Raw genomic sequence first — 108073 nt, 5'->3', positions numbered from 1 at the left:
AATACGAACAATCGTTAATTTTCTTAACCTTTTTAATGCCTCACCAATCCCTTTCTTATCATTGCTCACTTTTAAGTATTCGCCCAACGGACGAATATGTATATCAAGAAAATCCTTACCTACATCTACACCCACGTTTATGTTTTGCACTACTGATTTTTTCATAATAAGCTAACTCTGGTTTGCTAAATGCGAGCTCGAGGCCCAGTCGACTATTCGAGTATGTTGCTTGGAGCACTGTGCGGTGTTCTTGTTTGTTATCGGTCTCTCAATTGAGGAGCCTTCGCTAAATCGAACTGCCACACAGCCAACTTTGGTTGCAGCCAAAGTCTGGGCCTCACTTTACCCATCTTTGAAAAGGAAATATGGTGTATTTAGGGAAGAATTATCCATACAAAACGCTTAAGTCGCAACCCGCGTGGCGGGCAGCTGGGACAAAAACACAATGCGGCTTCGCTATTCTCGCATTGTGCTTTTGCCCCTTAGCTTAGTGTTATATGGCTATAGGGTTAGAATGGAACTAGTAATAGGCAAAGGAATTTCTTTGGTCGAATTTGGTATTTTCGAAGCGGAAGCTATTCAGAAGCTGGGAAAGCCTGACAAGTCATTTACAACTGATGCGCAGTGTAAGCGCCTTCAGTATTTTGACCTTCGTCTAGAATTGTCATTTGAACCAGAAAACCATAACCGGCTAGGCTGGATCGAAGTTCACAATCCAGATTGTCAGATGTTTGGTCGACAGCTAATTGGTGTTCAACAGGGTGAAGTCTTAGATTTTGTGGAATCAAATTGCAACGAAGAACCGGAGGTTGAAGATTATGGCTCCATGGAATCTGCGTTTTTTTCTAACTGCTGTTTAGAGTTGCAATTTGAGTTTGGTAAATGCAGTAATATTAATTTCGGTGTTCTTTATAACAAAAATGATGAACCGGTTTGGTAGCCATATAACAAACCATTCAACCGGACCCATACTCGCTGGCTGGCGCTCGTTCCTCGCGATTATAGCCAGCAAGTCTGTGCCGTTTAATAGGGGCGTTATACGTCAAAAGGAATTTAAAGATTGCGAAAGATATTGGATGGTTTTTTCTGGGGCACCGGATTTGCTGTTGCCGTTGTACTGGTTTTAGCAACCTACTTCATTGTTGGACACATAAAAATAGAACAGACTTATAAGTATTCCATGCGTGAACTCGTTAAAGAGGATATGGATACATTTGTAGATTCTCTAAGTCTTGAATTAGTAAATTCTCAAGTAGTAGACAATGAGATCCTACTAACAACCAAAATGATTAATTTGGGCCTAACTCCCAATGCTTTCGGGCTTAGTTTAAGATTCAGCCTATTTAACACAGACGGCGAATTTATGGGGCAATGTGAAGCAAAAATTCCATCTGTAAGCTCAAATGAAGAAAGTATCCATATGTTAACTTCATGCAAGACTAAGCTATACCCAGCGGATACATTTCACAAAGCAACCGTAGATGTTTTACGCCAATGACGTATAACAAAAAAATAAAGTCGTTCCCGTTGGTCACTGGGACGCATACATGCGGGGCGGCTTCGCCATTATGCCCCACATGCCTGCGCCCCTTATTTAAAAGTTAGGTTTCAAAGGAACTGATTAAATGAAAATGATGTTTTTCGGTCTGATTTTATTAGTTACAGCGTTTAGTTCTGTGTCTCAAGAAATCCAATCCAATGGCTTTTCTTTAACCCTCGGAAATGGATGGTCCGTTGTAAATACAAACAAAATTACAACTGTTGCAGCAAATGAAGAATCAGAACAGGTAATCATTCTTTCAGTCTACATTGTGCCATCCGTAGACAAGGGAGCTGAGATATTAGCTGAAATGAAAAGCTACTTATCAAACCTCAATGAACAACTTCCTAAAATGGAATTATATTCTCAACTTGCCCCTTTAGATGTTCAAACGAGTGCCCCTTGGGAATTAGTTGCGTATTCAGGGCCAAATGAAGTAGGACATTTAGTTGCTGCGTGTCTCGGTACTAATAAAGGCGTGTTAATGGTTTCACTAGAAGGTATGGGCTCTGTTCAATCTGCAATTCCGCAATTGAAATCAGTTCTTTCTTCGTTGAATCACAATGAAACCTAACAATCGCATAAACTCGCTCGCGGGCTCGCTGGGACAAAAACACGTAGGCTCCCTTCGCTTCGCTCTGTATTATAGCCTACGTATTTTTGCCCGTTATGCGGGCCGTTATATTCTTTGGAAGCTCTAAAGGACCTATAGTTAATGACAGAAGAAGAATTAGAAAAACTGAGAGAAAGCATTTCAAGGACGCTTGAGGGACGGGATTATCCTTCAGTTAAAGATAAAATGCTCACTGTATCCAGCTATTACCGATATATGTCCACCAGTATTGCATCGGATGAGATTTTGATCGATTGTGATAGAGAGCTTTTATCTAATTTTGAAGCAGTGTATTTATGGCTTATTGAGCAATTAGTATATTTACCCGCTCATTTAAAAGATCAGGTAGAAAATGTTTTTCAAGAAGCAAAGCTATGCGAGCTGTTTGCCATTCTATCTAGCCTAAGTGACAAGGAAATTTGGACTATTAATAGGCGCAGAAGACTAAACAGTTCGATGGGCGTATTTGCCTCACTTTTTAAAATTAGAAATTACAGTGAACTTGAAGAGTCTCAACTTGTTTCAACGACGCACCTTGTTAATGCAAAGGTAGCGCTAACGAGACTTAGTCAGGTGACAAAGTTTTCGGCATCCAAGTTTGATGATGATTTTTATGCCGTTGATGGGTTTGAGGAATTTTCTAGTCGTTACAATCCAGAGATTATCAATAAAGCTCGTATCGTAGCGCTTGTTAATCTGTTGAAATCCCAGTTTCACGAAATTGAAGAAAATGATGATACAAAGCTGATCCTTGAGAAATTGGAAGAAGTTGAAAAAGAAATCAATAAAAGAAAACCTCATTGGGGGCTCATATTCTCAACAGTCTTTGTTATCTTTGGGTTTACTGCCGATTTAAAGACATTAAACCCAGAGGTCTACACAAAACCCTTAGAGACGATAGATGCAATCCTTTATAACCTGCACGAAGATGGCCAGGTTGAAAAAAATATTTCAAAAAAGCTTCCATATTCGCCTAACGGTAATGGCATAAACAAAAAGTCTATTGGTCTTTTTAGAAGAGAAGACATCGAGCCGGAATCGGAAGAATGAATATAACAATCGCATCAATTAGGCCGCTCGCAAGCTCGCGCCTATTATGCGGGCGTTATGTGCCACTTAGAATAAGAAACCTATGACTAGAATTTTTCATACTCAACTTAGCTTAAAGTCACTTATCAAAATATCTGCAACCATTAACTTTATAGGTGGATTAGTATTTGGAGTTCTCATTTTTATTATTGCGCTTTTCGGAGAACCGACCATAGTCGATTTAATTTCAGTGGTAGCAACACCGGCAGTTTCGGTTGTAAATGGCGTTATGATGGCCTTAGTAGCGTATCCATTTTATAAACGGTGGTGTGCAAAAATTAAAGGTCAGAAAGTTAGTGGTTTTTTCGTGGAAGTATCAAGCGATGGCACATAACAAAAAAATTAAGTCACTCACTTCGTTCGCTGGGACGCATACATGCGGGGCGGCTTCGCCATTATGCCCCACATGCCTGCGCCCCTTATTTAAAAGTTATTGACCGTCCGTTGTTTGTCTCTAGTTGCCACTGACTCTGGGAGGGCGAAATGTACATTTTTCGGACATTCGTGTCTTAATCTAGGCATATGGCTAATGCTGACGTTCATTGATCTGTTTAGCATTTTCCGTGCAATAAATAGTGGTTACGGTGTATCCATTAGAGTTGTGGTAAATTCACTATCTTTTGTTCGCTTATAAATAACGTGATAATTTACAGGGTAACTAATACAACTATATTGAAAGGATTTCAATGAGCCCGTTTTTCATTTTCTGGTTGGTATTTTCATTCCTTGTAGCCTTGTTTGCCTCGCAGCGTGGCAAAAGCTTTTTTGGTTACTTTATATTGTCTCTGCTTCTATCTCCACTCATCAGTTTACTGATAGCAATGCTGACCGACTCCAATGATCAGAAAATTGAATCAAAGCGCATTCAGAGCGGCAGCGAGAAGAAGTGCCCCTACTGCGCAGAGTTAGTCAAGGCAGAAGCGATTAAGTGCAAGCATTGTGGCAGCGACATTCACGGGTTAAGCGGAAACGCGTTAACGTTCAAAGATGACCTAGGGGCTCACAAAGCTCTACAGAATGCAATATACAAAAAAGATGAAATGCGAGTTGAAGCCATACTTGAAACCAAGTTATCTGTTGTAGACTGTCCTCTCCCGTTTAACCATAAAGATTACGCAGAACTTCACGGCACACCGAGAATTATTGAATTGATAGAAGAAAAAAGTTAGCTGCTTCATCGAGCACATATTCTAAAAACCAATTATCGTTTTTTAGAATGCGAGTGACGATTCAACATGAAATACTGAGTGAACTTTATGACCTACTTTAGCTGTGGTGAGAGTACAACTTTTATCCGACTACCTTTACTGCTGTACCATATGCCATCACTTCAACGCCTCTCTGTAAAACTTCACTAGTAGAGAAACGAATACCAATGATAGCGTCTGCTTTCAACTTATAAGCTTCAGACTGGAGCTTCTTAAGGCTATGTTCTCTAGCACTATCCATGAGACTAGATAGTGTCTCTGACTTCCCTCCGATTGTCTGTGAACGTATCTCTGCACCAACAGATTTTAAGATATTCACACTCTGTACTGAGCTGGCCGAAACGAGTCCTAGTTCCAATATTTCTTTTTTCGAAATGTAATCCAAGCTAGATAAAACAATTAACTGTTTGGGAGTGCTATTGCTCGATAGTTGTTGTTGTTGCGGCTCTTTTAAAATGGCAGATGAATCTACACCAACGATATCATCAACATCAACGTACCACACTCCCATTTTAGGGCCGCCCACTAATTCACCATTCCTTATCTGAGCTTTCACCTCATCTTCAGTGATATTATGTTTTTCGCAATATACAGATATTGATATTTGGCTCATGAATTCTTCTTCCTTAAATTATTCGACTCTACTTTCAAGTAATATCTTTCCAGTAGAGCAACAATCAGTATTCAATTCAAACGAAACTTAACCGTTCTCTACTGGTTCAAGTTGATATCCATAATTATAATCATTGAAGCACTCACCATCATCAGTAATTAGGCTAACAAAGGCACTGTCTTCATTATAGCGAGTAAGAAGTCAGGCCTGATACCCAGAGGCATTTTTTCAAAGTCGAAATAGACCTTGGCTTTGGAGGATTTTTAATGGTTGAGGTTTGCCTATATGCAGAAAAGGCCTTTATCATAAAACCGAGCGTTATAAACCCAAAGACTGCAATTGAGCTTTTTTATCGTAGCTAATGACTTTGGTGCTTTAATGAGTCCCAATAATGACAGCTAAGAACGTATTGCTGCCGCTCCCGCTTACACTCTTTCTATAGCTTTGCTTTACATTAAACTGAGCAGCTTTATGAATCCATAAGCTTACGCCTTTACAACGTGAAGCTGTAATATACACTTATGATTGATTTTTGTGCGAGCAGCGATTCGCTTATAAATAGGCTCGCCAACTACTATGATGTGATACCAGCGCGGCCACAGCAAGGGGTAGTGAGAAAGTACCTAGAAAAAGAACAAGAAATATAGATGTTCAAGGAAGAATTAAAACTGGCTGAAGCAGCATTAAGCATACTAAACGGTCAACGATAACAAGATTGTAAAGCAGAAAATATTTGCATTGTTTCTTTTTTGGGGGCTATGCCACATAACCCCAAAACTGCACAATACAAAGGTCTCCGCATACAATGTTATGTTGTAGGGTAGATTTCCCACATCTATCTTATAGTTTTTTTGGGGGACATAATATAAGGAAAATTACTATGAATAAATTTCGGATTGCATGTTTGGCGTCACTTATATTTTTATCAACAAATGTGTATGCGGGTAAAACACATATTGGCGATGGGGATACTAGAGCAGAAGCCTGTGAGGTAGCTGAACGGAAAGCCAAGATTGCTGCTGAAAATTCAGATCTTAATGGTACTTGCTATGATGCTTGTAGCTTTGATAACTGCGAAAAGAAAGGCACAAATGGTGATCAATATTGGAGTTGCAAGACTACCTCAGCTAACCATAGAGGCTCATGTGAAAGGGACTCTTCTAAAATAAGAGTTTACTAAACCACATAACAAATGAGAGACGTTCTCCCGTTGCGCGGGCTGGGACGCAAACATTCGGGGCCGCTTAGCTATTATGTCCTACATGTTTGCAGCCCTTACTTGGAGGTTGTACGTCTGAACCTTGTCTTTTTAAGCCAGTGACTCTGTGGGGCTGAAACGTACGTAAAGCGGACGTCTAACCTGAGAAAAACTGCACTAGAATTAGGCATGTCGATATCCTATGTTGTTTGTATTACGACCGAACAGTGTGGCTCTGGTTTAACTAATCGACGAAAAAAAGCGGGGAGGTCGACACCTTCGGTCGGAAAATCATGATGCCTAGGTGTATAAGCAGGCAAGTCATATGAGAACGCAACCATTAAGGCAACAAAGAACTACGAGACTGACATGAATCAAGCGGATTATGAAAGTGTACTAAAAGAAGCTGAAGCCGGTAATAGCAGTGCTTTGTATCAACTCGGAATGCTCAAGTTTACAGGGGCTTACATTAAGGGGGTTGGTTTTATCGAGCAGCAAAAAGATGAGGGCTATAAATTACTAAAAGATGCAGCAACACTTGGTAATGCTAAAGCTCTAATTAAAATAGAGAAGATAGAACGTGAAGATTTTGAGCGTTCTTTAATGGACAAAGAAAGAAGCAGGCTGGAAGCTAAGTCGAAATATCTATTAGACCATAAAGAACCATCAATCATTGATGAGATAGAGAGCGAATATCTTAAAAAAAAATACCAAGAAAAGCAAAATAAAGAAAGCATGAATCTGGATAGCAATCCGATAGAAACTTACATGAAATGCATGATGCACGATTTTCAGCCAAGCTTTGATGGTAAATCAAAAAAATCTATTCTTCTATCGGATTCCAATGAACGAATCGAAAAAAGATATCAAGACTCTGATGTTAAATTAATCGGCTATTTATTCTGTCGCCCAACTTCTCAAAAAGCCAAAAATGAAATTATTAGCAACTTAAACTATTTTCACTTTAGATCTGAAGATTCAATTGACATCTACATGATGGGGTTTTACCCAGATAAAAGGGCAAAAGAAGGATTTAAAATCGCTAGTGCTTTGTGGGCATATAGTGACGAAATGTTTAACGAAAGTCGAGGAAACATGGAAGCTTTAACAAACTGGCGATACAGCGGAGGAATTGACCTATTACTTACACAGGTAGTGTATGATTCTGAAAAAAATACTTATGGGCCAGATTTCTCTATGTCAATAGTTTGCCATATTGATGACTTAGTGGAGATAAAAGCTTTTTCCTCAATTGAAGCGTTTTTTGAGAAACTGTTTCGCCATGCTGAATACGCAAGCTCTGATAATCCGATTTGGGAGTTGAGTGATCAGTTTGGTATGTGCACAATTCAATCAGGATTAAGACGCTTTATATTGTCATTGCTTCCGAAAAACCTTCTAGGTGAACTAGATATAATTACCAAATTTGCCATAACCGACATTGTAAAAAGATAGATTTTACAAACTTATTGGTAAAGATCGCTTCACAATCGGTTCCACGGGACGTCAAAAAGTTGCGCTCGTTCCTTGCTCCGCTTTTTACTGCCCCCAGAGTCCTGGCGTTGAAGATCTGCCTTTTGTCTTTTTGAGCCAGTGACTCTGGAAGGCTGAAACGTACGTGAAGCAGCTGTTCACTCATTGAGTATTTAATTACATCGTTGAGCGTAAAACGGAAGCAGGTTCGCTATAAATTGATTAATAGCTTTTGGTGGTTTTAACTTCGCCGCATTAACTACAAAGGCAGCGCAATAGGGGCTTTATCGCCAAGTTCTTATTTTAAGTCAGTAAGCGCCATTGCGTTTGTCAGCTCGAATGGCAGCTTGCTTCAGTCAAATCAATACCATCACTGCGCTGTTGTTTTACTTGTTTGTGTTAATAATCAATCGTATGCTGACTTTATTAGTTTTTAAAAATGCCAAGGGAACAGGCTCTGCTTCTAACAAAGCGCTCAAGTCACCCCTTCGGTCGTTCGGACGCAATTACGCGGGGCGGCTTCACTGTTATGCCCTGTGCAACTGAGCCGCTTAGCTTAAAGTTATGTGAATAGGGTATGAATCGAGAATTAGCAGTTAATCAAATGAAGTCCGTGTTCACTTTACTATCAAATGATGTGGAAGAGATCAGAGTGTATGGTAAAGAAAATAATAACGGATTCGCACAAAGAACTTTATTGAGAACGTACTTTGCTTTTATTGAGGGAATGATATGTCAATTGAGACTTGTTGCTATTGCAACAGCAAAAGATTACCCAGATTTATTTTCTAATAAAGAAGTTATTTTGCTTAAGGAAGAGCGTTATCAACTCAGTCCAAAAGGAAAATTAGAAACCAAAGCTAACTTTCAAAAAAACTTACCCATGCTTCTTTTTACGATTAATTGTTACACAAGAATTCACAGTCCAGACTTTACGGTCAAAACAGATGAGCGTGGTTGGGAAGCTTTAAATGATTATTCAAGAATTCGCAATAATTTAATGCACCCAAAGAGTTTAAATGATTTAGAGTTAGACGGTTCTAGTTTAAAAACATCTACAGAAGCCGCTAAGTGGTTTAAGTCAACTCTTCTCGATATGTTTGCTGTATGTGCAAAAGCAGAAGAACATAATAGAAATAAGAATTGCAGATGACAAAGCGCTAAAGTGCACTTTCTTTGGTCGTTGGGACTCCTAAACTCGGGTCTGCTTCGCCATTATGCCCGACGCATCTGCACCCCTTAGCTGAAAGTCAGGTGCTCATGATTATATGGACAGATAGATGAATGGATTAGAAAAAATTGAGTTCTTAGACAGCATCGGCGCTGAACTCCAGTCAAGAATGACTTTCTCAGATATTAATACCTACTTTCGAACACACGGTGTACCAACCGATGACACTGTTGAATATAGCAGTAAAAGAATTTACGCGAAGGAAATGCTCGCTGATGTTGATGAAGAACTTCTTTTAGAACTTGCCAGTGAGTTAGGGATAATTGATACATCAATTTCTTCGGATACAAAGAAAGATGTTGGCTTTTGGAAGCCAGGTCATTTCAGATTATTTCTAAGTCATTTAGCTTCCTTCAAAGTTCAGACCTCTCATTTGCAAACAGCATTAAGAAAATATGCAATTTCTAGCTTCGTAGCTCATGAGGATATTGAGCCAACAAAAGAATGGCAAAATGAAATAGAGGCTGGGTTACAAACTATGGATGCATTAGCAGCCATCCTAATGTCGGGTTTTAAGGAAAGTTCGTGGTGCGATCAAGAAGTAGGTGTCGCTGTTGGAAGAAATGTTCTGATAATACCTATCCGAAAAGGTCTGGATCCGTACGGATTCATTGAAAAATTTCAAGGTATACAAGCACAAGGTAAAAAAATTGGCGAAGTCGCAGAAGCAATTTTTTTCACACTGGTTAAATCACCTAAGACAAAAAGCAAAATTCTTTCCTCGCTTGCTGGCGCAATTGCTAATGCTAGTTCAAGTGAAGAGGCAATAGAAAAGGTATTGATTCTTAAATCAGTAGATAATGTTCCTACTGAGATATTAGAGAATCTGAAACAACAAGTTGTGGATAATAAAAACCTTATTGACTCGGAAGAGTTTGTGAATTGTCTCAATGCAATTTTAGTAAAGTTCAATGTTTCTAAACTTACTAATAGTCAGCCTATAATGGATGTAGATTGGGACAATTTCCCTTTTTAAAAGCGCACCTAACAAACGCATAAGCATTTGCTTTACTCGTTATTTTAGCCTACGTATATTTGCCCGTTATACGGAAAGTTATACTCATACGGAGAGAAAGCCATGGATTTAACTAATAAAATAGGAATTGCGGCTTTTGCTACGTCTTTAGGGTCACTGATAATTGCATTTTTTGGCTATTGTTTATCTAAGAAGGCGCTTCAGCTATCTGAAAAAGATTATCTTGAAAAGTCGTTGGGAATTAAGTCGTACCTTATTGATTGCTATTCATTTGAGACAAACGGCAAACAGTATTGCGAATTTGCCATTTCTATTACTAATTTATCATCCTCTGCGAAGTCATTTTCAAATATAGAGCTGCGTACAGGATACTCTTTTGAGAATGATGAATGTGGTAGTGCGATATCGCAACCGGTTGCCAACATCTTACCGCCAAATGTAGATGCAGATTACAAAAAGGTAAAAATTCCTACAAATATTCCTCCCAAAGAATCAGTTTCTGGGTGGATCACATTTATTCGACCAAAGAATGAAAATATTACATTTCATATCAACGAGTATGAAATCATAGGAATAAGCAATGATGGCCCAGTGAGTATTGCGACGGCGCATTTATTAAGGTTTATGGACAATGAAAAAAACTAAAATTGAAGATGACTTTTTTTTGCCAATCGTTAGAGACGGAGCTATTGCTACTGGAAGCATGGCGGAAGGAAGAAATATACCTGTATTAATTTTAGATTGTGAGAAAAATTTAAATGTAATTAATTTAATTCAGCTGCATGAAGAATCGTCGTTGGGTGATGTCTTATGTACTTGGGGAATAAATAAAAAGCATGCATTTCTAATTTTGGAGGTCGAGCGTCCAGTATCGGTTAAATTTGGTGTTAAGTTTGAGCTAGAAACACAAGGTAGCGTCGCTGATGGGATAGTGCAGTCGAACGGGTTGTACATTCAATATGGAGAAATGGGCGATACAATTATTAGTAATCTTGATGATAGCAAATTATTAATTGAAGTTCCGGCAAAAACAAAACTTTCGGACTGGGACGAAAAATTGACTGCCGCTATATCTAAACGATTACGTAGAGAAGGCCTATCTAGAAAAGAAGCAAAAAATGCCAGCAAGCAATCTTTGGAGAGAATGAGAGAAATCTGGGGATACAGAATGAAAAAAGCATAGCAAGCGACTACACGCAGTAGTCCAAACCTAAACAGATTTAGTGGTTTCGCTGTGCGACACCTTATCACCAAAAGCGCTCCGGTTTGGCCGCTGGTAAGCTGTGCGTTATTGACCGTTCACTCCTTGTCTGAAGCAGTCGCACGATGGTATTCAAGTCAACTTCCGCCTTTCGCTTTAAGCTGTTCCTGCACTCGCTTAGATAACCTTCAAATTGGTACTCTTAAGTATCATCACACCATGAAATGAAACAGTGATTTTAAAAAGCTCCCCCTAGGTAGAGTTTGACCGCATGAGCTTTTATATCCAATTATATGCAACTTTTATAATTATAAGCTTTAAATATAAAGATTATAATTCAGAACCTTACGGAGTTTCCGCCATCCTCGCCCAAGTATTTTAGGCAACGCGATGCAGGCCCGTTGTCGCTTTTGTTCATTTATCATTGTAATCCTTTACTGACTACTTTTAGCCTTTACAGGCCAATTGCATTTTATCCACTATTCTCTTTTCACTCGATACGAGCTTTAAACCATACTTATCAATGATATACGCGAAATTTGCAATATACTCACATCGGAAAAGATGATTCGGCGGCAGCCATTCATCAGGCCCTTTCGCCCCTTTTTGTCTATTCAAAGAGGCTTTTACTAATAGTAAATTTTCTCTATCGTTAGCAAAGGCTTTTCTTTTTTCTCTAGACCATTTATCGCCGCCGTGGCCGTGTGCAAATTTCAGGGGCACAATATGGTCTAGGTCGAGAGCAATAGAGTCATGAAAAACGTCTCCGGAGTATGGGTCAAACCATTCACCGTCGAGTACGTTACAAGACTTCTCCGTTTTGAAAGATACAGCTGCTCTAGACGTAGATATTAATAATTCGTGTCGCGTGTTTTGACAGTCACCATCATCATCTATCCAGTGGGGCCATTCGTCTCTGTTATATAGAGCAACAAAGCTTCTACCTTCTTGAACTGCTTCCTGCTCAGCAGCGTCGTATTGCGTTGTTTTGGACTTAGGTAGTCGCCCACCATCTTCCAAACAGGCCTGAAGTGAATCAAATGCTTTAAAATTTTTCGTTCTTGTGTACGAACTACTTGTATGGTCGTGACATATACCAGATGAGGACCGCTTAACATTTGTTTCTAGCTCATTAGCCGTCGGGGTAGTATCCAAGCATGATGTCAGTAATAAAATTGAAACCGCAAATACTGCTTTGTGGAAATACTTCATAATCTTCCTACATTCGAATTTAATTATCTTCACTCGCCTCAAAGGCTAGCATCTGTATCCTATGCTTCAGCATTCTATACCAAGGGACAGGTTTTTCTGCTCTTTTTTGGCGTTACGATAACGGCACTGAGAGGGAGTCGTTAAATGGTTAGCAAAGAATTTCTGATTATACTAAATAGAATGAATTCACTTTTGCCGGAGAAGGTTTACTGGGCATATGGCGATACCGAAATTATAGAAATATCCACAGACATCGAAGCATCAATTGAACTTACAAGTGGCGTTCATTTTGATGCTAACGATATAGATATCGAAAACATTAACCTATGTACTGAAAGCTAGTCTATTCGCTTGTTAGAAGATGTTGCAAAAAGCTTTTCATAAAAGCTTGATTACTAGGCGGGGGGCATCAATAACGAACAGTAATAAAACTTTCGTTCGACTCGCGCCGTAAAGTGGTAACTCATCACTGGCAAAATCAATAAATCCAAAAAATAATAATTACTTAAAAGTGTAAACTCAACACTCTTAATTTTTTGATTTTAATATCAAAAATATTTTAAACTCCTTTTTATGTACAACTGAATAAAAAATTGAATATAACTTGAGAAAGAACACTTAATCTACTCTATTTCTTCCCTAAAGATTCACTTTTATTTTTTTAATTTCACATCTTAAAAAAATTTAACCCGTTGAATATTAGTACATAAAACAACCACTACCGTTCAAAATTCATACAGCTAACTGGTTAGACCAGTATAGGACTATAAGTTGTAATAAACTCTTTTCCAGACCCGATCTGCAAGGATAAGTAGAACTTGCGCTTTTCACGAAGCCAACCTTTAATCATAGACACGGATGAAAAAAGGGCCAAGAAATCGTCGAAAATTTTTGGGTGAAATATGATTGGTAGAAGAAAGCACAGCAAGCACCGTTCAAAACATACTATTAATTTCTTCAGTGAAAAGAATGGTTGCCACATGTGGTGCGAGTCATTTCTAGAGCGCAGGTTCGCCCTGCACTGTGAGTTCGATGAATCAGTTGAGTGTTACAGTACGCAACCTGAACACTTTTCCGTCTTTGGCAAACGCTATACCCCAGATTTTCTGGTTCAATACAAGTCAGGCCTCGCAGAGTACGTCGAGGTCAAAAATTCTTCGTATATGGATGATGACTTTTTCCTAAAGCATAAGAAACGAAAGCTCGTCATATTCGAGACGACTCGGCTTGATTTGGTACTCATTAGTGAGGAGGACTTTAATAAGGTTGAGTCTGAGAACTATGAACTACTTAGGCAGTATCGAGACATTGATACCACGGCTTTAATTGACGAAATTAATCGCCTTCCCAAGCGATTGACTTTATCAATGCTTGAAAAAGCAATGGGGAAAATAAGTGGCACTACAAGAGCGCATGCCTGGGCGCTTGTGGCTAAGCAGCACTACCATTTTGATGTATCTAAGCCTTTCAGTGCAGACTCAATGTTGATGAGGCCTTAATATGTTGCATCAACCTGTCATCGGTGACATTTATTACGACCAAGAACGTCGCTCGTTTAGCCTGGCTTACTACGATGGCCTGCAAGTATTGCTTACCCCCCGCCCTCACTCACCTGGTGATTTAGGCTTACACCTCTCCAAAGAAGCTCTGGATGAGCAGGTAGAGAGTGGCGCTTTCACCCCTCAGTATTCTTTGCAACACGATATTCGCGCACTCTCGCGCTCACAGAAAAAAGAAATAGAGAAAAGACGTCCCTATATTGAAGAGTTGGAAGTGCTTGTAAAACAAGGGGCGGGGCCTACAACGGCTGCGACCCTTAATAGGTTAAAGCAGATTGTCCACGACAAATACCATATTGGCCTCAGTAAGTTTGGGCATTCGACCATCGCCAAATGGTGGAAAGCTTACAAAGAGGCGGATTTTATTTTAGAAAATTCGGTTATCGAGCGAAAAAGCCAACCGAAACGGATAGATGAACCTAGTGAACTCTTTCTCAATACGTTCGCCACTAACCACTGGGTAAAAAGTGGTGTTGAGAATGTTGCCGCTGGCTATCGTTTGTATGAAAAAGCGGTGCGAGAAACGCGCATGCAAAACGAAGCGATAACCTTGCTCAGCCTCTCTACGTTTACGCGTCGAGTCAGCGAATTTAACGAATTTGAAGTTATCTTGAACTCTGGTAACTATAGCGCCATAAAAAAAGCCCTGAGAACGCTATGCAAAAAAATTGTGACGAGGCGTGTACTAGAACGCGTAGAGATGGACAGGGTGTCGCTTAACTTAGCACTGATTGATGAAAATGGTATCCCGAGTGGGAATGTGAGTATGTACATCGCCATTGATTGCTACTCACGCTACCCAGTCAGTGTAACATTTGAGCTGGGGACGAACGAAGACACCGAGGGCACCGTTCGCTCATTCAAACGGATATTTGAAAAAACAAGTAACGAATTGTCCGCACACGGTGTCCCCGCCAAAATCGTGGTTGATAATGGTTCAGGCTACAAATCAGAAGCCTTAAAACAAATCGCCCAACGGGTCGGGGCTGAACTAATTAAAGCGCCTTCCAATGAACCATGGCGCAAGCCTTTTGTGGAGTCGTTCATCGGTACATTACGAAAGGAGTTTTTTGAAGGCTCGCCTTTTGAAGGGCCTAACGGAGAAGTTATCATTGGTGTCCCTGGTTACAAGGGCAAGCGCACGACCAAGAAAACCAAACCACCTTCCGATGAGACGATAAAAAAAGCGGCTAGATTGGAGGTAAAGGAATTCGGCGATTTACTCCACGACTTCTTAGTAGATTACGTTAATCAACCTCACTCGGGATTGCATGGAAAAACGCCACAGCAAGTGTGGAACGAATCAATAGAGAAGCAACCGCCGATCCCAGTTAATAAAGAACAACTCTTCATTGCCTGTCACTATCTTGAGGCCCAGCCAAAGTTGATGGAGCGCGGAACAGTGCAAGTCAACAAGCAAGTTTTTGCCGACGTGCGTCTCAAGCAATGTTATTTAGACGCAAAAACGCTTAATCCTAACCAAGCTATGTCAGTGATAGTAAAATATGATCCTGATGATGCACGTTGGGTTACAGTTATCGCTAGATTCGGCGGTTCGGACACCCCCAAAACCATCCAAAAAGTGGAAAATCGAGCGTTATCAGAAGATGAACTCGCAGTCCCTATTTCATTTGATGAACTTAATGCAGTAACAGACGGGCTACCGAGGCGACGAGACATCGCAACCCGAAAAATTAAGCGTTTAGTTAATCAGAAATCGAGACGCCAAAGAAGCGGGATGGAAGTCGAGTCCGCCAAGAATTATGCGTCAAAGGGGTTATCGGTTACGGATAGGATTAGCGAGAGTAATAAGAGGTATGCGCATAGACCCCTTAAACAAAACCGGCCCCCCATTAAACAGGAAGCAATTAAAGAGAGTACCGAAACGTCTCGCCGTGTCAATACGGATTTACGGGCTGAGCAACAAACTATGCAGTGGGATGAGTAAGATGTTCGACCATCCATCACTTAATCGGTGTGCTGCGCTTCTTGAGCGCGTTCATCACAAACGCTTTGATGCAAATTACTCTCTGCTCATAACGGGATTGAGCGGCACAGGAAAGTCTTATTTCGCCAGCTCGTATCTGAGTCATTACCCATCGAATAACACTCCACAATTAACAATACGTCCTGTAGTGTATGTTAAGTTAACAGAGACGCGAACGGCGGTAGATTTGCTCCTACAAATTGTGAAGGCATTTACGAATGTTGTGGGAAATAACGTCAATAAAGCACATATCGTTCAAGACAGGCTTTCAGTCTTATTACGGGAGCACAAAGTAGAGCTCATCATCATAGATGAAGTGCAAGAGTGCCTAACTGATATTGATGGCATCACCAGTCAGCGCATGGCGAAGCAAATTGCCGCCCTTCTCGATAACAATCCGGATATATCCCTGCTGATGTTGGGCACGCCTGTCGCAGGGAGGCTACTGAGACTCAGGTATGGAAAGTCAACGGAAAGACTCAAGGGTGAAGAGCAACTGTCTAGACGCTTTATGGCAGAACAAAAGCTCAGCATTATTCCCTCTAGATGCCAATGCTGGTTAGCGTGCTGCAACTACTTTTCTGAAAAGTATAAATTTTCCTCGTTCAGCCTAGAAGATAAGCAATTGTTGAATAGGCTACATATAGCAACGGACGGAAGAATCGGACTACTAAATAAATTGTTTTCCGTCGCTCAAATAATCGAACAGCCCTATTTTCATAAAAAGCTCGAAGAGGCCTATTTGGCTAGCATCAACTCATCAGCCTTCAATCCTTTTAATACCGATATGCTCAGCGATGATGACGTCATAGCGTTACTCGATTCCAGAGAGTTCCAATAGTGCTGTCTGTTCTGCCATCACAAATAGTTGATGAGAGCTTCATCAGCCTCATACTTCGAATAACCGCTCGCAATGGGTTTACCAGCCCTTATGATTGGATGGATGCAAAGAGTTTTGATGCGGTAACAAAAGGGAAGTTGAGCAATAAGCAGCATAATTGCTTAAGTGAGCTTATTCCGCTACCAGAGCCTAACCTCAATATTAAACCTAACGTAAAACACTCGGCTCTCTTTACCTGTACCGATATTGAATCACCCAGAGTGTGCCCTCAATGTATTAATGATACAGGCTACTTGAAGAAAGCGTGGTGCTCTATAGGATATCTTTATTGCGATAGGCACCAACTTGCGTTGATTGACGTGTGCCATCACTGTGGTGAAAAGTTGCAGTGGTCTGTCGCACTGTTGAGTAATACATGTACAAATGTGTATTGCGCTAAGCAGTTAACCAGCACGCCTATTAATGCAGAGATAGCAGAGCTATTCATCGATGAAATATGCGACTGTTTACTTGCAGATTTATTTTTATCTAACCCTTTTTCAACTTACCTACCACATCAATCATATCCCCAATTTACGAACCTACCCGTCACGCTAATAAGGGGCTGGGAATTGCTTACCGATAAGCTTAAGTTTCAAAATTTTGTCGAGCAATTGAAGGGTACTACAAGCCCTTTTGCTACCTTACCGATAAAGTATCAGCTCTTCCCGTTACGTCTTTTGACTCGACATTTAAAGGCTAGTTGGCCTGTAGAGCAGTGGGTGGATGGGGCAACAGAGCGTGTACACTGTCATACGACGCCTCATAGCAACATTGATGAGTTCATCGTTACGGTTGAAGATGCGGTGAAATTGTTGTCTATACCGCGAACACTTCTAGCAAACACAATTCCCCAACTGTCAGAGAAAAAAGCAATTCCCTCGACGTTAAGGGTCAATATTGCTCACCTTACTAGCGGAAAAAAGTAAATTTAAGCTTAAGCCACTTCTTTTCTCTAATAATATGCCATTATAAATTTGCAGTAACCTTTTACCAGGTTCGCTTCGCTTGCATGGCAAAAGGCTCAAAAATGCATACAAACATGCAATATTGAGACAAAAAAGAGGGGGGCTAACTGAGTGCGTGTAACGGCATTTATGTTAAATGCTTTTCTTCTTCAATTCTCAACAACACTAAGGCCGCTAATTACCTGAAATAGGTGGTAGGTTCCATTTTCAAACTTACCACGTTGTTTAATCCGCATCTCCGTTACCTCTCATTAATCATAAAAAAATGTGCACCAATTCGATAAGTCGATATTTCGCTGTCCTGTTCAAAGCGCACCATATTTCTAATGAAACGGTAATATAAAGCGATTTTTGTACATTTACTTTACCTGCCCCCCTCTGTATTCGGGATATATATACGAATCATTATTTTTTATTTACGCATAAATAGCTTTTATTTTGTACATTGCTATTGTTTTCGTTGAATTATTATTCAAGAATACATGGTGATTTATTGAACAGCCTTTTAAAAATAGTAAACATAAAAAAGGACTTATTCACTAGATGGACATATCACTTCACTATTTTTACCGCTTTCTCACAACAATAAAAAGAAGGATAAGCAATGTTAAAAAGTGCAAAAATATATAAAGCTGGCGTGGCGTTATTTATGCTAATTTCGGCTAATTTCGCAAGTGCAGCCATACCCAGTGGGTACTACGACTCAGTAGATACCTCTAATGCTGATACACTACGAGATTCGCTACATGCCATTATAGATGACCATCAAAGATTTCCTTACACTTCATCTGCAACGGATACCTGGGACATACTGGAGGAGGCAGATGAAGATCCAAGCAATTCAAGTAACATAATTGATATCTATAAAAACGAAAGTTATAGCAAAGAAGGGGGCGGTAACAGCAATTACAACCGTGAGCACACCTGGCCTAAGTCATACGGCTTTCCAGATGATGGCTCAAGTAACTACCCTTACACAGATGCCCATCACCTATTTTTAGCAAATAGTGGTTACAATTCAAGTCGTAGTAATAAGCCTTATGCCGACTGTGATTCTAGTTGCTCTGAAAAAGTAACCACATCTACCAATGGCAGAGGTGGTAGTAGTACAGAATCGAATTGGACCACTGGCTCAGGTGCCACAGGTAGCTGGCAGACATGGAGTGAAAGAAAAGGCGACACTGCTAGGGCGTTAATGTATTTAGCAGTGCGCTACGAAGGAGGGACGCATGGTGACACGGGGGCTTCCGAACCAGACTTGATTTTAACCGATGACCGAGGGTTGATCGCTAACTCAAACACGGGAGACAATTTAACCGTTGCCTACATGGGACTCAAATCGACGTTGCTGCAATGGCATGAAGATGACCCAGTCGATGATTTCGAGCGTCGTCACAACGAAGCTGTTTATGAAAACCAAGGAAATCGAAACCCATTTGTTGATTACCCTGAATATGTTACCTGCGTGTTTGAAAGTAATTGCTCCGGTTCATCTGGCAGTAGTTCAGGCTCAACCGATGTATGGATTAACGAAATACACTACGACAACTCAGGCTCAGACCAAAATGAATTAGTTGAAATCGCTGGTACTTCAGGAACAAATTTATCAGGTTGGAGCATAGTGGCGTACAATGGTAACGGTGGCAGTGCTTATAAAACCACTTCCTTATCCGGCACCATTAGCAATCAAGATAGCGGTTTTGGTACAGTCGCATTTTATATCAGCGGTTTACAAAATGGCGCATCAGATGGTTTGGCGTTAATTGATGACACAGGCAGCGTAATCCAATTCTTAAGCTACGAAGGCACGCTAACCGCCACTAGCGGCGTAGCGAATGGTCTTACATCAACGGATATTGGTGTATCAGAAACCGGCTCTACTAGTGTAGGCTACTCACTCCAATTATCTGGTTCAGGACAAAGTTATGATGACTTTAGCTGGCAATCCCCAGCAAGCAGTACCGCCGACTCTGTCAATAATAATCAGTCCTTCTAAAACCCATTAAGGCTTTTATATAACTCTAATGTTGGTGTTGGCTACTAAAAACTTGGTAGCCAACTTAGTTTTACGTTTAAGCTCTTTATCAATAACTCCATTATGCGTTCGGTATTTTTACCTAAATCACTCCGGCTCAAGCAAATATTGCTACGTGCATCTAACAAAGTTAGATTTATCATCAAAGTATATAAGCGCAGGCCTTTTAAAGGCATGTCTTACGCTCAATACTGACCGATGCATCTATGCAAACAGTGGACATCGAGGTTGAATTTTTTCAACGATCACTTTGTATGCTAAGTTCCCCCTCGCTCCCAATTGAGTTGACGGGCTGCAAGCGGTCGCTTGGCGAAGCAGCGATAGAATTCCGCTTAAGACAAACAGCAGACGGTCAATGCCCGCATTCAGCGGCTCGTCCGCTGCAATGCTTTGTTATGCATTTCTTTTCATAATTTCTGAAATATTGTGGATTTCATCAACAGAGATTAGAAATATGTTTGAGTTTTTAATTTCGTTACTGATTTTTTCAAATCTGGATCTAGCATTTTTGGTAAGAGCTGCGTTTGTTACCAGAACCACTGGATATCCAAAGTCCTTCGCAATCTTTCCAACTTGATTAATTGTTCGCAGCGGAATCAAGTCTGTATCTGTGAATTTCACTTCAACCCCAAATTTCGGTCTTCCATCTTCTCTTACTAAGTAATCTACACCAATATCAGTTTGGATTTCGCTTTCAATATTCTCTGAACCATATATGGATTCAAGTTTCTTCCCTACAAACTCCTCGAGGGCAAATGCTCTTTTTATGCGATGCTGGAATACTTCTTTTTGTGCAACAACTCTCTCGTCTACTTCTTCTTCTCTTTGCTTCTTAGCACTTGAATAAAGGCTAAAGGACCCGAACATAGAAACAACTAGACCCATGCCAGCTGCAAATAAAGATAGCCACTTGAAATTTGTGGGCTCATCTTTTTCCCCCTCTACAGGAACTGCTGGCTCTATCGATTCCCTAACAGTGTCAATAGCTTCTACAAGGTCCTTGCGGGATTCCAAAGGAATGAATCTGTTAGATAAGAAAGTCTCCTGTACCTGAACTAGAAGTTCATCTACTGTATAAGGGTATTCGATATTATCACGCAACTCTTTGCCTTCGATGAGCGTTTCAATATCATGCGAATCAATTTTGTGCTTATTATAAGCAAGCTCTTGAATTGTACTAATCAGTTCGCTATTAATTCCCTCTATTCTTTTGAGCCTTATATCTTCCGAATATTGCGGAACATAAAAGATCGAAAAATAGATGGTCAGCAAAATACCCACTAACGCAAACATATGCGAAAGGTTATCTTTTAACCAGGACAGAAATTCCTTCATAGTTCCTCAATATCTCTAAATACATAACGTTAAGTTAAGGGGCGAAGATGCGTGGGGCATAATGGCGAAGCGGGCCCGCGTATAGGTGTCTCAGCGACCGAAGGGGGGTGGCTTAGGCGCTTTGCTAGGTTTCAATATTGATTAACATGCTAACGTCACCCTCATCATCTACATATAGAGTTGGTGGGTTTATACACGTGTAACTACCTGGAACGTCGTTAGAACTAGCGGCTTTGCACAATTCCTCTATCCCTTTGCCTACGACGTTTTCAAATTTTTCTAGTCTAGGTACATCCCAGTTCTGATTATGTTTCTCATGAGCAATTTTATTCCTTAACTTTTGTAGCTGATCAAGGCTTTTAGATACTTCTTTATCGAGTTGAGATTTACTGACTTTAGATACTCGCCTCATTACTTCGCTGAAGTGCCCTTTAGTTGCCTTACTTGCAGCGCGATCAGTTAGAACCGCAAGAAGATCGTTTAAGGAGTCTGAGTTCGTAATATCATCAAATGCAACGCTACCTTGCATTGTCTTGTGCTCGAGATAGTCGTGCATGCTTTTAGGTTTTGTAAAAAAAAACGCCTTGAAGAAATCTTTGGCCGCAACTTCAAAACAGGTACACAAGCCAATGATAGTTAGTCCAGCGAAATGATTTATCGAACTTTCTATATCTTCCTTAATCGAGTCCGATAAGTATTTTCGAGTATGCTCTTCAAGTGAGTGCTCTCCCGTAGAGTGCAATGTCATTGACTCGAAGTAAGCTTTTATTGCTGACGTATTAGATACTAGATTGTGCATTGATTTATAAGCTATGAAGTCTTGTAGACACTTAAACTTATGAAAATCTCCATTAAAGTGCATAAAAATTCCTTTTGAAACCTAACGCTCGGCTCACCAGCGCCCAAGCCGGAGAGGTTTTTGCGGTAAAGTGTAGCGTAGCGAAACCAACAAAAAGCGCTTAGATTTGGGCGTCTGCGTGGAGCCGTATGTTGAAGGTTTATTCCGCATCTGGATCAAATGTATATTCAGGGTAATACTGTAAAACCTTATACATTTTCGGAATATTTCTTACAGTTTCAACTTCTACATCTACAACATAAGCCAGTTCGTGCCACTGTTTTTTAAAGTGTTCTGGCGGATGCAACATTGCTTCTTTTACCGCGTTATTTTCAAAAATGACTTTCATGCTCTTGCTAGAAAGATCGTCGATAATTGCTCGATTTCCCGTTTCAGAGCTTGGATCGAACTTCGCCTGATACCAATACATAACCTTTCGCCGATGTATGTGATCTTCAGGTGAATCAAGCTGTTCTATCTTTTTAGAAATTTCATTTTGAATGGCATTAGCTTCTGTAGAGTTAATAGTAAAGTTGTTGATAACGGCTCCACCGTCAGAAACATTAATATTCATTTGCGACCCGTGATCTTTCGCCACAGGCTCAACAAATTTATTCCACTCTTGAAGATCTTGTTTGGTCACCGTTTTAGGAGGGGAGTCTAATTTCCCTAGAAGCCAGTTACATACACCCTGAACAACAGTTGACCACTGCGATAGCGTCCCACTTTCCCAAAGCAAAGGCACTATTGGCGCTGCCTGCGAGACTAACTCTATTACTATTGACCCCTTTCGAACCTCCTTAATCAGGAGTTCTGAGCCAATATCGGTTTCTTTATCTGTTTCGCCTTCAACAAACTTGTGGAATTGGTGGTTAAACGATAACAAAGATAACGAAAGATCCTTAAGTGATACAGGATTTTCATTGCTTATAGTAATTTCCATTTTATTATCAAGATCAATTTCTAAGATATTGCTCATGGCTTCCTTTGACCTTTAATAGCATATTATTGAAACTTCATAGTAACACCCGTCTCCACTGAAAAACCATTTTTTGTGTTTTCATGGGAAAGGTTAAATGCCTGCTCTACGTACTCAGAAGACCATTGTAAAATTTCTGGCAGGCAATAGCATTCTGGTTCGGCCCCTATCATAATGTACTACAACTCATATAGCTTTCTCTCTGATTCTGCGAATAAAATTAAAAAGTGTGGCAACAGTCTGACTACTTAAGCGCTCGCTGAAGAAATCATAAACTTGAATTTTTTTTGTCGTATAAATATGTTTAAAATGAATGCTAGTATGAAAATTGAGATTCAGTATGCCTAAAGAGGTACATAGACAGCGAATAGAGAAATATCTAGATGCGCATGGAGTTTCGATCGAAGAATATGCACTGATGTATCTTACGCGTCAGCTGTCAGACAAATCACCGCAGGACGCTAGAGAAATATTAAAAACTATAATCATTAAAACGAAAAATACAGGTATTTTGCAAACTGATGATATTAAGGGAGAGTTTGCCCATTCTAAAGCCACGCAGCCCGTCGCTTTAACACCAGCGCCCTATCTCGACAGGCTCCCCTCATCTGGGAAAGATGATATTAGTGCTGAAGTAAACGATGAACCAAAAAAAGAAGAACGAGACAATAAGATTATTAGATATTATTTGTCAGCACTTCTGTTTTTATGCCTCATTGTAGGCCTTCTTTTCTGGCCTATCCCATGAAAACCTTTAATTGAACCGTAGTTAAACGACAGTTTTTTTGATTTCAGTGATAAGCTGCTTGAGTAGCATTTTGCGACTACGTTGTAATTCACATCAGACGAGGCGCAGAAAACAAGTATGCATCGACCAAGCTTCTCTAGACACTTAATTAAATCTACTTCCGCTTAACGTACAAGACTGTCCGTCACCTTAAACTGAATGTTGAGCATACCCGCTAATAGATATGCTTAATGTTTAAGAATCACAAATTGTAGTCTATAGATGTACTCACTGACATACAGCTTTTTGATAAACAAGAAGCTGTATGAATTTGCGTCTTGAACGAGATTCTCGTTTCGAATGACGATCGCCACTAAATTCGCAATTGGTCATAATGGCGACTGGCTTTGTACGATATTTCTTACAAAAGTGTAGGAAATGTGGGTTTTTTATCGTGGTCTAAATCTAGACTAAAGTCTAATGCTATTGATTTATATGGTTTTTTCATTTTTAGATCATTTTAGCGCCTTATTTTCTCCTTAATTTATTGTAATTCTACCTAGCAGGAATTCTTGGTAGGGATATTATTAATGGCGTCACAGGGAAACACGATGAGTCAGGATGATTTTAAGGACAACCTTGGACAACTTAAGGAAGAGAATCCCTTAACAGGAGTGAGGGGAGATGGAAAAGCAGGAAGCATTACAGGGATGATAAGCGCACCGGATGTGCTGAAATGGAATTACCACAGGGACAGGCAAGGAAAGCGCAGGCGATAAGGAATCGCAGCAGGAAGTAGAAAGGATTTGGCGAAGGATCGTCATAAAAAGGAAAGATACAGGATGTATCGTAAAGGAAAGCTTGGAAGGCTTAAGCAAGGATAGTTTACGCAGGAGGCGTAAGAGCAAGGCAGCTCAGGAACGAACGGACCGCTTAGGGATTGAGCAAGTTACACAGGATGTGTAATGCAGAAAGGATGAAAGGATAGGAACACCAGCTTATGCTGGCAAGGAACAGCCTTAGGATGAGGCCCCCACGTGTAGGATAGGTGGGATGTTAAGGATAAATGGAAAGGGATTTACGCAAGGATGGGTAACTCGCACGGGAACACGCGAGAGAAGATGGAAAGGGGCGTATATGGATTTTAATCGGGAAGATTTTAGTCGCAAAGGAACGCAGAGAGGGAAACTCAAAATTCCAGGAAAAGGGGTAGCAGAGAGGCTACCCCTTTTTTTGCTTAATTTTTAGCGTTACCACTAAAAACGTTAATTTTGTTAGCACCTATTCCTGTTCGGCACAGTCATCTTGTTTATATCTATTTTCATAGCGAGCTAACAAGCCCGATAAAGCTAATTTACCCTGTGAGGTGGTAAGGTCGTTCTAATAATATGTTTACCCACCAATTCTACTTCTCCGCTGTATCTGTCTTCACCATTTCCTGAAAATTCAAACACAAAAATGTTATGCCAATCAGGCTTACTGTAGTTGAAAGTAATGCGGGTTTTGGCTCTGGCAATGCTGAGCAGTTGCAGTTGATTATTTTTGCAATACTGGCGCAAGTAACTATCGGTAAATTCGGAAATACTTCGTATGCGCCAAAACTGAAAGGCGACAAAGCCTAAGCCTAACCATAAGGTTAATTCAAGAAGTGTCATTCATTACCCCTAGTTTGTGAAAACAGCGTGCCAATTGCGCTGGCCAGTAAGTCACTGCGTTCTGGGGTTCTTAGTATGCCTAGTACTAATTCACGTAACTGGGGTACTTGAACAAGATCAGAGAAGAAGCCGCGGAATACGTCGCCATTATAGTTTTCTTGGTTATCGACCTCGGCAACCGCTTCAAAAAATAGCAGCAGTAATTTCTCGTCCATTTGCTGAAAATGGCGGGCAGCAATAACACTTAATATATCTAATCGGTTCAATTTCTTAGCTTCAAAGTGAGACACTAATTGCGTATATATAGTGTCGTTTTTGGTCTCACAAGACAAACCCCGTAGCGCGGCTAAACTTATTTCATCACCGTCTAACACTGAAAGCATGCATTGGTTAAGCCGCTCAGATACGTTCGCAACTTCGGCCATTTCCATAAAAGCCCGTTGAAATGGTTCGGCAAAAAGTGAAAAGTTACGCAGCACACTGTCTTGCACTTCTTGAGCGTTTTCCATTGAGTCTAATCTAATGACCACATCCGCAATTGCCTGTAAGGGAATGGTTTGCCAGTCAGCCACCTGCGGCGCTTTCACGTAGGCGATAACATACTGTGCGCTGACGCTAATTGGCTGATTCAGCTTCGCGCGAACCAGTGCATTAAATTGCGCAAGTAATGACTGCGCGGGCACAAATGAATAAGGATTATCTGGCAATGTGTTAGCCGCTTCAGAATCATCAGAAATTGATTGGCCTAGTGCATCGACAATAATTTGCAGAAAATGGTTTCTTGAAGCCGCTACCACTAATCCCTGCTCGTCTAGAGGGAGTTTGATAAACCAAATATAGTGCTGATTTGAGCTATTTTTATTCCAAAAAACAATGCCGAACCACGCATGTTGCTGGCGAGGGAAGGGCGCAACAGTTGAGCCATTCTCAATATCCAAAAACGCCTGATTGTCTAAAGCGGTAAGTCTTCGACCCATATCAAAAACAATATATTCTGTACCTGCATGCAATAAAAATTCGCTGATAGAGTTAATACTGTTTGCGTTCATTTCAGGCGTTCTCACTTCATAAAACTGATTTTAGGGCGCAAAGTTTAGCATATTTTAGTTGCCGACAGGCAAAGGCATTGTTCTTTTAAAGGTGCGAGCGGAATGAGTGCTGCCTCTGGTATACTGCCGTCCAGATCTATACGGCAAACCTTAAACCATGTAATGACTATGAAGTTAATAGAAGAATTCGAGTATCATTTAAATACGCTAGAAACAGCGATGCGCCAAACTAAAACGTGGCCGAACAAATCACCTAGCAAGGCGCAATTAGCCAGTACTGCCCCTTTTGCTATTGATACCCTGTCTTTTTTCGAATGGCTGGCGTATGTTTTTGTGCCTAAATGTCATTACTTAATAGCGATGGGTCAGCTACCAGGGAAGATGGCAATTTCCCCTGCGGCGCAGATGTATGTGCCAAACTGCCCCGAATCTATCTTAGTTTCGTTGCTTACTCTTGATAAACTAACCGAACCTAATAAGAAGTAAATCATGCCTGAAGAATTATCGGTTAGCCCGAGTGAAAAGGCTGGCAGCAATAGTGTGCAGCCATACCCGCCGCTTAATATTTTATATCAAGATGAGCATATCGTGGCCGTTGATAAACCGCCGGGTTTATTAGTGCACAGAAGTCCTATCGACAGGCATGAAACTCGCTTCGCCGTGCAGACATTAAGGGATCAGCTCAACAAGCACGTATTTCCCGCTCACCGACTAGATAGGCCCACATCCGGTGTACTATTGTTTAGTTTTGACAGTAAAACAGCGGCGCTGCTTGGCCAGCAGTTGATGAATAAGCAGGTGCAAAAGCAGTATCACGCTATTGTTCGTGGTTATGTTAAACATTCAGGGCTCATCGATTATGCGCTCAAATATCGTTACGATAAAATTGCCGATAAACATAAGCGCCCGCAGCAGGCACCTCAGCAAGCCACAACGGTATACGAAAGTTTAGCGAACTATGAATTACCTTTCGCCGTAGGTAAATATGAAACCGCCCGCTATTCATTAGTAAAACTTTTGCCCTCGACAGGACGCAAACATCAATTGCGTCGTCATATGGTACATATTAGGCACCCTATCTTGGGAGATACCACCCACGGAGACGGAAAACAGAACAAATTTTTGCAAACACACTTTAGTTTTCAGAATTTGGCCTTAAGTTGTACGCAGATGGGTTTTTATCACCCGATAACCGGAAAGTGGCTATCGGTGTCTGTTAGAATGCATTCAGAAATGCAACGAGTGTTAGATGCGTGGCAAGAATATCAGGTTTAAGGTTTGGGCTAGAAAGTGTGATGCTTAAACGGGAAACCCACACGATTTGAAAAGATAATGAGGAAGTAATGGCGACATTAAAAATTTTTGCAGGTACCGTGTATGGCAATGCGCAACATGTAGCAGAGCAAGTTGAAGAAAATCTTGCAGAGCAAGGTGTAGATTGCGAGCTTGAGAGCGATCCTTCAGTAAGCGACTTTACCGATGCCGACGCTATCTTATTGATTACTTCTACGACTGGCCAAGGCGATGTTCCACCAAACTTAGAATTTGTCTTCTCTGATTTGAAAGACGAGTTTCCATTGCTAAACGACAAGCCTTTTGCTGTTGCAGCGTTAGGTGATAGTAGTTATGGAGAAAGCTTCTGTGGAGCCGGTCGTCAATTCAATGAATTATTGTTAGAGCTGCAAGGTAAAGCGGTAGCCGACATGCTGGAAGTTGATGCCCTAGAGACCCTTGAACCTGAAACCATGGTTATTGAGTGGGTTAACGGTATTAAATCGCAGTTAGGTGTGTAACGGGGTTCGACACAAATCTCGAAAAATAAAAAAAGGGCGCTAAGCGCCCTTTTTTAATAGAAATCTATGAATACAAAAATACAGACTTATTCAACACCACGTAGTAGGGCATTAATACCTACTTTTGCACGAGTTTTAGCATCTACTTTCTTCACGATAATGGCAGCATATAGGCTGTACTTTCCGTCTGGGCTTGGCATGTTACCTGAAACTACTACAGAGCCCGCCGGTACGCGGCCATAATGTACTTCGCCGGTTTCACGGTCGTAAATACGGGTGCTTTGGCTAATGTAAACGCCCATGGAAATAACCGCACCTTCTTCAACAATAACGCCTTCAACAATTTCAGAGCGTGCGCCAATAAAGCAGTTATCTTCAATAATAGTAGGGTTTGCTTGAAGTGGCTCTAGCACACCACCAATGCCAACACCACCAGATAAGTGAACATTCTTACCGATTTGTGCGCAAGAACCTACGGTTGCCCATGTATCTACCATGGTGCCTTCGTCAACGAATGCACCAATGTTAACATATGAAGGCATAACAACCGCATTTTTACCCACGAAGGTACCGGTACGGACTGCCGCAGGAGGCACGATACGCGCACCGTCATTAGCAAATTGTTCAGCAGTATAGTTGCTGTATTTCAATGGTACTTTGTCGTAGTAACGGCTTTCAGCGCCTTCAATAACATCGTTGTTGTGTAGGCGGAAGAAAAGTAAAACGGCTTTCTTTAACCACTGATGAACAACCCATTCGCCCGCGATTTTTTCAGCTACACGCGCTTTTCCGCTATTAAGCAATGCAATAGCATCGGCAACGGCTTGTTTCACTTCTGCTGGGGCAGAAGAAGGGCTAATGTTGTCGCGGTTTTCGAAGGCGTCTTCAATAATGGCTTTCAATTCATTCATGGTATCGTGATATCTTCAAGTTGATCGAGTTTAAACAAGATACGCTTTTTCAAGCTTACTTGTTGTTCTTGGGTTAATGCTTTGCCAGCATCATTACTGACAATAAATATATCTTCTGCGCGCTCGCCGATAGTAGCAATTTTAGCCAGCTTTAAAGTGACATTAGTATCAACAAAAGCATGACCAATTTTAGCTAATATGCCTGGTGCGTCTAGTGCTTCTAACTCAATGAGTGTCGCTTCATCGCTCACACCGAAAAAGCGTACCTTAGTAGGCACGTCTAACTGCTTCATTTGCCGTGGTAGTTTACGCTTATTTTCGTGAGAACGGCCTGGTTTTTCAAGTTGGGTGCTAATCGCTTTTTCTAGCGATTGAATACGGGACTCTGACGATAGCCTCGCGCCATCATTTTCAAGCACCAACATACTGTCAAACACATAGCCATCGCGCGTTACGGTAACATGGGCATCGTGAATAGAGCAATTACGGCTGTCTAATACGGAAGCCACTTGTGCAAATAGGGCTTTTCTATCTTTACCGAAAAGAAAAATTTCCGTGCCGCCTTTTGCACTGTTGTCATTCGCTTTAACTAGAAGCTGGTGGCTATCTGGTGTTAGCCAATCATCCTGAGCTTTAACGATTTCTTCGGTATGCCATGCAATTTGGGTGGGCTTGAATCGTACAAAATAGTCATCATCTAACCGTGCCCATAATCCATCAATCGATTCAGAGTTAACCCCGCGTTCGTGCAGAATTTGTTGCGCTTGATATTTGTGAGTAGTGACTCGCTCACTTAATGTAACTTGGCATTGTAACCCGTTATCTAATGCTTTTTGCGTCATTAAATAAAGCTCCCTAAGGAGAGAGGCTTTCCAATCGTTCCACAAATTATCGTTGGTTGCCCGAATGTCTGCAAGGGTAAGTGTATACAGTAAGTTCAAGTGGTTGTGGCTTCTTACCGCGCCAGCAAATTCATTGATAACGTCTGGATCGTAAATATCTCTGCGCTGTGCCACTACCGACATCAGTAGGTGGTTTTCCACTAGCCAGCTTATCATAGCCGCGTCGTTTGCCGGTACGTCATGTTGTTCACAGAACTTGGCAACATCAACAGCGCCTAGCGTGGAATGGTCACCATTACGCCCTTTGGCGATATCGTGAAATATAGCGGCAATATACAATACTTCTGGTTTGTCTAAATTACGACAGATGCGGCCACAGCGTGGGAAATCTTTGTTCTCTTTCGAGAAAAAGTAATTCACGTGTTTCACTAAGCGGTGCGTATGTTCATCCACTGTGTAGGCGTGAAACAAATCAAATTGCATCATCCCTACAATGGCATCCCACTCAGGTAAGTAAGCTTGTAAAATGCCGTACTGATGCATAATGTCCCAACCAAATTTAAAAAAGTCGGGTTGTTTAAGCAAGATCATGAGCTTTTCACGGCATGCGGGGCGTTCAACAAAGTAAGCATTTTCAAAAGCGCGATGTGCGTTTCTTATTTGGCGAATACAGGTGGTGCTCAAGCCTTGAACTTCAGGGGTGTTAGTGACTACATTTAAAAAGTCTAGAATAGCCTCTGGCGAAGGAAATGCATTTTCATGGCGAGGCGAAATCATATTATCGAGTAATTCGAAATCTTCGTTAATAATCGCGCTACGCTGAACACTCTGATTAAGCATGTCATACTTGAACCGTTGCAAAAGCATTTGGTTCAATTCAGAAACTCGGGCGACAGTGCGGAAGAAGTCGCGCATCATTTTCTCAACTGAGCATTTTCCTTCTTCCCCATACCCCATCATGGTGGCTACATCAGGTTGGTAATCAAAAAGAAGGCGGTTTTCACTTCGCCCAGCAACGAGATGTAAAGCACAGCGCATTTTCCACAAATGCATTCTACAGGTAATTAATTCGCTGTGTTCTTGCTCGGTAAAGTAGCCGTGACCCACGAGGTTCCAGCCGTCATATTCTTTAAAGTGTTTTTTCGCTACCCAACCAATGGATTGAATATCCCGTAAACAGCCAGGGTTTTCTTTGATATTGGGTTCAAGGTTGTACGCGGTGCCGTTAAATTTAGCGTGACGTCGCTTTTGTTCATCGTACTTCGCGGAGAAGAACGCTTTGCTCGTCCAAGAATTTCGTCCGTTAACTTCATCCCACAGCTTTTCAAAAATAGATTCGCTGCCGCAAAGCAGTCGACTTTCTACTAGGTTAGTAGCAATGGAAATGTCATCTTTGGCGAGGCTGACAGTTTCTTTAATAGTACGCACCGACTGACCCACATCAAGCTTAATATCCCAAAGCAGTGTAATGAAGCGACTCACTTTTTCTTGGGTGGCGGGCTTAAGAGTGCGTTTGCTGACTATCAGCAAATCGATGTCGGAATAAGGTTGAAGGTGTCCCCGTCCATAGCCACCCACTGCGCACAACGAAAGTTCGCTTTCATTGTCTAAACCGTAGAGGTGCCACAAGTGACACAACAGGGCGTCCACGAATTGGGCACGCCCCGTGACAAGTTGGTTAACAGGAATACTATCGAATGACGCTTTTATCCATGCGTAGCTATCTTCCACACACGACTTGATGGCAACTAAGTCGTCAACCGACGTTATTTGATCAATATTTTTTATTAGGGATTGCAGCGTCAAATTACACCTTCTATGCGTACAGCTTTTTGAACACAACGAACCTTATCACGAAATGAAACGAAATCGCAGTGCCGATTATCTGCATATTCAAGGTTATATTGTGAATAAATATACAAAAATGTTATAGGTATGCTGCGAGTGTAAAATGAAATATACCAACGCTAATTTCAAAACAGCTCATGCGATAGATAGGAATAGCGAAGCCGATAAGTGAAAAAACAACGGTGGTAAATAGTATGAAGTCGTTTTCGTATAAAACTCGTATTACACATAAGGCTATCGGTAAACGAAAGAAAGTGAAGGAGTAGAAAATATATAGCAACCAAACAAAGTTTACGCTGCTATATATTTAAACATACGCGATACAAGCACTATATAAAAGGTGCTTATCGAACCGGAAAAGTATTTATCAGGGTGTGAAAAGTTAACTGTGTGAAATGATGCGAGGAAGGTCCTCTTCATCACGTAAAGTTAAAACTTCTACACCGTCTTCAGTAACCAGCAAGGTATGTTCCCATTGTGCACTTAAACTTCTGTCTTTGGTTACCACTGTCCACTGATCAGGAAGAATTTTTGAGTAACGCTTACCAGCATTCACCATAGGTTCAATGGTGAAGCACATGCCCGCTTCAAGTACATCGCCAGTGCCAGGCTTACCGTAATGCACGATTTGTGGCTCTTCGTGGAAGCTAGCACCAATACCATGGCCACAGTACTCACGAACGATTGAATAGTTATGCGCTTCAGCATGGGTTTGGCAAATATGACCAATATCGCCCAATGTCATGCCTGGCTTAACTTCTTTTATTGCTTCATATAAACATTCTTGCGTGATGCGAGTTAAACGTTCAGCCAATATTGCAGGTTTACCAACAATGAACATCTTTGAGGTATCGCCATGATAGCCATCTTTAATTACGGTTACATCGATATTAATAACGTCACCATCTTTCAATTTTTTGTCCGATGGAATGCCATGGCAAATACAATGGTTTACAGACGTACAAATTGATTTAGGGAACGGGGGGTGACCATAGTTTAATGGTGCAGGAATAGCTTGCTGCTCATTAACAATGTAATCATGACATATCGTATTTAACTCATCTGTAGTTACACCCTTTTTTACATAGGGACCAATCATAGTGAGTACATCGGCTGCTAGTTTTCCAGCAACACGCATTTTTTCGATTTCTTCAGAGGTCTTAATAATAGCTGACACAGCGTCTCTCTATTCGTTTATTTAGGCCGTTACGCTACCACTTGTAAAATAGGCAGGGGTTAACGTGCAGAATGTATCTATATAAGTATATTTTAGCCATTAGGATTGAATGTGTATAGGGGCAGTCTTAAAGAATGCAAGTAATGGCTAAACTGGCGGTAAAACTTGAGTGGATAAGCTTAATATGGTATAAAGCGCGCGCCCTGACGGAATGCCCTTAAAAGCATGTGGTCAAAAGGGTAAATTAAATTTAATTAAAACACACATATACCAACACTGCGTATCGGGGTGTTCTACTTATTTACTTAGGTGGGATCGATACAATGGGTATATGGAGGCCTAACCCCGAGAGGAAATTAAAATGGCAAATGTTTCAATGCGTGACATGCTGAAAGCCGGTGTGCATTTCGGTCACCAAACTCGTTACTGGAACCCTAAGATGAAACCATACATCTTTGGCGCACGTAACAAAGTTCATATCATCAACCTTGAAAAAACAGTTCCACTTTTCAACAACGCTCTTAACTACCTATCAAGCGTAGCATCTAAGAAAGGGAAAATCCTTTTCGTAGGTACTAAGCGCGCTGCTGGCGATGCGGTAAAAGATGCAGCTGTTAAATGTGACCAGTTTTACGTTAACAAGCGTTGGTTAGGTGGTATGTTGACTAACTGGAAAACAGTTCGTCAGTCAATCAAGCGTTTGAAAGAACTTGAGCAAAAAAGCCAAGACGGTACTTTCGAAAAGCTGACCAAAAAAGAAGCCCTAATGCTTCAGCGTGAAATGGAAAAGCTTGAAAACAGCCTTGGCGGAATCAAAGATATGGGCGGCTTACCAGACGCTATCTTTGTTGTCGATGCAGACCACGAGCACATTGCTATCACAGAAGCACGTAACCTGGGTATTCCAGTTGTTGGTGTTGTGGATACTAACTCTAACCCAGATGGTGTTGATTACATCATTCCTGGTAACGACGATGCAATCCGCGCAGTTCAACTATACTTGGATGCCGCTGCTAACGCTGTAATTTCTGGTCGCGAAAGCAACCTTGAAGCACAAGCTGAGCAAGACGACTTCGTAGAAGCAGCAGAGTAATTCTGTTCGCTTTACTGTCATATCAAAAGCATATGATAGTGCAACAATACGAAACGTATTGAGAGGGGCGATAACGCCCCTTTTACCTAACCGAATTTATATTTATTGCTGAGGAATTGAAAAATGGCAGTGACTGCAGCACTAGTTAAAGAACTGCGCGAGCGTACAGGCGCAGGTATGCTGGATTGTAAGAAAGCCCTGGTTGAAACGGATGGTGACATTGAGCTAGCCATTGAAAACATGCGTAAATCAGGCCAAGCGAAAGCAGCTAAAAAAGCAGGCCGTATCGCAGCTGAAGGTGTAATCCTTACTAAAGTTCAAGACGGTCGCGCGACTATGCTTGAAATTAACTGTGAAACAGATTTCGTAGCACGTGACGAAGGTTTCCTTAAGTTTGGTAACGAGTTGCTAGAAATAGCAGCAGCGAACAACATCAACGATATCGACACGTTGAATGCGTCTGAACTTAACGGTGCTAAAGTAAGCGACGTTCGTGACACATTAGTGGCGAAAATCGGTGAAAACATCTCTCCTCGTCGCGTTATCAACGTTGAAGGCGATACACTAGGTGCATACGTGCACGGCGGTCGTATCGGCGTAATCTCAATTCTTACTGGTGGCAGCGAAGAGTTGGCTAAAGACATTGCAATGCACGTTGCAGCGGCTAGCCCTCAGTTCGTTAAGCCTGAAAATGTTCCAGCTGAAGTTGTTGAGAAAGAGAAAGAAATCCAAATCGGTATTGCAATGCAGTCTGGTAAGCCAGCTGATATCGCAGAGAAGATGGTTGCAGGCCGCATGAAGAAGTTTACTGGTGAAGTAAGCTTAACTGGTCAGCCTTTCGTTAAAGATCCTTCAATCAGCGTTGCTGAGTTGCTTAAAAACAACTCTGCTGATGTTGTTAACTTCGTACGTTTCGAAGTTGGTGAAGGTATCGAGAAGAAAACTGAAGACTTTGCAGCAGAAGTTGCAGCACAAATGGAAGCGGCCAAGAAATAATTGGGCGTTTATCTTTTGCATTGTGTTAATGTCAGATAAACTACAAGGCACCTCTTCGGAGGTGCTTTTTTATAGCTACTACCCGCGGGTTACGGTTTTGCTAAGGTAAGGTAGAGTGCAAAACGGTAAAATCTTTAAACGCTTACGAAAGCATTTTGTCCTATTCTTTTTACCTGCAAAAGCAGTGTGTAAATAATAGAAAAGCATAAGACAAAATGGGTTTACGAGGACATATCGAATAATGAGTATCACACCGAAATCAGCATATCGACGCATTCTGTTAAAGCTAAGTGGCGAAGCCCTTATGGGTGAAGAAGGCTTTGGCATCGATCCTAAAGTACTTGACCGTATGGCCCAAGAAATCAAAGAACTTGTTGAACTAGGTGTTCAAGTAGGCTTGGTTATTGGTGGCGGTAACTTGTTCCGCGGCGAAGGGCTTGCAAAAGCTGGCATGAACCGCGTTGTAGGCGACCACATGGGTATGCTTGCTACCGTAATGAACGGCTTAGCCATGCGTGATGCACTGCATCGTGCCTTTGTTAATGCGCGTATGATGTCAGCTATACCTTTAAATGGCGTGTGCGATGCTTACAACTGGGCAGAAGCGATTAGTTTATTAAAATCTGGCCGTGTGGTTATTTTTTCAGCGGGTACAGGTAATCCTTTCTTCACCACAGATTCAGCCGCGTGTCTTCGCGGTATTGAAATTGAAGCCGATGCCGTGCTAAAAGCCACGAAAGTTGATGGTGTTTATAGCGATGACCCAGTTAAAAATCCAGATGCTACTTTATATGATCAACTGTCTTATCAAGAAGTACTCGAGAAAGAATTAAAAGTGATGGACCTGTCAGCGTTCACACTTGCTAGAGATCACAGCCTACCTATCCGTGTATTTAATATGAACGAAGCAGGTTGTTTGAAACGTGTTGTTATGGGTGAGCAAGTTGGCACCCTAATTTGTCACGCTGACAATAGTTAATTAAGAAAATAGGAAATATAACGTGATTGATGAAATTGAATTAGATGCGCAAGAGCGTATGGATAAAAGCATCAGTGCACTTAAAGGCCAGTTTAGCAAAATTCGCACAGGCCGTGCTCATCCAAGCTTATTAGATGGCATTATGGTACCTTACTACGGTACAGACACACCGCTTAAGCAAGTAGCTAACGTCATTGCGGAAGATAGCCGTACATTGGCACTGACTGTGTTTGATAAAAGTGCTATTCAAGCTGTTGAAAAAGCAATTATGCAGGCAGATTTGGGATTAAACCCAATGAGCGCGGGTGGTTCTATTCGAATTCCACTTCCGCCGCTTACCGAAGAGCGTCGAAAAGACCTTATTCGTGTGGTGCGTAATGAAGCAGAAAACGGCCGAGTTTCAATTCGAAATATCCGCCGCGATGCTAACAGCGACGTCAAAGAATTACTTAAAGAGAAAGAAATCAGCGAAGATGAAAGCCGCGCAGCGGAAGAAAATATTCAGTCTTTAACGAATGACTTCATTAAGAAAGTTGACGGCATGCTTGCTGTTAAAGAAAAAGAACTGATGGAAGTGTAACAAGTATTATGATTGGGAAGCGGTCAAACGCAGCCAAAACGACTGATACAGTAGGGCCAGCATCCGTTGCTGGCCCTAAACATGTCGCCATTATTATGGATGGCAATGGTCGTTGGGCGCAAAAGAAAGGGAAAATTCGTACCTTCGGGCACAAGGCAGGTGTTGAGTCTGTTCGAGCAGTGGTACGCTTTGCTCGTCAAACTGGCATTGAGTCTTTAACCTTGTTCGCTTTTTCAAGTGAAAATTGGAAGCGTCCCGAAGAAGAAGTCAGTGTATTGATGGAACTGTTCAATTTAGTGTTAAACAGTGAAGCCAAACGACTCCATAAAAATGGCGTTCGCTTAAAAGTAATAGGCGATTTAAGTGCTTTTGATAGCAAGTTGGTTGCAAAAATCCGCAAAGCGGAAGATATGACTTCTGGTAATAACGATCTTGTTCTTAATATCGCTGCCAATTACGGTGGCAGATGGGACATTGTTAATGCCGCAAAAGAAGTAGCTGAAAAAGTAAAGCAAGGCGAAATGTCGCTTCAAGACATTGATGAGGCAGTTTTTAATCAACATACCTCTACAGCGAGCCTTCCTGAACTTGATCTTCTCATACGCACGGGTGGTGAACACCGAATCAGCAACTTTTTATTATGGCAGTGTGCGTACGCCGAATTATATTTTACCGATGTACTATGGCCAGACTTCAATGAAGATGTTTTTCAATTAGCCGTAGATGATTTTAATGTTCGCCAACGACGGTTCGGTCTTACCGGTGAACAAATTGATACTGCCAGCAGCTAACTCTATGCAGGCAGGTATCAGGGCAGGCCTGAGCACAGGAGCCGAGAGCCAATTATGCTAAAACAAAGAATAATAACAGCGTTAATTCTCGCGCCTTTGGCGCTATTTTCCATACTTTTTCTGCCTATCTTCTGGTTTGAAATTGCGATTTCCGGTGTGGTTGCGATAGGGGCTTACGAATGGGCTAATATGTCCGGTATTTGTGAGCGCCCTAAAAAAATACTCTTCATGGCAGCAGCATTCGCTATCTGCATCAGCTTATCCTTAATTGTTGATACCAGTGTTATTTGGTATCAAGGTCAACTTCACGATTTATATCACGGAATTTTAGGTATAGCAGTGGTGTGGTGGATAGTTTCTCTTTTCATGGTGCTGGCATACCCAAAATACACCAAGTTTTGGCGTGAAAGCCGCAGTGTGCGCACCGTGTTCGGCTTACTTACCTTAATTCCAACTTGGGTGGCGGTTATTGCCCTTCGCACCAGTCTGCACGATGTAGACCCCTTTTATGGTGCATCACTTATTTTCTACGTTTTAGGTATCGTGTGGGCAGCAGATATAGGCGCTTTCTTCGTAGGCGTTAAATTTGGTCGCCACAAGTTACGTCCTAATGTTTCTCCAGGTAAAAGTTTAGAAGGTCTTATAGGTGGCATTGCAGCTTCATTTGCCATTATTGCTTTTGCTGCATTGCACTATCAGGTTGAGCCTTCCCGCATTTGGTTGCACCTCATTATCGGCGGCGTTACCGTGGCGGTTTCAGCATTAGGTGACCTTAACGAAAGTATGCTAAAACGCTGTGCGGGTATTAAAGATAGTGGAAAAATCTTGCCTGGACACGGCGGAGTGCTTGACAGAATCGATAGCTTAACTGCTGCATTTCCGGTCTTTGCGTTCTGCTATGTAACGTGGATGGCGTGATGCAAACCGTTACCGTTTTAGGGGCAACCGGCTCTATTGGTTGTAATACCCTCGATGTTATTAATCGTCATCCTGAAAAATACCGCACCTTTGCCATTACTGGCAATGGTCAGCTTGAATTACTTATGCAGCAAGCGCAGAAGTGCTCGCCTCGATTCGTGGTGGTTGCTGATGAAGCTAGGTACAAAGAGGCTTGCACGCTAGCGACAGAATACAATATCACCGCCGAAATACTCTGTGGCGCTAAAGCTTTAGAAGACGTGTCTTGTGCAGCCGAAGTCGATACTGTGATGGCGGCCATAGTGGGGGCGGCAGGTTTGCTACCTACATTAGCGGCTGTGAAAGCGGGTAAAAAGGTATTATTAGCAAATAAAGAAGCGCTAGTGATGTCTGGTGCATTATTTATTGACGCTGCAACACAAAGCGGCGCTGAAATTTTACCTATAGACAGTGAGCATAACGCTATCTTTCAATGTCTCCCTCAAGGTTATGAGTATGGCGAATTGGAGAAGGCGGGTATTAGCAAGATTTTGCTAACAGGCTCAGGGGGGCCTTTCAGAGAACGTGAATTAGGTTCCTTTAATGCTATTACGATTGATGAAGCGAGCAGCCACCCTAATTGGTCTATGGGGCGTAAAATCACGATAGATTCGGCCACTATGATGAACAAAGGGCTTGAGTTTATTGAGGCCTGTTGGTTATTTGGTGCATCGCCAGACGACATTCAAGTGGTGGTCCACCCACAAAGTTTTATTCATTCGATGGTGCAGTATGTAGACGGTTCGGTTATAGCGCAGCTGGGTAACCCAGATATGCGCACACCAATTGCTTATGGTCTTGCCTACCCATCTCGCATTGATGCTGGTGTTAAGCCATTAGATTTTTCTGATATGGCTAATTTTAGTTTTGAAACGCCGTGTTTCACGCGCTATCCAAATTTAAAACTCGCCATTGATGCATGTAGAGAAGGGCAGGCAGCTACCACCCGTTTAAATGCTGCAAATGAAATAGCGGTGGCCTCTTTTCTAGAGGGGAAAATAGGGTTTACGGATATTGCAGTAGTCAATGAAGAAACCCTAAACAAAATGGAACCAGTAACCGTTTCATCTATCCAACAAATCCTTGAACAGGATACTGCCGCCCGCACGGTAGCAGACCAAGTCATTAGAGGTAAGTTCACGTGTTAGGATTTTTATGGAGCTTAGGTGCATTTATAGTCGCGTTAGGTATTTTAGTCGCGGTACATGAGTGGGGACACTTCTATATAGCGCGGCGTTGTGGCGTGCAAGTAGAGCGTTTTTCTATTGGTTTTGGCAAGCCGCTTTGGCGTAGAACCAGTAAAACAGGCACCGAGTATGTGATTGCTATGATCCCGCTCGGTGGCTACGTACGCATGCTTGATGGACGAATTGACGACGTACCCCCAGAGCTAGAACATAAGGCGTTTAACCATAAGCCGGTATTACAGCGCATGTCTATTATTTTTGCTGGCCCTGGCGTGAATTTTATCTTTGCTGTTTTTGCGTTGTGGTTGATGTACTTAGTTGGGCTTCAAACAGTAAAGCCTGTTATTGGCAATATTGAACCTGGAAGTATTGCAGCCCAAGCAGGTGTTGTTAAGGGTGATGAAGTCATTAAGGTAGGAAGTCGTAGCACCCCAGATTGGGAAGCAGTGAACCTTGAAGTGGTTTCTTACATTGGTCAAGAATCGGCCCGAGTTACTGTATTAACCCAAGATAAAAAAGAAAAAGAAGTAACATTTACACTTGAGGGTTGGAACTTTGACCCTGATAGCGAGTCTCCTTTAAGCAGTCTAGGAATAACCCCTTTTCGTCCTAATCCAACGTTAGAAGTGGGTTTTGTTGGAGAAGGAAGTGCAGCACAAGAGGCTGGTTTGCAGGCAGGTGATAAATTACTCGCGTTAAATGGCGATGAATTAACCACGTGGCAGGCCTTAGTTGATGTGATTGTTGAAAGCCCTGGAGATTCGGTTGTATTGTCGATTGAAAGGGATGGACAACCCCAGCAACTGCGTGCAACGATAGCGCGCCGCGATACACCAGAAGGGCAAACTGGGTATTTAGGGGTAAGCCCAACGTTTGAAGCTTGGCCTGAAGGGTATGTGTTTACCCATCAATATGGCATAGTAGAGGCAGTTGGAAGAGCGTTAGATAAAACGTGGCGCTTAATGACACTCAGTGTTGAGATGATAGGCAAATTAGTCACCGGCGATGTTTCGGTGAAAAATTTAAGTGGGCCTATATCCATCGCTCAAGGAGCAGGAACCAGTGCCGGTTACGGCTTGGCTTACTTTTTGAGCTTTCTTGCCTTAATTAGTGTGAATTTAGGCATAATTAATTTACTACCCTTGCCCATGCTAGATGGTGGTCACCTGATGTTTTACATCGTGGAATGGCTTACCGGCAAGCCTGTGCCTGATGCGGTACAGGAGTGGGGTTACAGAATCGGTGGCGTGCTTCTGTTTATGATAATGGGTATCGCTATTATGAACGATATTGCTCGCATAGCCTGATGAAAGTCAGGAAACATAAAACAGCTAACATAAAACGCGGCCAGGAAAAGAAAAATAGATGAAGTTAAAACAGTTAGTAGCAGCCGGAGCCATTTTTTCCAGTGCTAGCTTTGCCAATGCTGCGGCGCAGAATAGTGAATTCGTTGTAGAAGATATTCGAGTAGAAGGTCTACAGCGGGTAGCACTAGGTGCAGCCTTAACCTATTTGCCAGTTCAGGTTGGTGATGAGCTAAATACCTTTCGGGTAACTCAGCTTATCCGTTCTCTGTACTCATCAACGCATTTCGAAAACGTCGAAATTCTGCGTGACGGCAACACATTGGTAGTACGCGTAGCCGAACGCCCCACAATAAGTAATATTATTTTTGAGGGCAACGATGATATTAAAGATGAGCAGCTCCAAGAAAGCTTAGACGGCAATGGCGTACGATTAGGTGAGCCCTTAGATAAGACCGTTCTAACGTCGATTGAAAATGGCTTGAAAGATTTCTTTTACAGCATTGGTAAATATAACGCTGATGTAACAGCGATTATTACGCCGCTTCCTCGAAATCGTGTCGATTTGAAATTACTTTTCGAAGAAGGTGATGCGGCTAAAATTCAACAAATCAACATCGTTGGTAACGAGATTTTTACTGACGCAGAGTTGATGGATCAGTTTGAGTTGCAGTTCGATACTCCGTGGTGGGATTTCTTGTCAGAAACCCGCTATCAGCAACAAACGTTGCAAGGTGATATGGAATCACTACGTAATCACTATTTAGATCGTGGTTACCTTCGCTTCAATGTGGATTCTACACAAGTATCCATGACCCCTGAAAAGTCGGGTATTTACGTTGCAATGAACGTAAGTGAAGGCGAGCAATACACTATCTCTGAAGTCGAGCTGGTGGGTGATGTGCTGGGTCATGAAGACTATATTCAGCGTGTATTACCACTAACGCCAGGTGAGCTTTATAACCAAGCCGAAGTCACTTACACAGAAGAATTTATCAGTAAGTACCTTGGCCGATTTGGTTACGCTTATCCAACAGTGACCACGGTACCAAACATTAACGATGAAGATAAAACGGTGAAACTGACCTTGTCAGTAGACCCGGGCAAACGTATTTACGTTAAGCGTATTAAGTTCAACGGTAACGTTGTTACTGCTGATAACGTTTTACGTCAGAACGTAAGCCAAATGGAAGGTACATGGTTATCAAATAACTTACTTGAATCTTCCAAGAACCAATTGTCACGTTTGACGTATATGGAAGAGGTTGAATTTGAAACCATCAGAATTCCAGGCCAAGATGACCAAGTAGACGTCAACTTCAACGTTAAAGAGCAGCCTTCTGGTTCATTCAACGCCGGTATTGGGTACGGCGATCAAACTAAGTTAAGCCTTCAAGCGGGTATTCAACAAGATAACTTCTTGGGTACCGGTAAGCGCGTGGGTTTAAACTTAAGTACGGTTTCTTATCAACGTTCGGCGCAAATTACCTATAACGACCCTTACTTTACTATCGACGGTATCAGTTTAGGTGGTTCGTTAGGATATAGTGAATTTGACGGCTCAGACTTTAACGTTATCCAATATAACTCCAAGCAGTGGTCTGTAGGTGCGAATATCGGGTACCCGATAAACGAATTTAACCGAATCAACTTCGGGCTGACGTACAGTAACGTAGAGCTCTATAACCGTGGTTATTATGAGCAAACGGAGCAGTTTTATAACCAGTTCCTTGATGGCGATGATCCTGATGCGCCCATTAAATACCATAGCTATCTTGCCAGCGTAAGTTGGAGTCGTAGTACATTAAACCGCGGTTTATTCCCTACAGCAGGCTCGTCACAGCGTGCCTCATTTAGTATTACTACACCTAATTCTGATGTGAATTATTTCAAAACCTTGTTCGATGGAAAGTGGTATTTCCCACTGTCTAGAAATCAGCGCTGGTCAGTACTTGCCAGAATTAGAATGGGTTACGGTAACGGCTATGGTGATGTAAATGGTAATGAGCAGATATTGCCGTTCACCGAAAACTTCACCGCTGGTGGCTCGGATTCACTTCGTGGGTTTGAGAATAACACCGTAGGTCCGCGTGGTATCATTCGCTCACCAAGTGGCTCTTTAACAGGTCCTGATGGTGAAGTTTATCCAACAGACCCTATTGATGATGTGATTACATTATCTAGTCGCAGTCTTGGTGGTAACGCAATGGCACTAGGTGGTCTTGAGTTAATTGTTCCCACACCTTTTGTGGAAGCAGATATGGACAACTCGGTAAGAACCAGTCTATTTGTGGATGTGGGCAACGTGTGGGATACTGAGTTCGATTACGACCAATTCAAAGATTTTGATCAGTCTAGCACTCAGTATGGTTCGTTAATGGACTATTCTGACTGGACGCTGTATCGTAGTTCCGCTGGTATTTCGGTACAATGGATTTCACCAATGGGACCGATGGTATTCAGCTTCTCAAGAGCGATCCAAGAACGTGATGGTGATGATGCTAAATTCTTCACCTTTAATATCGGTCAGACATTCTAAAATATTAAACGGGGCCCTAGGCACCCAGATAAAGAGATGGATAAAAGGAGTTCCTTTTGAAACAGTTGGTTAAACATATTGTTGCAGGTGCAATGCTTGGTAGCGCACTAGTTAGTACTTCAGTAATGGCAGAACAAAAAATTGCTGTTGTTGACGTTCAGGGTATTTTTCAGGCTATGCCTCAAGCTGCTGAAATCCAAAACGCCATTCAAATGGAGTTTAAAGACCGTATCGAAGAAGTGAATCAACTTCAGCGTGATGGTCAGTTCTTTGCAGAACGTCTACAACGGGATGCAGCAACAATGAGCGCTCAAGAAAAGAAAGAACTTGAGCAAAAAATGTTGGCTGTACGTGAAGAGTTAGCAGAAAAAGCACAACCGCTTAAGCAAAACATTCAGCGTCGTAGCAACGAAGAACAAAACAAATTATTCAGCCTTATCAAGCAAGCAATTGATTCAGTTGCCGCTAAACAAGGTTATGACATTGTACTTAACGCAACGGCAACGCCTTTCGTAAAAGAACAATACGACATGTCAGAGCAAGTATTAGAGCAGGTTAGCAAAGTAAACTAAGGCAGTAATGCTTACAATTTTTCGCTAATTTCATCAGACCAACGCCCGAAAGGGGTTGGTCTGATTTGTTTTTTGCGCCTAACAGCGTATGGTTGCCGCCGTTTTAGTAATTTACGGCGAGTTTGTGACCATGAAACAGTTTTTAGGTCATGCTTGCACTATAGGAGATAGTTTTTGACCACTTCACTCAATACCATAGAAATCCAGGAAATTCTGTCGTTACTTCCTCACAGATACCCGTTCCTGTTGGTTGATCGAGTAACAGACTACGTTCTGGGTGAATCAATTAAAGCATATAAGAATATCACTTTTAATGAGCCTTGCTTTACAGGCCATTTCCCAGGCCGCCCGATATTTCCAGGTGTGCTTATTTTAGAAGCCATGGCACAAGCTGCTGGCGTTCTTGGTTTTAAGACCATGGGTAAAAGTGATAAATTGTATCTATATGCAGGAATTGACAACGCACGATTTAAACGTCCCGTTGTCCCTGGTGATAAATTAGAATTCGACATCGCTTTAGTAAAAGAAAGACGCGGCATTTGGAAATTCAAAGGCGTAGCGACTGTTGATGGCGAAAATGTTTGTGTTGCAGAATTTATGTGTGCAATAAGAGAGATAGCGTAACGTGATCCATCCTACTGCGGTAATTTCAGATAAAGCATCTATTGGCGAAAACGTCACCATTGGTCCATTTTGCGTGGTTGATGACGACGTGACAATTGGCGATGGATGCGTATTGAAGTCTCATGTGGTCGTTCGCGGCACCACCCGCATTGGCAAAAATAACACCTTCTATCAATTTTCATCAATTGGTGAAGACTGCCAAGATAAAAAATATGCCGGTGAACCCACTAAGCTTATTATCGGTGACGACAACGAGTTCCGTGAAGGGGTGACTGTTCACCGTGGCACTATACAAGATAACAGTGAAACGATTATTGGCTCTCGCTGCTTGTTTATGGTGAATTCACATGTTGCCCACGATTGTGTACTGGGTAATGATATTATTTTAGCCAATAACGTTGCTGTGGCAGGACATGTTCACATTGATGACTTCGTTATTGTGGGCGGTGCAGTAGGTATTCATCAGTTCTGTAAAGTTGGCGCTCACGCTTTCTTAGGCGCTGGCGGTATTATTCTTCGTGATACACCTCCTTTTGTGATGGTCAGCGGTACTAAGAATATACCTCAAGGCATTAACTCTGAAGGTTTGCGCCGCCGTGGTTTTGAGAAAGATGAGATTGCTGCGATTAAGCGGGCCTACAAAGTTATTTACCGTGAAGGTAACACGGTGGCTGAGGCGGTTGACATCCTTTTTTCACAAGAAGCAAGTTCTAGTGGTGTTGCACTCATGACTGAGTTTTTAAAGAACGCAGAGCGCGGTATCATTAGATAAATGAGCTGTTAACATGAGCCCGTTAAAAAGAGCGATAAGATGAGTAAACCTTTGCGTATTGCAATGGTGGCAGGCGAGCCATCTGGTGATGTGCTTGCTGCTGGCATGGTTGGTGAGTTAAAACGCTTATACCCTGATGCAATTATTGAAGGGATAGGCGGACCTAACATGCAGGCTCAAGGTTTTCATAGCCTGTTCGATATGGAAACGCTTTCGGTGATGGGGTTAGTTGAAGTACTGTCCCATCTACCCGCTATTTTAAAAGTCAAAAAAGCGCTGCTCGCGCATTTCTCTGCGAACCCGCCTGATATTTTTGTTGGTATAGACGCCCCAGATTTTAACCTGCGGGTAGAAAAAGAACTTAAATCCAAAGGTGTTAAAACCATTCATTACGTTAGCCCAACTATTTGGGCATGGCGTGAAAAACGGGTGCATAAAATTGCTAAGGCCGCAGGCCGCGTGTTGGGTTTGTTTCCTTTCGAGCAGCAGGTTTATGATAAATATGATGTGCCCTATACCTTCGTCGGTCACACCATGGCCGATGGTATAGCTTTAACGCCTGACCAACAAGCCTCGCGCAATACACTTAATCTACCTATCGAAAAATCGGTGTTAGCTGTACTACCCGGTTCTCGTCGTGGTGAGGTAGATACACTCCTCCCTATTTTTATCGACACCATGGAAAAGATTGCGGCGCAACGACCAGATATTGAATTTGTCATTCCCGCTGCCAATACGCATCGCCTTGAACAAATTAAGAGTATGTTGAAAGAGGCGAACAATGCCATTGAAAGACTGCCTATTCATGTTACTGAGGGGACGTCTCGAGACGCCATGATTGCCAGTGATGTTATATTGCTTGCCTCGGGTACGGCTACCCTTGAAGCCATGTTGTGCAAACGCTCAATGGTAGTGGCGTATAAATTGTCGCCAATAACTTATAGAATTATGCAGCGTTTGTACAAAGCGCCTTTTTTCGCCTTACCCAATTTGTTGGCCAACGAAGCGTTAGTGCCAGAACTGCTCCAAGAAGACGTCAACCCAGATACATTAAGCCAGCATGCCCTTACTTATTTCGACAGTGACAACACTGACTTAATTTCCCGTTTCACCGACCTCCACCATACGCTAAAATGCAATGCTGATAAAACAGCAGCACAAGCTGTAGTGGAGGAATTGTTTGCATAAGTTAATAGCCGGCGTAGATGAAGTTGGTAGAGGCCCACTTGTTGGGGATGTGGTAACCGCCGCCGTTATACTCGACCCAGCCAACCCCATAGTAGGGTTAACCGACTCTAAAAAGCTCAGCGAAAAAAAACGCATTGCGTTAGCGTCAGAAATAAAAGCGAAAGCACTTTACTGGCATATCGGGCGGGCCACCCCAGAAGAAATCGACACCCTTAATATTCTCCATGCTACCATGTTAGCCATGAAGCGTGCTGTCGAAGGCTTAGCGGTAACGCCAGACTTTGTTCGTGTTGATGGCAATCGCTTGCCTGATTGGCCTTATGCTGCAGAAGCTGTGGTTAAAGGCGATAGCTTACACGCTGAAATTTCTGCCGCCTCCATCATTGCCAAAGTAGAGCGAGACAACGACATGCTTGCACTTGATGAATTGCATCCTGAATATGGTTTTGCTGGCCATAAGGGTTACCCTACAAAAGCGCATTTTGAAGCACTCGCCATCCATGGCGTGATTGATGGTTATCGCAAAAGCTTTAAACCAGTTAAGGCACTACTACAAGAGATTCAATAATTATGTCCTCGCCTTTTATTCATTTACGCGTACACAGCGATTATTCCATGATGGATGGGCTTAATAAGGTTAAGCCCATACTCGGCAAAGTGTCTGAGTACAACATGCCAGCTGTGGCAATTACCGACCAAATGAATATGTGTGGTTTGGTAAAGTTTTATTCTGGCGCACATGGGCTTGGCATTAAACCGATTATTGGTACCGATTTCTGGGTTACCAATGAAGCCTTTGGCGATGAGCCTTTCCGCCTTACCTTGCTTGCCATGAATAACGAAGGTTATAAGAATATTACGGTTCTTATTTCCAAGGCTTATTTACGAGGTCATCTTGCGCACAGAGCGGTTATCGACCAAGACTGGCTGATAGAACATGCAGAGGGGGTTATCATTCTCTCTGGCGCCCAGCTAGGGGATGTAGGTGTTGCACTTACGAAAAACAACACCGGCTTGCTGGCAGAATCGCTAGCCTTTTATCAAACCCATTTTCCGGACAGGTTTTATCTTGAACTGATTCGTACCGGTCGGCCTGGAGAAGAAGATTATTTACATCGCGCAGTTGAATTTGCTGAGCGAGAAGGTTTGCCCGTTGTGGCAACCAATGAAGTGTGCTTCATTGACAAAGAAGGTTACGACGCGCACGAAATACGGGTATGTATTCATGACGGTTACACGCTAGATGATACACGCAGGCCTAAGCGATACAGTGATCAGCAATACCTTCGTACCAGCGAAGAAATGGTGGAGCTATTCAGTGATATTCCTGAAGCGATAGAAAATACGGTTGAAATCGCTAAGCGATGCAACGTTACGGTACGATTAGACGAATACTTTTTGCCCCAGTTTCCTACGGGCGGAATGACCACTGAAGATTTCTTGGTAAAAGTCTCAGAAGAAGGGCTTGAGCGCCGTTTAGCGTTCTTATTTCCTGATGAACAAGTACGTGCAGAAAAACGCCCCGAATACGACGACAGACTCCGTATCGAGTTAGAAGTAATCAATCAAATGGGTTTCCCTGGCTACTTCCTTATCGTAATGGAGTTTATTCAATGGAGCAAAGATAACAATATTCCAGTAGGCCCAGGTCGTGGTTCTGGTGCGGGTTCATTAGTGGCTTATGCCTTGGATATTACCGACCTCGACCCGCTTGAATTCGACTTGCTTTTCGAACGATTCCTTAACCCTGAACGGGTATCAATGCCGGATTTCGATGTCGATTTCTGCATGGATAGGCGTGATGAAGTTATCGACCACGTGGCCGAACTTTATGGTCGCCAAGCGGTATCGCAAATTATTACCTTTGGTACGATGGCGGCAAAAGCCGTAGTACGCGATGTGGGGCGTGTATTAGGTCACCCCTACGGCTTTGTTGACCGTATTTCAAAGCTTATTCCACCAGACCCTGGTATGACCCTTGAAAAAGCGTTTGCCGCCGAACCTCGTTTACCCGAAGTGTACGAACAAGACGAAGAGGTTAAAGACCTCATCGATATGGCGCGTATTTTAGAAGGGGTAACGCGAAATGCCGGTAAACATGCTGGTGGTGTGGTTATTGCCCCTACCACCATTACCGATTTTGCGCCACTATACTGCGACGATGAAGGTAATAACCCCGTTACTCAGTTCGATAAAAACGATGTTGAAACTGCAGGACTGGTTAAGTTCGACTTCCTTGGATTGCGCACGCTAACCATTATCCAGTGGGCCATTGATATGGTGAAGGAAGGGAAGGGGATCGACATTGATATCACCTCTATTCCTTTGGCGGACGCAAAAAGCTTCCGTACCTTGCTAAATGCGGAAACAACCGCTGTGTTCCAGTTAGAATCCCGCGGTATGAAAGAGCTAATTAAACGTCTTAAGCCGGATAGCTTTGAAGACATCATCGCACTAGTAGCACTATTTAGACCGGGGCCGTTGCAATCGGGCATGGTAGATAACTTTATCGACCGTAAGCACGGCAGAGAAGCCATCTCGTATCCAGACGCTGAATATCAGCACGAATGCTTGCAAGAAATTCTAGAACCTACCTACGGCATTATCTTGTATCAAGAACAAGTAATGCAGATCGCGCAGGAAATGGCGGGCTATTCCCTAGGTGGCGCCGATTTGTTACGTCGTGCTATGGGTAAGAAAAAGCCAGAGGAAATGGCAAAGCAACGTGGCGCGTTCGCTGAAGGCTCGAAGAACAACAACATCGATCCAGACTTAGCGATGAAGATTTTCGACTTGGTTGAAAAATTCGCAGGTTATGGTTTCAACAAATCTCACTCTGCTGCCTATGCTTTGGTGTCTTATCAAACCTTATGGTTAAAAGCCCATTATCCTGCTGAATTTATGGCGGCGGTAATGTCGGCCGATATGGACAATACCGATAAAATCGTTACCTTGGTTGACGAATGTAGTCGAATGGGTCTTGAATTATTGCCCCCTGACTTAAATGCGGGTAAACATAAGTTTACCGTGGATGAGAAAGGTAGAATTGTGTATGGCATTGGCGCTATCAAAGGGGTGGGTGAAGGCCCTATTGAAGCGATTATCGAAGCCAGAGAGAATCAAGGTGCGTTTAAAGATTTATTCGATTTTTGCGCAAAGATTGATATTAAGCGTGTTAATAAACGGGTGCTAGAAAAGCTAGTACTTGCGGGCGCACTAGACAATTTAGGTCCTCACAGGGCTGCACTAATGGCATCACTTCCCGACGCCATTGCGGCAGCGGGGCAGCATGCTAAAGCAGAATCGTTTGGGCAGTCGGACATGTTCGGGTTGCTCACTACTGAGCCTGATGAAGTAGAGCAAGCCTTTGCCGATGTTCCGTTATGGCCAGAAAAAGTCTGGTTGGAAGGTGAAAAAGATACCTTAGGTCTATACCTGACGGGGCACCCTATTAATCAATATGTAGAAGAAATTAGGCATTACACTGATGGAAGATTGGTTGACTTAAAACCCACAGGCAAAGAACAAATGGCTAATGCAGTGGGCTTAGTGCTTGGGGTTAGGGTAATGACCAATAAGCGGGGAAGACGCTGGGCTATTGTCACACTCGATGATAAAAGTGCGCGAATAGACGCTCGTTTTTTCCCAGATACCTTCGAACAGTATGAATCTATGCTAGAAACTGACAAAATATTGCTTATAAAGGGACAGGTCAGCTTTGATGATTTCTCTGGGGGCAATACAATCACCGCCCGTGATGTAATGGACATTGTTCAGGCACGGGAGAAAAACGCGAGAGCATTGGCGTTAAATGTTGAAACCCAGTTGCTTGAACCGAAAAAGATTAATCAAATGCAATCTATCTTGCAGGCCTTTAAAGGCGGAAGTTGCCCGGTGCATTTATTAGTAACGCATCCTGATGCAGAAGCACTGATTACGTGTGGTGCACGGTGGTTTGTTACACCAGAAGATCAACTTTTGCACGATCTCAAACAATGTTTGGGAGAAAAAGCCGTTTCAATCCTCTACCATTAATGGTTAGAGTTCGATAGATTGACTATCTCGCGTTGGCATTGACAAGCGCAGTACGAATAGGACATACAATGAGTATACAGTTTTTGGACTTTGAACAGCCGATAGCCGAATTAGAAGCAAAAATTGAAGAGCTTAGGTTAGTAAATCAAGGCGGTGAATTCGATGTTGGTATTGAAGAAGATATTAACAAGCTGCGCGGTAAAAGCGCAGAGCTAACAAAAAAGATTTTTTCTGACTTAGGCGCGTGGCAAGTATCGCAACTGGCTCGCCACCCTATGCGCCCTTATACGCTAGACTACATCCCGCGTATTTTTACCGACTTCGATGAACTAGCGGGCGATAGGGCATTTGCCGATGACAAGGCCATTCTTGGTGGTCCAGCTATGCTTGATGGCCAACCTGTGATGGTGATTGGTCATCAGAAAGGGCGTGACACCAACGAAAAAATTAAGCGTAACTTTGGTATGCCTAAACCTGAAGGTTATCGTAAAGCACTGCGTTTGATGAAAATGGCAGAGCGTTTCAATTTACCAATTATTACCTTTATCGATACCCCAGGGGCGTACCCAGGTGTGGGCGCGGAAGAGCGCGGTCAAAGTGAGGCTATCGCGAAAAATCTGTTTGAAATGGCTGAGCTTACGGTGCCAATCATTTGTACCGTTATTGGTGAAGGTGGTTCTGGTGGTGCGCTTGCTATTGGGGTTGGCGATCGTGTGAACATGCTGCAATACTCAACGTACTCGGTGATTTCGCCAGAAGGTTGTGCGTCTATTTTGTGGAAAAGTGCAGAAAAAGCACCATTAGCTGCAGAAGCAATGGGCGTAAGTGCCGGCCAGATTAAAGAGCTTGGACTAATTAATAGTATTGTTGAAGAGCCGCTGGGCGGCGCTCATCGTGACCACACTAGCATGGCTGCGAACTTAAAAGCGGTGCTTAAACAGCAATTAAGTCAACTTAAAAGCTTAGATACCGCTGACTTGATGGAAGAGCGTTATCAACGCCTTATGTCTTTTGGCTACTGCTAGTTAAACGAAGCGAGTAGAATGAGCATAGCAAGTGAGTGAGATTATAGATCACATCTGCGAGTCTATCACCGCAGCCCTTGCTAACACGTCATTTGAAGCGCCACCTCTTCTTGTTGTTGCTTACAGCGGAGGGGTGGACTCCTCTTTATTGCTTCACGCCTTGCATGCCTTTCGCGAGCAAATCTCTACACCTGTGCATGCCGTTCATGTACACCATGGGTTGAGCGACAATGCCGATACGTGGCTTAGTCACTGCCAATCTGAATGCGAAAAATTATCGATTCCGCTTACGCATTTTTGCATAACCGTCGACGATGGCGCTCGTAAGAGCCTTGAAGCTGAAGCCAGAGATGCCCGTTATAAAGTGCTACATGAGTTTTGCCATGCCCACAATGGGGTACTCTTTTTAGGGCAACACGCTGAAGATCAGCTAGAAACTGTACTGTTGCAGTTAAAGCGCGGTTCGGGGCCACAAGGGCTAGCAGGCATGGGCGCGTATCAATGGCGAAATGGAATATTTACCGTTCGACCGATGTTATCACTTCAAAAAGAGGATATCGTTAATGCCGCGACTCGACTTGATTTACAGTGGGTTGACGATGAGTCAAATGCAGATAATCGCTATGATCGTAATTTCCTTCGCAATCAAATTATCCCTGCGTTATCTAAGCGATGGCCACAGCTGTCTAAAACCGCATTAAGAAGTGCCCAGTTGTGTGCTGAGCAAACGGCTTTAGTAACGGAACAAGCTGAAGTATATCTTAGTCAGTACTTAGAAACAGATACCCAGTTAAAAGGCGCTGAGTTGCTTACCTTGTCTAAAAACTGGCAACGAGCCGTACTGCGTCAATGGTTTTCAAAGCAATCGGCGTTGCTACCTTCTCAAGCACAACTAACGCAAATAGAAAATATGCTAACGGCGAACCAAGATGCTACGCCTGAAGTGTCGTTTTCTTGGGGGAAGCTAGCAAGGTTCAATAACGACCTTTATTGGTTATCAAGGCGCAACACTCACATACCGCAAACCATGGATATCACAAATAGCGTCGACACCGAATTGTATTGGTTGAATGAACCACTAACCTTAAGGGTGGTGAATAACGCATTAGGCACAGTAACGATTAAAACTGGCGTGAAGGGACTTCGTGTAAAGCCAAAACGTGCACAGGTATCTAAGTTACTTAAAGATTGGTTTAAGCAATGGAAAGTCCCTACGTGGGAGAGAGCCGAAGTGCCTATACTCTTTTTAGATGATGAGGTGGTTGCGTTGGTAGTACATCAGAAGGTGGTTACCTTAAACACCATGCCATCGACATTAGCCGTTGAACTAGTGAATATAGACTAAAGTCTATATTCATGAGTAATAAGGTGACAGAGTCGGCAAATATTTGCCAGTGGGCAAAAGTGTGAAGTTACTTGATAGCAGCCGTGCCAACACAAGCTTATTTGCTTAGATATATTTAATATAGCTAATGTACGCAAAAGCGCATGCAGCTTCTGCTGCTATAATCGCTTAAGTAGTTATCATTATTTCGATGAGTCACTGGGGGTAATTTTCTTTCAGGCAGTTAACATCGTCACCGCTACTACCGTTGTCATCGAACGCGCAAGGAACGTGATTAACGGGTATATGAACCTGTGACTTAAGCCGCTAAGTAGCTATTTTTGCCAGATTGCTTCACTTTATACAACGCAGCATCGGCGCGGTCAAAAAGCTGAGCGGTATCGTCACCTTCACGGTAAATAGCACCACCTAAGCTGCACGACACATTCATACGTCTTAAGTAACTTGATTGGTTAATGCTAAGTTGTATACGCGATGCAGCACATTCCAACTGAAATTGTGTTTGGCAATCTAAAAGGCAGCAGAATTCGTCGCCGCCAAATCGAAATGCTTCGTCTTCATCTCTTAGCACTTGCTGTAATTGAGACGCGACATGTACTAAAACTTTATCACCTTCTCGGTGACCGTGGTTGTCATTGACTGATTTAAAGTTATCTAAGTCAATGACTAGTAATGAAAAACCTTCCTCGTGACGCTGAGCCCATCCTAGTTGACGTACAAGTGCCTGATCGAAGCCTGAGCGATTCCCCAAGCCAGTCAAAACGTCTTTAGTCGTCATCTGGTGTAGGCGTAAAAAAGATTGTGCTTGAGCTACTTGTTTAGCAAATAGTTCATGAAGTTGCTCTAATGCATTTCGTTCAGAGAGGGAAAGTGGCACTGCAAAATAATAATGTGCAGTAACAGATTTACCTTCCTGAGACATAACACCAGGCAAAGGCACTGCCACAAGTGTTGAAGATAGTTTGGCATTTCCGTATACCCAGCGAGAATCAATATCCGATAAGCTGAAACCGGCCAACGAGAAAAAAACGTTCAATTGGCGAAAGTAAATCTCGCCAAGTTGTTCTAATTCCAGCGTAGACAAAATCTCGCTGATAAAGGAGGTTATTTCACTGGCGGATAACGCCTGACCCGTGCTAGCAGGAGGATAAAAATTGTCATGTTGTGTGCTATCGTAGATAGTAGTAGATAAATCCACGGAAATGCCCCTTTAGCAATACGGAAAATATACATAAGTGGAAAGTGTCAAAATTTGCCGCTTATGCTAATTTGTTAATAGATATTAGCAATCTTGATGCCAATTCCGGTAATCTTGCTATGCTATATAAGCTATTTAAAATACATGGTCGCTAGGGAAGCAGTAATACTTTGATATACAGGAGTATTTCAATTCAGATGTGCGCTATTTTTAATCATTTTGAAATATCGAGACCTCAAATTAGCGGTAGGGAGATGTAAAGTGAGTGCCGGTTTTTTGAACGTGATCGCATTAATGTTTATTGCCGTTTGTAGCGTGGCTGTTTTTAAGCGTATCCATTTACCGCCAATTTTAGCGTATTTGTTTGCAGGTATATTAGCGGGCCCCCAGCTTTTTGCGCTTTTCGCTCACCCTCAAGAAATGCATTTGCTAGCTGAAACTGGCATCGTTTTTTTACTCTTCTCACTCGGGCTTGAATTTTCCCTGCCGAAGCTAGTGGCCATGCGTTCATTAGTATTTGGCGTTGGTGTTGGCCAAATGCTACTGACCACCGCTGTATTTACAAGTATTCCTTACCTATTCGGGTTACCCATCAGCGCTTCCATTATTATTGGTGGAGCGCTGGCACTTAGCTCTACGGCTATCGTCATCAAACAAGCTACTGAAATGGGTATTCTTAATAACAGAAGAACCCAGTTGGCTGTGAGTATTCTGCTTTTTCAAGATCTTGCCGTGGTTCCTTTCCTTATTGCTATTCCGTTGCTGGCTCAAAGCGGCGAGGTGAGTATTGCGTTTGCCTTAGGTGAGGCTTTGCTAAAAGGTATATTCGTTATAGCGTTTTTAATGTCGGTAGGTAAGTGGGTATTGCCTTGGGTTTTTAGCGAAGTTGCCAAAACCCGCACCGATGAGCTTTTTGTGTTAACCACAATTTTAATTGCACTGTTGGCCGGAGGCCTAACCTATTACTTTGGGTTGTCTATGGCATTGGGGGCCTTTCTTGCGGGAATGATGTTGGGAGAAAGCCAATACAAATACCAACTGGAAGCCGATATTCGCCCCTTTCGCGATATTTTGATGGGGTTGTTTTTCGTTACCGTTGGCATGCAACTTGATATTAACGTGCTATGGAGCAATTTGTTTACGATTGTTCTGGGCGTGGTTGGGCTGATGGTTAGTAAAATTGTTATGGTAAGAGTGGCCGCTTCGTTTGTGAAAACCAACCCTCTGGATGCGTGGTCAGCGGGTATTAAGCTATGTCAGATTGGCGAGTTTAGTTTTGTTATCGCTGCATTGGCTACCACTTATGGTGTGCTTACCACTGGGCAATCTTCCCTCATTGTCAGTATGGGCGTATTAAGTATGGCGCTAACACCTTGGTTAATGAACAATAGCTTGGTATTGGCAAAGCGTATTGTGGCTAACAAGAGCGAGGACAATGCGCAAAATACATTAATAGTGGATAACGACTTAACTAACCATGTTGTGATTTGTGGCTTTGGCAGAGTGGGGCAATCTGTCGCTCGCATGTTAAAGATGGAAGGCATTGCATTTATTGCTATCGATATGGACCCAGTGCGTGTGCATGAAAGTAGAAATGCCGGTGAGCCAGTACTATTTGGCGATGCCAGTCAAAAAGATATTCTTAGCAGCGCTAATGTTGAAAATGCCAAGCTTATCCTGGTGACCTTCGATCAACCTGATAAGGCAAAGCAGGTTATTAGTGGTACACATCAACTAGTACAAAACGCAGATGTTATGGTGCGAACTAAGCGAGATTACCAATTAGAAAGTTTGTATTCTGCTGGCGCAAATCAAGTGGTGCCTGAATTACAAGAAGGTAGCCTAATGCTGATTTCTCAAGTGCTACATTATGCTGGAGTGCCTATGTCACGAATTCTAAAGCGTGTACGGGCGGAAAGAAAAGGGCGGTACGATCACTTGCATGGGTTCTACCCAGGGGAAACTACTGAAATCAGCTATGGCACTGAGGATAAACTTGAGTTCATACACGCTGTGGTGCTATCAGAACATGCAGCATGCATGGGAAGCAAAATTAAAGATATCGACTTTGCCAAAATGCGGGTGCGTGTACGTGGGTTAAGAAGAAATGGCACCGAGGTAAAAGACCCCGACCATGAAGCTGTGTTACAACCCCATGATGTGCTAGTTATTGCAGGCAAACCTCGGCGCGTAGAACGCGCAGAGAGAAAATTACTGGAAGGCAGCTAGCCGCCTGCAGAACGCTTTAGACCGTTCATGATAAAGATTCAGAGTACGTACACGCTCTCAAAAAGGCACTTAGGAAAGGCGTTTTACAAAAAGATTATGCAACTTTGTCTTTTTCCAAGTCGGCAAACTGTTTTTTCAAGTCGTATTTTTCATCGGTTACAATTTTTTCAAGCACAGAAACACGTTCTTTGAGTGAAGCGATTTCAGCTTGATAAGCTTCTGCTGCTTTGTCTGACGCCTTATTTGATTTTTTAGTTTTTGATGAGCCTGTGATACTCACAATAGCCCAAGCGATAATGGCAACAATAAAAATAGCGGTCAGATTCATGGTACTTTCCCTTTAGTTTATATTTAATTTACTTTGAACTCAGTGTAGGTGAACAATAGTGTTCTTTCCTACAAACCTAGCTTACAAAGCGACTACGCTAAACACGCTTTTTTCGTTACTATAGCGCTTATAAATACGCTTGTTGGGAAAAAAGTGTAAATAAATACGTAGCTGTGCATTAAAGCTTTTTACCTACTTCATATAGAATAAGCCGATGCATAGGTTTGTATTTACATTAGCACTCTGTAATTCGCAAGTATGTCTATAAGAAAGATAGCAAGATGGCTGCCATTGTTGCAAATTCACTATAAATCAATTGTTTATAGTAATTTCTATTTATTGAATTATGCTGGTGAAAATCTAATTCACAAAAAATTAGTAAAAATAACGAATGAATGACGAAATTAACAATTCTAAACGCATGGTAAAGCATACAAAGTGGATGCAGCACGCCCTCAGCCTAGCAGATAAAGCAGAAGCAATGGGAGAGGTGCCGGTAGGTGCCTGTGTTGTACATAATGGTGAGTTAATTGGTGAAGGGTGGAATACACCTATCACAGATAGCGATCCTTCCGCTCACGCAGAAATGAATGCGGTAAGAATGGCGGCAAAACACTTACAAAACTACCGTACTACCGATGCCACGCTTTATGTCACTTTAGAGCCATGTTCGATGTGTGCAGGAATGTTGGTTCACGCCAGAATTAAGCGAGTGGTATTTGGTGCCAGTGATGCTAAAACAGGCGCTGCAGGGTCAGTGATGAATATTTTGAACCATCCATCACTTAATCATCAGGTTGATGTAATACCAGGGGTGTTAGCCGACGACTGTGCTGATAAAATTTCAGCATTTTTTAAACGTCGTCGAGCGCAGATAAAGCTATATAAAAAGGCCAAACAAGCGGCGCTTAAGAATTGCGGGTCAACTGAGTAAACATCTCACTGGTGACAAACAGTTTGCGGCGTTGTAGTACTTTTTGATGCATTCTTTTTAGCATCACTCTACGTCTATTATTATTTTTCAATTTTATTCCTTTCCTAAATAATTTGTTTCTTTTCATTTTGCCCTCCTTGTTAATACAAATTGGGAAATTGAATAAGGCATATTCTCTTTAATCGTTTCTGCATTTATGCCTTAGCTAGCCGAATAGGATAGTTACATTCGATAGTACTTATCTTAGATGACATCATAATGACAAAATTCAATATGGCGCCAGCTAAATTCTTCCTTGTTCGTCTAGCCAAAGTAAGCTGTCGTAATATCGGCGAATATTATCAACGTACTGAAGTGCTTCATCGCCTCGTGCATACCCATAACGTGTTGTTCTGTAATACTTCTTTTGCCTTAGCTGGGGAAGTCGTTGTTTTACGTCTACCCAAAGATCTGGATTGCCACCCTGACGCTCCGTAAGAATGCGGGCATCTTCCAAATGCCCTAAGCCAAGGTTATACGCCGCCATTGCCATCCAAGTTCTATCCGGATCGCCAATTCTTGCAGGAATTCTTCCTAACAAGCTGGCGAAGTAGCGAGAGCCACCGCGAATACTTTGTTCTGCGTCGGTACGATCTTCAACATCCCAGTCATTGGCCGTGTCCATGGTCAGCATCATTAAACCGCGAACGCCAGTGCGAGATATCGCATCAGGATCCCAGTGGCTTTCTTGATAACTCATTGCGGCTAATAAGCGCCAATCCAAATCACCTGCATATTGCTGAAACATACTCTTGTAATCTTTTAACAGCGACTCGGCGGATTGATTAAATGCACGGCTGTCTACGTAGTCAAATTGCCTAATGTGGCCAAAATACTTTTCTTCTAATACGGTAAACCACCCTGATTGATGCACGGTACCAAAATATTCGATAATGGCGGCTTTAATTGAATCGTCTAATTCAGGGTTTAGCGCCCATGCCATCGGCATTTCTTCTCGTACGGTTAATCCAACGGCCAAATTGGGGTGACGTCTTCGTTGTAGTGCAAGACGGTTACTATCGGCAAGGGTGTAAGCAATATCCCCCGTAGCCACTTTTTGTAGTAGTTCCTCGGCATCAGAATCTTCTGTGGTGACTAACAGCGACTCACTCGAGCCGTTTAATACTGCAAGTAGCTGCGCTTGACTGCTTCCCGACACTGCAACAACAGGGTCGACAAGGCTATCGAGTTCTCTAGGCCTTGTAGTACCCGCACGGTATACCAAGTGTTGCGCAACCGTTTGATACGCCGGTCCGTAAGTAAAGCGCATCAATAAGGCATCGGTAACCGCATCACCTGTGGCGACAATATCAAGGTTGCCTTCGGCTAGTTGCTCTAGCATTGCGTCGTAGCTGTAGAAGGGATATAAGTCGAGTGTCACGCCTAGGTAATCTGAAAAACCAGCTAGCAACTCATATTCAAAACCTTGCGGACCTTCAGCGCCATTATAATAAGTAGCAGCACCATAAAGTGTGCCCACTTTTATCGAACCGCGCTCAATTAATGACAACAAAGCGTTCGGAACGGTAGGAGAGCCACAACTTGTAGCGAAAAAGCATAATGCGATAAAAAAAGATGTTTTTAATCGCTTTTTGTAGTGTTGTAACGGCATAAACCTTTTCTTATTGTTGTAAATTGGGTCTTGGGAAAAAAAACTGCAACATAGCCTATGTTGAAGGTTACCAATAGAACATAAATCCTCTATAATCCGCGCCGAAATATTCATCAATTACAGAGGCAACGCGTCCCATTGATGGTCGTTGTTTCTGAACAACCAGGTAAAGCAATATGTTGGTCCTTCGAGGCGCTCCCGCACTATCAGAGTTTCACCAAACTAAACTGATTGCAAAGCTGGGTCAATCCGGCATTAAGGTGAAAAACCTATATAGCGAATATATTCACCTTATCGATTCAGATGGTGAACTCTCGCAGCAGCAATTAGAAATACTTAAAAAGCTGCTTACCTACGGGCCTGCCCGACAAACCCAAACGCCAACTGGCAACCTCTTCGTGGTAACACCCCGACCAGGCACCATCTCTCCTTGGTCTACCAAAGCAACTGATATAGCGAACAATTGTAGTCTGAACACGATTAATCGTATAGAACGAGGCTGTGCTTTTTATATAGAAGCAGAGCAGCCGCTTAGCGAGGCGGACTACAGCCTTGTTGCTGCCCACTTGCATGACCGTATGACGGAAACCGTTTTTCCTGATACAGCAGCGGCAGAAGTATTGTTTGCACATACCACGGCGAAAACCTTTACTTCAGTAGCAATACTAGAAGATGGCAAACAAGCGTTGGTTGATGCCAATATTCAGCTTGGTTTAGCATTGGCTGATGATGAAATAGAGTATTTATTCGAAAGCTTTACGCGTTTGGCGCGTAACCCCACCGATGTAGAGCTTTACATGTTTGCACAAGCAAACTCTGAACATTGCCGCCATAAGATTTTTAATGCCAGTTGGACAATCGACGGGCAAGAACAAGATAAATCCTTGTTCAAAATGATCAAGAACACCTTTGAAGTGTTACCCGATCATGTTTACTCAGCCTATAAAGACAACGCTGCTGTGATGTCTGGTTGGGAAGCAGGGCGTTTCTTTCCGAACCCACAAACGCACCAATATGAATACCATCATGAGAATATCGATATTCTTATGAAGGTGGAAACCCACAACCACCCAACCGCTATCTCGCCTTTCCCAGGCGCGGCAACCGGCTCTGGTGGTGAAATTCGTGATGAAGGTGCTACCGGTCGTGGCTCTAAGCCAAAAGCGGGTTTAGGTGGATTTAGCGTGTCTAACTTACGTATTCCAGGCTTAGAGCAGCCGTGGGAAAAAGACTACGGTAAACCACCGCGTATTGTTAGCGCATTAGATATTATGCTAGATGGCCCGTTAGGTGGCGCAGCATTTAACAATGAATTTGGTCGCCCAAATTTGCTTGGCTACTTCCGTACCTACGAGCAAGAAGTGAATAGCTTCAATGGCGTTGAAGTACGCGGTTACCACAAGCCTATTATGCTTGCGGGTGGCTTGGGTAATATTCGTCGTGAACATATCGAAAAAGGCGAAATCACGGTAGGGGCTAAACTTATCGTGCTTGGCGGCCCTGCGATGAACATTGGTCTTGGTGGGGGCGCAGCGTCTTCCATGGCTTCTGGTCAGTCAAATGAAGATTTAGATTTTGCCTCGGTACAGCGTGAAAACCCAGAAATGGAGCGTCGTTGCCAAGAAGTTATCGATGCGTGCTGGCAGTTAGGCGATAACAACCCCATTCAATTTATTCACGATGTGGGTGCGGGTGGTTTATCAAACGCATTGCCTGAATTAGTTAACGATGGCGGACGTGGCGGTAAATTTGAACTGCGTAACGTATTGTCTGACGAACCAGGTATGACACCACTGGAATTATGGTGCAACGAATCACAAGAGCGTTACGTGATGTCGGTAGCACCAGAAAACATGCCAGTGTTTGAAGCGATTTGTGCCCGTGAACGTGCACCCTACGCGGTAGTAGGCGAGGCCACAGCTGAACAAGAATTGAATGTAAACGACAGCCAATTCGATAACCAGCCTATTGATATGCCCCTTGATGTGTTACTTGGCAAGCCGCCTAAAATGCATCGCGACGTTATCAGCACGCCATTAGAAGCCACAGGTTTTGATGAAAGTGATATTACACTAGCTGACGCGGCAACCCGTATATTGTCTTTACCTACTGTGGCGGAAAAAACCTTCCTTATAACCATTGGCGATCGCTCGGTAACAGGTTTAGTTAACCGTGACCAAATGGTTGGCCCTTGGCAAGTACCTGTAGCCGATGTAGCCGTGACTGCCTCTGCCTTTGATACTTATCATGGTGAAGCTATGGCGATGGGTGAAAGAACCCCAGTTGCTTTGTTATCACATGGGGCGTCAGCGCGTTTAGCCGTAGGTGAAGCGTTAACTAATATTGCTGCAGCAAATATTGGCGATTTAACCCGAATCAAGCTTTCAGCAAACTGGATGGCGGCGGCAGGTCACCCTGGTGAAGACGCTGGTTTGTATGAAGCGGTAAAGGCCGTAGGTGAAGAGCTTTGTCCTGAATTAGGATTAACCATTCCGGTGGGCAAAGACTCCATGTCGATGAAAACCGCGTGGCAAGAGGAAGGCGAAGATAAAGCGGTAACGTCACCGTTATCGTTAGTGATTTCTGCTTTCGGTGCCGTAAAAGATATTCGTAAGACGGTAACACCAGAACTTCGCACCGATAAAGGCGACAGCCAACTGTTGCTAATCGATTTAGGTGAAGGCAAGAACCGCCTTGGCGCAAGTTGTCTTTCACAAGTATACGAGCAACTAGGTGATGCACCTGCCGATGTGGTTTCGGCGCAGCGTTTAAAGGCCTTCTTTAATGCAGTGCAGACGCTAATTGAGAAACAACTGGTTGTGGCTTACCACGACCGTTCTGACGGCGGACTATTCACCACCGTAGCCGAAATGGCTTTTGCAGGTAAAACCGGTGTAAGTATTGCGCTTGATAGCATTTCAGGATCAGAAGCGGGTTCAGACTTATCCGTATTGTTTAATGAAGAACTTGGCGGCGTGCTTCAAGTGTTAGACAAAGACATCGAGGAAGTTAATGCTGTACTCGCGTCTTACGATTTAACCAGTGTTAGTCATTACATCGGTACGTTAAACACTACTGATACTATCGAATTTACTCGAGATAATGTGGCAGTGCTTAACGATAGTCGCGTAGCTATGCGCACTGCGTGGGCGCAAACCACCTTGGCGATGCAGAAGCTTCGAGACAACCCAGTTTGTGCGGAGCAAGAACATGCTGCTAAGCAGGATGCCGCCGATCCAGGGTTACATGCTGCGCTAACGTACAACGTAAATGAAGATATTGCCGGGCCCTATATTGCCAAAGGCATACAACCTAAAGTGGCTATTTTACGCGAGCAGGGCGTAAACTCGCACCTTGAAATGGCGGCCGCATTCAATCGTGCTGGTTTTAATGCTATTGATGTGCACATGAGTGATATTCTTGCCGGAAAAGTCACCCTTGATGACTTTGCGGGTTTAGCTGCGTGTGGTGGTTTCTCATACGGTGACGTTCTTGGAGCCGGAGAAGGTTGGGCGAAATCTATCTTGTTCAATGCAGTTGCACGGGATCAATTTGCTGCCTTCTTCGACCGTAACAGTACCTTTAGTTTAGGGGTATGTAACGGTTGCCAAATGCTGTCTAATTTGAAGTCGCTCATTCCTGGCACGGAACATTGGCCACACTTTGTTGCCAACCAATCGGCACGTTTTGAAGCCCGTGTAGCCATGGTAGAAGTGACTAAATCGGCTTCTGTGTTATTGCAAGACATGGCCGGTTCACGCATGCCTATTGCGGTATCGCACGGTGAAGGGCAAGCCGAATTTTCCAGCGACAGCGCGCTTTTGTCTGTAGCATCGCAAGTGGCACTTCGTTATGTTGATAACTACGGCCAGCCCACTATGCAATACCCTGCTAACCCGAACGGTTCGCCTGAGGGGATTACAGGATTAACCTCTTCTGACGGGCGCAGCACTATCATGATGCCTCACCCTGAGCGCGTGTTCAGGGCAGTAGCAAACTCATGGCGTCCAGACGATTGGCAAGAAGATGGTGCGTGGATGCGTATCTTCAGAAATGCGCGTCGTTTCGTTGGATAAAAACGCGCTTAGGCATAGTAGAGGTAAGATGTTCTTATCTCTACTTTTTCAGTTAAATGAGCGTGAAGCACGTCAATAGATTGGCAAAGTGTCAAAAATTTGTACTGAGGGCTTGTCTTCGATAAGTCACTGATCTATTGTAGTGCAATGCAGGGATTGCAGACTGGTTACAGGAGTGTGTTTTAAGGGTTGTACCAACAAAAGATATTGTTGGTGTTGATAACAAGAGACGACGAATGAATCGTTCATCAAAAGGGTTTGGCTTAACCGGAGTAGCCATAGCGGTTGTGCTGATGTTTGTTACTGCTGTTTTCAGCAGTTCAGCTAAATCTGCCGACGTTACTTCAACGCTAGTTGTGCAGTCTTCAGTTAAGTAGTCTGAAAGTGAAATTCTAACGCCAGTATCTGTTTACAGATACTGGCGTTAATCACTCCGCTATACCAATTTATTTAATGTATCTTGCGCTTTTATCCTTTCCTATTTTTCTCTCTGTTGATCAATTTCTGATCGGGATGTTTCTTCAATAATACATACGTAGCTGCAAACCCGCCGTGCATAGGCTGCGCTGTGTGGTAGGCAATCACCTCTTCTAATTCAAGCAACCAGTGATTGACAAAGCTTTTCTTGTAAGCAGGAAAAGGTTTACTTTCTATACCCTTACCGTGCTTAATTAATAATGCTCTCACGCCCCGTTTATGAGAGTCGGTTATGGCTTTATAAAGCGCATCTCTGCTTTGTTCAATGGTCATGCCACTTAGAGAAAGGGTTTCTTCTAATGGGTATTTACCCATGCGTAATTTTTTGAACACACCATCTTGAATACCCGGTTGTTGGAATAAAATGAAATCGTCAGGCTTTACTGGTGTTACCCCTTCTAAGCTTAGCGGGCTTTTCAGCTTTTCCCGTTCACTGCGTTGACGAGCAGCGCGCCGCTTTTTTTCAGCTATCGCACTCTCTGTATCATGCAACAACGCTTTGTTTGAAGGTTTTATAGGTTTTACATCCTGCATTTCTGCAAAGAACGAATGTAAATCGTCATTTGTTTCAAAATTAGTCATATTTTTCTCCCACACTCAGCGAAGCGTCACTGTCATGAATGTATTCGCTACGCCAATATTACTTTACAACGTTGGCCTGAGTGAGCACTGTCTTACTAAGAATCAATATGGGGCTGTTTGTTGAATTTTCTATGCTCATATATCATGGGCTAATCTTAAAGTAGCATCATTTTAAAAGCTGAAGTCGAGATAGTTTTTAATTATTGGCGATTGAATCTTATACGTCGCAAATTTACCGATGGGTTACTATTAGTAGAAGTGGCTTAAAAGTAGTTTAGAGGTAAACCAACCACAGGGACAGGTATGAATACAATGAGTCGAATGATCACTATTATAGTGTTTAGCTTGAGTGTCATGCTGCCAAGTATGGCGCAAACCAATGATAATGAGCCAAAACAGGTTATTGCTACGAAGGTCGCGCCGCCGTTTGTCATTAAAAATGAAGACGGTTCTTTTGAAGGTATAAGTATTGCACTTTGGGAACAAATTGCAGAATTAACGTCTACCGATTATGCGTTGACCGAAGCTTCACTGGTTGAGCTGGTGGAGGGAGTAGAAAATGGTCGTTTTGATGCATCTGTTGCTGCGCTTACCGTAAATTCGCAGCGAGAGTCGGTTATCGATTTTACGCATCCTTTTTATACTACAGGGTTGGCTATTGCGGTGCCTAGTGAAGGTAATCGTTGGATGTCAGCCGTTAAAGGTTTTTTCAGCTGGGAATTTTTAGTTGCACTTTCAGCTTTGTGCGGGTTGCTGCTCGCGGTAGGGGCGTTACTGTGGCTGTTTGAAAGAAAGCGCAACGCCGAGATGTTTGGCGGCTCAACCCAGCAAGGTTTAGGTGCTAGCTTTTGGTGGGCGGCGGTGACAATGACCACAGTAGGGTATGGCGATAAAGCCCCTGTTACCCTTGGTGGAAGGGTAATCGGTTTTATATGGATGTTTGCAGCGATCATTTTAATCAGTAGCTTTACCGCTGCAATTGCCACAAGCCTTACTGTTAGCCAACTATCTTCGAGCGTTAAAGGGCTTGAGGACTTACCTAATGTGCGGGTGGCTACATTGGCAAACTCTGCAAGTAGTGTATTTTTACGAAAAGAAAATATAGGATTTAAGCGACTTGAAAGCGTTGAAAAAGGTTTGTCACAATTGGCATCAGGCGACCTAGATGCTTTTGTTTACGATAAGCCCATTTTACAGTACTTAACTAAAAACAACTTTGGTGACAGTATTCTTATTTTACCCGAGGTTATTGAACGTCAGGACTATGCTATTGCGTTACCAGAAAACAGTTCGCAAAGAGAAAAGATTAATACTGCGTTACTTAGAGTGATAGAGACTGACGAGTGGCAAGAGATAGTAGACCACTATCTTGGGAAATAGCATTAGGTAAGATTACATTCCGTGACTGCGGTTAAGATTGATGGCGTCCCCAGCTGGAATCGAACCAACATCTAAGCCTTAGGAGGGCCTTGTTTTATCCATTAAACTATGGGGACCTACAAGGCTATTATACGAACTTAATCCGCGAACGGAACCCTTTGGTTTAAAAACCTTTATCTAAGTTTTGTACCCTGCTATAAAGGGTGAGCGGTTGTTTAGTTCTTCTATGTAATTAGTAGACGCTGTAACCGAACTATCGTTTGATAACGAAATCACTCTCTTGAATATTCGCAATAATACCACTGTCTTTATGAATCAATCTTGCAGTATTGCCATAAGCATTTTCAACAACAAATGCACCGGGGTAAATATGGTACTGCAAATAGGCCTTACCGTGTCTGTCGATAATTTCGCTGGTTTGATAGACAAAAAGCTCATCACCATTTTGTATGCCATTATCGCGGCCCAATGATACTGAAATATGCGAACCGGCAACATTAAGCACTCTGCCAGTCATAGGCTGACAGGCAATAGTCTCGTTAATATCAGCGGTTAACTGTTGCATCTGCTTTTTAATTGCATTGCCGTAATCTGTCCGCCAAAAGGTTGACGAAAATTCGTCTACATCGGTAAACCGGTCAAAAGGCCAATTTGCTTCAGTTATGTAATCTTGCTGCAGCAGCAAGCCGCTATTTATACCGTCGAAAACCTTAATGCTTAGCGAAAAGTAACGGGTGGCTTTTTCTTCTTTCCAGAACGCAATCGAAGAAGGGCGTTGTCTTTCAACACTAACGTCATTAATGCTGCCGATTAAAACAAACTGTGCATTTGATTGTTGTGATAATGCGCGCACATTTTCTTCAAGCCCATTAACTCCCCATCGTGTGGTGTGTGGAGCAATGTACGCTAAATTCAAATTCTGCGCCTGCGCCGACATTTCGGTAGCCAGCTTTCTTGTGACTGCCTCGGAAAAGTTAGGGATTTTTCCTTCAACTAAATGATTGCGGTTTTCTACCATGAAGTAACTGGTGGCAATATTTTTATCATACTCAACTGCGGTACATTGTTTAGCCGCAGGAAAGATATCCGCCCTGACGCTTACGGTAACATAGTCGCTATGCCATACTTCATCAGTGAGTTCGAGATGATCCACTTCACCTGAACTACTAATGGTAATGTCTTCACTTTCAAGTAACCCATTTGTGAGCTGCTGAACACTGCTTATCGAGGCACCTGCGAATAACAATGCTTGTTTGAGGGCTTCTTCTGTGGCGTCTCTACGTGCTTTTTCTTTATTACCGTTCACGATAACTGCTTGGCCTTTGGCTTCATACCAAGCGGCATGGCTTTGCCCTGTTGACACTAAAGCAAGGCAAAACAGCGCCATAAAAAAGGCGACCTTGGCGTATCTAGCTTGATATCTTCTTTTCACAGAAGACACGCTAGTTAACGTTAGTTTAGCGAATGTTTGTATGCCAAGCACAGTCTTGTCCTTTTGTTGCAGTGCGATAAGAGGGCACTACATCAGTTAATTTAAGCCAGTATTCTTTTGTATCAGATTCTTTAATCAGTTTTTTTTCGACTTTATGTCAATTTTTGCTCCAACTTATAATAAGCGAAATAGATGCCAATGTTTCAAATTTAAAATTTAGGCGTAAACATTGCTTATCCACTAATAGAAAAATTGAGAATGAGGTTTCTCTAATGGTGTTTTTTGAAAAATTGATTCGTAGCCGAGCATGGATGACGGTGGCTTTATTTGCTGCACTAACAGGTTTATCAGGATGTAGTCTATTTGTAGACAAACATGTGGAGTGGGAGACGGTTGAGCCAGACAGTTACCCTGTGCTAAGTGCCGTTGGATATGCCCCAATTATGTCGCAACGGGGTGAAAGCGAAACCGTGAAAACATTGATGGCAATTAAAGCATCAAAACTAGAGGCTTACAGAGAACTTGCAGAGCAGGTGTACGGACAGCGTATTGAAGGTAATCAATCACTGTCTAGCCTTGTGGTGGATAATGAAACCTTGCGGGCTTCTGTAGAGGGCGTTATTAGAGGGGCTAGGGTAATAAAAAGTTACCCCGTGGGTGAAGACACCTATGCCACCGAACTTGAGCTAGATATGCATCGCGTGTACGACATTTATTTGACGACAGCGAAGCCACAAAGAATAAAAGACATCAAATACTATTAAGTATTTCGATGTATGGCTAAATAGCACCCACAAAAAAGCGCGTATTAAACGCGCTTTTTTGTGCTTTTATTGGGGCTTTCGGTAACGAGTGCATTACTTAGGCGCTAATACCTGAACCTAAACGGCCTGCATTTGGCTTACCTTTCTTATCGTAGGTTAACGACTCTTTAGCGCGAACTTCTAACATCAGATTCCGTAAGTGTGTGAGGCGAAGCTGTCCTTGCTCTACGGCTTTCTGATTGATTTGGGTTTTATACTTACAGTCTTCTAACAGACTTTTCGCATTATCCATTAACCCTTGTTCATCTGCACTAATCGTTTCGTCTGTAGTTTGGCGATATAACGCCTCGACTTTTTGGTCCGTAGATTGAATAGACTCTAGTAATTTAGACTTATCTTCTAAAAGACTCATCAAGGTTTCTGCATCTCGTGAGCTAATTAAATGTAATTCTTTTTCCAGCATCAAGCACAGGCCCTCTAAGTTAGTGACCTGTTGTGATAACGCTGAATAAAGATGACTAGTCATAGAAACCTAATTATTTTTGGCCAAAAATCTCACCCTCAAGCTTAGCGATTTTATTCGCTAACACTTCAGGGTTAACTTTGTATTCACCACTTGATATCGCTTTTTTAAGACGATCGACTTTTTCCTGATTTACAGGCGCTTCAGAACCTTTCTTCTGAACTTGATTCAACTGCTGTGCAGACTGAGTCAAGGATACTGAATCTTGTCGTGGTGCTTGAGCAACAGATGCATTGTTAGACGTCGCTTGTTGCTGTTGCGACTGCTGTGCCTGATTCTGTTGCGAAATTTTTGTATTATCAACGGGTGTTTTGGGTAACCCATTGTTTACATTGTTAATTGCCATAATATTTCTCCACTACCTTTTCGCCTCTGTACAAGTTATCGGCACAAACCTTTTTTTCTTTAGGCTTTTATACAACGAAAACGTAGTTTTTTAGCACGCTGAACTATAAGTGTACCACGACTTCTTGAGCGCTGGCGACTTCCGCTATCACGGGCTTTTGGCTACTGGCATTGAGCACCTTTATGGTATCGCCAATAACACCATCTTGTTGTGCTATTCCAGATGTTTTAACCGCCATCCCACCCAATGATGCACGAATGGTAATTCTATCGCCCTTGCACACAAAGCATAGCATATTTGATTGCACAGCTTGACCATCAACAATTCGACGTTTCATTCGAGCGCCAATCAATGCATCTACATCGGTAAATGCACTGTATCGAAGACGCTTTATATCTACGGATGCCAACGTCAGATTAGATGCAGAAAGCACAGTGCCAGGGCTAACCGCGCCAGAAGTAACCACAATTTCTTTCGTTCTTGTCACTTGGGCGCTGGTAAACAAGTACCAGTCATTATTTGTGCAACTTACCCGCACAGAAATATAAGATTGGCCCAAAGATTCATCAGATGCGTGGAATTGAAATCCCGTCGGACACTGAGGAATATTAATTCTTTCGTCTACTTCAGCAATGCTTACCGCAATATCGGTGTTTTCATCGTGTATACTAAGGGTCGACAGCAAGTATTCTTCTGCGCCCTTATTCACCACATCGTGCATCGTTTCAGCGTAACTGTAAGGCGCTAAAATAACTGCCGCCATAGTAGTGAAAAGTGGCAGACGAATTCCTGTAAGCCAAGATTTTACATTTTTTAAATTTTTCATAGTCACTTTTCGTGTTCACTTACTGAGTTATTGTCTATGCTTATAAGACAAATTAGGTTGAGACAATAACTTGCGTACGTCCGTGATTAAGTTGTACATGCAGCGAAACCGTCATTTTTCTGTCGTTTGACCTGCATACATTTAGTGATATTGTCTATTCTCTTTAGTGAAGGCAATGATCATGCCCAGTATTAAAAAGAGGTGAGATATGTCGGGAATTTTAGACTCGGTTAACCAACGAACCCAATTAGTTGGTCAAAACCGTCTTGAGTTATTGTTGTTCAGGCTTAATGGTCGTCAACGCTTTGGTATAAACGTCTTTAAAGTACGAGAAGTGCTCCAGTGTCCACCACTGACTTCAATGCCGAAGTTGAACTCGCTAGTTCGCGGAATAGCACATATTCGTGGGCAAACTATTTCTGTCATCGATTTAAGCATGGCGACGGGCGGCAAGCGTATTGAAGATTTATCAAACGCTTTTATCGTTATTGCTGAATACAATCGTTCTGTTCAAGGTTTTTTAGTGGGCGCTGTTGAGCGCATTATTAACACTAACTGGGATGCCATTATGCCGCCTCCACAGGGGACAGGCCGAGCAAGTTACTTAACCGCTGTTACTGAAGTTGAAAACGAGTTAATTGAAATTCTCGACGTTGAAAAAATCCTTAACGAAATTTCACCACTAAATGCTGAAGTAAGCGCCGATGTTGCTGAAGGGCTTACTACGGAAGGTAAAGAAGACAAAATTATCTTCATTGCTGATGATTCAGCGGTGGCAAGAAACCAAGTTAAAAAAGCGCTAACCTCGCTCGGGCTAGAAATTGAGCTGGCAAAAAACGGTTTGGAAGCGTTAAACCGCTTGAAGGAAATCGCGGAAGAATATGGTGATATCACCAAGCGAATTGGGGTATTAGTGTCCGACATAGAAATGCCGGAGATGGACGGTTACACCCTTACAGCTGAAATTAAGAATACACCTGAACTTCAAAAGCTTCATGTTGTACTTCATACTTCTTTAAGCGGTGTATTCAACCAAGCGATGGTTCAGAAAGTGGGAGCGGATGACTTTATTGCGAAATTTCACCCCGATGAACTAGCAACAGCAGTTCAGAAGTGGTTAATGACGGATTGTGAATAATGGAGCGGTAGGGGTTGGATAATAAAAATGTGTCGCCGACAAGCTATGAAAAGTTTCGGCACTTCCTCGAGAAACAATGTGGAATAGTACTCGGGGAAAACAAGCAATATCTGGTAAGAAGCAGGCTTGCGTCTTTGTTATATAAACATGACTATGACAATACTGATGCGCTGATTGATGTGGTTGTAAAAGGTTACGATCGTAGCCTTTTACAAAGCGTCATTGATGCAATGACCACGAACGAAACATTGTGGTTTAGAGATACCTACCCGTTTGAGTTGCTACAACGCGATTTACTTCCTCAACTGGCAACGAAAAACCAGAAACTTAGAATTTGGAGTGCAGCTTGTTCGTCCGGACAAGAGCCATACTCTATTGCTATGTCGATATTAGAGTTTCAAAAACAGCGACCTGGATTGCTTAGGCAAGGGGTTGAAATTATAGCCACCGATCTTTCTTCTGAAATGCTAAACAAGTGTAGCCAAGGGCTATACGATGAACTTTCGCTTGCTAGAGGGTTATCGCCACAACGTAGGGCTATGTTCTTCCAATCCCACGAAAGTGGCCAGATGCAGGTAAAGCCAGAAGTGCGCAACATGGTATCATTCAGAAGTTTGAATTTGTTAACCTCCTATGCAGCACTTGGCCGCTTCGACATCGTTTTTTGCCGCAATGTGCTGATTTATTTTTCGGCAGATGTAAAACAAAAGATACTGCAACAAATTGCCGGACAGCTGCAACCTGCCGGTGTCCTTTTCCTTGGCGCGTCTGAATCTATCAGTGCGGCAAGTGATACTTACGCCATGATCAAATGTAATCCTGGTTTGTATTATCAAAAAAAATAACTACTTAAATTGCTGAATTTATTTAATTATTTTCAATTCCCCCTCGTTTTTTTATGTTTTTATACAGTGCCAATCTTCAGGTTGGCATCTGCCTTGCTAGTAAAATCCTATAACAGATAATTCGTCATTGTTTACTCATGACGTATTTACGGAATTTCTCAGCTAGGAGTTTTCAATATGGCCATTAATCTCGACAAGTTAGTCGGGTTTCATCAGTCGGCGTTAGCAATACGCACCGACAGAATGGAAGTCATCTCTGGAAACCTAGCGAACGCCAATACCCCTGGTTATAAAGCTAAAGACATCGACTTTAATAAAGCGATGGAGTCAGCCATGAGCGCCCAAGAAGGGCAGCACAAATTGGGTGGTGGAAGCTTAGTAAGAACGCACGATAAACACATAGGTGGCGATGTATCGTCGGTAGCATCAAATTTTGAAATGCAATACCGCATACCCACGCAACCGGATACCGGCGACGGTAATACGGTGGAAGTACAGGCAGAACGTAACCGCTTTTTAGATAACGGTTTACGCTATCAAGCCACACTTGAGTTTATTAACAGTAAAGTCAAAGGTATGAAAAAAGCCCTTAGTTCTGGAGGCCAGTAATCATGAGCTTATTTAATGTGATGTCAATTTCCAGTACCGGTATGGAAGCTGAGAATGTTCGTTTAAACACAACCGCAAGTAATATTGCCAACGCGAATTCGGTAAGTAGTAGTTATAACGAAACGTACCGTGCAAGACACCCTGTGTTTGCCGCAGAGTTACAGCGTGCTATGGGCGATCAATCCAAAGGCGTGGGTGTTGAAGTTAAGGGAATTGTAGAAAGCGATGCACCATTGCAAGTTGAGTATGCTCCGCATAACCCAATGGCTGACGAAGAAGGTTATATCTATAAGCCTAACGTCAACATCGTGGAAGAAATGGCAAATATGATGTCGGCATCAAAAGCCTATGAAACCAACGTTCAGGTTGCAGATACCACGAAAAAGATATTTCGTCGGGTATTGCAGCTAGGGCAAGGGCAATAAGTTGCCGCGTAGGTAATGTGAGGAAAATACTGTGACCACAATTAACAACACCACTGGCCTGAACAACGAACTCTACTGGCAAGAAGAGACGGTTCCGGTTGTCGATGGAACAGAGCAACAGCTTTCGCAAGAAGACTTTTTTGCCATGTTAACCGAGCAATTAGCGAATCAGGATCCTACTAAACCCGTAGATAACGACCAGATGGTAGCGCAAATGACATCATTCACTATGGCTGATGGTATTTCTCAGTTGAATGATAAATTCGAGTCATTCGCCGCCTCGATGACATCTAACCAGGCATTACAAGCATCAAGCTTGATAGGTCAGAACGTGTTGGTACAGGGCAACGTAGGGCACATGTCTAGCGACGCTGCAGGCGTATCTGGTGTTGTGGTCAATGAGCAGAGCGTACAAAACATGACGATCACTGTTGAAAATCAATACGGTGAAGTGATTAAGACCATTGATGCTGGCACACAAGCCGCTGGCAACATTCAATTTGAATGGGATGGCAAGGATACCCAAGGCAACGATATGCCAGCGGGCGACTACGTAATCAGTGCTACAGGCGAAATAAATGGTGAAGGCGTTCAATTGAATACAGCCATTAATCGTCATGTAGGAAGTGTTAGTTTGGCCGGCAGCGGTCAGGGCGTCATTTTAAATTTAGATGGCGAAGTCAGCATTAGTCTTGACGACGTTATTCAAATCGGCAGTTAGCAGGAGAAAGAAGCATGTCTTTTAATATTGCACTAAGTGGCGTAGCTGCCGCACAAAAAGATTTAGATGTAACCGCGAATAACATCGCAAACGTGAATACTGTTGGCTTTAAAGAGTCTCGCGCTGAATTCGGCGACGTGTACGCCACATCACTTTTGGCTGGCAGTAAGACCAAAGTGGGCGACGGTGTTTTGACACAAGATGTAGCCCAGCAGTTTTCTCAAGGTAGCTTACAGTTCACCAATACAGCACTTGATTTAGCGATCACTGGGAACGGCTTTTTTGCCACCGTTCCTGATGAAACCTCACGAGATTTCTCGTTTACCCGAGCTGGCCAGTTTAAGTTAGATGATGACAATTACGTGGTTAACAGTAACGGCGACTTACTTTTAGGTTTTCCCGTTAACTCAGACTCTACCAGTTCGTCAGTTGCATTGAGTACCACTGAGCCAGTACAAATTCCAGATTCGTCAGGGTCTCCAGCTCAAACCTCAGAAGTTGATATTCGTATGAACTTACCTGCGGGTGATCAGGGCTTAGACCCTGCTGCATTCGACCCGGAAGATCCACTTACCTATAACGCGGCAACCTCGGTAACGGTTTATGACTCACTAGGCGACAGCCACGTGATGACCTATTACTTCGTTAAAGATGTGGCGGCAGACAACGAATGGTATGTGGCTACAGCGGTTGACGATCAACTTACTGATTTAGTGAATTCTACCGGTACAGATTCCGATCCTACAACAGCGGTAAACTCATTGGGTACTAACACAGGTAACGGCGTTACAGCCGCTAAACTCGTGTTTTCTCAAGGTGGTGACTTTATTGGTATTGAATCGCCAGATGGCATTCAAACTACCGATTATAAGTTAACCACTGAAGCGCTTGGTTCAGCCTTATCAAATGGTGCAGATGCAACGCAGCAAATTGGCATTGATTTTAACCTAGAGCCTAGCGGAGCCACTACTGTTGAGCCTACGCAATACGCATCAGCATTCGAAGTTACGTCATTAGAGCAAGATGGTTTGCCTGTTGGTCGTTTGACCGGTATCGATATTGGCCCAGATGGCTTGGTTCGAGCGACTTTCTCAAATGGTACTTCTGAGCCAATTGTGCGAGTGGCCCTAGTGAGGTTTGCCAATGAGCAAGGCTTAACACAGCAAAGCAGCACGGAATGGAAAGAAAGCATTCTATCTGGTGAAGCATTAGCGGGTGAAGCGACTACGGGTACTTTTGGTGAAATTAACTCATCAGCCCTAGAGCAAGCTAACGTTAACCTTACCACTGAACTAATCGATATGATTATTGCACAGCGGAACTTCCAGGCGAACTCTCGAGCGCTTGAAGTGAACAACTCACTGAACCAGACTATCCTGAACATCCGATAAGCAGTGATGTTTAAGTAAAAAAACCGCAACATAGTTGCGGTTTTTTTGTATCCACTTCGATTTGTGCATGTTGGCACTGGGATTGCAAAACCTGTATATGGTTTAACCAGAGTCAAAAGTCAGTCATGGACAAACTTCTCTACATTGCTGCCAGTGGTGCATCTCAAGACCTTTTAGGTACGGGGTTACGTGCCAATAACTTGGCTAACGCGCAAACAACTGGGTTTAGAGCTCAGTTAGAACAGGCAAGGTCAATGCCTGCCTACGGCGAAGGTTTGCCGTCTCGCGTTTTTTCAATGACCGAAAGTCCGTCAAACAACTATGAGTCGGGCCCTATGATTCAAACGGGTCGTGATTTAGACGTTGCTATACAAGGCGATGGCTGGTTTGCCGTTCAAGACGATAATGGGCAAGAAGCTTATTCTCGTGACGGTAACTTCAAGTTAGGTGACGACGGTATTTTGACAGATGTGCACAATCGCCCCGTTTTAGGTGATAACGGTCCAATCTTTCTTCCTGTGCCCCTAGATAATCTAGATATTGGTATGGACGGTACGTTGTCAATGAGACAGCTTGGCGCGCCAGAAAATGTGATTGAAGATGTTGGCCGGCTGAAATTGGTTAAGCCGAACTATGCCGATATGGAACGAGGCACTGATGGTTTATTTAGAATGGAAGACGGCACGGTAGCTCCAGCAAACGCTGGTGTGAAAGTGATGTCTGGCATGTTGGAAGGCTCGAATGTTAATGCCGTTGACGAAATGGTCAATATGATAAGCCTTCAGCGCCACTATGAGCTTCAAGTGAAGATGATGAAGCAAGCTGATGAGCTAGATACTCGCGGCAACCAATTACTGCGCATTCTCTAGAATAGTTAACAATTTCGTTATACGAACTTTAAAGGTTAGGAGGTCGCCATGCACCCAGCATTGTGGATAAGTAAAACAGGTCTTGATGCCGCACAAACAGATGTGGCGGTGGTATCGAACAACCTGGCTAACGCATCAACGGTAGGTTTTAAAAAAGACAGAGCAATTTTTGAAGACTTGCTTTATCAGAATATAAACCAACCTGGTGGCCGCTCATCAGCTGATACCGAATTACCTTCTGGCCTTATGTTAGGTTCTGGTTCAAAGGTAGTATCAACACAAAAAGCACATACCCAAGGCAACTTGCTAACCACAGATAATGCGTTAGATATGTCTATTCAGGGGCGAGGCTACTTTGAGATTTTGCAGCCTGACGGCACCATTGCCTACTCAAGAAATGGTCAGTTTTCAATGAACGACCAAGGTCAGATAGTGACTTCTGGCGCGGGTTTTTTACTCCAACCTGAAGTGGCTATTCCGGAAGATGCGCAGCAAATCACGATTTCACAAGACGGTGAAATTAGCGTGTCAATTCGTGGTCAAGCAGAGCCGCAAGTACTTGGGCAAATGAACTTATCAGACTTCATTAACCCTACGGGTCTACAACCTATTGGGCAGAACCTATACGTTGAAACCGCATCAAGTGGCGCGCCCATTCAAGGTGTACCAGGCCTTCAAGGTATAGGCACGATTGCACAAGGTACGTTAGAAACCTCTAACGTGAATGTGACCGAAGAGCTGGTTAATTTGATTGAAAGTCAACGTTTGTACGAGATGAACTCGAAAGTGATTTCATCTGTGGATCAGATGCTTGGACAAGTCATTCAGCAACTTTAGTGAGTAATGTTATGCGAATTATCGGACTCTTCCTTTCAGTGGCAATATTGGCAGGTTGTGCAAGCACTAACCAGCCACCGGTTCAAGCAAACGACCCGTCGTTTGCTCCAGTGGTACCTGATTATCCTCGTGAGAAGATTGTAGAAGATGGTTCGCTGTTCCGCTCTTACATGGCCAATAGCTTGTATTCAGATATGACGGCTAGACGGGTTGGCGACATTATTACTATCACGTTAAGTGAAAATACTAACGCGAGTAAATCTGCTGGCACGTCGACATCAAAAGATACCACGGTAGATTTAGACACGATCACTGGATTAGGTGGCCAGGCGTTAAATATTGGCGGGCAATCGGTTCAGCTTGGCGTAAGTTCGTCAAACGACTTTGCAGGGGATGCAGCGACAAACCAAAGTAACAGTTTATCGGGAAATATCTCTGTCACCGTAGTTGAAGTGCTACCCAATGACAATTTGGTCATTCGCGGTGAAAAGTGGCTTACCTTAAATCATGGCGACGAATACATCCGTTTGACGGGCATCATTCGCTTATCTGATATTAGCCCCGAAAATGAAGTGCTATCGACAAAAATAGCGAATGCCAGAATTCAATACAGCGGAACGGGCTCTTTTGCCAGTGCGCAAGAGAAAGGCTGGCTTACGAAGTTTTTCACATCATCATGGTGGCCGCTTTAAGCGGGGCTAGGAGAATCATTATGCGTTTGTTTTCAGTAGTTATTATCGCATTTACATTGGTATTGTCAGGCAATACCAATGCACAACGCATTAAAGACTTAGCAAGTATCCAAGGGGTGAGAAGCAACCAATTAGTAGGCTATGGCCTAGTGGTAGGCTTACCCGGCACCGGTGAGCAAAGCCCTTTCACTGAGCAAAGCTTTCGTACCATGCTAAGTAACTTCGGCATAAGTTTAGATTCCAACACCAAACCTAAAATTAAGAATGTTGCAGCCGTGGCTGTACACGCAGAACTGCCGGCTTTTACTAAACCAGGACAAACCATTGATATTACTGTGTCGTCAGTAGGCGAAGCGAGTAGCTTGCAAGGCGGTACGCTGTTACAGACATTTCTTCGCGGTGTAGATGGCAAAGTGTATGCAGTTGCGCAAGGTAGTTTGGTAGTAAGTGGCTTTGGCGCACAAGGCGGCGATGGTTCGCGAATTGTGGTGAATACGCCGACCGTAGGCCGTATTCCTAACGGCGCTATGGTAGAGCAAACCGTCCCTAGCGGTTTTGCCAATGGCGACTCATTAACATTGAACTTGCATTACCCTGACTTTTCAACAGCAAAAGCCTTAGCTGATGTGATTAACGAGCGATTGGGTGCACAGCCAGAAAAAGGTTATTCCATCGCTACGCCCATTGATGCCGCGTCGGTACGTGTATCGGCACCAAGAGATGTTGGTCAGCGAGTGGGCTTTTTGGCCACACTGGAAAATTTCGAATTTACACCAGCTGATGCCCCTGCGCGGGTTGTCATCAATAGCCGCACAGGCACCATTGTGATTGGTCGAGACGTGCGATTACTACCTGCCGCTATAACCCATGGCGGGTTAACTGTGACGATTTCAGAAAACCAACAAGTTACTCAACCCAATGCGTTTGCGGACGGCGAAACGGTAGTTACCACACAGTCGATTGTTGATGTGGATTTATCTGATAGCCGCATGTTTTCATTTGAACCTGGCGTTACACTGGATCAGCTAGTGCGGGCCGTTAATGAGGTGGGGGCTGCACCTGGCGATTTAATGGCTATCTTAGAAGCTTTAAGGCAGGCCGGTGCGCTTCACGGTGAATTGGTGATTATCTAATGGAAGCATTCAGCTCAAAAAATCAGCTCGATATGGCACGTAATGTCCACGACCTTGGCAGTATTAATAAAATGCGCGAGGCTATTGCTTCGGGTGATGAAAGTGTATTGCAAGAAGCGGCAGAACAATTTGAAGCCATATTTGTGCAAATGATGCTGAAGTCGATGCGTAAAGCGCAAGATGCCCTGGCTGATGAAGACAGCCCGTTCAATTCTCAACAAGTTAAATTTTATCGCGATATGCACGACCAACAGCTTGCAACCGATTTAACGGCGGGGGGCGGCATGGGCTTGGCTGACATTATCGTCAAACAAATGGGCCAATCTGAAGACAGCTATTTACCAGCCAGTGTGATTCGTAGTGACGGCAACTTGAATTCGCTGAACCGCGACCGTGTTATCGCTATAGAGCAAGCCCAAGAAACCGTGCTGGCTTCCGAGTCTAAAGGAGTGAAATCGGCCGCAAAAGATAGCATGTTCGATAGCCCTGAAGATTTTGTTGAAACCTTACGCCCCTATGCTGAACAAGTGGCTGACAAATACGGTATGGATGCTAAAGCCATTATCGCGCAGGCCGCGGTTGAAACAGGTTGGGGTAAGTTTGTTATTCACAATGCCGACGGCGAAAGCTCGCACAATCTTTTTGGTATTAAAGCGAATTCGCAGTGGGAAGGCGAGCAAGCGGTTGTCGATACACTTGAATTTAATAGCGGCATTCCACAAAAGCAAAAAGCTGCATTTCGTTCTTATGCGTCATTAGAGGAGGCGGTTGATGACTACGGTCGCTTTATCACTACTCAGCCCCGTTATCAGCATGCGGTGGAACAAGCCTCAGATGCACACCGCTATACTCGCGAGCTACAAAGTGCTGGATATGCTACGGATCCTAATTACGCCAACAAGATAATGGCCGTTTACAACAGCGATAGGCTTAACGGCTTAATGCCGTAAGAAGAGGGGTTTAATATATGAGCGCAGTTGATTTATTTTCCCTTGCCACCAGTGGTGTAAACGCCAGTAGTAAGCTTTTACAAACGACCAGTAATAATATTGCCAATGTAAATACGCCCGGGTACGTACGTGAACGAACCGAGTTAGTTAACAATGATGTATTCGGTGTTGAAATTGGAAATACAGAGCGAATTATTAACGTATTTGCGCAAAACCAGCTTCGTCGCGACATAACCTCGGTGGGTGAACTAGAAGCTTTTTCTTCCAAAACCTCTGCAATTGATAACCTTCTGGCTGGTGAGGCGAACTCACTATCTAAAGGTATTAGTGATTACTTTGCAGCGGTACAAACTGCGTCAGACGACCCTACAAACTTGGCCTCACGTGAACAGGTATTAGGGAAATCAGAGTCGCTATACCAGCGTATGAAAACCCTCTCAGATTACATGGTGGAAAAGGAAGAAGAGTTTAACCTTGAAGTCACGTCTTTAGTTAATAGAACCAATAGTTTGATTAGCTCAATTGGCGAACTAAACAAAAACATTGTGATTGCCAAAGGGAACAACACCAGCGACGAACCCAGCGCATTAATGAATAAACGAGATGCCGCTGTTGAAGAGCTTGCCTCTATTATGGCAATCGATGTGAAAGACAGTCAAAGTCAAAACGGTGCGATCACCGTGAATTTGACCACTGGCGAATCTCTTATATTAGATAACGGCGCGTTCAATTTATTTGAAATAAGTACGAGTGCAGACTCAACCAACAAAGAACTAAAGTTAGAAACAGATTTTGGTTCTCAAACTAAAAACGATACCACAGTTCGTATTGTAGAGAGTGACTTAGGCGGCAGCTTAGGTGGGCTATTTCGTTATAGAAACGAAGTACTTGGTACTGCCATGCGCGACGTAGGCCAGCTTTCCGTTGCTTTTGCCGATGCTGTCAACACCCAAAACAAGCTAGGTATGGATTTAGACGGTCAGTTGGGCAGCAATATTTTCGACATTCCTACTTTTAGGGGATTGGAAACACAAGATACCAACGGAGACTATCAGGTTGTCGGTCAGCTTATTGCAGGCAAAAGTGCTGAACTTACTGACGCCGATTATCAAATTGAGGTGACGGCAGTAGCGGCAGGGGTTCCTAGCGAAATAGAAATTACGTTTTTAAATCCTGACGGAACACCTCAAAAAGACGGCTCTGGGAATGATATTGTCTTTTCTAATTACACTGTCACTACTGGGTTTAATGAATTACCTGGCGGTATTGAAGTAGAGTTTGGTGGAGCTTCAACCTATGCGGTAGGGGATGAGTTTTTGATGCAACCTACCAAAACTATTGCATCATCCATTGAGCTAGCCACAAACAGACCTGAAGATCTCGCGTTCGCGGCGCCAGTAAGAGCCCAAGCGGATGCCACGAATTTAGGTAGCGCCAATGTGAGCGGGGTAACAATCACCAACACTGAAGTCGGCGGCGGAACTGAGCAATCTGCATTTGATGGCGCAGGTGGAATACATGATTTAGCCAGTTCACCCAGTGGCACGTTTGGCGCGCCAGCTCAAATTGTCTTTACCGCAGAAGATAGCTATCAAGTACTTGATGGGGAAACGCCGCCAAATGTAATCACCAATGTGACCGGTGCGACCAATTTAAGTAACTTATTAGCACAGGCTGAAAGTAGTGGCAGCGGCCCTGCTTGGCCTGCAGCATTTTCATCACTAAATGACTACCCGGGTTACGACATTAGTTTAGATGGCGTACCTAAAGCGGGTGATAGTTTTTCTATTAGTTACAACACTGATGGCTTTAACGACAACAGTAATGCACTTGAAATCGCATCGTTGCAGAACGAGAACCTAGTGCAAGTGAGCAGTGAATCAACCAATCAGCAACGTACTTTTCAAGATGCCTATGCATCTATGGTAGGGCGAATTGGTGAAGATGCAGCCATGGCTGACATTTCTTTGACTTCAGCAGAAGCAATGAAAACACAATCGGAAAATTGGTTTGAGTCAGTATCTGGGGTGAGCCTAGATGAAGAAGCGGCAAACCTGATTAAGTTTCAGCAGTCTTATTCTGCCGCAGCAAGAATATTGAGCACAGCGCAGGAGTTGTTCGATACTATTCTAAGTGCGGCGAGGTAACACATTATGCGTATATCGACGAGTCAAGTTTACGACCAAAGCATTCGCTCCATTATGGAAAATCAACAAGATTTGGTTAAAACGCAGGAGCAGTTAGCGACGGGAAAGCGGATCATTACGCCGGCAGACGATCCTGTGGGCGCTGCAAAAGTACTGCGCTTGACCGAAGAGCTTGATGGGCTGACGCAATTTCAACGAAATAATGATTTGGTAACAGGTTCTCTAGAACAGCAAGAAGCAGTGCTAACGAATATTACCAATTCGATTAACCGTGCTAGGACACTAGTCGTTCAAGCAGGCTCGGGTATTCTTGATGATCCTGATAAACGCGCTATCGGGGCTGAGTTAGAACAAATTAAGTTGGAAATCTTCGACTTGATGAATACGCAAGACGCCGATGGGAATTACATGTATGCAGGCTACCAGTCTGCAAACCAAGCCTTTACCTACAACCCCGCATCAACAGGGAATGCCATCACATTTTCAGGTGATGCAGGCGTAAGTTTTATTCAGCTATCGTCTAGCTCAAAAATACAATCTACGAGTAACGGTTATGAAGTTTTTGAGAACGTACTATCCCGTTTTGATTTCTCAGTAGCCGGCAGTACAGTTGCTGATTTACAAAACACAGTAGTTAAAGAACAAGGCACGTTTGATACCTTCTTCAACAACAATTATGACCCAGTGACCAGTGCTAATAACAACTATGAAGTAGAGTTTTTGGCATCGGGTGAAGCACAGCTAACTAATACTGGCACTGGCGCTATTGTGGGAACAGTTGGTTATACTTCCGGTAGCCCATTTACTATCAAAGGCATGCAGTTTGAAGCTTCCGCTGCCGTTGGTGATACCATTAACTTTTCTTTGGATGCGCCGGAGAAAAAAAGTATGGCCCAATCGCTTCACGAAATTCAAACCATACTCATGGATAGCACCATTGATGATAGTGCGCTGCAAGAGGCTATTGCCGACACATTAGTTGGGTTAGATAATGGGTTAGAAAAAATATCTTTAGAACGTGCGTCAATCGGTAGCCGTCTAAACATCGCTGAATCTACTTACGAAAGTAACCTTGATATGGAAATTGCGGCAAAGGCATCCCGTTCATCAATCCAAGATGTTGATTATGCAGAGGCCTCTACGGAATTTGCCAAACAAGAAACGGCACTCAATGCGGCATTAGCTACTTTTCCGCAAGTGTCTAACTTATCCCTGTTCAACTTCATTTAATAGGCCATTCATCCCTGACAATGTGGCAAGGTATACTCGGGTTTTGTTATCGATATGATCTGAGTAATAAGAGACATATAACGTGTCGCCTTGCCATACCAAGCCCGGGTAACTATTGTCCCCTTTACTAGGTAAGGTAATCAGAAGTTTCAGCGAATAATCAGTCGATGAAAGTAACCAAATTGCCGTTGTCAGATTTCTCCCATCCCAGTTTCTGCCTGCAACCATATACATATTGTCTGTAAGAGATAACATTACCGGTCCACCTACGTAGTGTTTCAAGTCGTGCCATATCCAATTGGTATAGGGCGGGGAGGAGAAACCTAGTTTGGCGCTGAAGCTATCTGCGTCGCGGCGCACAATCGCCGTCGCTTTATCAGCATCATCAAACAATATATGGCTTTCATTCGGGTAGCCAAATGTGTGTTTCTCAAAAGAAATAGCGCCTTTCTTTTGAAGGTAAAGTTGTTTGCGTGGGTCGCCTGCATACAAATCAATTCTTTGATTTTTACGATTATAGGCAAAACCGTAAGCTTTATCCTTGTTCCACGTTACCCGCCACAGCCACCAACCCGAGTGCCCAAAAAAGTGGGGGCTTGACCAAGAATCCCCGGTGGTAGAAAAGTAACTCACCATTTTAGTGGTTATCGCACCCGTATTTGCGTCTTTGTGCTTAGCGTAGGCTGTGATGATTAACTTTCGTCCATCAAAACAAAATTTTGGATCGCGTAAATCCCAAGAGGGTAGTGTCAGTCGCTGATAAGTTTTTGCCCCCGAATCAACATTCACTTTGCAGACAATTACAACGCCATCTGGGCTTATATGGTTAACGCCTCGTCGATAGCAGCAAAGTAGTGATTTACGACTATTGTCGAAGGGATTTTCGATTAAATCAGTGAATGCGCAGTGCTCACCTTCCGATGAAATTTGCTCAACCGCGTTAATCTTCAAATTTATATTCACGCTAATACCCTTTTAAAAACCGACTGTTATGTAATCGTAAACGGCAATTTTATACCGCACAACGGCAAATTTTGTAAATAATTCTAAAGGGAACTGCTGATATGTCGATACAAACACTGAGAGAGCCAGTTCATCATTACCCCTCAGGTATTGGTGACTATTAAAATTGTAATAGCCGGATCCCCGGCAGCCAGCTCACGCTGGACTGAGAGTGTAGGAGAGACTTTATGTCTATGTTCGTCAATACCAATGTTTCCTCATTGAATGCTCAGCGTCAATTGTATGATGTAAGCAATTCTTTGGGTACGTCTTTTGAGCGCCTGTCTTCGGGTTTCCGTATAAACAGTGCTGCAGATGACGCCGCAGGTCTACAAATCACCGACCGAATGACTTCACAAGTTCAAGGTCTTAACCAAGCGGTACGTAACGCTAATGATGCGATTTCACTATCGCAAACTGCTGAAGGTGCGTTGTCAGAAACGACGACTTCTCTTCAACGTATTCGTACACTAGCAATTCAATCACAAAACGGTATCAACAGTTCAGCTGACCGTGTAGCACTTCAAAAAGAGGTGTCAGCACTTAGAACTGAAATATCGCGTATTTCAACAACGACGCAATTCGCTGGTGTAAATATATTATCAGGTGACTTCTCTGCTAAATTCTTAGTAGGTGCAAACGCTGGCCAAACGATTTCTGTAAACCTCTCAACGCAACCATTGGCAAATGCTGGTGTTAACGGTTTCAGTGCGACAGGCTTGGGAATTACAGGTGGCACTAATAACGTACTTACCAGTGAAAACGCATCAAGTATGTTAGCTAGCGTAGATACGGCTATTTCAGCGGTAGGTGGACTTCGCGCTGACCTAGGTGCGCTTCAAAACCGTTTCCAGTCAACGATTCGTAACCTAAGTAACATCTCTGAAAACGTATCTGCGGCACGCTCGCAAATCAAAGATACTGATTTTGCAACAGAGACTGCTAACTTGACCCGTAACCAGATTCTACAGCAGGCGAGCACTACCGTGTTGTCTCAGGCGAATCAGCGTCCACAAGCAGCACTACAGCTTCTAGGTTAATAACGCCAAGTCGTTAATAGTGAGAGAATGGGGCCAGGAGGTAGTGAACCTTTAACCTCAGCTGTTCCACAGTGATTTAAATTCAAAAAGGCCGATTTTTCAATCGGCCTTTTTTTATTTCTGCGAATTAAATTATTGAACTAAAAGGCTTTTTCAAAAAGATCAAAAAAACCTAAAGTAAATGGCTTGCCGGTACGATAACTATAACAAAGGGAAGGTAAACATTACTTCCTCTCTTTAAAGCCTATAACGAATAATAAAAGCAATATGTTTATGGTGTTTTAATGAGTGTTAATTGACTGCTTGGTTTTAGATATTGTCAGGAGATCAATAGCTTAAAATCAGAAAAATCATTTTCATAAAGTTCTAAAGGAAATGGTGAGGTAAGTCGATAAAGAGTTAAGTTTGCTGATTGGGCTGCTGACTGGCGAGAATGAAGCCAGGAGGTAGTGAGAGGTTTGAGGTCTGGAACAACAAACCCGACAGTCAGCAAAAGAGAAGTTTTCTTCTCTATGTAACAAGCTTCACCGGGAGTGACCCGCTAAAGCGTCAGAATAAAAATCCTGACAATTATGTGAAGCACAAGCTATGCCAAAATATTTAATTAACTCGCGCAAATAATAAAATCAATAGCGCAAAACTTAAACTGTTAGGAGACCTCTCATGAGTCTATTCGTAAATACTAATGTGTCATCGCTTAATGCGCAGCGCCAGTTGTTTTCAACAGGCAATAATTTAGATACGGCATTTGAACGTTTATCATCTGGCTTTAGAATTAACAGTGCCGCTGATGATGCTGCAGGCCTGCAAATTACTGACCGTATGACCTCGCAAGTTCAAGGTCTAAACCAAGCGGTACGTAATGCAAACGATGCGATTTCATTATCGCAAACCGCTGAAGGTGCAATGCAAGAAACAACGACGTCACTGCAGCGAATTCGTACTCTTGCTATCCAATCGCAAAATGGTATTAACTCTTCTGCGGATAGATTAGCGCTTCAAAAAGAAGTGTCAGCGCTTCGCACAGAAATATCACGTATTGCGACTACCACTCAGTTTGCTGGTGTAGACGTACTAACTGGCGCATTTTCAGCTCGCTTCTTAGTGGGCGCCAACGCTGGGCAAACCATTTCTGTTAACTTATCTTCACAAGCGTTGAACCGTGCAGGTATTAACGGATTTAGTGCAACAGGTTTGGGGATAACGGGTGGAAACAATAACGTATTAACAGAAACTAATGCTTCAGCACTACTTGGGTCGGTAGACTCAGCAATATCTGCAATAGGTGGTTTACGTGCAGACCTAGGTGCGCTTCAAAATCGCTTCCAATCTACCATCAGAAACCTAAGTAATATTTCTGAGAATGTATCTGCGGCAAGATCACGAATCAAAGATACAGATTTTGCCACCGAAACGGCAGAGTTGAGCCGTAACCAGATTCTTCAGCAAGCAAGTACCACTATTCTTGCCCAGGCAAACCAGCGTCCACAAGCGGCATTGTCACTACTAGGGTAGGGAGTATATAAGGCGTTTTAATTGGGAAGGAGTTGAGAGGCCATCCCCTAATGAAGGAATGGCGGCCATTTAAGGCCGCCCCCTTTGAGAAAGCGCCGACTAACAGGACTGAGAGTGTAGAAGTGTTGGTTGAGAGGCCAGTTTATCCTACTAAAACCCTGCCAGCCGACTGAAACAGTATTTGCTCAATCTCCTAACGTGAGCAGATTGGCCGAGATTTAATGTCTCGGCCTTTTTTTTATTCTAAGCCAAAACACCCTGCCAAACTGAAATCATTAACTTGAGCAAAATTAATGGTTCACAAATATAAATGCACCTTCCATGCCAAGTGCATTCACTTAATGTGTCAAATTTACGAATCATTGTTAGACCTAATGATGCCGCGATACCCTTAAAAGTAAAAATTGTTAGTCAGAATGCGCATCGATTTACCACAAATAGATTAGTATTCGTGTCTTTTGAGTGGCTGAAAAGATAAAAGACACAAAAAAATTATAATTTTTAATACTTAATAATCAGATAGTTATATTTAAATTTAACTTTTTTTCAAAAAAAAGCAAAAAAAAACTAAAGAAGCTAAAGACTTGGCCGATACCTATTGTTGAGGGGTAATGTAATTTACTTTGCAAGAGGAAGTTAGTCGGGAGTAGTGACCCTGCTAATTTGAACTGGAAGGGTTTAATGATAGCACAGGCGTCATTGAATCCCTAGGAGGTAATCTAATGTCTTTATTTGTAAATACTAATGTGTCTTCATTGAACGCTCAACGTCAGCTTTTTGACGTAAGTGATAAGTTGAACACGTCGTTTGAAAGATTGTCATCTGGGTTTCGTATCAACAGTGCGGCTGATGATGCTGCTGGTCTTCAAATTTCTGACCGTCTAACGTCTCAAGTTGAAGGGTTAAACCAAGCTGTTCGTAACGCAAACGATGCTATCTCATTGTCACAAACTGCTGAAGGGGCGCTTAGCGAAGTAACATCTAGCTTGCAGCGTATTCGCCAACTAGCGGTACAATCGCAGAATGGAATTAACTCTTCAGCTGACCGCTTGGCACTTCAAAAAGAAGTATCAGCGCTTAGAACTGAAATTTCACGCATTGCGACAGATACGCAATTCGGAAGTGTGAAAATTTTGGACGGCAACTTCTCTGCTAAGTTCTTAGTAGGTGCAAACGCAGGCCAAACCATTTCTGTGAACTTATCTTCAACTAACCTTGGTTCTATCAGTGGCTTTAGTGCCACTGGGTTAGGTATTACCAGCGAGAGTGTCGCCACAGCCAAAGGTGCCTCAGCACTTCTGTCTGATGTAGACGCAGCGATATCAGGTATTGGGGCGGTTCGAGCTGACCTGGGTGCGCTTCAAAACCGTTTCCAGTCAACTATTCGTAACTTAAGCAATATCAGTGAGAACCTGTCATCTGCACGTTCTCAGATTCGTGATACAGATTTTGCATCTGAAACTGCAGAGTTAACACGTAATCAGATTATTCAGCAGGCATCTATTTCTGTACTAAGTCAAGCAAATCAGCGCCCTCAAACTGCGCTATCTTTGCTCGGGTAAGCTATAATTTAATACCTTAGTTGGAATGTAACGGGTGCTTGCTTACTTGCAAGGGCCCGTTTTGTCGTTTCAAAAGGGGGGTGAAATAAGTGGAAATTGTAAATAATCAAACTGGTCAGGCTTTTGCATCAGTATCTACATCCGTACCTGTTTCTAAAGTGGCGCCAAATGAAAGCTCAGCTAAAGCGGAAAACGACAGTGGAAGCGACAATACGGGTCAACAGCAAGCGAACCGTAGTGGAACAAATACCGCACTTAAAAATGATGTGTCTAATGTGCAAAATTTGGCTCAAGGTTCTAACGCGTTAGCCGATAAAGAGTCAGTAAAAGAGAATCAAGTCTCGCTAGAGAATGCAGTTCAAGAAGTTGAATCATTCTTGCAAACGCAAAATAGGAATTTGGCGTTTTCTATTGATGACGAAACTAAGCGCTCGGTTGTTACGGTAAAAGATTCTGAGTCTGGTGATGTAATAAGACAAATACCCTCTGAAGAAGTATTAGCGCTTGCTGAACGCATTCAAGATTTGCAGCAAGACGTAGGTGACAGTGTTGGGGTGTTTATTAACAATCGCGTCTAACAACCGTGTTTAACGAGGTAAAGTATGACAATTCAATCATTAGGTGTAGGTTCAGGTTTAGCACTTGACGACCTAGTTCAACAGCTTCTTACCGCTGAACGTCAGCCGAAAGAAGATCGGTTGAATGCGAAAGAAGAACAGATTGAAGCGGAAATCTCAGGGTTAGGTCAGATAAAATCCAAATTTTCTGATTTTAAAGACGCGGTTGATGACCTGCGTAGCGATAACGACATCAATGGTCGTGAACCGACGATTACTAATCCTTCCGAAGACGATGACGTACTTTCTGCAGAAGCATCTAATTCTGCACTTCGTGGTTCCTACGATATTGTTGTAGAACAGCTCGCGCAGGGAAGCCGAATTACTACTGACGATGGGGCATTTACCGCCAGTTCTGATCCAGTACTCACATCGGGTACTGGCTCTCTTACGTTTGATGTAGGCGGAAGCGACAGCTTCACGATTGATATCACTGCGGGTACCTCATTAACAGCGCTCAGAGAAAAAATTAATAACGCAGATGATAACTTCGGTGTAACTGCCAACATTATCGATACCGGCACAGCTGCTGGCCCTCGTTTGGTGTTTAGTTCTAGCGAAACGGGGACTGGTAACGACTTAGTTATTACCAATGATAATGGTAACGCTGAGTTGGATAGGCTTTCCACTACTGGAGGCACAGGTAGCATCGACCCTGCGAACATCGAATCTGCACAAAATGCGATTGCCTATATAGACGGTATCGCGGTTGAAAGTGAATCGAATGAGTTTGAAAATACGATTCAAAACGTGTCTTTTGAAGTTAATGAAATTTCGCCCAAAGACGCTGTAGGCGAATTCCTTTCTACAAAATTAGAGATTGGTTACGACAAAGAAGGCCTCGATAAAAAAATTCGTGATTTCGTAGATAACTATAATAGTTTGATTGACGAAATAGGCCTGTTAACTAAATACGGTGAGTCGGAACTAGAAGATGATGGCGCATTGGCGGGAGATTCGCTACTTCGTGGTATTCAATCGGGTTTAGCCAGCATTGTGGGTGACAGCAATAGCGCATCTGAACTTGGCGGCCTGTTCCAATTAGGTATTGAATTTGATGACGATGGTAAATTAGAAATTGGCACCACCGACTATGGGTTGGGGTCAGGCGAAGATCGTCTCGCAGATGCTCTTGAAGACAATTTTGATGAAATAGCAACGCTATTTACTGATGATGATGAAGGTGTTGCGGTTAGGCTTTATGAATTTGCCAATCAATACACCTCATACAGCGGGTTGATTAGTTTACGCGAACGGTCAGCCAAAGATGATAGAGATGATTTGTACGACGAGCGAGAGACGTTGGAAATGAGAATGCTTAGCTATGAAGAAATTCTTCGTGATAAGTATCTGAATTTAGACCAAACTGTTGCTCAGCTAAACCAGACTAGTTCAGCATTACTTGCGTCGCTAGGCTAAGAAGTTTTCGGAGATATTATGGCACTTAAAGGCATTAACGCTTACCGCAAAGGTAACTTAAAACAAGATATAGCGTCTGCGGATCCGCATAAGTTGACACTCATGCTGCTTCAGGGCGCGTTGGATCGTATCGCCTACGCCAAAGGTGCAATGGAAAGAAAAGATCTTATCACCAAAGCAGATTTTATCTCTAAGACAAGTGCTATCCTCATGCACTTACGAGATACGTTAGACATCGAAATTGGCGGTGAAGTAGCGCAGAACATGTTTAATCTATATGACTACATGATTCAGCGTTTAAATGATGCACATGTAAATAACGACTTGAAGTTACTTGATGAAGTGTCTAGCCTATTAACACCTATTCGAGACGCGTGGGTACAAATTCCTGAAACTGCAAAGCAAGAGGCCTTTGAAGCTCAGCGTCAGAAACGACAAGCTGTGTGAATAAAAACGATTTAGACCATTCTCAAACACCAATTGCGCTGCGTGAAATAAACGAGCAAATAGCGGCGCAATTCGAAAGTTCTTCAGAATCTGATTTTTCCGAACTCAAGGCGCTGTTAGTACGGCGGGACTCCGTAATTAAAGAACACTTGGAAACCTTAGCACCTGAGAATAAACAAGAATTTGCAAATCTCGAGCTTGATGTTAATAATAGACTAAAAGAGATGGCGCAGAGCTTGCTTGAAGAAGCCAAAGATGACATAACTCGATTTGTTCGTAGCAGGTCTGCCGTAAAAAAATACAAATAAACGTTTAGTATTTTGTGCAGTCAAGATGGGGGTAGGTGAGTTAGAAGTGAAAAGGCGACTCAGTTAAGTCATGCCACATAAACTAGTGAGAGCCCCTTTATGATAGATTTCAATAATAAATCAATTCTAATTACCGGCGGCACAGGTTCGTTCGGTAATCAATTCGTTAGTTATCTATTAGAAAACTATTCCCCTAAAAAAATAATCATATACTCTCGCGATGAGTTAAAGCAATTCGAAATGCAGCAACGTTTCTCGCAATCCTGTATGCGTTACTTTATTGGTGATGTGAGAGATAAAGAACGTCTAATCACAGCTATGAAAGACGTAGACTATGTTGTGCATGCTGCCGCGCTTAAACAAGTTCCTGCCGCTGAATACAATCCAAATGAGTGTATAAAAACAAATATTAACGGCGCACAAAACGTTATTGATGCATCAATTGCGAATAACGTATCTCGTGTTGTTGCTTTGTCGACAGATAAAGCTGCTAACCCAGTAAACCTTTATGGCGCTACTAAATTAGCATCGGATAAGCTTTTCGTTGCGGCCAATAATATCTCTGGCGCCGTAGGTCCTCGTTTCTCTGTTGTTCGATATGGCAACGTAGTCGGATCTCGTGGCTCAGTCGTGCCTTTTTATCGTAAGTTATTGGAAGAAGGCTGTGACTCACTTCCGGTAACCCACCCAGAGATGACGCGCTTTTGGATAACCCTCGACGAAGGGGTTGAATTTGTCGTTAAAAGCTTCTCCCGTATGCAAGGCGGGGAGATATTTGTTCCTAAAATACCGTCGGTAAGAATAACTGATTTAGTCGAAGCGATGAGCGGGAAAAAGGATTATAAGGTCATTGGGATTCGCCCCGGTGAGAAGCTTCACGAAATAATGGTTCCCGAAGAGATGGCCCATCATACAGTAGAATTTAGCGATCATTTTGTTATAGCTCCTGCTATTACATTCTTTGATAAAAGTCTGGACTACTACAATAATAAACTGGGTGAGAAGGGCGTCGCGGCCGAAGATAAATTTGAATATCATTCGGGAACAAATTCACATTTATTATCAATTGATGAGCTGAGGAACTTGGACAAGGCCACTTCATGATCCCTTACGGAAGGCATAAAATTTTCCCCGAGGACATCACTGCCGTTAGTGAAGTTTTAAAAGAAGGCTTTTTAACTCAAGGTGAGCAAGTTCCTCTGTTTGAGAAAGCGGTATGTGATTACACTGGGGCCAATTTTGCGGTTGCGTGCAATAGTGGTACGTCTGGTCTTCATGCTGCATGCCTTGCCGCGGGGATAACAACTGGCGATCTGGTTTGGACAGTACCAAACTCATTCGTAGCCTCAGCAAACTGTGCCCGCTATTGCGGTGCCGATATTGATTTTATCGATATCGATCCTAAAACTAGAAACCTTTGTGTAGCAAAGCTTTTCGAAAAACTACAACTTGCTGTAGCCGTAAACAAACTTCCCAAAGCAATAGTGGTTGTTCATTTTGCGGGAAGTAGTTGTGACATGGCTGCAATATCGTCATTAACAACGCAGTACGGTATTGTGCTAATTGAAGATGCAGCCCACGCATTGGGTGGTGCCGATCAATATGGAAATAAGGTTGGCCTTTGCAAGTATTCTGCGATGACTGTGTTTAGCTTTCATCCAGTGAAGTCTATCACCAGCGCTGAAGGTGGAATGGTTTTAACCAATGATGAAGCCACCGCGACCCTACTTAGGCGTTATATTAGCCATGGTATCTGTCGAGACAACACGCTTTTTGATGATAACCACAAAGGAGAGCCTTGGTATTATGCCCAATTTGAACTGGGATTTAATTATCGGCTAAGTGATATACATGCTGCTCTTGGGCGTTCCCAGCTCAAACATTTAGATGATTTTGTGTTATCACGTTTTACGCTTGCTAAACGTTATGATGAGCTATTAGAGGGGCTACCAATAGTAAGGCCTATTCTCGATGCCAAGAGTGCATGGCATCTATACATGATTGAAGTGTCAGATAAACAACGCACATCGGTATTTAATCTATTAAGAGAACGGGGAATAGGGGTGAATGTTCACTATATCCCAATCCACTTACAACCTTACTATCAACGGTTAGGCTTTGTGCCAAAAATGTTCCCCAATGCCGAAAGTTATTATAAAAGGGCTGTCACATTGCCGCTATTCCCTAGCCTGACATCAGAGCAACAAGATGAGGTCGTCAGACAACTTCATGAGGCGATACTGTGAACCTCGCAATAATACCTGCTAGGGGAGGTAGCAAAAGAATTCCGAAAAAAAATATTCGGTTATTTTCTGGAAAACCACTCATTGCTTATTCTATTCAAGCGGCGTTGGCATCCAATTGTTTTGATAAAGTCATAGTAAGCACAGACTCAGAGTCGGTTGCCGCGATTGCGGTAGAGTATGGTGCTGAAGTTCCTTTTATTCGCCCTGAAGCGCTTTCCGATGATTTTGTGGGGACAACGGCTGTCACTCGCCACGGTATCAAAGCGATGGAAGGTTTAGGTTATAACTACGAGTTTGCTTGCTGTATTTATGCTACGGCGCCTTTTTTGAAGCCGAAGTTTATACAGCAGGGGTTAACAACGTTGCTCAATGATAAATCCAAAGCGTTTGCATTTTCAGCGACAAGCTTTGCTTTTCCTATACAGCGCGCGATCACCGTCTCCGAAAAAGGTGTTGAGGTGATGTTTCCGGGCAACATGTCTAAGCGCTCACAGGATTTACCCGAGGCGTACCATGATGCAGGCCAGTTCTACTGGGGAAGAACGCAAGATTACCTTAGTGGTCAAAAATCTATGTTTTCTCATCATAGCTATCCCATCATTCTTCCTCGGCATTTAGTGCAAGATATCGATACCTTCGAAGATTGGGAACGGGCGGAACTAATGTTTAACGCTTACGGCCAAGAAGCGGACAAATTTGAAAGAGAAACGTGATCATAGATATGAAAATTGCAAATAGACAAATATCACCTTCAGATCCCCCCTTTATCATTGCTGAGCTATCAGGTAACCATAACCAAGATTTTGACTTAGCTAAGGCGATGATAAAAGCTGCAGCACAAGCAGGCGTAGACGCAGTTAAATTGCAGACTTATACCGCTGATACTATGACGTTGAATATCGACTCCGATAATTTCCGCATTATGGAGGAAAATTCTCTTTGGTATAAAAGGCATCTACATGAGCTTTATCAACAGGCTAGTACGCCATACGAGTGGCACAAAGCATTATTTGATTATGCGCAGGAATTGGGTTTAATCGCGTTTAGTTCGCCTTTTGATGAAGGTGCTGTCGATTTTCTAGAAACACTCGATGTTCCAGCCTATAAAATTGCGTCTTTCGAGTTGACTGATCTACCTTTGATAGAAAAGGTAGCGAGCACTGGAAAACCTATGATTATGTCTACCGGGATGGCGTCGGAAGCGGAAATCTATGAAGCTGTAAACACGGCGAAGTCAGCTGGTGCAAGTGAAATTGTTTTACTGAAATGTACAAGTACATACCCTGCAAAACCTGAAAATAGCAATTTGGTGACCTTGACAGACATGGCTGAAAAGTTTGGATGTATGGTGGGATTATCTGACCACACCCAAGGGATAGGTGTTTCAGTTGTCTCAGTTGCATTAGGCGCATGCGTTATTGAAAAGCACTTTGTGCTAGACAGACATGCGGGTGGTGTAGACGCTGATTTTTCATTGGAGCCACAAGAATTTAAAGCACTTGTTGATAGCGTTGGTTTAGCTCACCAAGCCCTAGGCACCATAGTTTATGGGGGAACAAAGGCGGAAGAAAAATCGAAATACTATAGACGCTCTATTTTTGTTACCAAGCCCATAAAAGCTGGTGAAGCATTTACCAAAGATAATACTCAAATCGTCCGCCCCGCCATAGGCCTAGCGCCGAAGCACTATAAACGGGTTCTTTCAAACATAGCTAGCGTCAACCTCGAACCTGGAGATGCTATTTTTGAAGAGCATTTGAGTTAACCTCTAATGCACATAGCCTTTCGAGTTGAAGGAAATAGTCAAATTGGGTTAGGGCATTTAATGCGTTGTTTAGCGCTAAGCCAATTTGCACATGCTCAAAAGATTCGTGTCTCATTTTTGATGAGCGATATTTCTTCTTCCCTAGCGCAAAGCAGGAGTGATTGGGTGGGAGATATTTTTCCGATCCAAAGCAATAGCAAAGAGCTTGATACAATAGCCACGTTTTGCCGAGATGAACACGTCGATTGTTTACTAATAGATGGCTATCAGTTTGATACGTCTTATCGTTATCAGCTTTCGCAGTTCTTAAAAAGTGAAAACAAGATTTTTGCGATCATTGATGATAACAATGATTCAGGCATGCTCTATGCAGATTGCATCATTAATCAAAATAGTCATGCGGAGCAGCTAGAGTACTCAGTGACTGAACCTCAGGCTTATTGTTGTTTGGGTGAAAACTATCGTATTTTACGTTCAGAATTTTTGCTTCAGCCCTATCAATTAAATCTAGCCTCGTCATTAAGCAATAGAGAAGCGTTAACCATTATTCTAGGTGGTGCAGATACTGCTAATATATCCCTTCAACTGGCGGTTAAATTCAGCGAAACACTCGATAACACGCCAATCAATATCATCACGGGAAGTGCATTCCAGTATGTTAAAGACGTTGATCAATTCTCTGTTAGCAATCCCCGTATTCGTCATTGGCATAACGCTCAATTGGTTTCAAATCTATTTCTGAATTCTCGTATGGTTATCTCTGCCGCAGGTTCCACACAATACGAATTACAGGCAACTTATACGCCGGCATTATTGTTAGTGGTTGCTCAGAACCAGCAACAAGCCAGTCTGCAAAGTCAGCGTCAAGGTAGGGCTCAAATTTTTGATGTTAGAGAAGAGTTTGATATTGATGAGTTTGTGAGACAGGCGTGTAAAGTATGGCACAATGACGAGAAGCTAATGGACATGATAAAGGCCAATATGTCTCAAGCCACCATTAATGGTGCCGATAATATTATCAGTACCCTTACCAAACTAGTAACTTCGTTGGAAAAATAAACTAATGATCACTAATCAGCAAATTATCGCGTTAATTTATTCTGCAATCGATGAGCTTAATGCTACTCGGGAAGGTGAACAAGTAGTGAAAGACGAAAACACAGCGCTGTATGGCTCTGCTAGTCTATTAGACTCCGTTGATTTGGTTAACCTTCTTCTGACACTTGAGGAGTTGCTTGAAGATGAGTTAGAGGTTGAATATGTCATTGCGAATGAAAAAGCGTTGTCTCAAAAAAATAGCCCATTTAAAACGATTGATACGCTGGCGACGTATTTAACTAATGCGTTGAATGAACAGTAATGGATACGTCACATACTCAACAAGTCATTTTGATAACCGGATCAAGCAGGGGAATAGGGTTATACCTAACTCATTACTATTTAAATGCAGGTCATATTGTTATTGGGTGTAGCCGTTCGGAATTATCAATTGAACACCAAAATTACCAACATTTTAGTTTAGATGTGGCAAGTGAAATTGACGTCAAATCTCTTTTCTCGTCAATTCGTAAGCGTCATAAGCGGCTCGATGTACTTATCAACAATGCTGGCATAGCGGCTATGAATCACGCGATGTTGACGCCCCTATCTACGGTAGAGAAAATTTTCTCAACTAATGTATTTGCGAGTTTCTTATTTTGCCGCGAAGCGGTCAAGCTAATGCGTAAAAATCAATATGGGCGAATTGTTAACTTCTCTACAGTTGCCGTGCCTTTTGCTTTAGAAGGCGAAGCCATTTATGCCGCGTCAAAATCTGCTGTAGAAAGCCTGACACAAACATTGGCGAAAGAATTTTCAGAATTTGGCGTTACTGTGAACGCCATTGGCCCAACGCCAATTCAAACGGATCTAATTAAAAATGTTCCTGATGATAAGTTAAATAAACTGCTCGAAAAGCAGAGTATAAAGAGATTCGGCGAAATGGCGGATGTGTCTAATGTCATCGATTTTTATATCAAACCAGAAAGCAGTTTCATTACAGGACAAATTTTATATTTAGGGGGAGCCTGATGTTTATTGATTTTTTTCTGGAAATATTTGAAAAGAATAAGAATAGCGATGCTATTGTTTGGCGAGATCAGGCATATTCATACGGATGGCTCCTAGAAAAAACGCAGTTTTGGCAAGATGTTTTAGCCAACTATGGCGTTACCGAAGGGACTGTGGTGATGGTAGACGCTGACTATTCTCCAAGCTCGGTGGCGTTACTGCTGGCACTTATTGAAAGAGCCACTATATTAGTTCCAACCACTACCTCTGTAGCGCATAAGAGGGATGAGTTTATTGAAACTGCACAGGTCGAAGTTGTGGTGACAATTAAAGATAACGATGAGTATGAAATCGATACGTTATCAACGAAGGCTTCTCATGAACTCATAGCTGACTTACGCGGGCAAAAAATACCGGGTCTTGTGTTATTTTCATCTGGGTCGACAGGCAAAAGTAAAGCTGCTGTTCATGACATGGCAAAGTTACTCGAAAAGTTTAAAGTCGGCCGGCATGCATTACGTGCAATCACTTTTTTGTTGTATGACCATATAGGTGGGGTTAATACTTTATTGTATACCTTGTCTAACGCCGGATGCGTTATTACCGTAACAGATCGTAAACCTGACACCGTTCTTGAAGCCGTTGACAAGTTTAGAGCCGAACTCCTACCTACATCACCAACCTTTATCAACTTAATCCTCATTAGTGAAGCCTACAAGCGTTACGATCTTAGCTCATTAAGTACTGTTACATACGGCACCGAACCCATGCCTGAATCAGTTTTACTTAGGTTTAATCAGTTATTTCCTGACATCAAATTGCTCCAAACCTACGGCCTATCCGAGATTGGCATCTTACGCTCTAAATCTAAGTCGTCATCTTCACTTTGGATGAAAGTAGGAGGGGAAGGTTTCCAGACGAGAATAACCACCGATAATATTTTAGAGGTGAAGGCATATTCGGGTATGTTAGGTTATTTGAATGCGCCTAGCCCTTATACCCCTGATGGGTGGTTTCATACCGGCGATAAGGTCGAGGTGAATGGTGAATATATCAAGGTGCTAGGGCGAGACTCAGAAATAATCAATGTTGGTGGTCAAAAGGTATACCCTGCGGAAGTAGAAAGTGTATTACAACAACTTGACTATATCGCTGAAGCTGAAGTGTATGGCGAACCAAATGCTCTGTTGGGTAATGTGGTATATAGCAAAATTAGGCTGGTTGATAGCACCGAAGGATCACTGCATGAAAATAAAAAAGAGCTCAAGGCGGCGATTAAACGCTTTTGTAAAGCGCACCTAGAAAACTTCCAAGTACCCGCTAAGTTTATCTTCGATGATAATGTGCAATTTAGCCCAAGGTTTAAAAAACAACGTTCTCTATAAAAGGTACTTTAGTGTTTAAGTTTCGCCATATAACTCCCGATGATTTAGCTATTATTTTAAAATGGCGAACAAGCGATGATGTGAATAAGTTTATGCTAAGTGACGTGAGCTATGATCTTGAACAGCAAAAGAAATGGTTCCAAGCCATTCAGTCTGATCGTAAAAGTGGGTATTGGATTATTGAGTACAACCATCAGTCTATTGGTGTGCTTAATCAATCTGAAATTAGCGTAGAACACAAAAGATGTAGTTGGGGGTTTTATATTGGAGATCCAAATTTAAAACAGTTAGGCGGATTAATCCCTCCTTATTTCTACAACTATGTTTTTGCGAGTGAAAATATTAACAAAATTACAGCTGAAGTTTTGAGCAATAACGAAAAAGTAATGAAGTTACACAGGTTACATGCTTATCGAGATGTAGGTGTATATCAATCACATATTTATAAAAACGACGAGTGGTATGATTTACATCTATTTGAACTTCACAAAGAAGACTGGTTGCAAAAGAAACGCTTTTCTTCATTTTTGGCTGACTTTGAGTAGGCCATACCTCAAAATTCTACAAAGGATAATCGCCAAAAATGCTTAAAAATGTTCGATTGCATATTTTTAAAGATGAAGAGAAACAAGCGCAAATCGAAAAGTATACCGCCGAGCTAATCGATCGACAGTATAAGAAAAACCTGTTTGCTTTTAGACAATTTATACCGTCACTAATAGCTAATATACAAAAAATAAACAATGACAATATTTCTATTATCTGCAACAAAAACGGGCAGTTTAACTTAGTCGACTATGGCATCGGGCGAACGCTTTATGGGCTAGATCCTGAAGCGGAAATCAGTAAACAATATTTGGTAAATAGTACCCACTCGATTTTTGTCGACCTTAAGCAATGCGATGAAACTAATCCGGCAGAGGTCGAAACTAATGAAAGTTTAGAGGGATCTTTAGCGAATACTTTTTCATATCAACATTATATACAACGAAGTGCCTTACCCGAGACCATAGATACTCTTGTAGTGTTAGGGGTTGGATTAGGCTTCCATATTGTTGAGTTAATAAAAAAACACTCTATAACCAACTTAGTTATTTACGAGCCTGAAGCACAATATTTCAAATGCTCGGTATTTTGCTCAAAATGGAACGACGTTTTGGCAGAAGCTAACGACAAAGGTACGCGGTTATTTTTTCAACTCGAAAAAGATGGCCGAAATATTGTTAGCGATATTGAAGAGCTTAGACAGCATTTCGACATAGGGGGATTTTATTTATACAAACATTACAATTCTCCTATTTTCGATACCATAGAAAAAACATGTATTCAGGGCGGTTGGGCTCGGCTTAAGAGTACTGGTATTACTTCATATAAACTAAGAAGTCCAACAGAATACGTGCCACCTTGGACGCAATCAATACAATTAGAAAATTACCAGGATCCTAGTGCAGAAGCACAAGGTAGACTGAAAAGTAACCTCGCTGCCTTCAAAAAATATTTTCCCGATATTTTTAACAGTTTTAGTCATTACGAACCGCAAACATGGTTGCCTGTAGAAGACAGCAATGGTGAAATCAATTTAGTGAAGAAGGACTCCCTTGTTTCTTGGTATGGAGAATCACCCAAACAGGAATGCGCGCTAAATTTTGACAGTTTTAGTGATCAGCCGAATAAAGACGGACTAATACTTGGCTATAAAGGGAAAAAGCTTAAGAAATATATCCACTATCAATTTGTCAATAAAACAGAATCGCTCTTAAAACAAGTAGAGCAAGATGAAGGACAATTGCCAGATACGCTGAAGTCCATGATTCTTTTTGGCGTTGGAGTGGGTTACCAAATAGAGCGTTTGTTCAATAATCACGACGTAGAAAAGTTATTTGTATGCGAACCTAATAAAGATTTTTTTTACGCATCTTTATTTGCCATAAAGTGGGATGAAATTTTATCTGGTATTGATGAAAAAGAAGGGCGTTTGTACATTAACATCGGTGACGATGGCACTAATTTATTTAAAGATTTGCTAAATCAGTTTTATTCTATTGGCCCCTATATACTTGCGAATACCTATTTCTATCAGAGCTATTACAATTCAGCATTAGTGTCGGCAATTGCTCAATTGAGGGAACAACTTCAGGTCGTTATTTCTATGGGGGAATATTTTGACCATGCAAGGTATGGTATCTCTCACACTACTGAGGCATTAAAAAGAGGCTTTCCACTTCTGCGTAATAAGCCTGCGCAATATTTATCTTTTGAAAACAAAGAAGTTCCTGTTTTTATCGTAGGGAATGGCCCGTCTTTAGATTCGGCGATAGAAACCATTTTGGAGTACCGAGAGAATGCAATTGTTGTCTCTTGCGGAACTGCGCTTTCAGCATTGTATAAACACGATATTACGCCAGATTTTCATGCTGAAATTGAGCAAAATCGCTCTACCTTTGATTGGTGTAGTCGAGTCGATGATTTTAATTATCTCAAACAAATAAACTTAATCTCAGTTAATGGTATTCACCCTGACACTTGTGACCTTTTCAACGATGTTTATATAGCATTTAAAGATGGCGAGTCGTCCACCGTTTCAGCCTTAGAAGTTTTAGGACGGGCTAACTATGAAGAGTTACGTTTCGCATTCCCGACGGTATCAAATTTAGCTATCAATCTGTTTTCAAAAATTGGGATGGATCAGATTTACTTATTTGGCGTAGATTTAGGCTTTTATGACAAGACTAAACACCACTCGAAAGAATCTTCCTACTATGTCAACGGTAAAGAGGTTTATGACTATGAGGCCAGCAATAATACATCAATTGTTGTGCCTGGTAATTTCAGAGCCACTGTGTTCACGAAGTACGAGTTTAAACTTTCCAAAACGATCATCGAGCAGTCCTTAGCGCAAAATGGGCTTACATGTTTCAACTGCAGCGATGGTGCAAAAATAGCCGGTGCAACGCCTTTACCTTTAGATATGGTATTAATTTCTGCATCATCTAGTCAAAGAGATGCTGCACTAGATGTTATAAAAAATAATGCGTTTCAACCAATTGAAAAACCTGATGAATATCCCTCTCTATTTAATGCGAGATTCGATGTTGATGCACTGAAAGACGAGCTTTCTATCTTCATGGAAAAAGTAAAAGTACCCTTCTCATCAAATGACGAAGCAGATGAGTTTATTAAGGTTCAAAAGGAGATGATATTCGAGTCGTATCAAATGAAGAAATCACTCTTATTTTATTTGCTGTATGGAACTATCAACTATGCCAATGCAGTCTTCAGCAAATTATCCTCCACAACGGATAGTTTGACGGCGCTTGATGAAGCGCGTTTGCAATGGCTAGATACATTAGAGAAAGTATCAATTAGCTACATCGGCGATGCTTCGGCATTCGATACTACCAGCTCTTGCGTATTTTTAAGAGAATCTGTGTTTATAAAAGCGTGGATAACATCTGGAGATAAAACTTTCAGCCTAGATATTGAAGAGACAGATAAGAAATTAGTGGAAACAATTGACTCGGCACTATCGTTAGCTAAGACCCCAAAAAGTAGTGAATGTGATGCTTATCATATACATTTTAGGCGCAAGGTAACTGCTCTGGATAGTTTATTGAGCAATATTGGTAGCGAAATAAACAGCCTCGTTGGAACCTTCAGTCTTGTTGAAGAAAGTGTTGTTACACGATTATTCGAACTTAAGAGTAAGGTTAGCATTTATATTTGGTATTCGCCGAATGCGCTAGATATTCCTTCATTTGAAGCTGGAGATAGACCTTTTGTGCACACTGCTAAGCAACATTTTGTGCCAGGTTTTCTCTGTAATCAAGAAGATGTGTTCATGTTCTTGCCTAAATATGAGTTCACGAACAGCAGTGCAATTCAAAAGCAACGCTACTTAGCACCATTACTTGAATCTCTCTCATGGGTTGAAGAATATATAGAATATGCAAGGTATATTGCTATCCCTCGTAAAGGCGTTCTAGCTTCTAGCTTAGCATGCGATAATATTGGAAATAGAGGTAAGGTGTGCAGAGGAAATATACAGATAGATTCATTACTTTTAGAAGACGCAAATGAAACCCGTGTGAAAAACATGATATCTGATATTAATGCTTAGTGTCGTTAACTCAATACAGTCCACTTTGCCAATACACTTAAATTTAAAGTTTTATTTTTTGTGCCGATATTAACTCGTCACCAGAAGACTTTGCGATAGAGGTATGGAAAAATTATTATGACAAAGAGTGTTTATGTAGGAATGAGTGCCGATTTGGTTCATCCTGGCCATCTTAATGTTCTCAAGAGCGCCGCCAAATTAGGCGACGTCACCGTCGGGCTTTTAACCGACGCTGCAATCGCGAGTTATAAGCGAGTGCCTTTTATGGAGTTTGAGCAACGGAAAGTTGTAATTGAAAATATAAAAGGTGTGGATGCTGTAATACCTCAAACTACATTAGACTATGTTCCTAATCTAGAGACATTGAAACCTGATTATGTCGTGCATGGTGATGATTGGAAAACGGGTGTTCAGCAGAAAACTCGACAGCGGGTTATCGATTGCTTGGCCCAATGGGGAGGGAAGCTCATAGAAGTGCCTTATACCCAAGGTATTTCTTCTTCACAATTACACCAAGCGATGAAAGAAGTGGGGACCACGCCTGCCATTCGATTGAAATCCTTAAAACGATTAATGGCTGCTAAGCCTCTGGTTCGCTTTTTGGATATTCACAACGCCTTGTCAGGGTTGATAATCGAGAATACAAAGATAGAAACGGATACTGGGGTTAAAGAGTTTGATGGGATGTGGGGAAGTAGCCTTACAGATTCAACAGCAAAGGGAAAACCCGATATTGAAGCCGTAGATGTATCTTCTCGTATGAGCACCTTAAATGAAGTGCTAGAAGTTACTACAAAACCGATTATTTATGACGCCGATACGGGCGGAAAAACAGAGCATTTCACTTTCACGGTGAAGACCTTAGAAAGGCTGGGTGTGTCTGCGGTTATTATTGAAGATAAAACCGGACTTAAAAAGAACTCTTTATTCGGCACTGATGTAGCGCAAACTCAAGATACAATTGAAGCTTTTAGCCAAAAAATATCAGCGGGTAAAAGTGCTCAAGCTACCAATGACTTTATGATTATTGCCCGTATTGAAAGCTTAATATTAGGCAAAGGTATAGATGATGCTCTCGAGCGAGCTAAAGCATTTTTAGAGGCTGGGGCTGATGGCATTATGATCCATAGCCGAGAAAAATCACCAGATGAAATATTTGAATTTTGTGACCGTTATGCAAAATTCGAAAACAAAAAGACGTTGGTAGTGGTGCCTTCTAGTTATAACACCGTCTTTGAACATGAGCTTCAAGCGCGGGGTGTGAATGTAGTTATTTATGCTAATCAATTACTGCGAAGCGCATACCCAGCAATGTGCAACACTGCAGAGTCTATTTTACGCCATGGGCGAAGTTCAGAAGTTGATGCCCAAATGATGCCTATTAAACAAATTCTAGAATTGATACCGGGCGGTAAGTAGCACTATGGTATCCCCTGAATTGTTTTGTCACTTACTCGCCCAACATGGCTTGAGCAACTATTACGGTGTACCAGACTCGCTACTGAAAAATTTGTGTGCTTATATCGATTCTACGTTTGAATCTAACGCGCATGTGATTACCGCTAATGAGGGCAATGCTATTGGAATGGCGACAGGTCATTACTTAGGGGCAGGGCAACCCGCTGTCGTATATATGCAGAACTCTGGATTGGGAAACACGATAAATCCACTCACGTCACTTGCTGATCCAGAGGTTTACGGGATTCCAATGTTGATGGTGATTGGATGGCGAGGTGAGCCTAATGTTAAAGACGAACCACAGCATGTAAAACAAGGTCAAATAACGCAGCAGCAGTTGGATGTGCTAGGAATCCCTTATATCACGATAGATTCGGGTTCGATTCTAGAAGATGCTTTGCCACCATTACTAGAAACCATGAAAACCAATACATGTCCTGTAGCCATTTTGGTTAGAAAAGACACCTTTTCAGCTACGGACTCGGCTAGCAGTAAGTCAGTTGAAAACCGATGTGAGATGAGCAGAGAGGAAGCCCTGTCTCTTTTGCTGGGAAACATGTCTGGTGCAGAGTTAATCATCTCAACCACTGGGAAAACATCAAGGGAATTGTTTGAAATTAGACAAACAAATAACCAAGATAATACAGATTTCCTTACCGTTGGTGGAATGGGACATACCTTATCCATTGCGATGGGAGTAGCCCGTGTAAAACCAAACCGTCAAGTGATAGCGCTTGATGGTGACGGTTCGATGCTAATGCACATGGGGGCACTAGCTATTGCTGGAGCAAGTAACCTTGACAACTTGATCCATGTGGTACTCAATAATCAATGCCATGACTCGGTGGGTGGGCAGCCTACTGTAGCTGGAGGTATTGACATAGAAAGCATTGCATTAGGATGCAAATACGACGCGTATTATTGTTGTGATGATAGTGACTCACTTACTGAAGCGTGGTCAAAGATTATTGCTGCAATGCCTCAATGTAAAGGTCCAATTTTGTTTGAAGTTAAAATTAAACAAGGTGCAAGAAGTGATTTGGGACGTCCTACGTCTACCCCCATCGAGAATAAATTAGCATTTATGCAGCACAGTCATGGCGAATGATATGAGTTTCATGCCGCCCATGCTAACTAAAGCCTTAAACGAGCGGTTAATTCAATCAGATGATTACTTATCTAGTGTGAGTAAACTGATAGAAGCCAACCATGAGGTTCTACTTGTTACAAGTCAGGGGTTTGTTAAGCGTGGTGTTGTGGATGCATTCAAAGCCAAACTGAAATGTGAACGTTTTCGCGTGATTGATGATGTAACCCCTAATCCAGAGTTAACCTATATCGATGGACTTTATGCGCGATTTAAAACAAGTAAAGTCACTCATATTATCGCGCTAGGCGGTGGTAGCGTGTTAGACACCTCTAAAGTACTTCGGGTTATGTTGCAAACACAAAGCGGCGGCCTACACCAACTTATGGCTGCACGAAAAGCAGTGTCAAATTCTGTGGCGTTAATCGCCATCCCCACCACCTCGGGAACAGGGGCTGAAATCACCCCATTTGCTACAGTATGGGATACGGGTGATAAAAAGAAATATTCTATTGACCATGCTGAAAGCGATAAGGTTGTTTTAGATCCGAATTTAACGGTAGGATTACCGCCTTATGAAACCATGGTGACAGCATTAGATGCTTTGTCCCATGCTATCGAATCATTATGGAATGTAAGGCGGTCGAACACTTCTGAGCGCTATGCAGTGCAAGCCATAGCACTAATTTGTGAGCATTTGCGGCCCGTGCTTAAAAAACCTAAGAACATTGAAGGCCGAGCGGCTCTGCAATTCGCGGCATTTTTATCAGGTCTTGCGATTTCAGAAACTAAAACTGCACTTGCCCACGCAATCTCATATCCTTTGACCATTGAATTTAAGGTACCCCACGGTTTAGCCTGTAGTTTTACTTTGGCGGCAATGTTAAAGGTTGTAGGGGCAAACAGATTAAAGTTATCCCAAGACATGGTCGATAGGATAATTAATCTCTTGGATGCATTACGCCTCAACGACGAAATGAAGAAGTTTGCAGAATTACCGCAAATGCTTAAAGCTGTTGACCGCGAACTCGATCCTTCCCGGGCGGGTAATTTTACAACGGCAGTCACGCCAGATTTAGTTAAAGCCATCATTAAAGAGAGTTTGTCTTAACTACGAGAAAAATAGGCATTTTCGGCCATGAAAACAAAAACGCTATTATTTGGGGCAGGCGAAAGCTCAAAAACGTATATCTCTAATAATGAAACGTCCCGAGAGTTTATTGGTATTGTTGATAACGATAAACAGAAAGAAGGGTTACTTATCGAAGGCGTGCCAGTTATTAGCCCTGCCGCTATTGGACACTTAGTATTCGATGAAATAGTAATAACCACCCAGTGGGCAGTAGAAGTTGAAGCGCAGTTACTCAATGAACTCAATGTCCCGCATCAAAAAATCGTTGTGCCACCTAAAAGTCACTTAAAAAAACAAACTCCACCATTTTATAATGCCGCAAGCCGACAATTGGGTCGCAACATTATTAGCGAGCTATCTTCAATAGCCATAAATGAGAGTGTTCCTCTTGTGCTCGATTTTGGAACATTGCTGGGTATCATTCGAGACAAAGATATTATCGAGTGGGATGACGATATCGACTTTTCAATGCCCACACATTATTTCCAGAGTGTACTGAATGTTATCGAGGCATTTGTCGAAAATAACGTAAGTAACTTAACCTGGAAAGTCTCAAAAACCCTAGATAAAAAGAATAGAGGTATTGGTATTGTATTGGAGTTTGACGACCCCCTTAATAATCTAGCTCAGTTCAAAACAACGTTTAGTGCGCGAGAAGTCAAAGATGGTAAATCTATCCACCTTCCTAGCTTGGGGATGTGGTTTGCGCCAGAAAAGCATTTTAACGGTACGGCATTGGTCAACTGGAACACTTGCCAAGTTCAAACGCCAGTGCAATCCAGTGAATATTTAGCCTTTTTGTATGGTTCAGACTGGAATGTACCGAAGAAAAATATCACGTTTACGGATTATGCAAATACACAGGTTGTTGAATTTAGTGAGTTTAAAGACGCAGGATTAAGAGTGGAGTCGGACAAAAAAATAGATATGTCGCTTGTGTCAAAATAAAATTCTGTTTACCTTACCTGCCACCTCATCCGAAGCCCAAAATTCGTCCTCGCATTTAAAGCAAAAGAATTTTAAAAAGCTGTCGATATAATAAAACAATTGAACGCGTTTTAGGGGGGATGTATTCCAAAAGTCACTTTCATTTAGAAACGAACTTTACGAAGCCCTAAAGTTGCTGGCATAACTTTTGCTGAAGTCGATTATGAAAAATAAGGCGTCAAAAATATGAGAATACTGCCAGTCGTATTTGCTAGAGCCGACTCTAGCCGGCTTCCTGGAAAGGTATTATCGCCAATTTTAGGCAGTCATTCCGTCATTGATTGTATTATTACGCAAGTTCGCGCTCTGGCCTATGAAGAGAGTGCAATAGCAGAGCCAGTAATAGCCACATCAACTCGCTCTGTGGATGATAGTATTGCACGATATGGAGAAGGCAAGGGTGTGCAAGTTTATAGAGGCGCCTTGTCGCCCATGCTTAGGTTGTGTGAGTTAGCGAGTGCAAATGTGGATGCGTGGCTATGGCGGCTTAATGCAGATAGTCCGCTCATTTTATTCCCTCTCATTAAGCACATCGTTTCAAAATTGAGCGATATGGATGACGCCACGCAATTGATCACTAACTTGAATAAGAGGACATTCCCTTATGGGATCTCTTTAGAAATGTATCGTTCACGATGGCTACGTGAAATAGTTAACAGCAGCCATACAGAAGAAGAAAGAGAACATATTACGCCAATTTGTAAGAGGCTAAATAACGACAATATTTGTAACATCGAGGCCAATGATTTAAGCATTCCAGATTTTGACTCAACCGTACGCTTAACCATTGACTATGAAGAAGACGCCGACTTTTTTGGTTCGCTCTGGCTACATCCAGTATTTGATAGTACTGAGGTTGGAAGTATTGAGCGAATTACTATGGCATACAAAGAACGAATTAAATTATGAGATATAATATTTACCACATTTGTCCATTTGGACATGGCTTTAATATAGGTAACTTCCTGATTCAGCAGGCGGTTCGACGAATGGTGGAGCGACAATGTAACGGCGCGGTGAATTTCATTACCATACCTGCTGCGGGGTTTGGTGCAAAGTCAGGCCTAACCAAAAAAACAATATACGATATAAATCAAACGGCATCAGGCGTCATTATCGGTGGCGGCAACCTCTTTGAAAATGGCGAAATAGAATTTGATAAAGGGGCATTAAGAGCGCTGAGAAAGCCTATGATGGTTTACTCAACGTCTTACGGAAATATTTACGGTTCAGATTTATCGTATGTAAGGCGAACAGATGCAATCAATGACGGCGACTTG

General features: G+C 42.6%; 100 protein-coding genes and 1 tRNA gene (1 of these 101 cut by a window edge). 81 read left to right on the top strand and 20 right to left on the bottom strand.

The window, feature by feature from the left end; all coding sequences use genetic code 11:
• Positions 1-514: 514 nt before the first annotated feature.
• From JKP82_RS01765 to JKP82_RS01740, 6 genes are all read left to right on the top strand, one after another.
• Positions 515-940 carry a hypothetical protein gene (locus JKP82_RS01765; protein WP_218395586.1) on the top strand — a complete coding sequence of 142 codons (426 nt, stop codon included), beginning with the start codon at positions 515-517 and terminating at the stop codon, positions 938-940.
• A gap of 120 nt (positions 941-1060) precedes the next feature.
• Complete coding sequence (locus JKP82_RS01760; RefSeq protein ID WP_159528492.1) at positions 1061-1498, top strand: hypothetical protein; 438 nt, start codon at positions 1061-1063, stop codon at positions 1496-1498.
• Between the two features lie 127 nt (positions 1499-1625).
• Positions 1626-2114 carry a hypothetical protein gene (locus tag JKP82_RS01755; protein ID WP_218395584.1) on the top strand — a complete coding sequence of 163 codons (489 nt, stop codon included), beginning with the start codon at positions 1626-1628 and terminating at the stop codon, positions 2112-2114.
• A gap of 141 nt (positions 2115-2255) precedes the next feature.
• Complete coding sequence (locus JKP82_RS20740) at positions 2256-3203, top strand: hypothetical protein (RefSeq protein WP_258544311.1); 948 nt, start codon at positions 2256-2258, stop codon at positions 3201-3203.
• A gap of 82 nt (positions 3204-3285) precedes the next feature.
• Positions 3286-3576: a hypothetical protein gene (locus tag JKP82_RS01745; RefSeq protein WP_141152202.1), complete on the top strand. Its 291-nt coding sequence runs from the start codon at positions 3286-3288 to the stop codon at positions 3574-3576.
• Between the two features lie 352 nt (positions 3577-3928).
• On the top strand, positions 3929-4411 hold the full coding sequence (locus tag JKP82_RS01740; protein ID WP_218395582.1) for a zinc ribbon domain-containing protein: 483 nt from the start codon (positions 3929-3931) through the stop codon (positions 4409-4411).
• Between the two features lie 121 nt (positions 4412-4532).
• Here JKP82_RS01740 and JKP82_RS01735 read toward each other — a convergent pair whose 3' ends face one another.
• A complete protein-coding gene (locus JKP82_RS01735; protein WP_218395580.1) occupies positions 4533-5063 on the bottom strand; it encodes a YbjQ family protein in 531 nt (176 codons plus the stop codon).
• 880 nt (positions 5064-5943) lie between these two features.
• Between JKP82_RS01735 and JKP82_RS01730 the strand changes: the two genes are divergently transcribed.
• The 6 genes from JKP82_RS01730 to JKP82_RS01705 all read left to right on the top strand — a co-directional run bounded on the left by JKP82_RS01730 (position 5944) and on the right by JKP82_RS01705 (position 11124).
• Complete coding sequence (locus tag JKP82_RS01730; protein WP_218395578.1) at positions 5944-6243, top strand: hypothetical protein; 300 nt, start codon at positions 5944-5946, stop codon at positions 6241-6243.
• 387 nt (positions 6244-6630) lie between these two features.
• Positions 6631-7716 carry a hypothetical protein gene (locus JKP82_RS01725; RefSeq protein ID WP_218395576.1) on the top strand — a complete coding sequence of 362 codons (1086 nt, stop codon included), beginning with the start codon at positions 6631-6633 and terminating at the stop codon, positions 7714-7716.
• Between the two features lie 595 nt (positions 7717-8311).
• Positions 8312-8887 (top strand): hypothetical protein, encoded by a 576-nt coding sequence (locus JKP82_RS01720; protein WP_218395574.1) that lies wholly within the window; start codon positions 8312-8314, stop codon positions 8885-8887.
• Between the two features lie 127 nt (positions 8888-9014).
• Positions 9015-9941 (top strand): toll/interleukin-1 receptor domain-containing protein, encoded by a 927-nt coding sequence (locus JKP82_RS01715; protein ID WP_218395572.1) that lies wholly within the window; start codon positions 9015-9017, stop codon positions 9939-9941.
• A 102-nt stretch (positions 9942-10043) separates the two neighbouring features.
• On the top strand, positions 10044-10586 hold the full coding sequence (locus JKP82_RS01710) for a DUF4352 domain-containing protein (protein WP_218395570.1): 543 nt from the start codon (positions 10044-10046) through the stop codon (positions 10584-10586).
• A complete protein-coding gene (locus tag JKP82_RS01705) occupies positions 10573-11124 on the top strand; it encodes a hypothetical protein (RefSeq protein WP_218395568.1) in 552 nt (183 codons plus the stop codon). Before JKP82_RS01710 ends, JKP82_RS01705 begins: the two co-directional genes overlap by 14 nt.
• A gap of 465 nt (positions 11125-11589) precedes the next feature.
• Here JKP82_RS01705 and JKP82_RS01700 read toward each other — a convergent pair whose 3' ends face one another.
• Positions 11590-12354, bottom strand: coding sequence for an HNH endonuclease family protein (locus tag JKP82_RS01700; protein ID WP_218395566.1), 765 nt, complete (start codon positions 12352-12354; stop codon positions 11590-11592).
• 180 nt (positions 12355-12534) lie between these two features.
• Here JKP82_RS01700 and JKP82_RS01695 point away from each other — a divergent pair, with 180 nt between their 5' ends.
• From JKP82_RS01695 to JKP82_RS01670, 6 genes are all read left to right on the top strand, one after another.
• Positions 12535-12696, top strand: coding sequence for a hypothetical protein (locus JKP82_RS01695; protein WP_218395564.1), 162 nt, complete (start codon positions 12535-12537; stop codon positions 12694-12696).
• A 560-nt stretch (positions 12697-13256) separates the two neighbouring features.
• A complete protein-coding gene (locus JKP82_RS01690; protein WP_218395562.1) occupies positions 13257-13853 on the top strand; it encodes a PDDEXK family nuclease in 597 nt (198 codons plus the stop codon).
• Between the two features lies 1 nt (position 13854).
• Positions 13855-15861: a TnsB C-terminal domain-containing protein gene (locus JKP82_RS01685; RefSeq protein WP_218395559.1), complete on the top strand. Its 2007-nt coding sequence runs from the start codon at positions 13855-13857 to the stop codon at positions 15859-15861.
• A gap of 1 nt (position 15862) precedes the next feature.
• The gene (locus JKP82_RS01680) at positions 15863-16741 is read left to right on the top strand and encodes a TniB family NTP-binding protein (RefSeq protein ID WP_218395557.1); all 879 of its coding nucleotides are present in this window, start codon (positions 15863-15865) and stop codon (positions 16739-16741) included.
• Positions 16741-17709 (top strand): TniQ family protein, encoded by a 969-nt coding sequence (locus tag JKP82_RS01675; RefSeq protein ID WP_218395555.1) that lies wholly within the window; start codon positions 16741-16743, stop codon positions 17707-17709. The genes JKP82_RS01680 and JKP82_RS01675 overlap by 1 nt, the downstream gene beginning before the upstream one ends.
• 643 nt (positions 17710-18352) lie before the next feature.
• Positions 18353-19744 (top strand): endonuclease, encoded by a 1392-nt coding sequence (locus tag JKP82_RS01670; RefSeq protein WP_218395554.1) that lies wholly within the window; start codon positions 18353-18355, stop codon positions 19742-19744.
• A 432-nt stretch (positions 19745-20176) separates the two neighbouring features.
• Here the strand turns inward: JKP82_RS01670 and JKP82_RS01665 are convergent, their stop codons facing one another.
• The 3 genes from JKP82_RS01665 to JKP82_RS01655 form a co-directional block, all read right to left on the bottom strand.
• A complete protein-coding gene (locus JKP82_RS01665) occupies positions 20177-21118 on the bottom strand; it encodes a restriction endonuclease (RefSeq protein ID WP_218395552.1) in 942 nt (313 codons plus the stop codon).
• Between the two features lie 124 nt (positions 21119-21242).
• Positions 21243-21980 (bottom strand): HEPN domain-containing protein, encoded by a 738-nt coding sequence (locus JKP82_RS01660; protein WP_218395550.1) that lies wholly within the window; start codon positions 21978-21980, stop codon positions 21243-21245.
• A gap of 136 nt (positions 21981-22116) precedes the next feature.
• Positions 22117-22935 (bottom strand): hypothetical protein, encoded by an 819-nt coding sequence (locus JKP82_RS01655; RefSeq protein WP_218395548.1) that lies wholly within the window; start codon positions 22933-22935, stop codon positions 22117-22119.
• Between the two features lie 340 nt (positions 22936-23275).
• Here JKP82_RS01655 and JKP82_RS01650 point away from each other — a divergent pair, with 340 nt between their 5' ends.
• Positions 23276-23683: a hypothetical protein gene (locus JKP82_RS01650; protein ID WP_218395546.1), complete on the top strand. Its 408-nt coding sequence runs from the start codon at positions 23276-23278 to the stop codon at positions 23681-23683.
• Positions 23684-25011: 1328 nt separating this feature from the next.
• On the opposite strand, the gene JKP82_RS01645 is transcribed toward JKP82_RS01650, so the two are convergent.
• A complete protein-coding gene (locus JKP82_RS01645) occupies positions 25012-25317 on the bottom strand; it encodes a DUF3301 domain-containing protein (protein ID WP_013785197.1) in 306 nt (101 codons plus the stop codon).
• Complete coding sequence (locus tag JKP82_RS01640; RefSeq protein ID WP_159529210.1) at positions 25314-26366, bottom strand: DUF3549 family protein; 1053 nt, start codon at positions 26364-26366, stop codon at positions 25314-25316. The genes JKP82_RS01645 and JKP82_RS01640 overlap by 4 nt, the downstream gene beginning before the upstream one ends.
• A 168-nt stretch (positions 26367-26534) precedes the next feature.
• On the opposite strand from JKP82_RS01640, the gene JKP82_RS01635 reads away from it, so the two are divergent.
• The 3 genes from JKP82_RS01635 to JKP82_RS01625 all read left to right on the top strand — a co-directional run bounded on the left by JKP82_RS01635 (position 26535) and on the right by JKP82_RS01625 (position 28159).
• Positions 26535-26852 (top strand): YqcC family protein, encoded by a 318-nt coding sequence (locus JKP82_RS01635; protein ID WP_159529212.1) that lies wholly within the window; start codon positions 26535-26537, stop codon positions 26850-26852.
• Positions 26853-26855: 3 nt separating this feature from the next.
• On the top strand, positions 26856-27641 hold the full coding sequence (gene truC / locus JKP82_RS01630) for a tRNA pseudouridine(65) synthase TruC (RefSeq protein ID WP_159529214.1): 786 nt from the start codon (positions 26856-26858) through the stop codon (positions 27639-27641).
• Positions 27642-27709: 68 nt separating this feature from the next.
• Positions 27710-28159: a flavodoxin gene (locus tag JKP82_RS01625; RefSeq protein ID WP_159529216.1), complete on the top strand. Its 450-nt coding sequence runs from the start codon at positions 27710-27712 to the stop codon at positions 28157-28159.
• Between the two features lie 86 nt (positions 28160-28245).
• On the opposite strand, the gene dapD is transcribed toward JKP82_RS01625, so the two are convergent.
• From dapD to map, 3 genes are all read right to left on the bottom strand, one after another.
• Positions 28246-29070, bottom strand: coding sequence for a 2,3,4,5-tetrahydropyridine-2,6-dicarboxylate N-succinyltransferase (gene dapD / locus JKP82_RS01620; protein WP_013785192.1), 825 nt, complete (start codon positions 29068-29070; stop codon positions 28246-28248).
• Positions 29067-31718 carry a [protein-PII] uridylyltransferase gene (gene glnD / locus JKP82_RS01615; protein ID WP_218395544.1) on the bottom strand — a complete coding sequence of 884 codons (2652 nt, stop codon included), beginning with the start codon at positions 31716-31718 and terminating at the stop codon, positions 29067-29069. Before glnD ends, dapD begins: the two co-directional genes overlap by 4 nt.
• Positions 31719-32142: 424 nt before the next feature.
• Positions 32143-32937, bottom strand: coding sequence for a type I methionyl aminopeptidase (map, locus tag JKP82_RS01610; RefSeq protein WP_218395543.1), 795 nt, complete (start codon positions 32935-32937; stop codon positions 32143-32145).
• Between the two features lie 361 nt (positions 32938-33298).
• On the opposite strand from map, the gene rpsB reads away from it, so the two are divergent.
• The 17 genes from rpsB to tilS all read left to right on the top strand — a co-directional run bounded on the left by rpsB (position 33299) and on the right by tilS (position 52924).
• On the top strand, positions 33299-34030 hold the full coding sequence (gene rpsB, locus JKP82_RS01605) for a 30S ribosomal protein S2 (RefSeq protein WP_013785189.1): 732 nt from the start codon (positions 33299-33301) through the stop codon (positions 34028-34030).
• A 123-nt stretch (positions 34031-34153) separates the two neighbouring features.
• Positions 34154-35026: a translation elongation factor Ts gene (tsf, locus tag JKP82_RS01600; protein ID WP_013785188.1), complete on the top strand. Its 873-nt coding sequence runs from the start codon at positions 34154-34156 to the stop codon at positions 35024-35026.
• A 241-nt stretch (positions 35027-35267) separates the two neighbouring features.
• A complete protein-coding gene (pyrH, locus tag JKP82_RS01595; RefSeq protein ID WP_013785187.1) occupies positions 35268-36005 on the top strand; it encodes a UMP kinase in 738 nt (245 codons plus the stop codon).
• 22 nt (positions 36006-36027) lie between these two features.
• Positions 36028-36585, top strand: coding sequence for a ribosome recycling factor (frr, locus tag JKP82_RS01590; protein ID WP_013785186.1), 558 nt, complete (start codon positions 36028-36030; stop codon positions 36583-36585).
• Positions 36586-36593: 8 nt separating this feature from the next.
• Positions 36594-37376: a polyprenyl diphosphate synthase gene (gene uppS / locus JKP82_RS01585; RefSeq protein ID WP_159529224.1), complete on the top strand. Its 783-nt coding sequence runs from the start codon at positions 36594-36596 to the stop codon at positions 37374-37376.
• Positions 37377-37430: 54 nt separating this feature from the next.
• Positions 37431-38294, top strand: a complete 864-nt coding sequence (locus JKP82_RS01580; RefSeq protein WP_159529226.1) for a phosphatidate cytidylyltransferase — start codon at positions 37431-37433, stop codon at positions 38292-38294.
• Positions 38294-39481, top strand: coding sequence for a 1-deoxy-D-xylulose-5-phosphate reductoisomerase (gene ispC / locus JKP82_RS01575; RefSeq protein WP_159529228.1), 1188 nt, complete (start codon positions 38294-38296; stop codon positions 39479-39481). The genes JKP82_RS01580 and ispC overlap by 1 nt, the downstream gene beginning before the upstream one ends.
• Complete coding sequence (gene rseP / locus JKP82_RS01570; protein WP_218395541.1) at positions 39475-40827, top strand: sigma E protease regulator RseP; 1353 nt, start codon at positions 39475-39477, stop codon at positions 40825-40827. Before ispC ends, rseP begins: the two co-directional genes overlap by 7 nt.
• 58 nt (positions 40828-40885) lie before the next feature.
• Positions 40886-43363: an outer membrane protein assembly factor BamA gene (gene bamA, locus JKP82_RS01565; RefSeq protein WP_218395539.1), complete on the top strand. Its 2478-nt coding sequence runs from the start codon at positions 40886-40888 to the stop codon at positions 43361-43363.
• Positions 43364-43419: 56 nt separating this feature from the next.
• Positions 43420-43935, top strand: a complete 516-nt coding sequence (locus JKP82_RS01560) for an OmpH family outer membrane protein (RefSeq protein WP_159529234.1) — start codon at positions 43420-43422, stop codon at positions 43933-43935.
• Between the two features lie 174 nt (positions 43936-44109).
• Positions 44110-44559, top strand: a complete 450-nt coding sequence (gene fabZ, locus JKP82_RS01555; protein ID WP_159529236.1) for a 3-hydroxyacyl-ACP dehydratase FabZ — start codon at positions 44110-44112, stop codon at positions 44557-44559.
• A 1-nt stretch (position 44560) separates the two neighbouring features.
• Positions 44561-45331: an acyl-ACP--UDP-N-acetylglucosamine O-acyltransferase gene (gene lpxA, locus JKP82_RS01550; protein ID WP_159529238.1), complete on the top strand. Its 771-nt coding sequence runs from the start codon at positions 44561-44563 to the stop codon at positions 45329-45331.
• 39 nt (positions 45332-45370) lie between these two features.
• Positions 45371-46519 (top strand): lipid-A-disaccharide synthase, encoded by a 1149-nt coding sequence (gene lpxB, locus JKP82_RS01545; RefSeq protein ID WP_218395538.1) that lies wholly within the window; start codon positions 45371-45373, stop codon positions 46517-46519.
• Entirely contained in the window at positions 46512-47087 is a 576-nt protein-coding gene (gene rnhB / locus JKP82_RS01540) for a ribonuclease HII (RefSeq protein WP_159529242.1), read from the top strand. The genes lpxB and rnhB overlap by 8 nt, the downstream gene beginning before the upstream one ends.
• A gap of 2 nt (positions 47088-47089) precedes the next feature.
• Positions 47090-50554 (top strand): DNA polymerase III subunit alpha, encoded by a 3465-nt coding sequence (gene dnaE, locus JKP82_RS01535; RefSeq protein WP_159529244.1) that lies wholly within the window; start codon positions 47090-47092, stop codon positions 50552-50554.
• A gap of 68 nt (positions 50555-50622) precedes the next feature.
• A complete protein-coding gene (gene accA / locus JKP82_RS01530) occupies positions 50623-51579 on the top strand; it encodes an acetyl-CoA carboxylase carboxyl transferase subunit alpha (RefSeq protein ID WP_013785174.1) in 957 nt (318 codons plus the stop codon).
• Positions 51580-51610: 31 nt separating this feature from the next.
• Positions 51611-52924: a tRNA lysidine(34) synthetase TilS gene (gene tilS / locus JKP82_RS20965; protein WP_159529245.1), complete on the top strand. Its 1314-nt coding sequence runs from the start codon at positions 51611-51613 to the stop codon at positions 52922-52924.
• A 298-nt stretch (positions 52925-53222) separates the two neighbouring features.
• On the opposite strand, the gene JKP82_RS20960 is transcribed toward tilS, so the two are convergent.
• Positions 53223-54122 carry a GGDEF domain-containing protein gene (locus JKP82_RS20960; RefSeq protein ID WP_159529247.1) on the bottom strand — a complete coding sequence of 300 codons (900 nt, stop codon included), beginning with the start codon at positions 54120-54122 and terminating at the stop codon, positions 53223-53225.
• A 261-nt stretch (positions 54123-54383) separates the two neighbouring features.
• On the opposite strand from JKP82_RS20960, the gene JKP82_RS01515 reads away from it, so the two are divergent.
• Positions 54384-56351: a monovalent cation:proton antiporter family protein gene (locus tag JKP82_RS01515; RefSeq protein WP_159529249.1), complete on the top strand. Its 1968-nt coding sequence runs from the start codon at positions 54384-54386 to the stop codon at positions 56349-56351.
• A gap of 94 nt (positions 56352-56445) precedes the next feature.
• On the opposite strand, the gene JKP82_RS01510 is transcribed toward JKP82_RS01515, so the two are convergent.
• On the bottom strand, positions 56446-56679 hold the full coding sequence (locus JKP82_RS01510; protein ID WP_159529251.1) for a hypothetical protein: 234 nt from the start codon (positions 56677-56679) through the stop codon (positions 56446-56448).
• A 391-nt stretch (positions 56680-57070) separates the two neighbouring features.
• On the opposite strand from JKP82_RS01510, the gene tadA reads away from it, so the two are divergent.
• The gene (gene tadA / locus JKP82_RS01505; RefSeq protein WP_159529253.1) at positions 57071-57613 is read left to right on the top strand and encodes a tRNA adenosine(34) deaminase TadA; all 543 of its coding nucleotides are present in this window, start codon (positions 57071-57073) and stop codon (positions 57611-57613) included.
• Between the two features lie 283 nt (positions 57614-57896).
• Here tadA and mltF read toward each other — a convergent pair whose 3' ends face one another.
• Entirely contained in the window at positions 57897-59264 is a 1368-nt protein-coding gene (mltF, locus tag JKP82_RS01500) for a membrane-bound lytic murein transglycosylase MltF (RefSeq protein ID WP_159529255.1), read from the bottom strand.
• Positions 59265-59440: 176 nt separating this feature from the next.
• On the opposite strand from mltF, the gene purL reads away from it, so the two are divergent.
• Together purL and JKP82_RS01490 are read left to right on the top strand one after the other, a co-directional pair.
• The gene (gene purL, locus JKP82_RS01495) at positions 59441-63340 is read left to right on the top strand and encodes a phosphoribosylformylglycinamidine synthase (RefSeq protein ID WP_218395536.1); all 3900 of its coding nucleotides are present in this window, start codon (positions 59441-59443) and stop codon (positions 63338-63340) included.
• Positions 63341-63576: 236 nt separating this feature from the next.
• Entirely contained in the window at positions 63577-63717 is a 141-nt protein-coding gene (locus JKP82_RS01490) for a hypothetical protein (RefSeq protein ID WP_013785166.1), read from the top strand.
• A 91-nt stretch (positions 63718-63808) separates the two neighbouring features.
• Here the strand turns inward: JKP82_RS01490 and smrA are convergent, their stop codons facing one another.
• Complete coding sequence (smrA, locus tag JKP82_RS01485; RefSeq protein WP_159529259.1) at positions 63809-64399, bottom strand: DNA endonuclease SmrA; 591 nt, start codon at positions 64397-64399, stop codon at positions 63809-63811.
• Between the two features lie 312 nt (positions 64400-64711).
• On the opposite strand from smrA, the gene JKP82_RS01480 reads away from it, so the two are divergent.
• On the top strand, positions 64712-65779 hold the full coding sequence (locus JKP82_RS01480) for a transporter substrate-binding domain-containing protein (protein ID WP_218395534.1): 1068 nt from the start codon (positions 64712-64714) through the stop codon (positions 65777-65779).
• Positions 65780-65820: 41 nt separating this feature from the next.
• Here JKP82_RS01480 and JKP82_RS01475 read toward each other — a convergent pair.
• Both JKP82_RS01475 and JKP82_RS01470 read right to left on the bottom strand, forming a co-directional pair.
• Positions 65821-65895 (bottom strand) — tRNA-Arg (locus tag JKP82_RS01475).
• Positions 65896-66032: 137 nt separating this feature from the next.
• Positions 66033-67166, bottom strand: coding sequence for a flagellar assembly protein T N-terminal domain-containing protein (locus tag JKP82_RS01470; protein ID WP_232370581.1), 1134 nt, complete (start codon positions 67164-67166; stop codon positions 66033-66035).
• 356 nt (positions 67167-67522) lie between these two features.
• On the opposite strand from JKP82_RS01470, the gene JKP82_RS01465 reads away from it, so the two are divergent.
• Positions 67523-67975 carry an LPP20 family lipoprotein gene (locus JKP82_RS01465; protein WP_159534391.1) on the top strand — a complete coding sequence of 151 codons (453 nt, stop codon included), beginning with the start codon at positions 67523-67525 and terminating at the stop codon, positions 67973-67975.
• Between the two features lie 97 nt (positions 67976-68072).
• On the opposite strand, the gene flgN is transcribed toward JKP82_RS01465, so the two are convergent.
• From flgN to flgA, 3 genes are all read right to left on the bottom strand, one after another.
• Entirely contained in the window at positions 68073-68501 is a 429-nt protein-coding gene (gene flgN / locus JKP82_RS01460) for a flagellar export chaperone FlgN (RefSeq protein ID WP_126872018.1), read from the bottom strand.
• A gap of 10 nt (positions 68502-68511) precedes the next feature.
• Positions 68512-68844 (bottom strand): flagellar biosynthesis anti-sigma factor FlgM, encoded by a 333-nt coding sequence (flgM, locus tag JKP82_RS01455; RefSeq protein ID WP_126872017.1) that lies wholly within the window; start codon positions 68842-68844, stop codon positions 68512-68514.
• Positions 68845-68947: 103 nt separating this feature from the next.
• A complete protein-coding gene (gene flgA, locus JKP82_RS01450; RefSeq protein ID WP_159529265.1) occupies positions 68948-69670 on the bottom strand; it encodes a flagellar basal body P-ring formation chaperone FlgA in 723 nt (240 codons plus the stop codon).
• Positions 69671-69878: 208 nt separating this feature from the next.
• Between flgA and JKP82_RS01445 the strand changes: the two genes are divergently transcribed.
• The 13 genes from JKP82_RS01445 (at position 69879) to flgL (ending at position 82657) form a co-directional block, all read left to right on the top strand.
• Positions 69879-70808: a chemotaxis protein CheV gene (locus JKP82_RS01445; RefSeq protein WP_129736996.1), complete on the top strand. Its 930-nt coding sequence runs from the start codon at positions 69879-69881 to the stop codon at positions 70806-70808.
• 14 nt (positions 70809-70822) lie between these two features.
• Positions 70823-71653 carry a CheR family methyltransferase gene (locus tag JKP82_RS01440; protein ID WP_159529267.1) on the top strand — a complete coding sequence of 277 codons (831 nt, stop codon included), beginning with the start codon at positions 70823-70825 and terminating at the stop codon, positions 71651-71653.
• Positions 71654-71830: 177 nt separating this feature from the next.
• Positions 71831-72262 (top strand): flagellar basal body rod protein FlgB, encoded by a 432-nt coding sequence (flgB, locus tag JKP82_RS01435; protein WP_159529269.1) that lies wholly within the window; start codon positions 71831-71833, stop codon positions 72260-72262.
• Between the two features lie 2 nt (positions 72263-72264).
• A complete protein-coding gene (gene flgC, locus JKP82_RS01430) occupies positions 72265-72687 on the top strand; it encodes a flagellar basal body rod protein FlgC (RefSeq protein ID WP_159529271.1) in 423 nt (140 codons plus the stop codon).
• Between the two features lie 31 nt (positions 72688-72718).
• Positions 72719-73408: a flagellar hook assembly protein FlgD gene (gene flgD / locus JKP82_RS01425; RefSeq protein WP_159529273.1), complete on the top strand. Its 690-nt coding sequence runs from the start codon at positions 72719-72721 to the stop codon at positions 73406-73408.
• Positions 73409-73422: 14 nt separating this feature from the next.
• Entirely contained in the window at positions 73423-74799 is a 1377-nt protein-coding gene (gene flgE / locus JKP82_RS01420) for a flagellar hook protein FlgE (protein WP_159529275.1), read from the top strand.
• A 125-nt stretch (positions 74800-74924) separates the two neighbouring features.
• Complete coding sequence (locus tag JKP82_RS01415) at positions 74925-75668, top strand: flagellar basal body rod protein FlgF (protein WP_159529277.1); 744 nt, start codon at positions 74925-74927, stop codon at positions 75666-75668.
• Between the two features lie 48 nt (positions 75669-75716).
• Positions 75717-76505, top strand: a complete 789-nt coding sequence (gene flgG / locus JKP82_RS01410) for a flagellar basal-body rod protein FlgG (RefSeq protein ID WP_013785145.1) — start codon at positions 75717-75719, stop codon at positions 76503-76505.
• 11 nt (positions 76506-76516) lie between these two features.
• Positions 76517-77197 (top strand): flagellar basal body L-ring protein FlgH, encoded by a 681-nt coding sequence (gene flgH, locus JKP82_RS01405; protein WP_057796302.1) that lies wholly within the window; start codon positions 76517-76519, stop codon positions 77195-77197.
• 20 nt (positions 77198-77217) lie between these two features.
• On the top strand, positions 77218-78330 hold the full coding sequence (locus JKP82_RS01400; protein WP_159529279.1) for a flagellar basal body P-ring protein FlgI: 1113 nt from the start codon (positions 77218-77220) through the stop codon (positions 78328-78330).
• Positions 78330-79280 carry a flagellar assembly peptidoglycan hydrolase FlgJ gene (gene flgJ, locus JKP82_RS01395; protein ID WP_159529281.1) on the top strand — a complete coding sequence of 317 codons (951 nt, stop codon included), beginning with the start codon at positions 78330-78332 and terminating at the stop codon, positions 79278-79280. The genes JKP82_RS01400 and flgJ overlap by 1 nt, the downstream gene beginning before the upstream one ends.
• A gap of 17 nt (positions 79281-79297) precedes the next feature.
• Positions 79298-81427 carry a flagellar hook-associated protein FlgK gene (gene flgK / locus JKP82_RS01390; RefSeq protein ID WP_218395532.1) on the top strand — a complete coding sequence of 710 codons (2130 nt, stop codon included), beginning with the start codon at positions 79298-79300 and terminating at the stop codon, positions 81425-81427.
• 6 nt (positions 81428-81433) lie between these two features.
• Positions 81434-82657, top strand: a complete 1224-nt coding sequence (flgL, locus tag JKP82_RS01385; protein WP_218395531.1) for a flagellar hook-associated protein FlgL — start codon at positions 81434-81436, stop codon at positions 82655-82657.
• Here the strand turns inward: flgL and JKP82_RS01380 are convergent.
• The gene (locus JKP82_RS01380; protein ID WP_218395529.1) at positions 82634-83620 is read right to left on the bottom strand and encodes a hypothetical protein; all 987 of its coding nucleotides are present in this window, start codon (positions 83618-83620) and stop codon (positions 82634-82636) included. The two genes, flgL and JKP82_RS01380, sit on opposite strands and share 24 nt — an antisense overlap.
• A gap of 227 nt (positions 83621-83847) precedes the next feature.
• Here JKP82_RS01380 and JKP82_RS01375 point away from each other — a divergent pair, with 227 nt between their 5' ends.
• The 23 genes from JKP82_RS01375 to JKP82_RS01265 all read left to right on the top strand — a co-directional run.
• Positions 83848-84699 carry a flagellin N-terminal helical domain-containing protein gene (locus JKP82_RS01375; RefSeq protein ID WP_159529289.1) on the top strand — a complete coding sequence of 284 codons (852 nt, stop codon included), beginning with the start codon at positions 83848-83850 and terminating at the stop codon, positions 84697-84699.
• A 663-nt stretch (positions 84700-85362) separates the two neighbouring features.
• Positions 85363-86214, top strand: coding sequence for a flagellin N-terminal helical domain-containing protein (locus JKP82_RS01370; RefSeq protein WP_159529291.1), 852 nt, complete (start codon positions 85363-85365; stop codon positions 86212-86214).
• 722 nt (positions 86215-86936) lie between these two features.
• The gene (locus JKP82_RS01365) at positions 86937-87776 is read left to right on the top strand and encodes a flagellin N-terminal helical domain-containing protein (RefSeq protein ID WP_159529293.1); all 840 of its coding nucleotides are present in this window, start codon (positions 86937-86939) and stop codon (positions 87774-87776) included.
• A gap of 89 nt (positions 87777-87865) precedes the next feature.
• A complete protein-coding gene (locus JKP82_RS20955; RefSeq protein ID WP_159529295.1) occupies positions 87866-88354 on the top strand; it encodes a flagellar protein FlaG in 489 nt (162 codons plus the stop codon).
• 24 nt (positions 88355-88378) lie between these two features.
• On the top strand, positions 88379-89812 hold the full coding sequence (fliD, locus tag JKP82_RS01355) for a flagellar filament capping protein FliD (RefSeq protein ID WP_159529297.1): 1434 nt from the start codon (positions 88379-88381) through the stop codon (positions 89810-89812).
• Between the two features lie 18 nt (positions 89813-89830).
• Positions 89831-90259, top strand: a complete 429-nt coding sequence (gene fliS / locus JKP82_RS01350; RefSeq protein WP_159529299.1) for a flagellar export chaperone FliS — start codon at positions 89831-89833, stop codon at positions 90257-90259.
• On the top strand, positions 90256-90567 hold the full coding sequence (locus JKP82_RS01345) for a hypothetical protein (RefSeq protein WP_159529301.1): 312 nt from the start codon (positions 90256-90258) through the stop codon (positions 90565-90567). The genes fliS and JKP82_RS01345 overlap by 4 nt, the downstream gene beginning before the upstream one ends.
• 99 nt (positions 90568-90666) lie before the next feature.
• Positions 90667-91671 (top strand): UDP-N-acetylglucosamine 4,6-dehydratase (inverting), encoded by a 1005-nt coding sequence (gene pseB / locus JKP82_RS01340; protein WP_159529312.1) that lies wholly within the window; start codon positions 90667-90669, stop codon positions 91669-91671.
• Complete coding sequence (gene pseC, locus JKP82_RS01335) at positions 91668-92813, top strand: UDP-4-amino-4,6-dideoxy-N-acetyl-beta-L-altrosamine transaminase (RefSeq protein ID WP_159529325.1); 1146 nt, start codon at positions 91668-91670, stop codon at positions 92811-92813. The genes pseB and pseC overlap by 4 nt, the downstream gene beginning before the upstream one ends.
• On the top strand, positions 92810-93526 hold the full coding sequence (pseF, locus tag JKP82_RS01330; protein ID WP_218395527.1) for a pseudaminic acid cytidylyltransferase: 717 nt from the start codon (positions 92810-92812) through the stop codon (positions 93524-93526). Before pseC ends, pseF begins: the two co-directional genes overlap by 4 nt.
• Before the next feature lie 8 nt (positions 93527-93534).
• A complete protein-coding gene (pseI, locus tag JKP82_RS01325; protein ID WP_218395525.1) occupies positions 93535-94578 on the top strand; it encodes a pseudaminic acid synthase in 1044 nt (347 codons plus the stop codon).
• A 6-nt stretch (positions 94579-94584) separates the two neighbouring features.
• On the top strand, positions 94585-95637 hold the full coding sequence (gene pseG, locus JKP82_RS01320; protein WP_218395524.1) for a UDP-2,4-diacetamido-2,4,6-trideoxy-beta-L-altropyranose hydrolase: 1053 nt from the start codon (positions 94585-94587) through the stop codon (positions 95635-95637).
• Between the two features lie 4 nt (positions 95638-95641).
• Complete coding sequence (locus tag JKP82_RS01315) at positions 95642-95938, top strand: acyl carrier protein (RefSeq protein WP_159529333.1); 297 nt, start codon at positions 95642-95644, stop codon at positions 95936-95938.
• A complete protein-coding gene (locus JKP82_RS01310) occupies positions 95938-96648 on the top strand; it encodes an SDR family NAD(P)-dependent oxidoreductase (protein WP_159529335.1) in 711 nt (236 codons plus the stop codon). Before JKP82_RS01315 ends, JKP82_RS01310 begins: the two co-directional genes overlap by 1 nt.
• Positions 96648-98012: an ANL family adenylate-forming protein gene (locus JKP82_RS01305; protein ID WP_218395522.1), complete on the top strand. Its 1365-nt coding sequence runs from the start codon at positions 96648-96650 to the stop codon at positions 98010-98012. The genes JKP82_RS01310 and JKP82_RS01305 overlap by 1 nt, the downstream gene beginning before the upstream one ends.
• An 11-nt stretch (positions 98013-98023) precedes the next feature.
• Positions 98024-98557: a UDP-4-amino-4,6-dideoxy-N-acetyl-beta-L-altrosamine N-acetyltransferase gene (pseH, locus tag JKP82_RS01300; RefSeq protein WP_159529339.1), complete on the top strand. Its 534-nt coding sequence runs from the start codon at positions 98024-98026 to the stop codon at positions 98555-98557.
• 38 nt (positions 98558-98595) lie between these two features.
• Entirely contained in the window at positions 98596-102129 is a 3534-nt protein-coding gene (locus tag JKP82_RS01295; RefSeq protein WP_218395521.1) for a motility associated factor glycosyltransferase family protein, read from the top strand.
• A 117-nt stretch (positions 102130-102246) separates the two neighbouring features.
• On the top strand, positions 102247-103548 hold the full coding sequence (aepX, locus tag JKP82_RS01290; protein ID WP_159529343.1) for a phosphoenolpyruvate mutase: 1302 nt from the start codon (positions 102247-102249) through the stop codon (positions 103546-103548).
• Positions 103549-103552: 4 nt separating this feature from the next.
• Entirely contained in the window at positions 103553-104695 is a 1143-nt protein-coding gene (gene aepY, locus JKP82_RS01285; protein ID WP_159529345.1) for a phosphonopyruvate decarboxylase, read from the top strand.
• A gap of 1 nt (position 104696) precedes the next feature.
• Entirely contained in the window at positions 104697-105785 is a 1089-nt protein-coding gene (locus JKP82_RS01280) for a phosphonoacetaldehyde reductase (RefSeq protein ID WP_218395519.1), read from the top strand.
• Positions 105786-105812: 27 nt separating this feature from the next.
• Complete coding sequence (locus tag JKP82_RS01275; RefSeq protein WP_218395516.1) at positions 105813-106754, top strand: nucleoside-diphosphate sugar epimerase/dehydratase; 942 nt, start codon at positions 105813-105815, stop codon at positions 106752-106754.
• Positions 106755-106979: 225 nt separating this feature from the next.
• Entirely contained in the window at positions 106980-107702 is a 723-nt protein-coding gene (locus tag JKP82_RS01270; RefSeq protein WP_218395514.1) for a cytidylyltransferase domain-containing protein, read from the top strand.
• Positions 107699-108073 carry the 5' portion of a polysaccharide pyruvyl transferase family protein gene (locus tag JKP82_RS01265; protein WP_159529353.1) on the top strand. It continues 693 nt past the right edge of the window, so 375 of the gene's 1068 nt are visible here — the first part of the coding sequence; the start codon lies at positions 107699-107701; its stop codon lies off the right edge, out of view. The genes JKP82_RS01270 and JKP82_RS01265 overlap by 4 nt, the downstream gene beginning before the upstream one ends.

It is taken from the genome of Alteromonas lipotrueae, from assembly GCF_019249215.1.
GTDB lineage: Bacteria > Pseudomonadota > Gammaproteobacteria > Enterobacterales > Alteromonadaceae > Alteromonas > Alteromonas lipotrueae.
Note: the sequence above shows the minus strand (reverse complement) of the source record. Positions and strands in the feature narration are given on the sequence as shown.

Coding starts and splice junctions, on each gene's coding strand:
- purL (WP_218395536.1), top strand. CDS start 59,441: ATGTTGGTCCTTCGAGGCGCTCCCGCACTATCAGAGTTTCACCAAACT.
- rpsB (WP_013785189.1), top strand. CDS start 33,299: ATGGCAAATGTTTCAATGCGTGACATGCTGAAAGCCGGTGTGCATTTC.
- flgG (WP_013785145.1), top strand. CDS start 75,717: ATGCACCCAGCATTGTGGATAAGTAAAACAGGTCTTGATGCCGCACAA.
- JKP82_RS01745 (WP_141152202.1), top strand. CDS start 3,286: ATGACTAGAATTTTTCATACTCAACTTAGCTTAAAGTCACTTATCAAA.
- JKP82_RS01365 (WP_159529293.1), top strand. CDS start 86,937: ATGTCTTTATTTGTAAATACTAATGTGTCTTCATTGAACGCTCAACGT.
- JKP82_RS01445 (WP_129736996.1), top strand. CDS start 69,879: ATGTCGGGAATTTTAGACTCGGTTAACCAACGAACCCAATTAGTTGGT.
- JKP82_RS01720 (WP_218395574.1), top strand. CDS start 8,312: ATGAATCGAGAATTAGCAGTTAATCAAATGAAGTCCGTGTTCACTTTA.
- mltF (WP_159529255.1), bottom strand. CDS start 59,264: ATGCCGTTACAACACTACAAAAAGCGATTAAAAACATCTTTTTTTATC.
- pseC (WP_159529325.1), top strand. CDS start 91,668: ATGATCCCTTACGGAAGGCATAAAATTTTCCCCGAGGACATCACTGCC.
- tadA (WP_159529253.1), top strand. CDS start 57,071: ATGAATGACGAAATTAACAATTCTAAACGCATGGTAAAGCATACAAAG.
- JKP82_RS01490 (WP_013785166.1), top strand. CDS start 63,577: ATGAATCGTTCATCAAAAGGGTTTGGCTTAACCGGAGTAGCCATAGCG.
- JKP82_RS01725 (WP_218395576.1), top strand. CDS start 6,631: ATGAATCAAGCGGATTATGAAAGTGTACTAAAAGAAGCTGAAGCCGGT.
- JKP82_RS01740 (WP_218395582.1), top strand. CDS start 3,929: ATGAGCCCGTTTTTCATTTTCTGGTTGGTATTTTCATTCCTTGTAGCC.
- flgJ (WP_159529281.1), top strand. CDS start 78,330: ATGGAAGCATTCAGCTCAAAAAATCAGCTCGATATGGCACGTAATGTC.
- fliD (WP_159529297.1), top strand. CDS start 88,379: ATGACAATTCAATCATTAGGTGTAGGTTCAGGTTTAGCACTTGACGAC.
- JKP82_RS01370 (WP_159529291.1), top strand. CDS start 85,363: ATGAGTCTATTCGTAAATACTAATGTGTCATCGCTTAATGCGCAGCGC.
- JKP82_RS01670 (WP_218395554.1), top strand. CDS start 18,353: ATGTTAAAAAGTGCAAAAATATATAAAGCTGGCGTGGCGTTATTTATG.
- flgC (WP_159529271.1), top strand. CDS start 72,265: ATGAGCTTATTTAATGTGATGTCAATTTCCAGTACCGGTATGGAAGCT.
- smrA (WP_159529259.1), bottom strand. CDS start 64,399: ATGACTAATTTTGAAACAAATGACGATTTACATTCGTTCTTTGCAGAA.
- JKP82_RS01660 (WP_218395550.1), bottom strand. CDS start 21,980: ATGCACTTTAATGGAGATTTTCATAAGTTTAAGTGTCTACAAGACTTC.
- JKP82_RS01700 (WP_218395566.1), bottom strand. CDS start 12,354: ATGAAGTATTTCCACAAAGCAGTATTTGCGGTTTCAATTTTATTACTG.
- lpxB (WP_218395538.1), top strand. CDS start 45,371: ATGAGTAAACCTTTGCGTATTGCAATGGTGGCAGGCGAGCCATCTGGT.
- flgB (WP_159529269.1), top strand. CDS start 71,831: ATGGCCATTAATCTCGACAAGTTAGTCGGGTTTCATCAGTCGGCGTTA.
- JKP82_RS01690 (WP_218395562.1), top strand. CDS start 13,257: ATGATTGGTAGAAGAAAGCACAGCAAGCACCGTTCAAAACATACTATT.
- flgA (WP_159529265.1), bottom strand. CDS start 69,670: ATGAAAAATTTAAAAAATGTAAAATCTTGGCTTACAGGAATTCGTCTG.
- JKP82_RS01655 (WP_218395548.1), bottom strand. CDS start 22,935: ATGAGCAATATCTTAGAAATTGATCTTGATAATAAAATGGAAATTACT.
- JKP82_RS01480 (WP_218395534.1), top strand. CDS start 64,712: ATGAGTCGAATGATCACTATTATAGTGTTTAGCTTGAGTGTCATGCTG.
- JKP82_RS01375 (WP_159529289.1), top strand. CDS start 83,848: ATGTCTATGTTCGTCAATACCAATGTTTCCTCATTGAATGCTCAGCGT.
- pyrH (WP_013785187.1), top strand. CDS start 35,268: ATGAGTATCACACCGAAATCAGCATATCGACGCATTCTGTTAAAGCTA.
- pseI (WP_218395525.1), top strand. CDS start 93,535: ATGAAAATTGCAAATAGACAAATATCACCTTCAGATCCCCCCTTTATC.
- bamA (WP_218395539.1), top strand. CDS start 40,886: ATGAAGTTAAAACAGTTAGTAGCAGCCGGAGCCATTTTTTCCAGTGCT.
- JKP82_RS20740 (WP_258544311.1), top strand. CDS start 2,256: ATGACAGAAGAAGAATTAGAAAAACTGAGAGAAAGCATTTCAAGGACG.
- fliS (WP_159529299.1), top strand. CDS start 89,831: ATGGCACTTAAAGGCATTAACGCTTACCGCAAAGGTAACTTAAAACAA.
- aepX (WP_159529343.1), top strand. CDS start 102,247: ATGACAAAGAGTGTTTATGTAGGAATGAGTGCCGATTTGGTTCATCCT.
- JKP82_RS01765 (WP_218395586.1), top strand. CDS start 515: ATGGAACTAGTAATAGGCAAAGGAATTTCTTTGGTCGAATTTGGTATT.
- JKP82_RS01625 (WP_159529216.1), top strand. CDS start 27,710: ATGGCGACATTAAAAATTTTTGCAGGTACCGTGTATGGCAATGCGCAA.
- flgL (WP_218395531.1), top strand. CDS start 81,434: ATGCGTATATCGACGAGTCAAGTTTACGACCAAAGCATTCGCTCCATT.
- JKP82_RS01640 (WP_159529210.1), bottom strand. CDS start 26,366: ATGAACGCAAACAGTATTAACTCTATCAGCGAATTTTTATTGCATGCA.
- accA (WP_013785174.1), top strand. CDS start 50,623: ATGAGTATACAGTTTTTGGACTTTGAACAGCCGATAGCCGAATTAGAA.
- JKP82_RS01470 (WP_232370581.1), bottom strand. CDS start 67,166: ATGGCGCTGTTTTGCCTTGCTTTAGTGTCAACAGGGCAAAGCCATGCC.
- flgE (WP_159529275.1), top strand. CDS start 73,423: ATGTCTTTTAATATTGCACTAAGTGGCGTAGCTGCCGCACAAAAAGAT.
- JKP82_RS01685 (WP_218395559.1), top strand. CDS start 13,855: ATGTTGCATCAACCTGTCATCGGTGACATTTATTACGACCAAGAACGT.
- JKP82_RS01665 (WP_218395552.1), bottom strand. CDS start 21,118: ATGAAGGAATTTCTGTCCTGGTTAAAAGATAACCTTTCGCATATGTTT.
- uppS (WP_159529224.1), top strand. CDS start 36,594: ATGATTGGGAAGCGGTCAAACGCAGCCAAAACGACTGATACAGTAGGG.
- tsf (WP_013785188.1), top strand. CDS start 34,154: ATGGCAGTGACTGCAGCACTAGTTAAAGAACTGCGCGAGCGTACAGGC.
- JKP82_RS01400 (WP_159529279.1), top strand. CDS start 77,218: ATGCGTTTGTTTTCAGTAGTTATTATCGCATTTACATTGGTATTGTCA.
- aepY (WP_159529345.1), top strand. CDS start 103,553: ATGGTATCCCCTGAATTGTTTTGTCACTTACTCGCCCAACATGGCTTG.
- flgK (WP_218395532.1), top strand. CDS start 79,298: ATGAGCGCAGTTGATTTATTTTCCCTTGCCACCAGTGGTGTAAACGCC.
- JKP82_RS01680 (WP_218395557.1), top strand. CDS start 15,863: ATGTTCGACCATCCATCACTTAATCGGTGTGCTGCGCTTCTTGAGCGC.
- JKP82_RS01645 (WP_013785197.1), bottom strand. CDS start 25,317: ATGACACTTCTTGAATTAACCTTATGGTTAGGCTTAGGCTTTGTCGCC.
- truC (WP_159529214.1), top strand. CDS start 26,856: ATGCCTGAAGAATTATCGGTTAGCCCGAGTGAAAAGGCTGGCAGCAAT.
- JKP82_RS01275 (WP_218395516.1), top strand. CDS start 105,813: ATGAAAACAAAAACGCTATTATTTGGGGCAGGCGAAAGCTCAAAAACG.
- JKP82_RS01310 (WP_159529335.1), top strand. CDS start 95,938: ATGGATACGTCACATACTCAACAAGTCATTTTGATAACCGGATCAAGC.
- JKP82_RS01280 (WP_218395519.1), top strand. CDS start 104,697: ATGAGTTTCATGCCGCCCATGCTAACTAAAGCCTTAAACGAGCGGTTA.
- JKP82_RS01295 (WP_218395521.1), top strand. CDS start 98,596: ATGCTTAAAAATGTTCGATTGCATATTTTTAAAGATGAAGAGAAACAA.
- JKP82_RS01510 (WP_159529251.1), bottom strand. CDS start 56,679: ATGAATCTGACCGCTATTTTTATTGTTGCCATTATCGCTTGGGCTATT.
- dnaE (WP_159529244.1), top strand. CDS start 47,090: ATGTCCTCGCCTTTTATTCATTTACGCGTACACAGCGATTATTCCATG.
- JKP82_RS01270 (WP_218395514.1), top strand. CDS start 106,980: ATGAGAATACTGCCAGTCGTATTTGCTAGAGCCGACTCTAGCCGGCTT.
- JKP82_RS01715 (WP_218395572.1), top strand. CDS start 9,015: ATGAATGGATTAGAAAAAATTGAGTTCTTAGACAGCATCGGCGCTGAA.
- JKP82_RS01650 (WP_218395546.1), top strand. CDS start 23,276: ATGCCTAAAGAGGTACATAGACAGCGAATAGAGAAATATCTAGATGCG.
- JKP82_RS01730 (WP_218395578.1), top strand. CDS start 5,944: ATGAATAAATTTCGGATTGCATGTTTGGCGTCACTTATATTTTTATCA.
- flgN (WP_126872018.1), bottom strand. CDS start 68,501: ATGACTAGTCATCTTTATTCAGCGTTATCACAACAGGTCACTAACTTA.
- pseG (WP_218395524.1), top strand. CDS start 94,585: ATGCACATAGCCTTTCGAGTTGAAGGAAATAGTCAAATTGGGTTAGGG.
- ispC (WP_159529228.1), top strand. CDS start 38,294: ATGCAAACCGTTACCGTTTTAGGGGCAACCGGCTCTATTGGTTGTAAT.
- flgM (WP_126872017.1), bottom strand. CDS start 68,844: ATGGCAATTAACAATGTAAACAATGGGTTACCCAAAACACCCGTTGAT.
- JKP82_RS01415 (WP_159529277.1), top strand. CDS start 74,925: ATGGACAAACTTCTCTACATTGCTGCCAGTGGTGCATCTCAAGACCTT.
- JKP82_RS01705 (WP_218395568.1), top strand. CDS start 10,573: ATGAAAAAAACTAAAATTGAAGATGACTTTTTTTTGCCAATCGTTAGA.
- pseB (WP_159529312.1), top strand. CDS start 90,667: ATGATAGATTTCAATAATAAATCAATTCTAATTACCGGCGGCACAGGT.
- JKP82_RS01465 (WP_159534391.1), top strand. CDS start 67,523: ATGACGGTGGCTTTATTTGCTGCACTAACAGGTTTATCAGGATGTAGT.
- JKP82_RS01580 (WP_159529226.1), top strand. CDS start 37,431: ATGCTAAAACAAAGAATAATAACAGCGTTAATTCTCGCGCCTTTGGCG.
- dapD (WP_013785192.1), bottom strand. CDS start 29,070: ATGAATGAATTGAAAGCCATTATTGAAGACGCCTTCGAAAACCGCGAC.
- JKP82_RS01315 (WP_159529333.1), top strand. CDS start 95,642: ATGATCACTAATCAGCAAATTATCGCGTTAATTTATTCTGCAATCGAT.
- JKP82_RS01695 (WP_218395564.1), top strand. CDS start 12,535: ATGAATTCACTTTTGCCGGAGAAGGTTTACTGGGCATATGGCGATACC.
- JKP82_RS01735 (WP_218395580.1), bottom strand. CDS start 5,063: ATGAGCCAAATATCAATATCTGTATATTGCGAAAAACATAATATCACT.
- JKP82_RS01710 (WP_218395570.1), top strand. CDS start 10,044: ATGGATTTAACTAATAAAATAGGAATTGCGGCTTTTGCTACGTCTTTA.
- flgH (WP_057796302.1), top strand. CDS start 76,517: ATGCGAATTATCGGACTCTTCCTTTCAGTGGCAATATTGGCAGGTTGT.
- JKP82_RS01755 (WP_218395584.1), top strand. CDS start 1,626: ATGAAAATGATGTTTTTCGGTCTGATTTTATTAGTTACAGCGTTTAGT.
- JKP82_RS01635 (WP_159529212.1), top strand. CDS start 26,535: ATGAAGTTAATAGAAGAATTCGAGTATCATTTAAATACGCTAGAAACA.
- JKP82_RS01305 (WP_218395522.1), top strand. CDS start 96,648: ATGTTTATTGATTTTTTTCTGGAAATATTTGAAAAGAATAAGAATAGC.